Consider the following 113452-nt stretch of genomic DNA (forward strand, 5'->3'; position numbering starts at 1 on the left):
TTGCTGGAGGCTTCGCCTCGTCGCAACGGCGGCTAACTCGCGGCCGGGCCGCTACCGCCGCTGCGCGGCGGGACCCTCCTCGAGGTCGGGTCGTGCGGGGACTGGGGGCGGTGGGGCTGCGGGCTTTGGTGGGGTGTGGTGGGTTGCTGTTAGGGGAGGGTGTCGATGATGTCGAAGTCGACTCCATTTGCTTTGGCTAGGTGGGCGGGGCCGACTGCTTGATTGCCCAGGAAGCCTCGGCGGGTGGCGGGGCCGTCCAGGAAAAGGCCGGTTTCCACTGCGGCGGAGATCTTCTCGACGTCGAGGGTGCCTGTCGTGTCGGCGAGGGTGTTGAGCAGGTGGATCGCTTCGTAGGTGGAGTTGCTGAAAGTGGTCAGCGCGGGGGCGAATTGGCCATGATGTCGGCGATAGCGGGCCTGGCGGGATCGGCCCTCATCGGTGTGGTTGTCGACGAAGAAGCTCGAGGCCACGTAGAGGTTGGTGTTCGCCGACGGGCCAGCGCTGAGCAGGACGTTCTCGTCGACGGCGGGGCTGAGGCGGGGCATGATCGCGGGGAAGCCCGCGGCGGTGAACTGGCGGTTGAAGCGGGCGGTGTCGGCGCCGACCATCAGGATCAGCACCCCGTCGGCCAGCAGCAGCGCCGGGTTCGACAGGAAATCGTCGAAATCGGTGGTGCCGAGGGGGACGTACTGCTCGACGATGATGTCGTGCGGGTTCGGCAGGGACTGACGTAAGGCCTGCGCGGTCCGGCGCGGCCAGATGTAATCGTTGCCGATGACCGCCCAGCGGCGCACACCCAGTTCGCGACCCATCCAAGCCGCTGCGGGGACCGTCTGGTGGTCGGGATGTTCGCCGACGAGCAGGACGCCGGGGCGCTCGTCGGGCAGGCCCTCGTGATCGGTGGCGTAGAGGTAGGGGACGCGGGCGTCGACCACCTCGGCCACGGTCCTGCGCACCGCCGAGGTGTGCCAGCCGGTGATCGCGCCGACCATTCCGGTGGCCAGAAAGGCTTCTACTTCGGCGGCTACTTCGCGCGGTTCGCGGCCGCCGTCGATGGTCGTGAGCTGGATTTCGCGGCCGAGAATTCCTGTGCCGCTATTGATTTCGTCCACAGCAAGGCTAATTGCCGCCGTACACGACGGTGCGATGATGCCACCAGGGCCCTGTGTGGGAACGATCGAGAGAATCTCGATCGTTTCATCCCGGCTCTGGCCGAAGAAAGGCATTCTGTATCCTATCGCCTAATGGGCGCAGGCTCGCCAGCGTTCCTCAGCCGCGCACGGCCGGAGCGCAGGCGGAGGTACGCCTAGCGCGAACAGGATTGTTCGAATGAATTTCTCGGCAGGTGGGAATGCGATCGGTGTCCATCATAAGTGGGTATTCCACGCTGCACGGCGCCCTGCGCTCCGCGGAGCGCAACTGGGTGAATCGACTCGACGCGGCGCTGACCGCCGACAACCTCACGGCTGACCACTGGGCGATTCTGTCGCAGTTGTCCACCGACGAGGGCATGACGATGTCGGAACTGGCCGCCCAGGCGCGACTGGCCCCGTCGTCGGCGACCAGGCACGCGGACAATCTCGCCGAACGCGGCCTGATCTTCCGCGTCGCCGCCACCGACGATCGCCGCCGGATCCTGATCGGGCTGAGCAGTCTCGGGGCCAAGTTGGCGGCCCGGATTCGCGCGCAGGAAAGGCTGGCCGAGGAAGAACTACGGGCCCGGCTAGGGATTCGCCGCTATGGCGAAATGCTGGCCGCGCTCGCGATTGTCGCCGAACGCGACGACTGATCTCACGCCCCCGGTATTCCGGGGCGAGGTGCCCGGACGCGCTGTCGTGCCTAGGATCGCAGGATGCCGGTTTCTCTGACAGCGGCCACGGCCAGCGGATTGTGTGCCTTCATCGATGCGTCGCCCTCGCCGTTTCACGTGTGTGCGACGGTGGCGGCCGAGCTGGACGGCAACGGGTTCACGCCGTTGACCGAGGCGTCGGCGTGGGACGACGCGGGCGGCAAACACTATGTGGTGCGCGGTGGTTCGCTGATCGCGTGGGCCGATTACGACGCAGTGCCCGCGGCGCCGTTCCGGGTGGTCGGCGCGCACACCGACAGTCCCAACCTGCGGGTGAAGCAGCATCCTGATCTGGCCGGGGCCGGGTGGCAACTCGTCGGGCTCGAGCCGTACGGCGGGGCCTGGCTGAACTCGTGGCTGGACCGGGAGCTCGGGATTTCGGGGCGGCTCAGCGTGCGCGAGGGGTCGCGGATGCGGGATGTGCTGGTGCGCATCGACGAACCGATCCTGCGGGTGCCGCAGTTGGCAATCCACCTGTCCGAGGACCGGCGCGGGGTCACCCTCGACCCGCAACGGCACGTGAACGCGATCTGGGGCATCGGCGATGCGCCCGCCTCGTTCCTCGACTTCGTCGCCGAGCGGGCCGAGGTCGACGGTGCCGACGTGCTCGGCTGGGAACTGATGACCCACGATCTGGCCGCGAGCGCGATCGTCGGTCGCGACCTCGATCTGGTGAGCGCGCCGCGCCTGGACAACCAGGGCACCTGCTACGCCGGATTGCAGGCCTTCCTCGCGGCCGCCGACGAGCCCGGGGCCGCGACGGCGGTGCTGGTGATGTTCGACCACGAAGAGGTCGGCAGCCAGTCCGATCGTGGGGCGCAGTCGGATCTGCTGCCCGCGGTGCTGGAGCGGATCGTGCTGGCCCGCGGTGGCGGGCGTGCGGATTACCTTGCCGCGCTTGCGGGTTCGGTGGTCGCCTCCGGTGACATGGCACATGCGACGCACCCGAACTATCCGGACCGACACGAGCCCGCGCATCGCATCGAGGTCGGCGGTGGGCCGGTACTCAAGGTGAATCAGAACCTGCGCTACGCCACCGACGCGGCGGGTGCGGGTGCGTTCGCTTTGGCCTGCGCGCAGGCGAATGTGCCGCTGCAGCGCTATGTCCACCGCGCCGACCTGCCGTGCGGCTCGACCATCGGCCCGATGACGGCCGCCCGCACCGGCATGTCAACCGTCGACGTAGGAGCACCCCAACTGGCGATGCACTCCTGCCGCGAACTCATGGGCGCCGCCGACGTCCCCGCCTACGCCTCCGCCCTGGCCGCCTTCCTGACCCCTGAAGCCTGACCCGTCTTGGACGGTTGATCACCATGTACTCACGCAAGCATCGCCCGAGAGGGAACTGCACCAGTGCATGGTGATCGACTGCCCAGGTTTGGGGTGGTCGTTCAGGGGGTTGCGAGTTCCGGTGTGGGCGATGGCTTTCGGGTCGGGTGGTAGGTGATCACCGCGTACAGGATCACCGCGAAAGTGGCCCACACGTAGCTGCTGCCGATGATCTGTTGCCACCAGGTCCAGGCGAGTTCCTTGTCGCCCGAATGGGGCAGGACCCACTGGGGGCCGATGATGAACATCACCGTGAATACGGCGATGAGGGCGGTGAAGGCGCGGGAGCGGCGGCCGATGGCCAGGCTCACGGCGACGACCAGCGCGGGGGCGACCCACACCCAGTGGTGCGACCACGACACCGGCGAGACCAGCAGGACCGCGGCGGCGTTCACCAGCAGGGCGGCCACGTCGTTGCCCGCGCCGATCAGGCGGTACATCCACACCGCGGCCAGCGCGATCGTCAGCGCGGACATGCCGATCCACAAGCCCGTCGCCAGTGACTCGTCCATGCCGAGACGGAACAGCGTGCCCTTGATCGACTGGTTGCCCGCGAAGTAGGGGGTGCCGATGCGGCCGGTGTCGGAGACGGTGTGGAACCAGTACTCGACCGAGTCCTTCGGGAACAGCAGGAAGCCAACGCCGATCGCGCCCGCGGCCGAGACGACCATGGTGCCCGCGGCCTTCCAGTCCCGGCGCAGCAGGAAGTAGAGCAGGTAGCCGGCCGGAATCAGCTTGATCGACACCGCGATCCCGATCAGCATCCCGCGCGGCCAGAACGGCTTGCGCACCAGAATGTCGATGGTGACCGCAGCCATCAGGATCAGGTTGATCTGGCCGAAGTTGAAGGTCTGGCGGACCGGTTCGAGGAACTGGGCGAGGCCGAGGCCGGCGATCACCACGGTGAGCACCGAGATCCGGTCGAACTCGGGGCGCACGCGGACCAGCACCAGCCACAGCACGATGCCAAGGCTCGCCAGCGAGGTCAGCAGCACCACGACCTCGGCCGCCACCAACGGCATCAACGCCAGCGGCACGAAGAACATCGCGGCCAGCGGGGGATAGGTGAAGGGCAGGCCGAGTCCGTGGACCGGCGGCATCGGGCCGTAGAGCTCGCCGCCGTCGAGCCACACGCGGGCACCGTTGCGGTAGACCTGCAGGTCGATGAACCCGTGCCACCAGTGCGCAAACAGCGCTATGGCGGCGGAGGCCACGAACAGTCCGATCGCGACGGTCAGCCAGCGGCGTTGACGGTCGGAGTTCTGTTCGAAAGAAATGGAGCTCGGTTCCGCGCTCTGCGCGGGAACAGGCGGCTCGACCTGCTCGGTAACCCCCGGACTTTCGTTCACAGCGCCAGAGTAATGGGTACTCCAACCCGCCCACCGCAAGTGTGACCAGACCGAATCCGGGCACCGCCCCAGCGTGAGGGCAGTACGGGCGGCAGGCGGCAACCGCGCAACCATTAGACTCTGCAGATCAAGTTCCCCCCGGCCGAAAGGACCCTGGTCTCCCGTGACACTGCAGGTCGACACCGTCGCTACCGCCGCAGCCACCCCGGATGCTCCGCAGCCGTACAAGGAACTCGGTCTCAAAGACGACGAGTACGCCCGCATCAAGGAGATTCTGGGCCGTCGGCCCACCGATGCCGAGCTGGCGATGTACTCGGTGATGTGGAGCGAGCACTGCTCCTACAAGTCCTCCAAGGTGCATCTTCGCTACTTCGGTGAGACCACCACCGACGAGATGAAGGCCTCCATGCTGGCCGGGATCGGCGAGAACGCCGGCGTGGTCGACATCGGCGACGGCTGGGCCGTCACCTTCAAGGTCGAATCGCACAACCACCCGTCCTACGTCGAGCCGTACCAGGGCGCGGCCACCGGCGTCGGCGGCATCGTGCGCGACATCATGGCCATGGGCGCGCGCCCGATCGCGGTGATGGACCAGCTGCGTTTCGGCGCCGCTGATGCCCCCGACACCCGTCGCGTCGTCGACGGTGTGGTGCGCGGCGTCGGCGGTTACGGCAACTCGCTCGGCCTGCCCAATGTCGGCGGTGAGACCGTCTTCGATGCCTCCTACCAGGGCAACCCCCTCGTGAACGCGCTGTGCGCGGGCGCGATGCGCGTGGAAGACCTGCACCTGGCCTTCGCCTCGGGCAACGGCAACCGGATCATCCTGTTCGGCGCGCGCACCGGCCTCGACGGTATCGGCGGCGTGTCCGTGCTCGCCTCGGATTCCTTCTCCGGTGACGAGTCGGGCACCGGACGTAAGAAGCTGCCCGCCGTGCAGGTGGGCGATCCGTTCACCGAGAAGGTGCTCATCGAGTGCTGTCTCGACCTGTACGCGGCCGGGCTGGTCGTCGGCATCCAGGATCTCGGCGGCGCCGGACTGTCCTGTGCCACTTCCGAACTCGCCGCAGCAGGCGACGGCGGCATGCACATCGACCTGACCAAGGTCCCGCTGCGCGCCGCCCACATGACCCCCGCGGAGATCCTGTCGAGCGAATCGCAGGAGCGCATGTGCGCGGTGGTCGCGCCCGAGAACGTGGACGCGTTCATGGCGGTGTGCAAGAAGCACGATGTGCTCGCCACCGACATCGGTGAGGTCACCGACGGCGACAATCTCGTGATCACCTGGCACGGCGAGACCGTGGTCGACGTGCCGCCGCGCACCGTCGCCCACGACGGGCCGGTCTACGAGCGCCCCGTGCAGCGTCCCGACACCCAGGACGCGCTGATCGCCGATACCACCGCCACGCTCACCCGCCCGAAGACCGGCGACGAGCTGCGCGAAACCCTGCTGACGATGATCGCCAGCCCGGCGCTGTGCAGCCGCAAGTGGATCACCGAGCAGTACGACCGCTACGTGCGCGGCAACACCGTGCTGGCCGAGCACGCCGACGCGGGCGTCGTCCGTGTCGACGAGGCCACGGGCCGCGGTATCGCCCTGGCCACCGATGCCTCGGGCCGCTACACCAAGCTCGACCCCTACGCAGGCGCGCAGCTGGCGCTGGCCGAGGCCTTCCGCAATGTCGCCACCACCGGCGCCACTCCGAAGGCCGTGTCCAACTGCCTCAACTTCGGTTCGCCGGAGGACCCGGGCGTGATGTGGCAGTTCCAGCAGGCTGTGCGCGGTCTCGCCGATGGCTGTGTGGCCCTTGGTATTCCGGTTACCGGCGGCAACGTGAGCTTTTACAACCAGACCGGCAAGGACGCGATCCTGCCGACGCCGGTGGTCGCCGTGCTCGGTGTGATCGACGATGTGCACCGCCGCATCCCGACGGGTCTCGGCCTCGAACCGGGCGAGTCGCTGATCCTGCTCGGCGAGACCCGCGACGAGCTGGACGGCTCGATCTGGTCGCAGGTCTTCCACGATCACCTCGGTGGCGTGCCGCCGCAGGTCGACTTCGCCCGTGAGCAGTTGCTCTCGGAGGTGCTCACCTCGGGTTCGCGTGACGGCATGATCTCCGCCGCGCACGATCTGTCCGAAGGTGGTCTGGCGCAGACCGTCGTCGAGGCGGCACTGGCAGGCGAAACCGGTTGCCGCATCGTGCTTCCCGAGGGCTCGGACCCGTTCGTGCAGCTGTTCTCGGAATCGGCCGGGCGCGTGCTCGTCGCGGTGCCGCGTTCGGAGGAGACCCGGTTCACCAAGATGTGCGATGCGCGGCAGCTGCCGTGGGTGCGCATCGGCGTGGTCGACCAGGGTTCGGATTCGGTCGAGGTGCAGGGGCAGTTCTCCGTGACACTCGCCGATTTGCGCGAGGCGTACGAGGGCACGCTGCCTAAGCTGTTCGGAGCGCACACCGCCTGAGTTGATCGGATGAGGAGTCGAGCTTGACCACTGAGGATACGAGCTCGACTTCTCAACCTGCGGTGCATGGAAGCCACGTGCCAGAGAAGCATGTGCACGAGAACCTGTTCGTCCGGGGATTGCACCTGGTGGACAGGTTTTTTCATCCCAATTATGCCGGACTCGTCGTGGCCACGATGTTCTTCGGACTGTCGCTGACACCGTCGCTGCTGCCGCGCGACTGGTTCTTTCAGGGCCTGATCAGCGGGATCAACGCGACCATCGGCTACGGCATCGGCTGCGCGCTGGCCTGGGCCTGGCGCAAGTGGGCCGCACCAAGGATCACCCTGCCCGAGCAGGTGAGCCAGGCGTGGGATCGGCGGCCGAGCTGGACGCTGGTGGCGGTGCGGGGCGCGATCGTGGTGGCGTGCCTGGTCTTCGCGGTGCTGATGAGCATCCAGTCGTCGAAGTGGCAGCGCCAGATCACCGATCTGATGGGGATGGAGCCGGTGTCGGACGCGGGATATCCGCGGACCGTGCTGCTCGGCGCGGTGGTGGTGGGGCTGCTGATCTGGATTTCGCGGCTGGTGGTCCGGCTGGTGCGCTGGGTGACGCGGGGGCTGAACCAGTGGGTGCGGATTCCGACGGCGATCGCGAAGCCGCTCGGGGTGCTGGTGGTCGTGGTGGTCGCGGCGATGTTGTTCAACGGCGTATTGGCGAAAGGGTTTTTCGCCGTTGCCAATTCGGCGTTCAGTGCGCGCAACAGTCACACCTCGCCGAACGCGGTCCAGCCGACGCTGCCCGAACGTTCCGGCAGCCCTGATTCTTTGGCCAAGTGGGACACCCTTGGTTCGGAGGGGCGGTGGTTCGTCGCGAACGCGCCGACCGCGCTGGCGATCGGCCAGGTCACGGGAAAGCCCGCGCGCGAACCGATTCGGGTCTACGCGGGGCTGGAATCAGGTGACGGTGTCGAGGCGCAGACCGACGTGGCCATCGCGGAACTGGAGCGCACCAAGGCATTCGAACGCGAAGTGCTCGTAGTGATCAGCACCACCGGTACCGGCTGGGTCGACACGACAAGTGCCATGGCGATCGAATTGATGTACGGCGGGGACACCGCGCTGGTGGCGACGCAGTACTCGTATCTGCCCAGCGCGCTGTCGTTCCTGTCCGACCGGGACAAGTCGATGACGATGGGGCGCACGCTGTTCGACAAGGTGTACGACCGCTGGTCGGCACTGCCCGAAGACGCCCGCCCCAAGCTGCTGGTCTACGGCGAAAGTCTCGGTTCGCAGGGGTCGGAGGGCGCGTTCTCGGGGCTGGCCGATATTCGCAACCGGACCGACGGCGTGCTCTGGGTGGGACCGCCGAACTCGAATCGGCTCTGGTCGGAGTTCGTGGCCAGGCGTGATCCCGGATCCGAGGAGATCACGCCGATCTATGCCGACGGGATGTCGGTGCGGTTCGCCGCGAGCGCCGATCAGCTGTCCAAGCCGACGCCGAACTGGAACGAACCGCGCATCGTCTATCTGCAGCACGCATCCGACCCGGTGGTGTGGTGGTCGCCGGATCTGCTGTTCGGCAGGCCCGACTGGTTGACCGAGAAGCGCGGACCCGATGTGTCACCGGCGATGTCGTGGTATCCGATCGTCACGTTCTGGCAGGTGGCCGCGGATCTGCCACGGGCACAGACGGTTTCGGACGGACACGGTCACAACTACGGGAACCTGGTGCCCGATGCGTGGGCCGCGGTGTCCCAACCACCGGACTACACACCGGGATTGGCCGAGCGGATCAAGAATTTCCTGTTCGAAGCCGCAGCAACCGAACGGCAGCTGAAGTGACGAACCGGGGCAGCCACGAACCCCTCGATCGGGGCTGCCCCGGTTCGGTTACGACACCGATTTGAACGGATTGTGTTCGGCGATCAGCTGTTCCAGCCGCGCCTCGTCGACCCGGCTCAGCAGCGACTGGGTCTCCTGCTGATCGCGCACGACTTTGGCGAGGGTGAAGCAGCTCGTCACCAGGAACAAGCCCGACATCGCCAGGAATGCGCGCTGCCAGCCGTCCAACGGCAGGTAGGCGATTCCGGCGCCGGTCCCGAACAGGCTGACAGCGAAGGCGATCGCGGCCTGGGCCATGTAGGCCGAGGTGTTCTTCGGCTTGTGGTTTGTGCTCATGGTTCTCAGTGTGCTGATCCGCGGCTTCGCGATCGCGCGTACAACTACTCGAGTGCCGTACGTAGTTTGTGAGCCGTACCGCAGTGGCAAATCCGGTGTTTGTCGGACCCGGCGTCCATACTGGGGCAGTGACCGAACGCGCATCGACGGTGGCGACGCTGCGTGCGCGCGGCGGCGTGATCGCGCGCCGCGTGGAGGACATCGTCGATCTGAACTATCCGGGGCTGGTGCTGGCGACGCTGTTCTTCGGGCTGTCGGTGACGCCGTCGCTGGTGCCGCGTGACTGGCTCTTCCAGGGTCTGATCAGCGGGATCAACGCGGCGATCGGGTACGGGCTGGGGTGTGTGCTGGAGTGGGTTTTCCGGCGGTGGGTGCGGGCGTGGCTGCCGATTCCCAGTCCGTCCGACCGGCTGCGGTACGCGATCAAGGCGACCGTGCTGGTGGGGTGCGGGCTGGTCGCGGCGGGGATGCTGGTGCAGTCGGCGCGGTGGCAGCGCGAGATCACCTCGCTGATGGGGATGGCGGGGACGACCACGCCCGCGTATCTGCGGACCGGGCTGCTCAGCGTGGCTGTGGGGGTGGCGGTGGTGGCCGCGTATCGGACGGTGCGGGTCATGGTGTTGGGGCTGGCTCGGCAGCTCAATCGGTGGGTGCGGGTGCCGCGCGAAGTGGCACCGGCGGCCGGGTTGCTCGTGCTGGTGGTGCTGGCCGTGACGATTTTCAACGGTGTTGCCTCGCGGGCGTTCTTCGCTGTCGCCAACTCGGCGTTCAGCGTTCGCAACGATCGCAGTACGCCGTATGCGGTGCAGCCGATCGCGCCGGAGCGGTCGGGGAGTGCCGGGTCGCTCGCGCCGTGGGGGACGTTGGGGTTCGAGGGGCGGTGGTTCGTGTCCAACGGGCCGAGTGCCGCCGCGATCACCGAGGTGACGGGAAAGACTGCGCGCGAACCTATTCGGGCGTATGTGGGGTTGGAGTCGGTGACCCGGGACCAGACGGCGGCGCAATTGGCGGTTGCCGAGTTGGAGCGGACCAAGGCCTTCGAGCGGGAGGCGATGGTGGTTGTCACGACCACCGGGACCGGCTGGGTCAACGGGATGGCGGCGGGGGCGATCGAATACCTCTACGGCGGTGATACCGCGATCGTGGCGACCCAGTTCTCGTATCTGCCCAGCGTGCTGTCGTTTCTGTCGGACCGGGAAAAGGCGGCCGCGGCCAGTCGGGAGTTGTTCGACGCGGTGTACGAGCGGTGGTCGGCGCGGCCGGAAGGGCAGCGGCCGAAGCTGTTCGTGTACGGGGAGAGTCTCGGTTCGCAGGGGTCGGAGGAGGCGTTCGACGGGCTGGCCGATCTGCGCGAGGAGGTCGACGGGGCGCTGTGGGTGGGGCCGCCGAATTCGAATCGGTTGTGGCGGCAGTTCGTCGAGCGCCGTGATCCGGGGTCGCCCGAGGTGGCGCCGGTGTACGCGGACGGGCTTGTCGTTCGATTCGCCGACGACGCAACAGAATTCGCCAGCTCCGAGCCTTGGCGCGAACCCCGCATCGCCTACCTGCAGCATCCGTCCGACCCGATCGTGTGGTGGTCGGCGGATCTGATCTTCACTCGGCCCGACTGGCTGAGCGAGCCGCGCGGGTCCGATGTGTCCACGCAGATGCGGTGGGCGCCGTTCGTGACGTTCTGGCAGGTCACCGCCGATCTCACCAATGCGCAAGGGGTTGTCGACGGGCACGGGCATCGGTACGGGTCGTTGGTGCTGGACGGGTGGTTGGCTGTGGGGGCGCCTGATGGGGTGAGCGGTGATGTTGTCGAAAGTATCCGTGCCGCACTGGAATCGGCGGAGGAGTACGAGCGGGAGGTCAAGTGAGTCGGTTCAAAACCATTGCCGCACTATTACTTCCGCTCTTGTGGAACAACCGGGTCCTCCCTTCGTTGGATTTGCCCCTGCGTGGACGCACCGCCGCGAACGTCACCTTCGCGACCGGATACACGTTGCTGTTCCGCGGACGCCCGAACTGGTTGTCGCCTAGCGGCTTCCGATGGGGACTGGGTAGCGCGGCCGTCGTCCTCACCGGCTACGCAATAGCCCTGTCGATCCCACCCTTACGCCGCCTACCCCTTGAAATCGCCATCCGCGCACCGGAAACCTCCACCCTCGAATGGATAGCTCTACACATCCCCGTAGGCACCGTCCTCGCCGAAGAGGCAATCTTCCGAGGCACCCTCGACCCCCTACTTCCGGAATCAGCCCCCGCCCTCAGCGCCCTCGACTTCGGCCTCTGGCACATCCACCCCGCCAAAGCCGCCAACGACTCGATCCCCCTCACGATCCTCGCCACCACCCTCGCCGGTCTGCTCTTCTCCGACCTCCGCCGCCGCTCGGGAAGCGCCACCGCCCCCGCCTTCCTCCACCTGGCAATCAACGCAGGCGGAGCCCTCGCTCCCCTCGCCGCACAGCGAATCGATCAGCTCAAAAGGTGATCACGAGATCGACGGTGGAGGGCGCGATGTCTGCGACTGTGCAGACGTAGTCGGTTGCTTCTGTCGGAATGTCAGCGTGGCGACGTGCCTGAGTGAGGCCTTCGACGTTGCCGTTGAGGCCATCGAGCTGGGGAATCCGAAGCATCCACCAGTTGCCGTCTCGGGACACTTCGATTCGGTAGGTAGTCATGGCGCTTCCGTTTCCCAGTTCAGGTATTCGGATTCGGGGGTAGCGGTGCCATTCCAAAGATGTTGTTGGAAGTTGTTGTCGTGCACTGCTGTGCGGCCCGGTAGGTGTTCGCAGACGCAGGTGATCGACAGGGTGGCGGTGGTGGCGCCGAGTTCGTCGGATTTGAGGGCGTGGGCCAGATCGGTGGCGGCTGGGAGAAGGTCGTTCATTGTTGCGGCGCCCGGTAGGCAGAGGTCGAGGTAGAGGTCGACCTGGCCGGGGTGCTCGGGGGACAGGGCTGATCGGCCGCCGGCCACGCGAACGTCCGGTGGGAGGCGGGTGCGACCGATGAACTTCGAGAGGTCGGCACCGGCGATTGTTTGTGGGCCGGTGGGCATGTCGCCTCGGCATGCCAGAACGGCGTACGGAGGTTCGGGTGGGGTGAAGTCGTCGGGGGTCTGGCAGGCGGCGATCAGGGTCGCGGCGGGGATCGCGATCAAGGCTGTCGCGCGTCTCATCGAGAAATACGCTAGCGCCTGGGGCGAGATGTCGGTGGTGCTCGGTAGTTTCTTGGGTATGGCTGGGCGGAATGTGGTGGATCCTGCGGTGGTGCGGGCGGCTGTGTTGGGTGTGGAAGGGTGGTTGCGGGGGGACGGGGAGGTGCCGGGGCGGGCGGAGATCGCGGCGGCGGTGAAGGGGACTGCTCGGGCGTTGGCGGGGAGTGCGCCGGGGCATTCGGTGGAGGTTCGGGTGCCGCCGTTCGTGGCGGTGCAATGTATCGAGGGGCCTCGGCATACTCGGGGGAATCCGCCGAATGTGGTGGAGACGGATGCGCGGACCTGGTTGTTGCTGGCTACCGGGCTGCTCGGGTTCGAGGAGGCGGTGGAGCAGGGGGTGGTGAGTGCGTCGGGGACCAGGGCGGCGGAGATCGCGGGGTGGCTGCCGATCGTGCCGCTGCGCGGGGTCGAGTAGCCGAGTCAGGTGCCGATGGGGCGGGCGAGCAGGTTTTCGCGGTGCAGGCCCTTGCTGTCGTAGTACTTGGTGACGGCGGTGCCGAGGACTACCGCGATGACGATGCCGAGGAAGGCCATGAAGGTGCCTCGGCCGAGGCCCGCGTCGTAGTTGGAATCGAAGTAGAGGATCGAGCGGACGCCCAGGTAGACCTGGTGCATCGGCTCGAACTCGGCCAGCCAGGTGAGGTACTTGGGGGTGGCCTCGATCGGGACTGTGCCGCCCGAGGAAGGCAGACCGAGGATGACGAACAGGATCATGTTGATGATCAGGCCGGGGGTGCCGAAAATGGCGAGCACGGTCAGGCCGGTCCAGCCGCAGGCGATCAGGCACAGCACCGAGAACAGGTAGAGGCCGAAAGCGTTGCCGATCGGCATGTTCAGCGCCTCGGCGACGAGGATATAGACCAGTGCGACAACGAGCGAAACCACCACCATCACAGCCCATTTCACCAGCAGGGTGCCGAAGCGGGAGATCTTCACCGGTTCGTGGTGCAGGTAGAACGGGCCGTATTCGTTGGGTACGAAACCGAGATGGGCATCGGTCATCGTGTGCACGATCATCGCGCCGATCATGCCCGCGAGCAGCAGGAGCAGGGCGTAGAAGAAGGCGGTGAGGCCTTCGCCGGTGCCGTCGGGCAGCGGACGGAACTCGGACTCGACGATGTCGACCGGATGCTGCAACGTCAGCATCGCCGCACCGGACACCTGCGGTGCCGGGTTGCCTTCGGCCAGCGCCGCCTTCACCTGGTCGGTGAGCTGCACGCCGACCTGCTTGTCGACCTCGGTGAGCGCCTGCTGGCCGATGCGCTCGGTGATCTGGGTACCGAAGGCGCCGAGGCGTGGATTGGTCTGCAGGGTGATCACCGGGCGTTCCATCTCGCCCGCCACGATCGACCCGGCACCGAGGATGCCGAGACGTTTGCTGAAGTCGCCGGGGATGACGATCGCGCCGTAGATCTCGCCGTTGCGCAGTTGCCGCTCGGACTCGGTGATGCCGATCACCCGCAGGTCGACCTTGTCCGCCGGGATGCCCGCGACCAGCGCGTCGGTGACCTGCTTACCGAAGTCGACCTTGGCGCCGGTGGCCGTGACATCGCCCACGTCCATGTTGACCACGGCGATCGGGAAGCCGTGCAGATTGCCCTCCGGATCGGCCACGTAATCGAGATACATGACGCCGAGCAGGGCGGTGAGGATCGTCAGCACGACCGTGGGACGAAGAATCATCCGGCCGAACTCGCCACGGCGCAGATTCCGTGTGGCGGAACTCGCTCGGCCGCTGTTGCGGCCACCGGAATTCCCGGACGCGGTTTCGGCGTTGTCACTGTCCGAACCGGTCCGACCGGCCTGTTCGTTCGCACTGTCGTCCGTGGTCACAATCGGCACGGTAACAGCCATCAGCAATGAATCAGCGACAAAATGCAGGTGTTGACCGCCTGGATGCTGGTGGCCGTACGCCATGTCGTAGATGACCCGTAGACTGAACACTGCCCCCAGCCCGCCCGAACAGGGAGCAAACGGTGACCGACGTCGATCCCACGATCGTCCCCACGCCCAACACCACCGACGAGATCGAACACGAGCCTCGCGAGGAGTGTGGCGTCTTCGGCGTCTGGGCTCCCGACGAAGACGTGGCCAAGCTCACCTACTACGGCCTGTATGCCCTGCAACACCGCGGGCAGGAAGCGGCCGGTATCGCCGTTTCCGACGGCTCACAGATCCTGGTCTTCAAGGATCTCGGCCTGGTTTCCCAGGTCTTCGACGAGCAGACCCTGGCCGCCATGCCGGGCCACATCGCCGTCGGACACTGTCGTTACTCCACCACCGGTGGTGTCACCTGGGAGAACGCGCAGCCGATCTTCCGCACCACCTCCGTCGGCTCCGGCCTGGCGCTGGGCCACAACGGCAACCTGGTGAACACCGCCGAATTGGCCGGGCGCGCACGCGAACTCGGCCTGATCGGTGCGGGTGTGATCGACGGCCGCCCGCAGATGACCGGCGCCACCTCCGACTCCGACATCGTCACCGCGCTGCTGGCGCACGCCTCGGCCGATTCCAGCATCGAGGCCGCGGCGATGGAACTGCTGCCGCAACTGCGTGGCGCGTTCTGCCTCACCTTCATGGACGAGCACACCCTCTACGCCGCGCGTGACCCGCACGGCGTGCGCCCGCTGGTGCTCGGTCGGCTCGATCGTGGCTGGGTCGTAGCCTCCGAAACCGCCGCGCTCGACATCGTGGGCGCCGCGTTCGTCCGCGAGATCGAGCCGGGCGAACTGCTGGCCATCGACTCCGAGGGCGTGCGCTCCATGCGCTTCGCCAACCCGGAGCCGAAGGGTTGCGTCTTCGAGTACGTGTACCTGGCCCGTCCCGACACCACGATCGCCGGTCGCTCGGTGCACTCCACCCGCGTGGAGATCGGCCGCAAGCTGGCCAAGGAGCACCCGGTCGACGCCGACCTGGTGATCCCGGTGCCCGAGTCGGGCACGCCCGCCGCGGTCGGTTACGCCCAGGGCTCCGGCATTCCGTACGGCCAGGGTCTGATGAAGAACGCCTATGTGGGTCGTACCTTCATCCAGCCGAGCCAGACGATCCGTCAGCTCGGTATCCGGCTCAAGCTCAACCCGTTGAAGGAAGTCATCCGCGGCAAGCGGCTGATCGTCGTCGACGACTCCATCGTGCGCGGCAACACCCAGCGCGCGCTGATCCGCATGCTGCGCGAGGCGGGTGCGCTCGAGATCCACGTGCGCATCGCGTCGCCGCCGGTGAAGTGGCCCTGCTTCTACGGCATCGACTTCGCCTCGCGCGCGGAGCTGATCGCCAACGGCGCGGGCGCCGACGACAGCTACGCCGACATGGTCGAGGCCGTGCGCCGCTCGATCGGCGCCGACACCCTCGGCTACGTCTCCACCGAGGGCATGATCGCGGCCACCGAACAGCCGCGCTCGCGCCTGTGCACCGCCTGCTTCACCGGCGACTACCCGATCGAGTTGCCGCCCGAGGCCGCCATCGGCAAGAACGTCCTCGAGGGAATGCTCTCGGGCAAGGCAGAATCCAAGCTACTCGGCGAGAACGCCAATGTGGACGCGTTGAGTCGCCCATAAAAGTTCATTGTGTTCACGTAAGGGGCCGGACAGGATAAACCTGTTCGGCCCCTTTCGTGTTGTGTACGAGAGTAATTCCGGCCGTCGGCAATTTCGTAAGATTAGTTCATAACATGAAGGCAATAATTCGGCTCATTTGAAACTGGGCGGTAATGGTTCACAGGTACGGTCCCCCGTTATATCGCTAGCTCAAACGCGCGGCCGCCGCTCTCGAAACCCGGGTTCCGGCGGCCGCGCAGCGTTCGAGAATGGGACCTGATGTTGAAGAATCGTGCGAAACAAGTTGGCGCGGTAGGTGTTGCCGCGGTGGTCGTGGCCGCGCTGGCCGGTTGTGGCTCCGGCCGTACCGATGAGGCGGGCTCCGGTGCGGGCCTCGTCGTCGGCACCACCGACAAGATCTTCTCGCTCGACCCGGCCGCGGCCTACGACAACGGGTCGCTGCTGGTGGAGAACCAGATCTACTCCTACCTGCTGAATTTCGCGCCGGGCGACACCACGCCCAAGCCCGATGCGGCGGAGAAGTGCGAATTCACCAGCCCCACGGTCTACACCTGCAAGATCAAGCCGGGCCTGAAGTTCGCCAACGGCAACCCGCTCACCGCCAAGAGCGTGAAGTTCTCCTTCGACCGGATGGTCAAGATCAACGACGCGCACGGGCCCGCCTCGCTGCTCGGCAATCTCGACAAGACCGATCTGATCGACGATCTCACCGTCGCGTTCACGCTCAAGGTCGCCAACGACCAGACCTTCCCGACGATCCTGCCGACCCAGGCCGGTCCCATCGTCGACGAGAAGTCGCTGCCCGCCGACAAGGTCGCCACCGACGAAGAAGTCGTCAAGGCCAAGGGCTACTCGGGTCCGTACACGATCAGCAGCTACGACAAGAACAAGCTGGTCGAGTACAAGGCCAACCCCGATTACCAGGGCATCCTCGGCACGCCGAAGAACACCACGGTGTCGACCAAGTACTACGCGACCTCCGACAACCTGAAGCTGGACCTGCAGAACGGCGCCATCGACGTCGGCTACCGCTCGTTCACCCCCACCGACATCGACTCGCTGCGGGCCGATTCCAAGGTGAAAGTCACCGACGGCCCCGGCGGCGAGCTGCGCTACGTGGTCTTCAACATGAACACCATGCCGGGCAACACCCCCGAGCAGAAGCTGGCCGTGCGCAAGGCGTTCGCGTCCTCGGTGGACCGTGAGGCGCTGGCCGCCGGTGTCTACAAGGGCACCTACCAGCCCGCCTACGGCTACGTGCCCTCGGGCATGGTCGGTTCGGCCGAGCCACTCAAGGATCTCTACGGCGCCAAGCCCGACAAGGCCGCGGCCGCGAAGTTCCTGGCCGACGCGGGTGTCGCCACCCCGGTGACGCTGAACCTGCAGTACAACCCCGACCACTACGGCTCCAGCTCGTCGGAGGAGTACGCCGCGGTCAAGTCCCAGCTCGAGGCCTCGGGTCTGTTCAAGGTGAACCTGCAGTCCACCGAGTGGGTGACGTACCAGAAGGAGCGCGCCTCCGACGGTTACCCGATGTACCAGTTCGGCTGGTTCCCGGACTTCCCGGACGCCGACAACTACCTGACGCCGTTCTTCGGCCCGAACAACTTCCTGCAGTCGCACTTCGAGAACCCCGGCATCAATGCCCAGCTCACCGCCGAGGCCACCGAGTCCGACCCCACCAAGCGGGTCGAGATCCTGAAGAAGATCCAGACCGATCTGGCGCAGAACTTCCTGCCGACCCTGCCGCTGCTCTCGGGTAAGCAGGTCGCGGTGTCGAAACCGGGCGTCAACGGTGTCGACCAGACCCTCGACGGCTCCTTCAAGTTCCGGTTCACGGTTCTGAGCAAGTGAGTGACGTTGCTGCTGCGCCCGAGTCACCGGCTCGGGCGCAGCGTTTCGGGTGGATGCGCGGCGGGGGTTCCCGCCAGGTGGCTTTGCTGCGGTACCTGCTGATTCGGCTGTTGCTGATTCTGCCGACCGCGTGGTTGCTGGTGACAGTGGTGTTCTTCCTGATGCGGGTGATCGGTGACCCGATCAGCGCGGCCATGGGTGGCCGGCTGACCCAGGAACAGATCTTCGAGCGCAAGGAGGCCGCCGGGCTCAATCGGCCGATCCTGACGCAGTATTGGGAATACATCACCGGATTCCTGCACGGCGATTTCGGCCGGACGCAGGACAACGAGGCGATCGCCGATGTGGTGATCACCTATGGTGCGGCGACTTTCGAACTCGTGTTCTGGGGTCTGGTCGTCGCCTTCGCCGTGGGTGTTCCGTTGGGGAGATACGCTGCGACACACCGGGATACGGCCGGGGATGCCTTCCTGCGGTTCTCGGCCGTGCTGGCTTACGCGGCGCCGGTGTTCTTCGTCGGCATGCTGCTCAAACTGATCTTCTCGGTGTGGCTGGGCTGGTTCCCGGTCGGCGGGCGGGCGAGCACCGACGTCGAGCTTGCGCTGCAACATGTTTCGCCGAAGACGAACATCCTGATCATTGATTCGATCCTGTACGGCGAACCGGCGTATGTGCTCGACGTGCTCGAACACGCGGTGCTGCCCGCGGTGGCCCTCGGGCTGCTCACCGGCGGCATCTTCCTGCGGCTGGTCCGGGTGAACCTGATCCAGACGCTGCGCAGCGATTTCGTCGAGGCGGCACGGGCGCGCGGGTTGTCCTCGCGGGTGGTCACCGGCAGGCACGCGGTGCGCAACGCGCTGATCCCGATCATCACGGTGATGGGCATGTGCATCGCCATGATGCTCGGCGGTGCGGTGCTCACCGAGACCACGTTCGAATGGAAGGGCTTGGGTTATCAGCTCGCCGAATATCTGCGGGCGCGTGACTTCATCGCGGTGCAGGGCATCGTGGCGTTCATCGCGCTGGTGGTCGCGGTGATGAGCTTCGTCGTCGACGCCATCGTCGCGCTGATCGACCCGAGGGTGAGGTTCTGATGACTACCGCTGTGAAACGCAGGCGGCTGCCGGGTGCCGAGCTGTTGTCGAAAACCGGTGGGCTGCAACGGGTCACGCTCATCACCGGGTTGGTTCTGGTGGCCGGGTTCGTGCTGGTGGCGGCGTTCGCGCCGTTGCTCGCGCCCTACGGTTTGGCCCAGAACTCTGCTGACGGTGTGGCTTTCGTGCCGCAGCAGGGTCCATCGGCTGAACACTGGTTCGGCACCTCGGTGCGCAGCGAGGACGTGCTCTCGCGGGTGCTCTACGGTGCCCGCACCGCGCTGATGGTGATCGCGATCTCGGTGACGTTGTCGCTGCTGATCGGCGTGCCGCTCGGCCTGCTGTCAGGGTATGTGGGGCGCTGGGTCGACAAGACGCTGGTGCTGGTCATGGACGCCATCTACGCGTTCCCGTCGCTGTTGTTGGCCATCGTGGTGTCGATCGTCGTGGCCGGTGGCACGTCGAGCAGTCTCGGCGGCATGCTGTCGGCGGCCATCGCGATCACGGTTGTCTATGTGCCGCAGTACTTCCGGGTGGTTCGTAATGCGACGGTCGCGGTGAAGACCGAGCCGTACGTGGACGCCGCCCGGGTGACCGGTGCGTCGACGACGCGGATCATGTTCCGCCACATCCTGTCCAACGTCACCGGCTCGCTGCCGGTGATCGTCACGATCAATGCCGCGGACGCGATCCTGACCCTGGCCGCGCTCGGTTTCCTCGGGTTCGGCATCGAACCGACCCAGGCCGCCGAGTGGGGTTACGACCTGAACAAGGCGCTCAACGATGTCTCCAACGGCATCTGGTGGACCTCGATCTTCCCCGGCACCGCGATCGTGCTGGTCGTGCTCGGGATGACGCTGGTCGGCGAGAGCCTCGACGAGACGCTCAATCCGATGCTGCGCACCCGGCGCGCGGTCACTTCGAAGGAGACGGTCGATGAGTGAAAAGACTGCCGCGCTGGCTGTTTCGGGCCTGTCGGTGACTTTCTCGACCGACGCCGGACCGGTGAACGCGGTCCGCAATGTGTCCTACGAGGTGTTCCCCGGCGAGGTGCTCGCGATTGTCGGCGAGTCCGGGTCGGGCAAGTCGGTGAGTTCGCGTACCGCGATCGGGCTGCTGCCGCATTCGGCGTCGGTGCGCGGGCTGGTGACGATCGGTGACAAGCCGGTCACCTCGATGACCGAACGTCAGCTCACCGCACTGCGCGGTGGCGAGGTGTCGATGGTGTTCCAGGAGCCCGCGCGTGCGCTGGACCCGCTGTTCACCGTCGGGTTCCAGATCTGCGAAGCCCTGCGCGCGCACAGCGACATGAGCCGAAAAGCCGCCAAGGCCAAGGCGATCGAGCTGCTGCGTTCGGTGGGGCTGCCCGATCCGGAACACCGGGTGGACTACTACCCGCATCAGCTGTCCGGCGGGCAGAAGCAGCGCGTGATGATCGCGATCGCCATCTCGTGCGAGCCGAAGGTGATCATCGCCGACGAGCCGACCACCGCGCTCGACGTCACCGTGCAGGCCGAGATCCTGGAGCTGTTGCGGGATCTGCGCGACCGGCTCGGCAGTGCGATCGTGCTGATCACGCACAACATGGGTGTCGTGGCCGACCTCGCCGACCGCGTGGTGGTGATGCGGGCGGGCGAGGTGGTCGAAGAGGCGCCGGTGCACGAACTGTTCGCCAGTCCTCAGCAGGATTACACCAAGGCGTTGCTCGAGGCGGTGCCGCATCTCGGTGCGTCGACCGTCGAGCGGCCGACGATCGATCAGTCCGTCGAGCCGGTGCTCGATGTGAAGGACCTCGTCGTCACGTTCCCCGGGCCGTTCGGCAGGCCCGCGTTCCGGGCCGTCGACGGGGTGAGCCTGCAGATCAGGCCGGGGGAGACCCTGGGTCTGGTCGGTGAGTCAGGCTCGGGCAAGTCGACCATTGGGCGCTGCGTGGCGGCGCTGCAACGGCCCTCCGAAGGGCACGTGCTGATTCGTGGGCAGGACATCGCGGATCTGTCCCCGCGCAAGCTGCGGCCGATCCGGCGGCGGTTCGGGTTCGTGTTCCAGGACCCGGCGGGATCGTTGAACCCGCGCCTGACGGTCGGCGAGTGTGTGGCCGAACCCCTGGTCGTGCACGCCATCGGTGACAAGGCGAGCATCCGCGAGCGGGTCAGGCACATGCTCGACGATGTGCAACTGCCCGCGGGCACCGAGAACCGGTATCCGCACGAACTGTCCGGCGGGCAGCGTCAGCGGGCCAGTCTGGCGCGAGCGCTCGTGCTCGACCCGGACCTGCTCGTGGCCGACGAGCCGACCAGCGCGCTCGACGTGTCGGTGCAGGCGGCCGTGCTCGAACTGTTCGCCGAACTGCAGCGTTCGTGCGGTTGGGCGTGTCTGTTCATCAGCCACGACCTCGCCGTCGTCGACCAGCTCGCGGACCGGATCATGGTCCTGCGCGAGGGAACCTGCGTCGAGGAAGGCGACAACGAACAGATCCTGCGCAACCCGCAGCACGAGTACACCCGCCGCCTCGTCGCCGCCGTCCCGGTCCCCGACCCGGTCGAACAGCGACGCCGCCGGATCGAAGTAGGCGGGGAGTCCGGCTGACAGCGGACTTGTCGGATCTGCTCCCCCGCCCACACGACGTGCAGCTCGCGGGCGGGAGAGTTCGACTGCCGCATCAGTCGGAGTCGTACCACAATCTGGTACCATTGAAGAGACTCTTGGGAGAGGACCGATTTCGATGACCAGCATGTCCGCCAGCGAAGCGCGAAGCAACCTGTTCCCGCTGATCGAGCAGGTCAATGATGATGCGGTCGCGGTTTACATCACCAGCCGCAAAGGGAACGCGGTCCTGATTTCCGAGGATGAGTACAACTCGCTACGCGAGACGCTCTATCTTTTGCGGTCGCCTGCGAACGCCGCCCGGTTGGCCATGGGCATCGCCCAGTTGGAGACCGGTGATGTGGTCGAGGTCGACGTGCAGAAGGTCGCGGAGGAACTCGAGTGAGGGTCATTTTCGCGAAGGCCGCGTTGGAGGATTTGACGCACTGGATCGACACTGACCGGAAACTCGCCTTGCGGATCATCCGCCTGATCAATGAGATCGAACGCGACCCCTTCGCTGGAATCGGCAAGCCCGAACCGCTGCGAGGTGACAAGTCGGGCTACTGGTCCCGGCGGATCAACGATGAGCGTCGTCTGGTCTACGCGATCCAGGGCACCGACATCCTCGTAGCCCAAGCCCACTACCACTACTGACCTTTCCCGTAGCAGCCGCCGAAACTTCTGAGCAGGCCGTGCAGGTAAGGCGCCAGGGCCGATGGCCTAGAGTTATAGGACATCTATCCGCCGATTCGGTTTGGAGCTTTTCCCTACAATGACTGAACAAAACGCTGGTGCAGGCGCTTCCTACGCTGCGGCGGGCGTGAGCATCGAAGCCGGTGACCGCGCCGTCGAATTGTTCGGACCATTGGCCAGGAAGGCCAGCCGACCCGAGGTGCAGGGCGGTATCGGCGGCTTCGCCGGGATGTTCGCGCTCAAGGGCGGGTACCGGGAACCGCTGCTCGCCGCATCCACGGACGGCGTCGGCACCAAGATCGCCATCGCCCAGGCCCTCGACAAGCACGACACCGTCGGGCTCGACCTGGTCGCCATGGTCGTCGACGACCTGGTGGTGTGTGGCGCCGAGCCGCTGTTCCTGCAGGACTACATCGCCATCGGCAAGGTCATCCCGGAGAAGGTCGCCGAGATCGTCTCCGGGATCGCCGAGGGTTGTATCAAGGCCGGTTGTGCGCTGCTCGGTGGCGAGACCGCCGAGCACCCGGGCCTGATGGATCCCGACGACTACGACCTGTCCGCCACCGGCGTGGGCGTGGTCGAGGCCGATTCGGTGCTCGGACCGGACCGGGTGCGTCCCGGTGACGTCGTGATCGCGATGGGGTCCTCGGGCCTGCACTCCAACGGCTACAGCCTTGCCCGCAAGGTGCTGCTCGACATCGACCGGATGTCTCTCACCGGCTACGTCGAGGAATTCGGCCGCACCCTCGGTGAGGAACTGCTCGAGCCGACGCGCATCTACGCCAAGGACTGCCTGGCACTGATCGCCGAAACCGATGTGCGCACGTTCTCGCACGTCACCGGTGGTGGCCTCGCCGCCAACCTGGCGCGCGTGCTGCCGGCGGGCCTGGTGGCCGAGCTGGATCGTGGCACCTGGAACCCGGCGCCGGTGTTCAAGCTGATCGCCCAGCGTGGTCGCGTGGAGCGCATCGAGATGGAGAAGACGTTCAATATGGGCGTCGGCATGGTCGCGATCGTGGCGCCCGAGGATGCCGACCGTGCGCTGGCGGTGCTCACCGCCCGCCACATCGACTGCTGGACGCTCGGCCAGGTCAAGAAGGCTGCCGACGTCGAAGCGCCGCGTGCGGTGCTGCTGGGTGACCACCCCAGGTTCTGATCTCTCGAAACCACGTGAGCCGGGTCGCGACAGTTGCGACCCGGCTCACGTGCGTCAAGGGTTTGTTCCGACCGCTGAGTGGTTAACCCAGAGGGGTCAGGCCTGTCGGCTCGGGGAGGTCGGGGCCCCGAGGCGGCTAACACGACGAGCGTCCTGTGCACACACAGGACGCTCGTTCGTGTTTTCAGGTATTCGCTGTTACTTCAACGGCGCCAGCTGTCGTAACCGTCGTCCTCGTCGTTCCAACGAGATGACGGCTCGTCCGGCTCATCGGACAGCACTGCTCTACTCCTTGGTGCGGAGTAGGGCGAAGCATCGCTATCCGACAGCTCGCGCTGAAGGCTCGCGAAGTCGGTCGGCGCGGAGCTGTACTTGAGCTCACGTGCGACTTTGGTCTGCTTTGCCTTAGCCCGGCCACGGCCCATGGCTGACCCCCTCGCGTCACTGCGGGGCGGCCTGGGGTGTGTTGGCGGCCCCGTTCGAATTAATACTCTTCCTGACAGACACTTTAGCGTGTGTCAGGGCGTCGCGCTCCCAGGAGTGGGTGAAGACCTGTCGAAGCGCCCCGGTTTGCCCCTACTTCGCCCAGACCGGCCGGTCTCAGAACACCCCCGGAATCGCACGGATCACACCGACTCTGGCGTCGCCGCCGAGGACCGCGGTGGCCGCGAGCTGAGTGTGCTGATCGGTCCATTCGACGCCCAGTTCGCGCAATATCGCCAGCGTCAGCGGCATCCGGGCCCGATCCGCGCCGTCGGAGATCTTGTACGCGAAGGCCCTGCCGTCGGGCAGCGCACCCGCGTGGACGCCGTCGGCGCCGATCTTGCAGAACAGCCCGGGGGTCGCCGACATTGCCAGCAGATCCGGCCCGCTCGTGCCGGAAATCACTCGCGGATTCGCCCGAACGGCGTCGGCGATCCGGCGCGGCGCGGTGCCGGGCTCGGCCGTGGTGAAGCCGGCGAAGGCGCGCGCGAGGTTGATCAGCGACACGGGCACGATCGGCAGGCCGCAGCCGTCGATGCCCAGATCGGTCTCCGGTTCGCCGGTGACGTCGGCGATGGTGGCGAGGACCGATTGCTGCAGTGGGTGGTCGAGGTCGAGATATCCGGTGCGCGGCCAGTCGTTGATCGCGCAGGTCGCCAGCATCGCGGCGTGTTTGCCCGAGCAGTTCATGTAGAGGGTGCTCTTGCCGTCGCCGGTGATCGCGGCGGCGCGGGCGTTCTCCTCGAACGGGAGGTCGGGTGGGCAGGCGAGGTCGTTCTCGGTGAAGCCGTAGCGGTCGAGCAGACGGCGGACCAGGGCGATGTGGTCGGGCTCGCCGAAGTGTGACGCGGTGGAGATGGCGAGTTCGTCGTCGTCGACGGGGTCGAAACCGTTGCGCAGCAAGGCCAGTGCCTGCATCGGTTTGTTGGTCGAACGCGGGAAGATCGGGCCGTGGATCTCACCGAGTTCGAGGGTGGGGGTGCCGAAGGGGTCGAGGATGACCACGGAGCCGCGGTGCACGCACTCACGGAAACCGGAACGGACGACTTCGACAAGTTCTACGCTCACGCACTCACCTCGGTCATCTCGTCCGCTGCGCTGCCGGAGCGGGTTCTGGTGTGCCGGTCGATCTGCATGTGGACGTCGGTGGACAGGGAGGGTTCCTCCGCACGCAGGCGTTCGAGGCGGGCGGGGTCGGCGCCGGTGAACAGGTCGCGGACGGTGATCCCGTGCTCGGGGACGTGGACGACGCGGACGCCGTCGCCCGCGCCGATCGTGCCCTCGGTGAGAACGCGGAAGTAGGCCCCGGTATCGGACTGTAGGGCGAAGCGTTTGACCCAGCGCGGTTCGCCGGACCACTGCTGGAAGGTCGCGCACGGGACGCGGGGTGCGCTGACTTCGAGCAGGGTCTCGCCGATCGCCCAGTGCGCGCCGATCACCGCATCGCTGACCGGAAGGCCGGTCAGACGCAGGTTTTCGCCGAACCAGCCCGCGGGGAGTTCGCGGCCGAGTTCGGTGGCCCAGCGGCGGGCGTCTTCTTCGGCATAGGCGTAGACGGCCTGGTCGGCACCGCCGTGATGGACGGTGTTGCAGACGTGGTCGCCTGCCAGGCCGAGGGCGGCGACGCCGACGCGACCGTCGACCGGGCGCTTGTCGATGGCACTGCGACCGACGCGGGAGCGCACCTCGATCTCGGCGTACACCACGCAGACGGCCTCGACGCGGCCGGTGTCACCGACGCGCATGACCGGGCGGTTCATCGCCCGCGCAACCGGTTGACGGCGGCGCGGCCCGCCTGCTCGGTGTCGTCGGCGGGGACGGAGTCGGGGTCGATGGCGGCGGCCATGCTGCCGACCACCAGTTCGGTGCCTGCGGGGACCGAACGTTTGACCAGGGCCAGGGCGATCGGGCCGAGTTCGAAGTGATCGATCACGGTGCCGAGGCGACCGACGGTGCGGCCGCCCGCGGTGACGTCGTCGCCGGTGGCGGGGCGTTCGTCGGCCGAGCCGTCCAGGTGCAGCAGCACGAGGTTGCGCGGCGGCTTGCCGAGGTTGTGTACCCGGGCGACGGTTTCCTGGCCGCGGTAGCAGCCCTTGTTCAGATGGACGGCGCCCTGTTCGTCGATGCCGCCGATCCAGCGGGCCTCGTGCGGGATGGTGCGTTCGTCGGTGTCGATGCCGATGCGGGGGCGCAGTGCGGCCACGCGCAGCGCCTCGTAGGCCCACATGCCCGCCGGTTCGGCGCCGGCTTGGGTGAGCTTGGTCCACCACGTCGACAGTTCGTCACGGGGCACGATGAGGTCGAAGGAGTCCGCACCCGGCATCCGGCGCAGGAACCCGCCACCGGGAAGAGCGACGGCGGCGTAGGTCTCGGGCAGTTGCGCGATGCCGAGCGTGTCGAGGAGGGTGACCGTTTCGGGGCCCAGCAGGCTCAGCACGGCGTGATCGGGTGCGGCCACGGGCTTCGCGTCGGCCCAGAACACCATCTTCTGCAGAAACGACAGCAGCTCGGCGCCACGGTCGGCCTCGGTATCGAGCCAGAGGGTGCCGTCGAGATCGGTGAGGATGAAATGGTTCAGTACCCGGCCGTTGAGATCGAGGTCGAGGGTCTCGGCGCTGTGCGCGTCGGGCAGCGCGGCGATGTGCTGACTGGTGATGGTGTGCAACCAGCTCAGGCGCTCGGCGCCGGTGATCGTCGCGACGCTGCGATGGGAGCGATCCACGACCGCGACCCGCTGCGTGGCGGCCTTCTGCTCACCGAACGGATCACCGTAATGCCAGGCGACCGCGGCATCCGGGGTATCGGGAGCACCCGCGACGGCACCCGGGTTATGGAGAACAGGACTGGGGACGACGACCTGTGACACGACACCCACTGTAGGCGCGTCTGCCGACACGCGCCGCACTCGGTGTCCTTCGCAACGCGCGTCGCGAGCTCGATTCGATGCAGCCGTAGGCGTAACAGTGCGATAACGCCTACGCTCGGCGCATGGGAGAACGGGTTCTTGTGACACTCGACGGGACGGTCGCTGACGCGAACGTGCCGTCGCTTTATGCCGACGACATCGGCGCCCTACGCGGCGATGGCGTATTCGAAACGATTTTGGTGCGCGGCGGAGTGGCTACCGCGCTGGAATTCCACCTGGCGCGGCTGCGTCGCTCGGCGCAGGCGCTGGAACTACCGGAGCCCGGCCTGTCGCGCTGGCGCTCGGCGGTGGAACTGGCCGTCAAGGAGTGGGGCTCGGTTGAGGAAGGAATGTTGCGGCTGATCTACACGCGCGGCCGCGACTCGGAATTCGACGCGCCGCGCTCGGAACTGGCGCCGGAGGATCCGCAGCCCACCGCGTATGTGCTCGTCTCCCCGGTCCCCGCGCGGGTCGCGACCGCACGCGCCGAGGGCGTGAAGGTGATGTCGCTGGCACGCGGCATCTCGGTCGACCTCGCGCAGGCGGCGCCGTGGCAGCTGCTCGGCGCGAAGACGCTGTCGTACGCGACCAACATGGCGGCGCTGCGGTTCGCGCGGCGGATGGGCGCCGAGGACGTGATCTTCCACAGCACCGAGCACAAGGTCCTCGAAGGCCCGCGCTCGTCGGTGGTGATCGCGCGCGGTAAGGAACTCATCACCCCGCCGGCGAAAAGCGGTGTGCTGCCCGGTGTCACGCAACGGGCGCTGTACAACGTCGCGGAGAAGGCCGGGTGGGAGTGCAAGTACCAGACGCTGTTCACCGCGGACCTTTTCGACTGTGACAGCATCTGGCTGCTGTCGAGTGTGACCCTGGCCGCGCGAGTGAACCAGCTCGACGGCATCCGCTTGTCGGCGCCCGACAATGCCCAGGAGATCATCGACATGGTCGATCTCGGTATCGATCGGCCGGGGACCATCGGGGACTGGTGATCCGTGCGTGGGGCGCGGGTGGGCGCGCCCCTGCGGTAAGGCTTTTCGCGCGCCGTGGCGGTTGTCACGCTCGAATGCGGTGATTCCCGGCGTACGATCTACTACAAGTTGTCGTAGTAGATCGGTGGAGGTCGGATGGACACCCTTGATGTCTCCCGGTGGCAGTTCGGGATCACGACCGTCTACCACTTCCTGTTCGTTCCGCTGACCATCGGCCTCGCGCCGCTGATCGCGACGATGCAGACCGCCTGGGTGGTCACGGGCGACGAACGCTGGTACCGGCTGACCAAATTCTTCGGCAAACTGTTCCTGATCAACTTCGCCCTCGGGGTCGCCACGGGCATCGTGCAGGAATTCCAGTTCGGGATGAACTGGAGCGAGTACTCGCGCTTCATCGGCGATGTCTTCGGTGCGCCACTGGCTCTGGAGGCGCTGATCGCGTTCTTCATGGAGTCCACGTTCATCGGATTGTGGATCTTCGGGTGGACCCGGCTCCCGAAACTGGTGCACCTGGCGACGATCTGGATCGTTGCCATCGGGGTGAACGCGTCGGCGTATTTCATCATCGCCGCCAATTCGTTCATGCAGCATCCGGTGGGGGCTCGGTACAACCCGGAAACCAAACGTGCTGAGCTGGAAAGTATTTGGGCGCTGCTGACCAACAACACGACGTTGGCTGCCTTTCCGCATGTGGTGGCAGGCTCGTTTCTCACCGCGGGCACATTCGTCGCCGGTATCGCCGGATGGTGGATGGTGCGTAATGCGCGCAGTGGTGACCCGGTGAAACTCGAAGCGGCGCAGACAATGTGGCGGCCGGTAGGACGGGCCTCGTTGGTGGTGGTCGCGTTGTCCGGTGCGGCCTTGATCTTCACCGGCGATATTCAAGGCAAGCTGATGTTCGAACAGCAGCCGATGAAAATGGCTTCGGCGGAATCGTTGTGCCACACCGAGACCGATCCCGACTTCTCGATTCTGACGGTCGGGACGCACAACAATTGCGACAGTGTGGTGCACGTACTCGAAGTGCCCTATGTGCTGCCGTATCTCGCCAAGGGCGAGTTCAGCGACGTGACCCTCGACGGTGTCGTCGACCTGCAGAAGACCTACAACGTGGCCTACGGCCCCGGCGATTATCGGCCCAACCTGTTCGTCACCTACTGGTCCTTCCGCGCCATGATCGGGCTGGCGGGCGGGTCGGTGCTGTTGCTGCTGGCCGGATTCTGGGTGACGCGCGGTGGGCGGGTGCCGGATCAGCGATGGTTCTCCTGGTTGAGCCTGCTTGCGATTCCCACTCCGTTCCTGGCCAATGCCTCGGGGTGGGTGTTCACCGAAATGGGGCGGCAGCCGTGGGCGGTGGTGCCCAATCCGACCGGTGACCCGAATATTCGAATGACGGTGCAGCAGGCGGTATCCGAGCATTCCGCCGGGACGGTGTTGTTCTCGCTGGTGGTGTTCACGCTGCTCTATGGCGCACTCGCGGTGGTGTGGTTCTACCTGATGCGACGGTATGTCGTCGCGGGGCCGGACACGCCGAAACCGAACTCGGACGGCCCTGACAACGACCAACTTTCCTTCGCGTACTAGGAGCCGACGATGGGTCTGCAACAGTTCTGGTTCGTACTGATCGGCGTGCTGTTCACCGGCTACTTCGTGCTCGAAGGGTTCGACTTCGGGGTGGGCATGTTGATGCCGATTCTCGGAAAGGGGTCCGATGCGCGCAGGCGGGTCGTGCTCAACACGATCGGGCCGGTGTGGGACGGCAACGAGGTCTGGCTGATCACCGCCGCCGGTGCGCTGTTCGCGGCGTTTCCCGAGTGGTACGCGAGCATGTTCTCGGGGTTCTATCTTGCGCTGTTGCTGTTGTTGGTCGCGCTGATTCTGCGGGTGTGCGCGATCGAATACCGGGGCAAGATCAATGATCCGAAGTGGCGGGCCTGGTGCGATATCGGGATCGGGATCGGATCGTGGATTCCCGCGCTGGCCTGGGGCTGGGTGTTCGCGAACATGGTGCGCGGGGTGCCGATGAACGCGGAGAAGCAGGTCGTGGGATCGGTGTGGGACCTGCTCGGCCCGTACGCACTGCTCGGAGCGCTGGCGACCGCTGTGTTGTTCGCGTTGCACGGTGCGGTGTTCCTGGTGCTCAAAACCGCCGGTGAGGTTCGTGACGATGCCATGCGGATCGTCAGGTTACTGCTGATTCCCACTGCGCTTGTCGTGGGCGGATTCGGGTTGTGGACGCAGCTCGCCTATGGAGCGGACTGGACCTGGTTCGTCATGGTGACGGCGGTTCTCGGGCTCGCGCTCGCCGGCCTCGCGAATATGGCCGGGCGTGATGGATGGGCCTTTGTCGGCACGACGCTTACTGTTGTTTCGGCGACCGTGCTGATCATCGGGTCGATGTTTCCGAATGTGCTGCCCTCGACCATCGACCCGCTCTACCACCTCACCATCTACAACGCGTCGTCCTCGGCGTATACGTTGAAGGTGATGAGCTGGGCGGCGGTGATCGCGACGCCGGTGGTGCTGATTTATCAGGGGTGGACCTATTGGGTCTTCCGGCAGCGGATTCGGGTCGAACAGATTCCGCCGCCGGTGGGTTTGCCGCTGAGCAGTAAAGGCAGCTGAGCAGAAACGGCTGCGGCCTCGTCCCTGGAAGGTTTGCTCGCGAAAGGTCGGACCGCTGTGGTGTCGGAAAGCTTGTCGCAGGATGGGGCGGTGTCATCGGACAGCGTCGAGGTGGTCGAGCAGGAGCGTGACGCGGCGAAATCGTCTCAGGGCGGCGATACGGGTCGGCAGCGGTCCAGACGCGGGCCGGTGGATCCACGGTTGTGGCGGTACGCGCGGTCGGCACGGCCGCACCTGGTGATCGCGGTCGCGCTGGCGATGGTGATCACGGTGACGATCGTCGTGATGGCCATCGTGCTGGGGCGGGTGCTGGCCGGGCTGATCACCGACCCGGGCAAACGCGAGTTCAGTTCGTGGACCACGGAATTGGTTGTGCTCGCGCTGGCGATCGCGGTGCGGGGGCTGGCGAGCTGGTGGCAGGCGCGGCTGGCGCATCGGGCCGGGAGCACGGTCGTCGCGGAGTTGGAGACGGCGGTGCTGCGGGCCGGTGCCGAACTGCCGCCGCGCGAACTCGACGCGCGGCGCACCGAGATCGCGGTCGTTGTCGGCAACGGTCTGAACGGGCTGCGCGGGTGGTTCACGGGATACCTGCCGGCGCTGCTGCTGGCGTGTCTGGTGCCACCGGTGGTGCTGGTGGTCATCGCCTTGCACGACCCGACCTCCGCGCTGATCGCGGTGATCACCGTGCCGCTGATCCCGGTGTTCATGATCCTCATCGGGCTGCTCACCCAAGGGCGTGCTGAGGCGACCCTCGCCGCGACGACCCGGCTGTCCGACCAGATCCTCGACCTTTTCGCGGGAATGCCCACGCTGCGTGCGCTCGGCCGCGAGGGGGCCGACGGGCCGTCGATGGTGAATCACGTGCAGGCACTGGGTAATTCGCTGCGGGAGCGGACCATGCGTGCGCTGCGGATGGCGTTCCTGTCGTCGATGGTGCTGGAAAGCCTTGCGACGCTGAGTGTTGCGATCATCGCCGTCGCGATCGGGTTGCGGTTGGTGTTCGGGGAAATGGCGTTGTACAGCGGGATGGTGGCGCTGATCCTGGCGCCCGAGGTGTACTGGCCGCTGCGAGTGGTGGGGGAGAAGTTCCATGCGGCGCAGGACGGGATGGCGGCGGCGGACCGGGCGTTCGCGGTGCTCGAACCTGCTGGCGCGCAGAAACGAGGTGACTCGCGGGAACTCGCTGGTGTCGGCGCGGATTTCGGCGAACCTGGTGACTTGGATTCGCCGCTGCGTGATCGAAGCGAGTCGAGGATTCGTGCGCGGGTGGACGGTGACTTGGATTCGCCGCTGCGCGATGGAGGTGAGTCGAGGATTCGTGCTCGGGCGATGGGTGGTGGCGAGTCGGGTTCGCGCGATGGCGGTGAGTCGGGCACGCATGCGGCCCCATCGCGGATCATGTTGCGCGGATTAACAATTGACGTACAATCCGGGACGGCACCCGATCGGTTGACGGCAGAACTCGCGCCCGGCGTGGTGACGGTGTTGACCGGGCCCAATGGGTGCGGGAAGTCGACCACACTGCAGGCGATTCTCGGCTTGATCGCGCCCGACGCGGGGGCGGTTCTGGTCGACGGCGTCGATGTTCGCGAACTCGACCCCGACCAGTGGTGGAGCCGCGTCGCGTGGCTCCCGCAGCGGCCGGTGCTCGTTCCCGGAACGCTGCGCGAGAACGTCGAAATGCTCGGCGCATCGGATCGAGCCGACGATCTTCGATCAGCTTGCACCGCAACCGGATTCGACGACGTGCTGGCCGAACTCCCTGACGGCTGGGACACCGTCGTCGGACAGAACGGCACGGGGCTCTCTCTCGGTCAACGCCAGCGCCTCGCCCTGTCCCGAGTCCTCGCCGCCGACCGCCCGATCCTGCTCCTCGACGAACCCACCGCCCACCTCGACCCCGAGAGCGAGCGACGAGTGCTGCAAACGCTCCGCACCCTCGCCGACCGCGGCGCCACCGTCGTCGTGATCGCCCACCGCCCAACGGTTCTCGCCGCGGCTGACGTGGTGGTGCAAGTGGTCGCCGGCGACGTGATGGCGGCCGACCGAACCGGCCAGGAGGTGCGAGTCTCGTGAGCGCCGAACACAGGCAATACGGCGGTGTCGTTCAGGACGTGCGCGAGATGTGGCGGCTGCTCGAATTGTCGCCGGGGCGGGTCGTGATCGCGATCGCGTGGGGTGTGGCGGCGTTGGGGAGTGGGCTCGGGTTGGCGGCGCTCGCCGCGTGGTTGATCGCGCGGGCCTGGCAGATGCCGCCGGTACTCGACCTGAGTGTCGCGGTGGTCGCGGTGCGGGCGTTGGGGATCTCGCGCGGGTTGTGCCGGTATCTGGAACGGCTGGCGACCCACGATGTGGCACTGCGGGCGATGACCACCGCGCGGACCTCGGTGTATCGGACGCTGGCTCAGTCCGATGTGTGGTGGTGGCGGGACCGCAGTGCGACATCTGGTGGGCAGGTCGGCGCCGGGTCTGATCGGCGGATCAGCGCAGGCATCGGCTCCGATAGCGTTGCGCGGGAGCGGCAGTCGCATCGCGCGCGAACCTCGGTCGAGGAATCTGGCCGGCGCGAGGATGCGGAGGTGGGCGATCGCGCGGTGGGCGATGCGGTTCAGGTGCCGAGTGCGATGGCGGATCGCACGCGTGTGCCGGGTGCGGACGACTTCGGTCGGGAATTGCGGCGCGGGGATGTGTTGGTGCGCATCGGTGCCGATATCGACGATCTCGGGGCGGTGGTTGTCCGGGTGCTGGTGCCGGTTGCGGTGGCGGTGGTGCTGTCGTTCGCGGCGGTGGGGTTGATCGCGTTCATCTCGCCGTTGGCCGCAGTGATTTTGGCCGTGGCGCTGGGGGTTTCGGGGATCCTCGCGCCGTGGTTGTCAGCGGTGGCCGCCCGGGACGCCGAGCGGGCCGTGCGCGCTGATCGGGCCGAGTTCACCGCCGAGGCGCTGACCGTGCTCGATCATGCCGCCGAACTACGGGTCGCCGGTCGACTCGATGCGGCAATCGCGGTGGCGGACAACGCCTCTCATCGCGCAGTCACCGCCGAGGACTCAGCTGCCGCCCGCAGCGCGTGGGCCGCCGCAGCCACCCCGCTCTCGATCGGGATCAGCGCATTCGGTGCCCTCCTGGTCGGCATCGCCGCATACGGCCCGACCGGCGGACTCCCCGGCGGCATGACCCCCATGGCCCTCACCATCCTCGTCCTGGTCCCCCTCTCCGCCTTCGAAGCCGTCAGCGCCCTCCCCGCCGCAGCAACCACCCTCACCACCTCCCGGGCTGCCCTGCACCGCCTCCGCGGCATCTCGACGGGCACCGGGTCCGAGGGAACGACCGACGTGCAGCTCCCCGGGGCACAGCCGCCGTCCGTCGACAAGCAGGTGCCCGCCGGTGCGCTGGCTGAGGCGAGGCGCGTGGCCATGCCGGAGGGGCGGCGCGTGGTCGTTGTCGGACCCAGCGGGGCCGGGAAAACAACGTTGCTGATGGCATGGGCGGGCCTGTTCGACACACCTCGTGAAGGGGTCACGTTCTTCGCCGAGGACGCCCACCTGTTCGGCACCTCGATCCTCGAGAACCTACGAGTGGCACGCGGCGACCTCACCATCGACGAGGCCGAAATCGCGCTCCGCACAGTCGGTCTCGGCCCCTGGCTCGACTCGCTCCCGGACGGCGTCCACACCTCCCTCACCGCAGGCGCAGCCGCCGTCTCCGGCGGCCAACGCCGCCGCCTCCTCCTAGCCCGCGCCCTCGTCTCCCCAGCCCACACCCTCCTCCTCGACGAACCAACCGAACACCTCGCCGCCACCGAAGGCGACCAACTCCTGCGCGATCTCCTGGACGCGAACAGCGGCCTGATCGCCGCCGACCGCACGGTCGTCGTAGTCACCCACCAACTCCCCACCGACCACCGAGCCGACGCGGTCGTCACCGTCGACGCCGACGGCTCCTGTCGTGTCGACGACTCCCGCGCACCGTCGATGCCAGCCAGGTGACCGGGCGAAATTCCCAGGTCAGGAGCGTAATTAAATCAATTGCCGACGACGGCGGGCGCGACTAAATTCATCAGTACACAAGAGAGGAGGTGGTCTGAAGAATGTATGTTCATCGGATGCGTGAGGTGGCTGCCCGCTAGCAGCTCCACTGCGGGATGCCCCCAGCGGCGCTGAGAGCGAATCCCAGGCAGTCACCCGACCCCCGAGCCCCCGGACGATCCAACCGGGACCATCGAATGCGATGGAACGGCTCGGGGGTCGCTCCATGTCAGGGCACGAAAACCCGCTGCTGAGAGGCAGTGCGAACCGCTACGATGTGAACATGACCGTCGACCCGGTGCATGATTGGCCCATCCCGCCGAGCGGTGGGTTCACCGTTGACGACTTTCTCCAGATGCGTGACCTGCCCGACCACACCGAGTTGATCGACGGGGGTCTTGTTTTCGTGAGTCCACAGCGCAAGTGGCACAGTCGCGTCGTCTCGATGTTCGCGCGTGAACTCGATACTCAGGCGCGCGGCGGGTTGCGTGCGGACAGGGAGATGGCAGTTCGCTTGGGGCCCCGTCAGATGCCGGAGCCGGACGTCGTGGTGGTGACAGCGGAGGCGTATGCCAGGCAGGACCCTGACACCTACTACTTCGCTGAGGATGTCGTCGTGGCGGTCGAGGTGGTGTCGCCGGATTCGGAAGAGCGGGACCGAGATACGAAGCCGGGGAAGTACGCGAAAGCGAACATCGCACACTATTGGCGGGTCGAGTGTGGATCAGAGGATCGAGTGGTCGTGTACGCCTACGAACTCGACCCGGTCAGCGTGCGCTACGTGCCGGTCGGGATATACCACGATCGGCTGAAGACCAGCGCCCCGTTCGCACTGGACATCGACCTGACTGCGATCAACTGACGAATGAAACGCCGCGAACGGCCCGCCCAGGATTCTGGACGGGCCGTTCGCGAAGAATTGTCAGCCGATGTAGCGGACCAGCCGGGCCGACAGGCGGGGGACCAGGGCGCCGTCGGGGTTGACTCGTTCTTCGACGTAGGCGAGGTCGCCGTTTTCGACGATGCCGTAGAGGCGCTTGGCGCCGCCGACCACCACACCGGAGGTGCTGCGGATGGAGACGTCGGTGGCGAGCTCCCATGAGGCCTGGTTGCGTGCCTTGCCGTAGTAGAGCTCGATGACGCCGTTGCTGTGGGTGAGCAGCAGTTCGAGCATCTCCTCTGTGCCCTCACCGCCCACTCGCCAGTAGCCGCTCTCGCGCAGGTCGGGGCCCGCGTACTCGCCTTCGGCGTCGAGTTTCCAGGTCTGCGATTCCCAGGCCAGGTAGTCGCCACCGTCGTGGGAGACGATGATCTGCTGGCCGAAGCGGTAGTCGCCCTCGGTGGGGTGGTTACCCTCGCCCTCGCCGCGCCACACGCCGACCAGCGGCAGCAGGGCCAGCATGGCGTGGTTCAGATCCGGGCCAAGCCGCAGATTGGCGGTGTCCTCGGGCAGGGGAAGACCGGGCAGCACCGAAATGTTTCGGGCGCCGGTTTCCTTCGCACGTTCGGCGGCGACGTTGACCGCTTCGTCGCCACTACGACGCTCGGCCGGAGCGCCTTCATCACTGACTCGCTCGGCCGGTTCCTTACCCTCGCCAGCGAGCCCGCTCATGACTCGGTGAAGAGCCGGTAGAAGACGTACAGGCCGAACCAGCCGATGAGTATCGACACGGCTACAAGGAGTACCTCGAAGAAGATGACCACAATCGGAGTCTAGCTACTCTCTGCAACAGATACGAAAACGGCCCCGGCAGTTCCCGCACAGGAACTACCAGGGCCGTTGTGAGCTTTCTTACTTCGCGACCGCGACGTCCACGGAGTGGATGCCCGCGCCCTCGGGGCTGATCTCGGCGGAGCCGTTGCCCGACGAGCTCAGCGCGCGCAGGGTCCACGAACCCGGTGCGGCGAAGAAGCGGAAATCACCGGTGCCGGAGGCGACGACCTCGGCGGTGAAATCACCGTTGCCGTCGAGCAGACGCACGAACGCGCCGCCGACGGGCTGGCCGTCGGTGCTCAGGACACGGCCGGTGATGACCGTTTCCTTCTCCACGTCGACGCCTGCCGGAATGGCCTGACCCTGGGTAGGTGCTGCACACATATTGATTACGCTCCCAACTCGATAGGTGCACCGACGAGCGAACCGTATTCGGTCCAGCTGCCGTCGTAGTTCTTGACGTTCTGGTGGCCGAGCAGCTCCTGCAGCACGAACCAGGTGTGCGAGGAACGCTCGCCGATGCGGCAGTAGGCGATGGTCTCCTTCTCGCCGTCCAGACCCGCGTCCTTGTACAGCTCGGCCAGGTCGGCGTCGCTGCGGAAGGTGCCGTCCTCGTTCGCGGCCTTGGACCACGGCACGTTGATCGCGCCCGGGATGTGGCCGGGACGCTGGCTCTGCTCCTGCGGCAGGTGCGCGGGGGCGAGGATCTTGCCCGAGAACTCGTCGGGGCTGCGCACGTCGACCAGGTTCTTGGTGCCGATGGCCGCGATGACCTCGTCACGGAACGCGCGGATGCTCAGGTCGGGAGCGGCGGCCTTGTACTGGGTGGCCGGACGCGAAACGGCGTCACGCGAGAGCGGACGACCGTCGAGCTCCCACTTCTTGCGACCGCCGTCGAGCAGCTTGACGTCGTTGTGGCCGTACAGCTTGAAGTACCAGTAGGCGTAGGCCGCGAACCAGTTGTTGTTGCCGCCGTAGAGCACCACGGTGTCGTCGTTGCCGATGCCGCGCGCCGAGAGCAGGTCGGAGAACTGCTCCTGGTTCACGAAGTCGCGACGGACCTGATCCTGCAGGTCGGTCTTCCAGTCAAGGCGGATGGCGCCTTCGATGTGGCCACCCTCGTAGGCGGAGGTGTCCTCGTCGACCTCGACGAAGACGACGCCGGGGGCGTTGAGGTTCTCTTCGGCCCAGTCAACGGAGACCAGGACATCGGAGCGAGCCATGTTGTTCCTTTCAGAGACGTGCAAGGGGGTCAGTTCGGTGCCGGGGCTGGATGCCGGCGAAAGCGGGCGACCAGTGGGTAGATCTGGCAACCCAGGCAAACCCCGAACGCCGCGTTCAAGAACGCCGCGAACAGGGCGAAGCCGGCGAACACCGCGCCGACGATCGAGGAGCCGAGCGCGAAGCCCAGCAGGGAGAGACCGGCGAACACGAAACCCAGCGCCTGCGCGAAACGCAGCGGGGGAACGGGCTCGGTCTCGGTGGGCGGACCGTTACGCGGCGCGACGAACGCGGCGTAGATCCGGCCGTAGGGGTTCTTGGCAGGGCCACCGGCCGCGCCGATCGCGAACACGACGGCCTGCAGACCGATCAGGATCGCGGCGGCGACGGTCGAGAAAGCGCTGACGGCAAGAACCAGAACCAGCACGCCGGTGGTGATCCAGGCCACGAAACGCGGCCCGCGAACATCGACGTGCGGTGGGGATTGCGAGGAATTGGTCATCGTGCGAACTCCTGGGCTTGTCAGTAAGTCAAGGATCTGCCTGGTCACCGGGGGATCCGAGGGATCACTCGCACGGCGGGCATGGATCGACGTCAGAAATCTCGGGAGAGAAGAAGCCGATCGGTCAGCAGCACAGGCAGCAACAACCACCGAGGCGACACAGGTCAACTGTGCGGCGTCGGGTGAGCATCAGCTCGTGGTCGGTTTGCACGAAAAGTAGTTTACCCGGTCTCCCCGGGGAATGTCTCGGGCCCCCTGGATATGGGGGTAGATCACACCGTCAGCGGTTCGAGGGCGGTGCGAAGGTCGCCGGGCTTGGGGACGCCGGAGATGCGGAAACGTTCCTTGCCCTCGGCGTCGAAGACGAAGGTGGTGGGCAGGGAGAGGACGTTGAGTTCGCGGGCCAGCGCGGGGTCGGCGTCGATGTCGATCTCGATGTCGCGTGGGGCATTCGGCGATTCCGCCAACTCGGCGGTGACGCCCGCGACCACCCGGCGGACGGCGTCACACGGGCCGCACCAGTCGGCCGAGAAGTGCAGTACCGCGGGGGCCGCGCCGGTCACGCCGGCGGCGTCGAGCAGGCGGGCGCGCTGCTGAGTCTCTGGGTCGAGCGTGGCCGGGCGAACCTGTCCCTGCCTGCGCGAGAGATACACCCCGACCGCGACGGCGGCCGCGATGACGACGGCGAGAATGACGAGCTCGATCATGGCTGCTGCAATCGGTCCAGGTCGATGGTGACGTTGCGGCCGACACCTTCGACGACGATCTGGCCGCCGAGCGCGGACACCTCGGTGGGTGCGACGCCGAACGGCAACTCCTTGATATCGATCGTACGGCTGAATCGAGCGAGGACGGCGGCGTGATCGGTCTCGGGGATCTTCGAATCGTTGGTGACGGCGGCGGTGGTGTCGACCGAGCCGGTGGTGTCGGTGTAGAAACCGGTCGCCTGGATGCGGACTGTGTTGCCCTCGAGCAGCAGATCGGCCTGGATCTGCACCGGCACACGCGTCGCGGAGCTGGACGGGGTGACGCCGACGGGCAGGACGCGACCGTTCGCGGCGGTCGGCAGGGTGCCCTTGAGGACCAGGACGTTCTCCTTGGTCGTCATGCCGGAACCGCCGGAACCGCCGGTGCCGTCGGACTTGTCGGCGGGCGGGGTGTGGACCTGCAGGTCAGGGATGCCGAAGATCTTGCCGAGCTCGGTGGGTTCGAAACGCATCAGCGCGTCGATCCGGTCGACCTGCACCTTGCGCGCCGCGCCGTCGAGCAACTCGCTCGCCGGGGCGTGCAAACCCTGCAGCTTGGCCTCGATGCCGACCTCGCCGGGGATGTCGGGGCGCATGGCGCGAGCACGGATCGCCACGTCGTCGTAGCGGCCGTTCATCGCCTGGGCGGTGAACGGGAAACCGTGGAACGTCACTTCCGGGTCGGCGGACAGATCCGCGCCCGCCCGCAGTTGCCGGGAGACGTGGTACTCCGTGTAGGCGGCGGCGCCGAAATCGATGACCACCGCCAAACCGGCCAGGCAGAGAAGCCCGATGATCAGCTTGCGCATAGTAGGGAGAGTAGCCGCTGACGCCGTCCGGAAGCCGGACGGGCCGCGACCGGAACCACCGCCGCGGACGCACCCGCGGGGCGCCAATGTCACAAATGCGACGCCGTGTTGCGAGGTCGTGGCTGTAGAGGCGCTAATGTTGCACACGACTTAACCTGTGTTTCGGCGACGTAGCTACGCGGCTGCTGTCGTCCGCGGAGCAACGAGATAGGAGGAGAGCCCATGGAGCTGCTCCTACTGACCTCCGACCCCAACCCCGATGCGGTCCTACCGTCGTTGACGCTGCTGGCGCACAACGTCCGGCCCGCGCCGACCGAGGTGTCGTCCCTGCTGGAGGCGAGTAGTGCCGATGTGGCGCTGGTCGACGCCAGGACCGATCTGGCCGCCGCGCGCGGTCTGTGCCGGCTGCTGGGTAGCACCGGGTCGTCGGTGCCGGTGGTCGCGGTATTGACCGAGGGCGGCCTGGTGGCTGTCAACGCGGACTGGGGCCTGGACGACATCCTGCTGCCCGGCACCGGGCCCGCCGAGCTCGACGCCCGGTTGCGGCTGCTGGTCGGCCGTAACGGCGGGGTCGCCAGCCCGGAGAACACCGGCAAGATCACCCTGGGTGAGCTGGTGATCGACGAGGGCACCTACACCGCGCGGCTGCGTGGTCGCCCGCTCGACCTCACCTACAAGGAATTCGAGCTGCTCAAGTACCTCGCGCAGCACGCGGGCCGGGTGTTCACCCGCGCGCAGTTGCTGCAGGAGGTCTGGGGCTACGACTTCTTCGGCGGCACCCGCACCGTCGACGTGCACGTGCGACGCCTGCGCGCCAAGCTCGGCACCGAGTACGAGTCGCTGATCGGCACCGTGCGCAACGTCGGCTACAAAGCCGTGCGCCCGGCCCGCACTGCCACGGCCAAGGGTGAGCCCGCGGTGACCTTCGTCGACGAGGACATCGACGGCGACGACTCCTACGTCCCGGTCAACGGATCCGCGCAGTAGCGGTAACCGCAACGCACTGCGCGGTAACGATGCTGGTCGGCGCCTGGCGGTAGCGCTCATCAGCGTGCCGCAATACGGTTGTCGAGGCGCAGCACCAGCGCTCGGGCCGACCACTCGGTGGGCCCGGCCGCACACCGAGGAGGACCGCGATGCCGGACACAGCAACCCTGACCTGGACCGATCAGGTGGAGCCCGGCACCGCGAAGAAGGTGCGTGCCCTGCTCGACCGCGCGGCCGACGTCGACGGCGTCGCCCCGGTCTCGGAACAGGCCGTGCTGTCGCTGGCCGAAGCCGACTCGTCGACAAGGCATGCTATCGCCGAACGTGCGGGCGAAGTGGTCGGCTATGCGAATCTCCTTGCGGCACATGACGAACACCCTGCGATGGCCGAGGTCGCGGTCGATCCCGAGGCGCGGGGGGCCGGTATCGGCGCGGATCTGGTCCGCGCCGCGCTGGCCGAGGGCGGACCGGGCGCGAGGGTCTGGGCGCACGGTGACCTGCCCGCTGCCAAAGCGCTGGCAACCGGTCTCGGACTGACCACGGCCCGCGAGCTGTGGCAAATGCGCCGCTCGCTGGCAACCCCGGAGCTACCGGAACTCGACTTCCCCGATGGACTGATGATCCGCACCTACGCGGGCCCCACCGATCACGCCGAACTGCTGCGTGTGAACAACGCGGCGTTCTCCTGGCATCCCGAACAAGGCGGCTGGACCGAACGCGATATCGAAGCTCGCGTGGCCGAGTCCTGGTTCGACGGCAATGGCCTCTTCCAAGCGTTCGACATCGCCGATCCGGACCGCCTGCTCGGCTTCCACTGGACCAAGCGTCACCCCGATGCCGCTTCGGCGGGTGAGGTGTACGTAGTCGGCATCGACCCGTCCGCGCAGGGCCGTGGCCTGGGCCGACTGCTCACCCTGTTCGGTCTGCGACACCTGCGCGCCACCGGTTCCACCGAGGCTCTGCTCTACACAGAGGCCGACAACACCGCCGCCGTGCGCACCTACACCAAGCTCGGATTCGCCCCCGCGCACATCGACATCGCCTACGCACTGCCCTGATGCGAGACACCTCACAGCGAAAGTGAATTCTGGTGCGCCAGGAGAATATTGCGAGGATGACCGGGTAAGAGCGAGTAAAACTGGGGCTAACGTCACAGGCGAGGCATCGATCGCGCCGGGCTGTTCATTCTCCGTTAACCCACATCGGGCCAACTGTCAACCGGACGACCCTAGGTTACTTCTGGGCGGCACCGTCGTCGCCTGGTGAGCGCGTTCCCTCGGGACAGCGAGCGCCAGCCAGCCTCGCTCGGGCCGGTGAGGGACCGAGTGAGACACCCAGCATTGTCGGAGGAAAAGTGAACTTCAAGCGCACCAGTGCCCTGGTCGGCGTTCTCGCCGCGGGCGCCATGACCCTGGCCGCCTGTGGCAGTGACGAGAACAGCACCGGCGATGCGAGCAACGCCGCGAACACCAGCGTCGCCTGCGGTGGCAAGAAGGCGCTCAAGGCGTCCGGTGCCTCGTCGCAGAAGAACGCCATGGAGCGTTTCGTCGCCGCCTACGAGGCCAACTGCGACGGCTTCACCCTCAACTACACCTCGTCCGGCTCCGGCGCGGGCGTCAACGAGTTCATCGGCGGCCAGACCGACTTCGGTGGCTCCGACTCGGCGCTGAGCTCCAAGAAGGAAGAGCCGGCCAAGGCCGCCGAGCGCTGTGGCGCCCCGGCGTGGAACCTGCCGACCGTCTTCGGCCCGATCGCCATCACCTACAACGTCGACGGCGTCACCGACCTGGTGCTCGACGGCCCGACCGCCGCCAAGGTGTTCAACGGATCCGTCGCCACCTGGGATGCCCCCGAGATCAAGGCGCTCAACCCCAACGCCAAGCTCCCCTCGGAGAAGATCGCCGTGATCTTCCGCTCCGACGAGTCGGGCACCACCGACAACTTCCAGCTCTACCTCGACGCGGCCTCGGACGGCGCGTGGGGCAAGGGCGGCGGCAAGTCCTTCAACGGTGGCATCGGTGAAGGTGCCAAGGGCAACGAGGGCACCTCGGCCGCCATCAAGAGCACCAAGAACTCGATCACCTACAACGAGTGGTCCTTCGCCAAGGCGCAGAACCTGTCCATCTCGCAGATCATCACCTCCGCGAGCAAGGACCCGGTCAAGCTGTCGGCCGAGTCGGCCGCCAAGGCCATCGACGGCGTGAAGGTCAAGGGCGAGGGCAACGACCTCATCCTCGACACCAGCTCGTTCTACAAGCCGACTGTCGCCGGTTCGTACCCGATCGTCATGGCCACCTACGAGATCGTGTGCTCCAAGTACGCCGACGCCGAGACCAGCAAGGCCGTCAAGGCGTTCCTGACCTCGGCCGTCACCAACGGCCAGAACGGTCTGACCGAGGCAGGCTACGTGCCGCTGCCCGACGCGTTCAAGACCAAGCTCACCACCGCGATCAACGCAATCTCCTGATCGCACCCTGGCCATGACCATGCACCCTGAGGTGACCGCGGTGGGCTCGTCGAATTCGACGAGCCCACGGGCGGCCGGAGATACTGCGAATATGCCGACCGAACCGAAAATCGACAAGGCCCCTGACGGGGGTCGTACCGGCCGCCTGAACGCCGAGACGATCTTCCGATGGATGGCCACCGCGGCAGGCGCGACGATCGTCGCGGCCATCGCGTTGATCGCGCTGTTCCTGCTGATCCGCGCGGTCCCCTCGCTCATGGCCGACAACGCCAACTTCTTCACCAGCACCGAGTTCTCGACCGGCGATGCCAACAATCTTCGCTTCGGTATCCGCGACCTGTTCATGGTCACGGTCTTGAGCTCGGTGTTCGCACTCATCGTCGCGGTGCCGATCGGGGTCGGCATCGCGCTGTTCCTGACGCACTACGCGCCGTCGCGGCTGGGCAAGCCGTTCACGATGCTGATCGACCTGCTCGCCGCGGTGCCGTCGATCGTGTTCGGCCTGTGGGGCTTCCTCGTGCTGGCGCCGCAGATCGCGCCGGTGCAGGAATTCCTCAACAACAACCTCGGCTGGTTCTTCTTGTTCGCCGACGGCAACGTCTCGATCGCGGGCGGCGGCACCATCTTCACCGCCGGTGTCGTGCTCGCGGTGATGATCCTGCCGATCATCACCTCGGTGGCCCGCGAGGTCTTCGCGCTCACCCCCCGCGCGCACATCGAAGCCGCGCAGGCGCTCGGCGCCACCAAGTGGGAAGTCGTGCGGATGACCGTGCTGCCCTACGGCCGCAGCGGTGTGATCGCCGGTTCCATGCTCGGCCTCGGCCGCGCGCTCGGTGAGACGATCGCCGTGCTCGTCGTGCTGCGTACGGCGAGCAACGCGGGTAACTGGTCGCTGTTCGACGGCGGCTACACCTTCGCATCCAAGATCGCTTCGGCGGCTTCGGAGTTCAGTTCACCGCTGCCGACCGGTGCCTACATCGCCGCCGGTTTCGTTCTCTTCGCGCTGACCTTCGTCGTCAACGCGCTGGCCCGCCTGGCCTCCGGTGGAAAGGTGAACGGCTGATGACCACCTCGACGACCCTCGACAAGCCGCTCAAGGCGCCGACTTTCCGGCACGTCAGTACCGGAAGGCGGATCAAGAACAACGTCGCCACCGGCCTGGTGACCCTGTGCTTCCTCATCGCGCTGATCCCACTGGTGTGGGTGCTCTGGCTGGTCGTGAGCAAGGGTTTCACCGCGATCATCAGCTCCGACTGGTGGTTCAACTCGCAGAAGGGCATCCTGCCCGACCAGACCGGTGGCGGTGTGTACCACGCCATCTACGGCACCATCGTGCAGGCCGTGGTCGCCTCAGTCATCGCGGTGCCGCTGGGCATCATGGGTGCGGTCTACCTGGTCGAATACGGTCGCGGCCGGCTCGCCAAGGTCACCACCTTCATGGTCGACATCCTCGCCGGTGTGCCCTCGATCGTCGCCGCGCTGTTCATCTTCGCGCTCTGGATCGCCACCCTCGGCATGCCGCAGAGCTCCTTCGCCGTCTCGCTGGCGCTGGTGCTGCTGATGCTGCCGGTGGTCGTGCGCAGCACCGAGGAAATGCTCAAACTCGTGCCCGACGAGCTGCGTGAGGCGTCCTACGCGCTCGGTGTGCCGAAGTGGAAGACCATTCTGCGGATCGTCATCCCCACCGCCGCACCCGGCATGATCTCCGGCATCCTGCTCGCCGTGGCCCGCGTCATGGGCGAGACCGCGCCGGTGCTCGTGCTGGTCGGCTACTCCAAGTCGATCAACCAGAACATCTTCGACGGCAATATGGCTTCGCTGCCGCTGTTGATCTACCAAGAGCTGGCCAACCCGGAGGCCGCGGGCCGCGAACGTGTCTGGGGTGCGGCGCTCACGCTGATCCTGATGATCGCGGTGCTGTACCTGGCTGCCGCCGGCGTCAACAAGCTGCTCACCCGGAACCGATAGAAGCGAACGGAATACTCCTCATGGCCAAGCGGATCGACGTCAAAGATCTCAACATCTATTACGGCAGCTTCCACGCCGTGGCGAATGTGGAACTGACCGTGCTGCCGCGCAGCGTCACCGCCTTCATCGGACCCTCCGGCTGTGGCAAGTCCACCGTGCTGCGCTCGCTCAACCGCATGCACGAGGTGACCCCCAACGCCCGCGTCGAAGGTGCCGTGCTGCTCGACGGCGAGGACATCTACAGCTCCTCGATCGACCCCGTCGGCGTGCGTCGCACCATCGGCATGGTGTTCCAGCGCCCGAACCCGTTCCCCACCATGTCGATTCGCGACAACGTGGTGGCCGGGCTCAAGCTGCAGGGTGTGCGCAACAAGAAGGAACTCGACGAGGTCGCCGAGCGCTCCCTCAAGGGCGCCAACCTCTGGAACGAGGTCAAGGACCGCCTCGACAAGCCCGGTGGCAGCCTCTCGGGCGGTCAGCAGCAGCGTCTGTGCATCGCCCGCGCGATCGCGGTCTCGCCCGACGTGCTGCTGATGGACGAGCCGTGTTCGGCGCTGGACCCGATCTCCACCCTGGCGATCGAGGACCTGATCACCGAGCTCAAGAAAGAGTTCACGATCGTCATCGTCACCCACAACATGCAGCAGGCCGCGCGTGTGAGTGACCAGACCGGTTTCTTCAACCTCGAGGCCCAGGGCAAGCCCGGCCGCCTGATCGAGATCGACGACACCGAGAAGATCTTCTCCAACCCCACCCAGCGCGCCACCGAGGACTACATCTCCGGCCGCTTCGGTTAGGCCACTGCTGGATTCGGTGATCAATTGACAGCGAGACGCTCGGCTGGGAAATACCAGCCGAGCGTCTGCATTGATCAACCTACTGCTTTACATCCGCGATAGCCGGATAGCTGTCAGACAGCGATCCATCCGTAATTGCCCTGGCCGTACGAGTAGCACAGCCACTTCGTACCGCCCTCATACCGAGTGTTGCCAACGGTATACGCGTCGCAACGCGCTGACGGCGCAGCCGAGGCTTGCGGGGCAAGCAACGTCGCGGTCAAGATCGTGGCAACACCGACCAACGCACCAGAAATCATTCGTACTACCATCGTGAATCCTGCTCCCCTTCAGTAGATTTCACACAGGGGTACGCCAATTCGCCCCCTGTTTCGAAGCGTACCGAACCTGGGAGACACAACGACTCGCGCAGCTTCCGTATCCGCTCGCGAGGGAATACTCGGCCGGGGTAGACGAAAGGCCCGTGCATCACGCACGGGCCTTTCGTGTTCTCTCTCAGCTGGTTTCGATGTCTTCGTCGGCCGGTAGGACACCCGTCACCAGGAAGATCACGCGGCGGCCGATCTCGACGGCGTGGTCGGCGAAGCGCTCGTAGTAGCGGCCGAGCAGAGTCACGTCGACGGCGGCGGCTACGCCGTACTTCCAGTCGCGGTCCATCAGCAGGGTGAACAGGTGGCGGTGGAGGTCGTCCATCGCCTCGTCGTCCTGGTTGAGCTGGGCGGCGCGCTCGGGGTCGCGGGTCTCGAGTACCTCTTTGGCGCCGGCGCCCATGTTGACCGCGATGCGGCCCATTTCCGCGAAGTAGCCGTTGACCGACTCGGGCAGGGCGTGGGCGGGGTGGCGGCGGCGGGTCACCTTGGCCACGTGCAGCGCCAGCGCACCCATCCGGTTGACGTCGGCGACGATCTGGATCGCGCTGACGACCTGACGCAGATCACCTGCGACGGGCGCTTGCAGGGCGAGCAGCGCGAAGGCCTTCTCCTCGGCCTCGGTGATCATCACCGAGATCCGGTCCTGCTCACCGATGACCTGCTCGGCCAGACCCAGGTCGGCCTGCAGCAGCGATTGGGTGGCCTGTTCCATGGCCTGGCCAGCGAGACCGGCCATCTCACCAAGGAGGTTGGCGAGGTCGGCCATTTGCTCGTTGTAGATGACACGCATAATGGCTGACCCTAGTGGGTACTCGGTGCGCTGTCACCCAACACCGGGTTAATGCCGTGTGGCAGTGTCATGGCAGGTCAGCGTTCACTTGCAGGTGTCGTCGGCGGCGTTCATGTGCTCGAGGTCCGACGGCAGCGCCACCGGACCCGCGCTGTGCGGCTCACCGATCGGCACGTTCGGCAGTTCCGCGCCCACCGGGGTGGCCGTGCGGACGGTGCCGCCGAAGTCGGCGCCGACCACCACCTCGATGATGCTGCCCAGTTCGTTGGCCTGCTCGAGGACCGCGCCGGGGATGGTGCTCGCCACGGTGGCGGCCTCGGCTTCCAAGCCCGCCGCGAAGCGGATCTTCGAGTTCGTCGACGTGCCGCCGGAGTAGTTGCCGACGCTGTAGATGCCGAAGCCCTGGTAGTCGAGTTTGGAGGCGACGGTGCGTGCCGCGCCCGAGGAACCCGAACCGTTGGACACCAGCAGCGACATCGTGCTCGGCGCCACCGCGTACTGCTTGGGCGCGGGCGGCGCGGGTGTCGGCGCCGAACTCTGGACCTCGGGTGCCTTGGTCTCGCCCGGCAGCGGCTGATCGTCGATGACGGCGCGGAAGATGGCCTTGATGTCGGATTCGCGGGGGATCTCGTTGCCGTAGGCGGTGGTGCCCGCGGTGGGGATGGTCAGGAACGTCACCGCGCCGGCGTCCATCTTCTGCAGGGAGCGGCCGAGCAGCAGCAGGTCCTGCGGGTTCACCTTGTCGACGAAGGTGTGAGCGCTGAACGCCTGGATGAAGCCGTTGAGCTTGCCCGGATCGAAGAGCACCTTGCTCGACAGCGCACCGCGCAACAGCGAGGCGAGGAATCGCTGCTGGCGGTTGATCCGGTCGTAGTCGCTGCGTTCCTCGCCGACCACATGCCGGGCGCGCACATAGTTGAGTGCGGTCTCGCCGCTGACCCGCTGCTTGCCCGAGGTCTCCAGCACCGGGCCGAGCACACCGTCGATGATCGGCTTGGTCGAGCACACCTCGACGCCACCGATCTGGTCGACCATGGCTTCGAAGCCGGCGAAGTCGATGCCGATGAAGTGGCCGATGGTCAGGCCCGACATCTTGCGCACCACGTCGACGAGGCACTTGGGCCCGCCGCGGGCGTAGACGGCGTTGAGCTTGTCGCTCATGGCCGACGGGAGTTTCTCGTCGGTGTAGGCGGCCTTCTCGTTGTCCCAGGCCGCGCACACCGGCCGGGTGACATCGAGGTCACGCGGGAAGGACACGACCACGACGCGTGAACGGTTCTTCGGGATGTGCACCAGCATCGCCGTGTCGGCGCGGGCGCCTTCGGTGTCGGTGGCCGAGCCTGCGCCCATGTCGGCGTTGACGCCCGCTCTGGTGTCGGTGCCGACGATGAGGTAGTTCTCGTCGCCGAGCTGCATGTCACCGTCGAGGACGTCGCCGGTGGCGCCGCCGCCGAGCGCGTCGATCTGGTTGAGGCTGTTACCGGTGGCTTGCAGATAACTCCAGCCGCCGCCGGTGATCACCAGGGCGAGGACCGCGACGAACGTCAGGGCGACCCGTCCGGCGTAGCGCGCCTGCTTGCTCCGTCGTCCCGCGCGATCGTCGGGGCGACGTGGCGGTGCGGCGGCCGTGGTCTTGACCGGCCTGGCCCGCTTGGGGGGCGCTGCGGCGGTCGTGTCGGTGACCGGGGGCAGGATGTCGGTGGGCGGATCGGTCTGGTCGGCGATCCGGCGAGCGGGTGCGGCGGTGCGGACCGACGGGTTCGCCTGGGCAGGCAGCGCGGTGGTCGCAGTGCGGTCGGCGGGGGATTCGGCGTGATGGGTTTTGGCGCTGGGTGTTTTGGCGCTGGGTGTTCTGGCGCTGGGAGGGTTGGTGCCCGCGATGTCGTCGACGACGGGCGAGCCGTCGGTGCGGGGTGCGATATCGGGACGCGGGGTGGGCCGCGGTGCCTGTTCGCGGGCGCGGCGGCCGGCGCGGGAGGCGGGCTCGGCGTTGTCGGCGGGGCGCCTACTGCGGCGGGTGCGTTCGCTGTCGACCCGGTTGACCAGGTCGGCGACGGTCAACGGCGCGGCGTCCGGCGTCGCGTCCGCGTGCCGGGACCGGCGCGAGCCGGTTTCCGGTTGCTCGGTCGGTTCGGCCGTCGGGTAGCGCTCCCAGGGGGCGCGATTTCCGGGCCGGGGCGTACGCCCGCGCCGATCGTCACCCACCAACGAACCTCACTTCTTTCTCTGGCGCAGCCTGCGCGTCATCACCCGGCACCGATTCGAGCCGGAGCCGAGCGATCCCGCAATGATAACGATTCCGCCACGAGTAGCCACTCCAGTGCACATCGGAATCGCGGACGAATTGGTTGCCTGGTTCGAATCACCGAAGGAAAGCCCTGCTAGAGCACCTGCTGTTGACCGAAACGGGGGTGGCTTACGAATTGATGTCGGCTTGTTACCGGGCCTGGATCAACGGCTGCGGGGCAGCTCAGCCGCCGCTGTGCATCACATCGGCCGCGGCCGGGACGGTGTCGTCCTCGGGGTCGTCGAGCCAGCCCTCTGGGAGCACGACCTTGGTCTGCGGCGAACCCTGCCGCCCGCGCGGCCCGAGCGCGTCGGTGGGGAAGGGCACGTCCGGGTCGAGCTGTCCGACCAGATCCTCGATCTGCGACAGCTTCGACACGGTGGCGAAGCTGCGCCGCAGCTGCGAGCCGACCGGGAACCCCATCAGGTACCAGGCCATGTGCTTGCGGATATCGCGCATGGCCTTGTCCTCACCGTCGTGCTCGGTGAGCAGGGTGGCGTGGCGCACCAGGATCTCGCCGACGCGGCCCAGCGTCGGCCCCTCGGGGATCGGCTCACCGCGCAGCGCCGCGCTGAGTTCGGCGAACAGCCAGGGCCGCCCGAGGCAACCGCGCCCGACGACCACACCGTCGCAGCCGGTTTCGTTCATCATCCGCAGCGCGTCGTCGGCGGTGAAGATATCGCCGTTGCCGAGCACCGGGATGGTGGTGACGGCTTCCTTGAGCCGTGCGATGGCCGACCAGTCCGCCGCGCCCGAGTACAGCTGGGCGGCGGTGCGCGCGTGCAGCGCCACGGCCGCCGCGCCCTCGGCCTCGGCGATGCGGCCGGTGTCGAGGTAGGTGTGGTGGTCGTCGTCGATGCCGATGCGGAACTTGAAGGTGACCGGAACGCCCGCCGGTTCGGCCGCCGACACCATCTCGCGGACGATATTGGCGAACAGCCTGCGCTTATAAGGCAGGGCAGATCCGCCGCCGAGCTTGGTCACCTTGCGTACCGGGCAGCCGAGATTGAGGTCGATGTGATCGGCCCAGCCTTCGCCGACGATGATCCGCACGGCCTCGCCGAGGGTCTTGGGGTCGACGCCGTAGAGCTGCATCGAGCGCGGGTGTTCGTCGGCGTCGAACGACATCATGTGCAGCGTCTTCTCGTTGCGCTCCACCACGGCGCGGGCGGTGATCATCTCGCACACGTAGATCGAGGTCGCGCTGCCGAACTCGCGGCACAGCCTGCGGAAGGCACGGTTGGTGATGCCCGCCATCGGCGCGAGCACCACCGGCGGATCGACCGGGAAGGGCCCGATCCGCAGCGCTGCGGGCGCTTGGGGCATCGTCGTAGTCACGCCTGCCATTCTCTCATCCGGTCCGATGTGATCGATCTCGCGCATCGACGACTTTTGCCGGGTCATGACCGCCATCACCAGCTGGTGTCACCTTTTACCTGTTACTGCGAGTACGGGTATCGCCCGCCGACTCAGTAGCCTGGATCCGCTGGCACCGTCGCCTCCGGCGGTGCGCTGTCCCCACGTAATCGGAGTAGACCCCTCATGGCCGAAAGCAACGAAGGCGCCACCGACCTCACCAAAACCCCCGCTGGGCCCGCGACGAAGGGCACGGTCGCCGTCCGCGTCTCCTCGCTGGTCGGCGGTGCCGTGATCGCCGTGCTCGCGATCGTCGCGGTGGTGCTCGGCGTGCTGCTCGGTTCGGCGCGCTCGGAGATCTCCGACATGAACGATCAAGCCGCCGACAATGCGAAGGCCGAACAGATCGCCGTCGACTACGCGGTCGGTTCGGCGAGCCTGAACTACCAGGACGTCAACGCCTGGGTCGCCAAGCTCAAGGCGGGCACCTCACCGGAACTGTCGGCCAAGTTCGACGCCACCGGCGCCAAGCTCGAGCAGATCATCGTCCCGCTGAAGTGGACCTCCACCGCGACCCCGATCACCGCGAAGGTCCTCTCCCGGGAGGACGGCGTCTACAAGGTCGCCGCGTTCGTCGACGTGAGCACCACCAACGCCCAGAACCCCGACGGCCTGCGCAACACGGTTACCTACAACATCACCGTCGACAGCGGCAAGGACTGGAAGATCACCGACGTCGGCAGTGCTGACGGCGCCCTCCCACTCAAGTAGCCGATCGCCGGAAATCCACACAAAAGAGCGCTGCGCACCTTGGCATTCAAGGTGCGCAGCGCTCTTTTGAGAACTTAGACTCCGGCCATTTCGCGCTTCTTGGCCTCGCGAGCGAGCATCCGGTCGCGCTGCTCCTCGAACTTCAGCACGTCCTCGCCGAGCTTGTCGAGGAACCCGGCCAGCCGCTCACGGGTGGCCTCGCCGCGGGCGGTGAAGTCGGTGCGCTCGAAGATGTTCCACTTCTTGAGCACCGGCTGCACGACCTCTTCGAGGTGCTGACGCAGGTCGTAGATGCCGTGCTTGGCCATCAGCACGCCGTTGCGACGGAAGTTCGGCATGCCGGCGCCCGGCATCTGGAAGTTCTCGACGATCAGCGAGATCGCCTCGATCGCCTGGTCGGGCGACAGATCCAGCGCCGCACCACAGAGGTTGCGGTAGAAGATCATGTGCAGGTTCTCGTCGGCCGCCACGCGCTGGAGCATGCGGTCGGCGATCGGGTCGTCGCACACCTTGCCGGTGTTGCGGTGGCTCACCCGGGTGGCCAGTTCCTGGAAGGTCACGTAGGCGACCGAGTGCAGGAAGCCCGCGTCGACCTCGGCGGGGGAGGCGAAGCCGTTGGTCATGTGGATCATCCGCGCCTCTTCGAGGGCGACCGGATCCACGCCGCGGGTGACCACGAGGTAGTCGCGCATCACGATGCCATGGCGGTTCTCCTCGGCGGTCCAGCGACCGACCCAGGTGCCCCAGGCGCCGTCCTGGGAGAAGTTCTCGGCGATCTCGCGGTGGTAGGAGGGGAGGTTGTCCTCGGTGAGCAGATTGGTGATCATGGCCGCCTTGGCGACCTCGCTGAGCTTGGACTGCTCAGGATCCCAATCGATGCCGCCCATGGCCGCGAAGTTGCGGCCCTCGTCCCACGGGACGTAGTCGTGCGGGTGCCATTCCTTGGCGAGCGACATGTGCCGGTTGACGTTTTCCTCGGCAACCGGCTCCAACTCCGTGAGCAGTTCGAGTTGAGTCAGATCCCTTGCCATGTAAAAACCCTTCGCTGTCGTGCTTGCGGTCGAACGTCGCGATGCGGCCATACCTTACGGCACCGTAGGTGTGATGCGAAACGCAACAGAGCGGTTTTCCATCGATATTGAGCAACGTCACTACCAGTCAGTAGGACCGATGGTTGTGCTGACGAGTCTAGGCGTTCGGCCCGCAGCATTGGGACTATCGCTACGGGCCGCACGACGTTAACTACCGGTAGGTGAACAGTTCATCGCTTGCCGCCGAGCAGCCCGCCGAGCACGCTGCCCAGCGCACCGCCCGCGTTCTTCGACAGCGCCTCGCCGATCACGCCGCCGAGCCCGCCGGTGTTACTGCTGCCGCCGAGCAGCCCGCCGAGCAGGTCGCCGAGACCGCCGTTGGAAGCCGGGGCCTGCTGCTGCTGTGGGGCCGCCCCGCCGCCGGTGAGCTGTTTGGCCAAGTAGGCGAGCACGATCGGGGCCAGAATCGGCAGCAGCTTGGCGATGAGGTCGTTGCCGCCGGTGCCGCCGCCCGCGCCGAGCGCGCTGATGACGGTGTTCTTCTCGGTGCCGAAGACGTTGTCGACGATCTTCTCGCCGTCGCCCACGTCGACCTGTCCCAGATCCACCGCGCCCTTGCCCTCGACGAGCCCGCCGTGATTGTCGAGCGCACCGAGCAGTGCGGCCGCGCCCTGTGGCTCGGTGGCGTTGGCCTGGAGTCCGCCGAGCAGGGTCGGCAGTGCGGCCTGGACGGCCGTGGTCGCCGTCGCCTGGTCGACGCCGAGCTGGTCGGCGATCTGGCCGATCGGTACCTGGGAGAGCAGATCATCGAAAGAAGTCATCGCACGCCGCCTGAGGTCGTAGGTGCCCGGTAGCCGGGTCGCGCTCAGCGTACGTCGCCACGTGACGATGGTCACGATGATGAGTTGGTGGTGCCCCCTGTAGGACTCGAACCTACGACCTAGTGATTAAAAGTCACCAGCTCTACCAACTGAGCTAAAGGGGCGCGCAGCGGAGTCTAGCGGACGGTGTGCCGTAGGTCCGAATAGTGGTCCCCGGTCGGGTCGCGGGCACCCGATCCGCGCTGGTGGTCACCGGTAACGGCGCCGAGGCCGGCACCGATTCGGTGGTAAACACCTGGTGCCCCAGCGATGTTCGCGCTGTGGGTTGCGTATGGTCGTCGAATACTGTTGTATCGCAACATCTTTCGACAAGCAGGGGTGCAGCAACGATGGAGTGGTCCGAGGTGGGCGCCGGTCTCGCGACCGTCCGGCGAACTTCGGCGGTGCCGAGGGGCCGCTCAACCGGGCTGTGCGACTGGGTAATTCGTACCCGAAGTAACCATTCCGGTTGCGCTTCGTTTGCTGGGCTGGATAACCGGACCGGATGTTCGGTTAGGTACTCCAATCGCCGCGTGTCGACTCGGGAATGCGGGTACGGTGATCGCCTGGTGAATATCGAAACAATCACCGGTGCCGCATTTTCCGTGGTTCCGGCGCAGGGTGCGGTGTTCGGCGAATTCACCGAAGGTATGCAGTGCCGGAAGTTCGTGAGGGGTTCGCGAACTCTGGGCAAAGGGGTAGGCGTCACCGCAGGAAGGGGTTCTCACAGGTGGCGGGGCATGCGCGCGAGGCGCTGCGAGTTTTTCATACCGAAAGTTTGAATTAAAACCACAATTCGTGCCAACGGTCGGTTTTGATCGATGGCGTCGAGAAGGTTCGGAGGCGTTTCGAGCATGGCACGGCAGCAAGAGCGGGCGCGCCGGACACGCGCGGCGATAATCAAGTCCGCGGCCGTCGAGTTCGGCAAGAGCGGATATGCCGCGGCATCGCTCAACCGCATTCTGGAAGGGTCGCGCGCCACCAAGGGCGCGATGTACTTCCATTTCGATTCCAAGGAAGACCTGGCGCGCGCGGTGCTCGAGACCGCGGTCGAGCGCTACCGGATCTGCGCGGAGCGCTGGCTCGCCCGCGTCGACCTCGGTCCGCTCGACGTGCTGCACGGCATGGTCGACGAGATCGCGCTGCGGCTCGAGCACGACACCATCGTGCAGGCCGAGTACCGCCTGGTGATCGAACCCGACTTCCATCGCGACACCGGCAACGGCGGCGGCCGCATCCTCGGTCGCGCCACCCGCGTGCTCGCGGTCCGCGCCATCGACGACGGCCAGCTGCGCGCCGACGCCGACCCCGACCGCTTCACCCGAACCCTGTCCGCGGCCCTGGCGGGCCAGCGCTACCTGGTCGACCCGATCGCCAACGGCTCCGCCGCCGACCTGCGCGCCCGCTTCGCCGAGGTGCTGGAGGTTATCGTGGAGGCCATGGCCACCCCGGTGTGGATCCAGAACTTCCGCACCGAGGGCTGGCGCGAGCAAGCACGCCTGGAAGACCTCGGTTTGAGCGCTTGACCAGGCGATTTGGAACTCCGCACTGACCTGTCATAAGCTATGCGAGCTCCCAACGGAAACGTTGAAGCCGCCCCGGAGAGATTCGGAACGAGCCCCCTTCGTCTAGCGGCCTAGGACGCCGCCCTTTCAAGGCGGTAGCGCGGGTTCGAATCCCGTAGGGGGTACAGTCTTCGGACTGAACCGGTAATAAAGCATGGCCCTGTAGCGCAGTTGGTTAGCGCGCCGCCCTGTCACGGCGGAGGTCGCGGGTTCGAGTCCCGTCAGGGTCGCAAGTGGTATCCAGAGCAATTCGGGTACTTCCGGCCAGGTAGCTCAGTTGGTACGAGCGACCGCCTGAAAAGCGGTAGGTCGCCGGTTCGATCCCGGCTCTGGCCACCTTTGATCCCCTCACCGAAGTTTCACGGTGAGGGGATTTTTTGTCTGTCAGGGCATCCGCAGCGCGTTGGCCCACAGGCGTGACACGGTGTGCACGACTTCTTCCATCGGCATCTGCTCGAGCTCCTCGCCGCCGGTCACGAAGTAGTTGAACGCCATCCGGCTCACCATGCTCGACAGCGCACGCGAGGTGAGCACCGGATCGAGGCTCGGATCGGCCAGCCCACGCCGCTGCAGTTCGGCGATCCCGCGGGCATTGCGCCCGATGAACGCGTCGGCGCGCTGCTGACGCAACTTGCCGAACTCGGGGTCGATATTGGCGACCTGTTCGAGCAGACCCATCAGCTTCGCATTGCGCTTGTAGGCCTCGAAGTAGGCGAGATTGGCGGCCTCGACGATCGAGGCCGGGTCGTCTTCGCCGGTCACGTGCGCCATGCCGGGATGCATCATGTCCTCTTGGGCACGTTCGAGGATCGCGGCGAAGATCTCTTCTTTGCTCGCGAAGTAGGTGTAGAAGGTGCCCGACGAGCAGTTGGCTTCCTGGGTGATGTCGATGAGCCGGGTGTCGAGGTAGCCCATCCGCTCGAACACCGTGCGGCCCGCCGCGATCAGCCCGTCACGCGTGCGCAGACCGCGCTGGGTGGTCGGCAGGTCGCGCAACAGCGAGGTGCGTGCCATCGAGGGCAGCGCGCCCTCGCTGTCGGTGGGTTCCATGCTTGTAGTTATACCGGCGGTCACGGGTGGAACACGACGCGGCCGACGGTGTGCCCGTCGCCGAGACGGCCGAGGCCGTCGGGTACATCGCCGAGCGAAAGCCGTTCGCTGATCAGCGGTTTCACGAGTCCGGCCCCGGCGAGGCGGGTGAGCTCGGTGTGGCAGTCGGCGATCGCCTGCTGGTTGTACTGCTTGTAGAGACCCCAGTGCAGACCGATGATCGAGTAGTTCTTGATCAGCGCGTGGTTGAGTGCGGGCTGGGGGATGGTGCCGCCGGCGAAGCCGATCACCAGGATGCGGCCTTCGAAGGCGATGCATTTGGTGGACCTGGCGTAGGCGTCGCCGCCGACCGGGTCGTAGACCACATCGGCGCCGCGTCCGCCGGTGAACTCCTTGACGATCGGCACGAAGTCCTCGGTGTGCCGGTCGATCACGAGGTCGGCGCCGAGTTCGCGGCAGTACTCGGCCTTGTCGGGCCCGCCGACGACACCGATCACCCGCGCACCCGCGGCCTTGCCCAACTGCACGGCGGAACTGCCGACACCACCTGCCGCGGCGTGCACCAGCAGTGTCTCGCCGGGTTGCAGCTGCGTCCGGCGGTGCAGGGCGAACCAGCTCGTCTGATAGCCGATGACCAGCGCGGAAGCCTCGGCATCGTCGAGGGATTCCGGTGCGGGGAAGGCGTTCTCGGCGTCGAGCACAGCCAGCTCGGCGAACGCGCCACCGGGCAGATTCGAGGTGCCGACGATCCGATCGCCGATCGCGAACCGGTCCACACCCGCGCCGACCGCCAGCACTTCACCGCAGAGTTCGACGCCCGGGGTGAAGGGCAAGGGCGGTTTGATCTGGTACTGCCCACGACACAGCAGCACATCGGGGAAGTTGGCGGGTGCCGCGAGAACGCGCACCAGCACCTGTCCCGGACCGGCTACCGGATCGTCGATGTCGTTGAACTGCAGGACTTCTCGTGGTTCGCCGAGTTCGCCTACCTGCCAGGCCTTCATCAGCTCCCCGCTCGCTCACGGTACTTGTTCAATTCCTGCCGGGCGATGGAACGCTTGTGCACCTCGTCGGGACCGTCGGCCAGGCGCAGCGTGCGCAGGCCCGCCCAGGCGGCGGCGAGCGGGAAGTCGTCGGTGACCCCGCCCGCGCCGTGCACCTGAATGGCCCGGTCCACGACCTTCAGCGCGATGTTCGGCGCGGCCACCTTGATGGCGGCGATCTCGGTGCGCGCGGCCTTGTTGCCCACGGTGTCCATCAGATGGGCGGCCTTGAGCGTGAGCAGCCGGATCATCTCGATATCGATGCGCGACTCGGCGATCCAGTCCTGGATATTGGCGTTCTCGGACACCGGCTTACCGAAGGTGACCCGCTGTTGCGCGCGCTTGCACAGCAGTTCCAGCGCCCGCTCGGCCATGCCGATGCTGCGCATGCAGTGGTGGATGCGTCCCGGTCCCAGCCGGGCCTGGCTGATCGCGAAGCCCTCGCCCTCGCCTTTGAGCACGTCGGTGACGGGCACCCGCACATCGGCGAAGTCGATCTCGGCGTGGCCTTCGCGTTCCTGGTAGCCGAACACCGGCAGCCCGCGCAGGATCGTCACGCCCGGTGCGTCGATCGGGACCACCATCATCGACTGCTGGCGGTGCGGTGCCGCGGTGGGATCGGTCTTGCCCATCACGATCATCACGCGACAGTTCTTGTGCAAGGCGTTGGTGGCGAACCACTTCCGTCCGTTGAGCACGTACTCCTCACCGTCGCGCACCATCGACAGTTCGATATTGGTGGCGTCGGAGCTGGCCACGCGCGGCTCGGTCATCGCGAAGGCGGAGGCCATGGTGCCGTCGAGCAGTGGCTTCAGGTACTTCTCTTTGTGCTCGTCGGTGCCGAACAGTTCCAGCACCTCCATGTTCCCGGTGTCGGGGGCGTTGCAGTTGCAGGCCTCCGGCGCGAGGGGGCTGCGGCCCATGATCTCGGCCAGTGGCGCGTATTCGAGGTTGGTCAGGCCGGGTCCGCGGCCGGGGTGGGGGTGGAAGAGGTTCCACAGGCCGCGCCGTTTGGCTTCGGCTTTGAGTTCCTCCATGATCGGCGGCTGGAAGTGCGGGTCGCCGGACTCCCGCATCTGCTCGTCGTAGACGGCTTCGGCGGGGTAGACGTGGGCGTCCATGAAGTCCAGGAGGTCTTCGGAGTACTTCTTGGCGCGGTCGCTCAGTTCGAACAGTGACATGGATGTCTCTCTCACTCAGTGGGTTTCGGTCAGCAGCGACGACTGGTAGCGCCGCATGCCGCGTAGCCAACGGTCGTAGTCGGTGCCCTTGTTGCGGTACATGTCCAGCACCTGGGGGTGGGGCAGGATGAGGAATTGCTCGGCGTCGACGGCGGCGAGGACGATCTCGGCCACTTCGCCGGGTTCGAGAACATCGCCCGCCGACACGACGGCGCGGGTCGCGGCAGCACCGAGTTCGTCGCCCGAATCCCGGCCCGCGTACAGCAGTTTCGTATTGACACCCATCGGACACAGGCAGCTCACGCGGATCCCGTTGTCGCCGTAGGTGACACTGAGCCACTCGGCGAATCCGACCGCCGCGTGCTTGCTCACCGAGTAGGTGGCCGAGCCGATCTGGGTGAGCAGCCCCGCGGCGGAAGCGGTGCTGATGAAGTAGCCCGCACCGCGTTCGACCCACTGCGGCACCAGCAGTTTCGCGGCGCGGATGTGCGCGCGCAGGTTCACCTCGAGCGAGCGGTCCCAGTCGTCCTCGGTGACGTCGAGTCCGGGGGCGCCGACGATGCCCGCATTGGCGAAATACAGGTCGACCGGCCCGAAGTGCCGCTGCGCCAACGCGATCAGACCGGTGATCGCCGCGGTGTCGGCGGCATCGGCGCCGACACCGACGGTGCTGCCGGGGTGTGCGGCGTTGATCTGCTCCGACACGGCCAGCGCGGCGGCCGCGTCGAGATCGGACACCACCACCTTCGCCCCGGCCGCGGCGAGCGCGGCCGCCAGCGCGGCGCCGATGCCCGCACCGCCACCGGTCACGATGGCTACCTTCTCAGCGACTTTCACGAGAAATCCTTTCGCCCGGACTGTTTCCAGTCCGGGCAACGGTCGATTCGGAGGGGATCAGTACAGCTGGGCTCCCGGCACGGCTTCGGGGTCGTTGCGGACCGCCGGGGTGTTGGTCTCACGCAGCTTCCACGCGCTGAACACGGTGATCAGACCCATGGCCATCAGAAACAGCGAAACGCCGGTGGTGGAACCGGTTTCGGCGATGATCCAGGTCATGATGAACGGCGTGCCGCCGCTGATGGTGATGGCGGCCAGCTGGTAGGCCAGCGAGGCGCCCGAGTACCGCACGCGCGGGGCGAACAGCTCGCCCATGAAGGCGGCGAGCGGACCGTAGGTGAGTGCCTGCATGGCCGAGCCGACCGCTACCGCCACGAAGACGGCGAGCACGTTGGCAGTGTTGATCAGCCCGAAGAACGGGAACGACCACAGCGCTATGCCGGCGCCGCCGATCAGGATCAGCGGTCGCCTGCCGATCCGGTCCGACAGCGCACCGGCCCACAGGATCACTGCGGTGAGCAGGCCGGAGGCGATCAGCGAGATAGCGAGCAGCGCATTGCGATTCATGCCGAGTTCGGCGGTGCCGTAGCTGAGCAGGCCCGCGATGCTCACGTAGAACAGCGAGTTGGTGCCTGCCAGCAGACCGCAGCCGAGCAGGATGGTGCGCCAGTGCTGCTTGACGGCTTCGGCCAGCGGGGCCTGGGCGACGGCGGGGGCCTTGCGCTTTGCCGCGGTCTCGGCCTGCAGCTCGCGGAATTCGGGGGAGTCCTCGACCCTGGTGTGGATGTAGAGCACCACCGGGAACAGCAGCGCGCTGGCAAGGAACGGAACCCGCCAGCCCCAGCTGAGGAAGGCGTCGGTCGACAGTGCCGCGGTGGCGGCGAGGAACACCAGGTTGCCCATGATCAGGCCGAGCGGCACGCCCATCTGCCCGAAGGTACCCGCGAATCCGCGTTTCTTCGGGCCCGCCGATTCGGTGAGCAGCAGCACGATTCCGCCCCACTGGCCGCCGCAGGCGATGCCCTGCACGAAACGCAGCGTCACCAGCAGGATGGGCGCGAGCACCCCGATCGAGCCGGTGCTCGGCAGGCAGCCGATCGCGAAGGTGGCGATGCCCATGGCGAGCAGACAGACGACGACCACGGGTTTGCGTCCGTACCGGTCGCCGAAGTGTCCGGCGAGCAGGCCGCCGAGCGGGCGGGCGACGAAGCCGGCCCAGAAGGTGCTGAACGAGAGCAGGGTGCCCATCAGCGCGGAGGCGTCGGGGAAGAACACGTGCGGGAACACCAGTGCGGCGGCGGTGCCGTAGAGGAAGAAGTCGTACCACTCGATCGAGCTGCCGACCAGGCCCGCGGCGAGCAGCTTGCGGTGCGCGCGTTTGGTGGCGTCCGTCGAGGGTGCTTGGTCGGGCAGGGTCGGCGGTGTTTCGACGCCTGTCCGCTGGGGTTCTCTCATCGGTGACTCCTCGGTGGATCCGCAGGGTTGAAATTAATAGAACTTGACGTCAACTTCAAGTGAGTGAGCGCTTGTTTAGTGTGGGCGACGTGCGATGTAATGTCAATCACACGAATAGCGAAGGGGTATCAGGTGAGCGAGCTACTCGAAGACGACCCACTGTCCGACCCGGTGGCCGCGCCGGGCGACACCACACAACGCTTGCTCGACGCTGCGGTGGTCCTGTTCTCCGACAAGGGATTCGAGGCCACCCGCACCCGCGACATCACCGCGAAAGCGGGGTTGAGTCCGGCGGCGATGTACGTCCATTTCGCCTCGAAAGAGGATGTGCTGTTCCGGTTGGTCGAGCACGCGGTGGCCAACACCCTCACCATCATCGAAGCCGCCGTCGCGCCCCACGACGAGCCGGCGGAGCGGATTCGCGCCCTGGTCACCGCGTTCAGCGTGCTGCACGCGCGCAGTTATCGGCGGGCGCGGATCGCCCAGTACGAGAGCAGGCATCTCACCCCCGAGCACCACGACATCGTCGGTGCGATCCGCCGCCGGATCCGGCTGGCCGCGGCCGCTGAGGTGCGGGCGGGGATCGAGCGTGGGGTGTTCACCATCGCCGATCCCCGCGTCGCCGTGCTGGCGATGATGTCGCTGGGGATCGACATCTGCCGGTGGTATCGGCCGGGCGGTGAGTTCACCCCGGAGGAGCTCGGCGACATCAACGCCGAACTGGTGCTCAGGATCCTGCGCGCGCCCGGCTATTGACGATTAGACCCCTGACCAGTTCGGTTACCGAAAACGGCGCCTACCGGGTAGCATCGCCCGACGTAATGAGCATGGCCCTGTAGCGCAGTTGGTTAGCGCGCCGCCCTGTCACGGCGGAGGTCGCGGGTTCGAGTCCCGTCAGGGTCGCAGGTACGTTTCAGGCATATTCACGTTTTGCCTGTAGGGCGCGTAGGGCTCGTGGGCAACATGGGAGTTGTCGCGGGTTCGAGTCCCGTCAGGGTCGCAGGTACGTTTCAGGCATACTCACGTTTTGCCTGTAGGGCGCGTAGGGCTCGTGGGCAACATGGGAGTTGTCGCGGGTTCGAGTCCCGTCAGGGTCGCAACACGACAAAGTCCCCCACACCGATCCGGTGCGGGGGACTTTTCTCGTATCAGGCGTGCTGATCGACGGGCACCCTGCGAGCGGCGAGCAGCAATCCCGCCGGGATCAGCAGAATCGGCAGCGGTGAGGGCCCGCTGGCGACGAACGTGATGACAACCCAGCCCACCAGCGCGACCGCGAGAAACGCCGGTGGGGTGATCCCGTTTCGTGCCATCCACAACACCAGAACGCCGACCAGCAGCAACGGCGGTCCGAAGCTCAGCGCCGAGTACCAGAATCCGGCTGCCGAGTCGCTCCACTCGGCGTAGTCGTACTGGTCCCACAGGTGCCCGTCGAACCAGGAACCGAGGTGCGTCGGCGCGGTTTCCACCAGGCTCCCCACTGTGTGCCCGATGCCGCCGAGGGTGATGATCACGCCCGCCCACAGGGTCATCCGACGGCCGGTCATGACACGGCCACCACTGCGGTGAGGCCGCCGAGGAGCACGCACAGCGGGGAGTAGACGCGGCGGTTGAGGCGTTGATAGACGGCGGGGGATTCGGGGGACCCGCTGGTGGGGTCGATGAAGCCGGAGGCGGCGCGGGCGAGGAGGACGCCGGCGACGGTCCAGGTGGCGGTGGTGACCATCCAGTCGGGGAACGGTGAGTCCCATACTCCGGCGCGCAGCAGCACCACATAGCCCGCGGTGGTGAGGGCGGCGGTGACGGCGAGGCAGGCGGGGATGAACCAGCGGCTCGGTGGCGGTTCGTCTTTCGTCCAGCCCATGGCGGCGTGGGCGAGGTCGAGTTGGGTTTTCCACGGCCAGGGGGAGACGGTCCAGACTGCGTGGAGCAGGCCGGCTGCGGTGAGTAGGGCGGCGGTGGTGCCTGCTATCGCGTTCATGGTTCAACGATCGCGGTTTTGTCGTTGTTGCTCGTCGCCCGTTGGTCTCGATGTTCTCGTCCTGCAGGATGAGGACCGCTCAGCGTCGGGGTGGCCCGACCAGGCCCGACTCATAGGCGAGCACCACGGCCTGAACGCGGTCGCGCAGAGCCAGTTTCGCGAGTACATGGCCGACGTGGGTCTTCACGGTGGCTTCGGAAAGGTGCAGGCGCGCGGCGATGTCGCGATTGGTGTCACCGGTGGCGATCTCGAGCAGAGTGTCGAACTCACGCGGGGTGAGAGTGGCTCGAATGCGGAGCGCTGCTTCGGTATTCGCTGTCGGAGTGTCGGCGACGTGGGCGATCAGGCGGCGCGTCGTGGACGGTGCGACGACACCGTGCCCGGCATGGACCATGCGGATGGCGTCGACGATCTCCTCGCCGCGCGCGTCCTTGAGCAGGAAGCCGCTGGCACCGGCGCGGATGGCGGGGAAGACGTAGTCGTCGAGGTCGAAGGTGGTCAGGGCGATCACCCGGCAGCGTGGTTGTTCGGCGGTGATGATCGCGGTGGCCTCGATGCCGTCGAGCTTCGGCATGCGCAGGTCCATGAGCACGACGTCGACCTCCCGCGCGCGCACAGCGGCCACCGCCTCGTGACCGTCGGCCGCCTCGCCGACCAATTCCAGGTCGGGCTGGCTGTCCACCATCATCCGCAGCGCCGATCGCATCAGTTCCTGGTCGTCGACGATGAGGACTCGCACGCTCACGGGACCCGCACCTCCACGGCCCAGCCGTCCTCGGTCGGCCCGGCGGCCAGCGTGCCACCGACCGCATCCACCCGTTCCCGCATGCCGACCAACCCCTTTCCAGTTCCGGACGCCTCCGACGACGAACCGGTATTACGCACCCGCACAACGATTCCGGCGTCTACCGCATTCACGCTGACCTGGGCTCGTGGGCGGGGCCCGCCGTGGCGAGCCACATTGGTGAGCGCCTCCTGAACGACTCGGTAGATCGTGAGCCCGACGGCCGGGGTCGGGCGCAGCCGCTCGTCGGTCGACAGTTCGACATCGACCCCCGATGCCCGCACCCGCTCGACGAGCGCGCCCAGCTCGTCGAGCCCGGGTTGCGGCTCCGTCGAAGCCGACTCGTCCCGGAGCACCCCGAGCAGCCCGCGCATCTCCGTGAGCGCCTCGCGCCCGGAATCGGCGATGGTGGTGAGAATTTCGGCGGCCCGCTCTGGTGAGGTGGGCACGACGAGCCGCCCGGCCTCGGCGTGCGAGACCATCACCGCCAAGGAATGTGCGACCACATCGTGCATTTCGCGCGCGATCCGCCGACGTTCGTCGGCCGCGGCCCGTTCGGCGAGTTGTGATGTCCACGCGGCACGGGTCGCCCGGTACCGGCCGAGCGCCCATGCGGCGGTGGTCCCGCCGAACGCGGTGGTGGACAACAACAACCACCACGCCCACGCCTCGATGGGCGCCGCGGTGAACTCCCACAGCCTGATCAGGGTGAGCAGGCTGCCCGTCAGACCCACTCCGAGCGCGGCGGTCGGCCACGGGGATGTCGTGTGCGCGCTCACCGCGTACAGCAGCGCGAAGAAGCACAGAACGCTCGGTAACAGGACCGGGCTGTAGCGGCTCGATTCCGAGAAGTCGGTGACACCGTCGATATCGGGTGCCACCAGCAGCACCGCACACCCGACCGTGCCGATCGCGAACGACGGAATCGGCCACCGCCGCGCTGTCGCCACACAGACGTGCAACGCCAGCACCGCGACGGTCATCGCCAGCACCCACGGCGTCGCGACGTCGCTCACCCGCACCGATTGCAGGCTCGCGGGCAGCAACACGGCCGCCATGACCACGGCCAACCCCAGCTGTGCGCCGTGCCCGAACAGCCGAGGACCGTCCATCTGGATCACGAGCTCAATCTACGCGGGCGGGTCCGCTACAGCCGGTGGTCGATGCTGGTGATGCGGTAGCGGCCGGGCGCCACCTCGGTGGTGCGGATGACCTGGTTGACCTTCTCGGTGGTGGCGTCGCCGGGCCACTTCTGGTGGATGGTGACGTTCCAGAGTCCGGCGTCGGCGGCGTCGGCTTTGGTGATGTGCACGCAGTACTTGACGTCGAGGGGCAGCGAGCCGATGCCCGCGGCGAGCGCGGACGCATCGCCGACGTGGGCGCTGTCGGTGACGAAGGAGCGGGCCTTTGCGGCGTCGCGGTCGACGTAATAGCTGTACTCGAAGCCGAGGATGGCGCCCTCGGGGCTGGCGGTGTCGCCGCGTTCGGCGCTGATGGTGATCGAGGGGGTGCGGAAGGATTCGCAGCCGGACAGCGCATGTGCCGGGAGCGGGGGCACAGCGGTGGAAGTCGTTGCGCGCGTGCCCGGTACGGCGGCCTGGGTGGTGTTGGTCGGTTTGTCGGCGGGGCCGAGGAAGATCGTGGCGGCAAGACCGAGGATGACGACGAACACGAGCGCGCCGACGATGCCCTTGATCGCGGCGGCGGCTTTCGCGCGCCCGCCGCTCTCGTCGTAGCGTTCGTCGTCGAAGTTCTTGCGTGGTCGCCGCGCGATCTGACCGCCGCCGCCGAAGTCCTTGAGGCGTGGCAACACCGGCATCTCGACGTGATCTCCGCTCTGTTCGGTCGCGGTGGTGGTGGCCCAGTCGTTCCAGTCGACATCGTCGCGGCGCTGGGGCTCGACCGGTGCGTCGCTGTCGTTCCAGTCGTTCCAGTCGCCGGTGAATCCGTCGTCGTCGGCGGGATTTCGATACACCGGTTCGACGGTCGGGGGCTGGAAAGGGTTGTCGTCGAAGGGTTCAGGATCAGGTGGGGGCCAGGTTTCGGGGTTGGTGCCGATCGTCTGCGGTTCGGCCTCGCGCCGCCGCCTGCGCCGCCGTTTTCCCTGCGGGCGGCGGCGGCCGGGCGGCGTGGCGTCCGGCGACGTGAAGTAGGCACCGAACGGGTTGTCCACGGGAGCGTCCTAGGCCGGCGCCGGGACGACTCCCGGTTGGCCGTGTTTGGGTGCGGCGGAAGGCTTTTCGGCCTCCTGATCCTGCTGCGGACGGGCGGCGGGCGGCACCACCCCGCCCTGCATCGGCTGCTGGGAGGGTGCTGGGTTGCTCGGAGCCTGTTGGGGCTGTTCGGTTTTCGGTACCTGGTTCGAGGGGATCGGTGCGGCAGGGGCTGGTGTCTCCGGTTTCGCGGAGGCACCGCTGTCGTTCCCGCCGCCACCGGAGTTGTTGCCGGGGCTGGTCCCGCCACCCAATCCGCCGAACAGCGTATTCGTGCCGGTCCCACCACCATTGGTCGACGGCGCGGTCGGCGCGGTACCGGCGGGCGCGGTGGACGTGCCACCCTCGGTCCCCGTGGCATTGGCGGCGAGTGTGTCGATCCCGGTGGTCGCCAACTCCGCACCCTTGTCGATCCCGTGCATGGCGACTTCGGCGATCTTGTCGATCAGATGCGTGCCGAAGGTGACTCCGGCATCGATCGCCGCGGTCCCCAGCGACACCCCACCGTCGATCAGGGCCTCCTGCAACGCGATCTGCGCCGCCGTCGCCGGGTCGAGGTCCTCGTCATCGTCCGAGGAATCCCACGACGACGTCTCGGTCCCGCCGGTGCCGAGCACATAAACCCCGGGCGCCACCTCGGTAGCCCCGGTGGGCACGGTCACCCCGTTGGTTCCGCCGAGATCGCTGGTGAGTCCCTTGGTATCTCGCGTGTACTGATCCATCTCGGTACTGGCATTACCCACCACCCCGACTGCTTCCGAAATGGCCTCTTCGGCGAGTGCGACGATGGCGTCCAGGTTGTTCTCGTTCACCGCGGGCGCGGCCTTCTTCGCCTTGGCCCGGAAGTCCGCGATGATCGCATCGACCTTGGCGGCGGCCGTCGCCTGTGTCGAATGTGCCTGTCCGAGCAGTGAACTCAATCGTGTTCCACGATCGGCCGCAGCGGAGACCTCGGTCGCGGTCTGTCGCAGCGCGGGTGTCGCCGGCGCGGCGGTCTCGGTCGATTCGAGCGCGTACAGCCCGAGCCGGTGCGGGTCTTCGGTCGCCGTGGTCGCGGCGGAGGCCGAGGTCAGCGCGGCCACCACCGAGGCATCGGGATCGGGAGAAGTGTTGCTGCCCAGCGATTTGCGCAATTCGAGCAAGGGCACCTCGAGCAATGCGATCACCGGTGCGATCTTCGCCTCGGCCTCGGCGGGGGTGATCGTGCTGACCGTGGTCTCAGTGACCAGTGACTTGGCGCGCATCACGCCACCTCGCTCTCGGTCGCGCGCAGGTCGCTCGCCAGACCGGTGTCGATCCCGGTCACACTGGCGCCGAAGCGATTCAGGATGTCCTGATAGGCGGTGACCAGGTTGCCCGCCGTGCTCAGCGTCGAGGCGTGCTCGCCCGCGGCCTGGGTCCAGGCGGCGGCGAATTCACGCCCGAGCACGCCGAGCCCGGACAGGTCGGCCCCGGCCGCGGTCGTCGTCTCGTCGGCCGCTGTGCCGAGTAGTTCGGAAACCCGAGCTGCCGCACGCTGATAAGCGTCGAGCGCTGACGGGTCGAAAGACATTTCTGCCACGATGTCTGCCCCTTCACGATCGCGGAACCCGGCACCGGCCGGTGCTGAAAAGCGTAACCACCGAGCGCCGTTTGCGGGGGAGTCCAGTCCAGATGGACGGATCGATCTCGAGACTGCGCAGGTCAAGGACTTTCGCTGTCAAGCGTGGGTGGTACTGGTGGGGCGACCGACGAAATACGACCGGCGAGTAGGGTCAGCCGCGTCATGTCTGTCCTGCTGCTGGCTCTCCTCGGTTTCGCCCTGCTCGACGCGCTCGACGTGCTGCTGGTGGCGATCACCACGGCCGTGGTCGCCGACGCCAGGCTGACCCGTCGCTCGCCGATGACCGGGGTGCTCAGCTTCCTCGGCGGCGTCTTCGCGGTCTCGGTGGCGTTCGGCGTGTGCACGGTGCTCGGCATCGACTTCCTGGTCCGGCTCCTCGACTTCGAACTCACCCCGACCCTGCGCTACTGGGGCGAAATGGTGATCGGCCTCGTCCTGATCGCGGTCGCCGCCCTTCCGATCGACACCGCCGCCTCCACCGGTGGCCGCTGGGTCGAACCGGTGCGCAAACGCCCCTGGCTGATGGGCGTGATCGGTTTCACTCTCGGCCTGGGGAAGGTGCCGACCTCGGTGCCGTATCTCGCGGCGCTGGCACTGCTGTCCGCGCAGCGCCCGCTGCCGGTGACGTGGCCGCTGATCGTGGCGGGTTACTGCGCGATCGCGCTGGTGCTGCCGCTGGTCGTGCTGGCTTTGGCGATGCGGCGCACTCCGCGCGCGCGACGGGTGTACCGCCTGCTCGTGCGTGCCATCACCCGCTACGGACCGCCGGCGATCCGGGTGCTGTTCGTCGTGTTCGGCATCGGATTGGTGATCGACGCGCTGGTCCACGCGGGGCGTCTCTGGTGAGTGCGGGACCCGGCCACTCAGGAATGTGTCAGCACTATCGAGTACCGTCATAACGAATCGATGACATGCCCCGTGCCCGCATCCTGGGCCGCGGGGCTATCCAGGTGAGCAGGGAGGGCGACCCTTGAGGGTTACCGTTGTTGTGCCGACCTACAACGAGCGGGAAAATCTGCCGGTGGCGGTGGAGCGGCTGACGGCTCTGCCGGTGTCCGATCTGCACGTGTTGGTCGTAGATGATAATTCACCCGACGGCACGGGTGACGTCGCCGACAAACTGGCCGCTGAGATGCCGAATGTCGTGAGCGTGTTGCACCGCACGGAGAAGGACGGCCTCGGCCGCGCCTACATCGCGGGCATCACCGCCGCGATCGACGAGGGTGCCGATGTGGTGATCCAGATGGACGCCGATCTGTCGCACCCCGCCGAGGTCATCCCGTCGATGCTGGAGAAGCTCGCCGCGCCCGAGGTCGGCGTGGTACTCGGCTCGCGCTACGTTCCCGGTGGTGAGGTCGCCGCGGAGTGGAAGTGGTACCGAAAGGCGCTGTCGGCGTGGGCGAACTTCTACGTGAACCTGATCCTGCGCCTGGGCGTGAAGGATGCGACCGCCGGTTTCAAGGCGTGGAAGGCCAGTACCCTGCGCGATATCGACGTGGCGTCGATCCGCAGCAACGGCTACTCGTTCCAGGTCGAGATGAACTACCGCGCGATCAAGAAAGGTCACACGATCGCGGAGGTGCCGATCCGTTTCGAGGAGCGCACCATCGGCGCGTCGAAGATGAGCCTGAAGATCCAGCTCGAGTCGGCGATGATGCCGTGGAAGCTACTGTTCGGCAAGTCCGCCTCTCCGCGTATTTAGGCCGGATTCAGGCGTGTGGTCGAGTTGCGTCGGCGGCCAGACTTGGGGGCGTGGGTGAGTTAGCCGGTACCCGGTGAGTTACCCATGTGCTTGCGAAACCTGACGCCCAGCCTCGAAGTCGAGGCTGGGCGTTTTCGCATGTGGTTACTGTTCGGCGAGGTGGCGTCGCACGCCTTCCAAGGCGATGACCAACACCGGCGCCAGCACCACGTGCATCAGCGACAGGGCGATGGTGGAGGCGGTGTCGAAGTCGGCGGCCACGGTCAGGCCGATGGTCGCGAGCGACAGCAGCGACCCGACCACGGCGGCGGTACGCAGGATGCCGGTCCACAGGTAGGACACCAGCACGGCGACGGTCAGGCCGATCAGGACCGGCACGGTCGACATCAGGATCACGCCGCCGGGGGCGACAGAGCTGACAACGCCCTTATCGGTCATCTCGAACGAACCACCGGCGGCGGCGCCGATGGCCCAGATGATCAGGTTCACGACGACGGCGACGACAGCGGCGCCGAGCACGGCGACGGGCCGGTTCAGTGCGGGGACGGTGTAGGTGGTGGGGGCGGTGGTGGTGGTCATGATGTTCTCCCTCATTCGGTGATGAGAACAATCATGAAACCTGAACATTCGTTTAGGTCAAGCCCTGGGCTCGAGGAATATTTTTACGCTTCGGTCGGCCAGTTCAGCAGGGTGTTCTCGAACAGCCGCCGCACGCCCTCGACCTCGTCGTCCATGTCCGCCGGGTCCCAGCCGGACACATCGATCGGCCGCAGGATCGCCACGTCGACGATGCCAGAACGGGCGATAGGTGAATCCCGCCAAGCGATTTCGCCCGCATTGCGCAGCACCACCGGGATCACCGGCACGCCCGCCTGGATGGCGATGTGGAAGGCGCCCTTCTTGAACGGCCCGACCCCTGGCGTGAACGAGCGGGTGCCTTCGGGGGCGACCGCGATGGACAACCCGTCGCGCAGGGTCGAAATGACCGGGGCCAGCGCTGCTTTGGCGGCCTCGGTATTGGTGCGGTCGATGAAGGTGACGCCGACGAACCGCATCAGCGGCCCGAACAGGGGGTGCTTGGCGAGTTCCTTCTTACCGATTCCGGTCACCGCGCCGTCGAGAACCTTGGGCACGATGATCACGTCGAACTGGCTCTGGTGGTTGAACAGGAACACCGCGGGTCTTGGCGCCCTGGCGTTTTCGATGCCGACCACGCGCAGTTGCACGTCGATGGCGCGCAGGGTGGCGGTGGTGGCGTCGTGCATGAGCGCGTCGGCCATCGACTGGCGCTTGCGCGTATAGGACTTGCGCGCGATCCCGACGAGCGCACCGCCGACGAGTCCGGCGAATCCGGCGATGGTGCGCAGGTAGTCCAGGAAATGTGGGGCTTGGCGAAGGCGGAAAGTGAGGGTGGGCCAGCCGTTCTCGGCGGCGATCTCGGCCAGGGCCGGATCGGGGTCGATCACGGTCGGCCGCTCGGCGAGTGCCAGCAGCGTCAAGTCGGTGACACTGTCGGCGTAGACGTAGCCGATCGCACGCCCGGCCGCGAATTCGGTGACCGCCGCGGACTTCCCGGCGCGCCACAGCGGTGCGCCGTCGGTGTGGCCCGTCAGCTCGCCGTCCTGAACCGCGAGCCGGGTGGTCAGCACATAATCGATACCGAACCGCTCGGCAACGGGTTCGACCTGGAATCGGGTGAGCTCGCTGACCAATACCACGGTGTGCCCGGCCAATTGGTGCGTGCGGATGAGATGCCAGGCCTCGGGGAACATGCGCCCGTAGATCTCTTTGCCGAAAGCCTTGCGGCCCAGCTTCTCCAGTTCGGTTTCCGGCGTGCCCGCCCAGGTCCGCTCGACCTCCTGCAGGAAGCGCCCGTAGTCGCCGTCGTTGCCACCGCGCTGGATTCCGCCGAACAGGGTCGCGATCCGGTCGTCACCGCGCCGGAACACCTTGCGTACCAGTCCTCGTCGCGGCAGCCCGTCGACCACCGTGCCCGCGAAATCGAAAACGGCGACGACCTGAGGCCCCTGCGGACCCGACCGGATCGCGGCCATCGCTTCGGCGAGTGTGCTCATCAGATCGAGTTCCTGTTCGACGGATCGAGCGAGGCCGCCCGCCCGATACGATCGCTGAGGTCGCGCAGCTCATCGGCGAATTCCTGACGTTTGCGGACCAACTCGGCTTCCTCGCCCTCGGCGGCCGGGGCGATGAGCCCGTGATTGTCGGCCAATTTCCATGCGCTGGTGAACAATTCCGAGGATACGGCCTCGGAGCTGCGCAGTCGCTGCTGCAACAGCATCTGCTTGCCCACCGCCACGCACTCGTCGATGAATTCCTTGCGGTCGATCGTGGCGTCGGTGGGCCGGGCAACGAGGCGCTCGGCCACCACCAACTGCGCGTCGAAGAACGAACGCAACACGCGATGGGCCATCACGAACCCGGATTCGGTGACCGCGCCGAGGAATTGGCGATCGAGCCGGTCATCAGGGGTGTGCTCGTCCCACTCGGGCACGATGATGCGCACTTCCTCGATGATCTGCGCGGCGAACTCCTGCCGTTCCGGGAAGAAGAACTCGAACTTGAGCAGATCGCGCAGCGCGAACGCCGCCTTCCAAGCCGAACGCAGCGGGTCGTCGCCGGGCTGTTCCACCGCGGTGAGTGCGGCCAGTTCCAGGATGGCGCGGTTGACGAACCAGTGCACCGCGCTGTTGCGGTAGAACGCCGCCTCCAGGTGCGCGCCGGGTTCGATGGCGTACACCGGTTCCAGCCCACCGCGATACACGGTGACGACCCCCGCCAGCGCGAGCTGTTCGAGCACCACCCGCAGGCCCTGTTCGTCGCGCAGCTTGGAGAGTTCACCGGCGGGCAGCTCGCGCTGGGCGATATAGCCGAGCACCGGATCGAGCACGGTGCGCACCTGGCCGAGGGTGAGCGCGCGTTCGTGCACGCCGAGCAGGGCCAGGGTGACCAGCGCGTTGACGGTGATCGGGGTGACCGCGTTGATGCCGACGGCGACGTCGAAGGCCAAGCGCTGCACCGCTTTGTGTTCGGCATCGGCGACGGCCTGCTCGTCGGGCACGCTGGCGGTGCCGGTCTCGGTGTCGCGCAGCGGAATGGTCACCGGTCGCGGATCCAGCGGGTCGCCGTGCACGCCCAGCCGCTCGCGCGCCGAAAGGGGTTCGCCGAAGCGCACATACACGCGCCCGGCCGAATGCTGCTGACTGCGAACGTATCTCGCGAGCCAGCCCAGGCCTTCGGCCTTCTTCTTGCCGCCGGCCTGCTCGCTCGCGATCGCACCGAGCTCGTTGAGCCGCTCATAGGTGATCGAGACGGGCACCAGCATCACGTCGTCGACCCGACGCGAACGAACCGCGGCGGCAAGGTAATTGAGCAATCCGTAGCGCGGCGGGCGCAGCTTGCCGGTTCTGGTCCGGCCACCTTCGAAGTACCACTCCATGTTGAAGCGCTTGGCCAGCAGGTAGGCGAAGTACTCCTCGACGACCGCCTTGTAGACCTCGTCGTCGCCGAAGCTGCGCCGGATGAAGACCGTGCCGGTGCGGCGCGCGATCGGGCCCATCGGCCAGAAGTTGAGGTTCGCGCCACCGATCACGTGGTTGGGCGGAAAGTCGTTGCGCGCCAGTACGTCACCGAGCACGAACGCGTCCACGTAGGAGCGGTGCGAGGGCAGGAACACCAGCGGGTGCTTGCGATTGAGGGTGCGCAGCGCGTCGAGGCCGCGCAGGTCGGTGTCGACCTTCCAGGTCGAGGCGTGCACCGGTCGCATCGCCTGGGTGAACAGGTCCGAGACCAACCGGCTCTGTGCGGCGACCAGTTCCCGCAGCGCCTTCTCGGCGTTGCGGTACACCTGGTCGGGCTCGGAGCCGATCTCGTCGGCGATGTAGTCGAGCTTGCGCTGGAATTCGGGGGAGTCGAGGATCTCCTCGGCCACCAGTTGCGGCACCTTGTAGCGGTCGCCGATCACGGTGCGTTCGGCACGTTCGAGCGCCACCACCGCCGCGCGCACCACCGCACGCGCGAACGGGTCGGCCGAGCCCGCCCGCATCAGCGCCGCCGCCTCGGCATTGTTGGTGCGCAGCGCGCTGAGCCGGGCGGGGGTGCCCACGAGGACGCGGTGGCGGTCGGGGTCGGTGCGCAGCAGCCTGCGCTGGACGAGGCGGTTGGGTTTGCGCGGATTGGTGCCCATCGCCAGGTCGGCGAAGGTCACCCGGCGCACGCCGTCGCGTTCGGGCGGCAGCCACAGCACCCGGACCGGCACCACCAGCGGGTCGTCGTGCCGGTTCACCAGGCGTTTGGTGATGGCTTTCGCGTCCAGGTCGAGTTGGATCACCGGGGCCGTCGAGTCGATCTCCTCGCCCAGACCGCCCCTGGCGATCCAGTCGCCGATCACTTCGCGTTCGACGGCGGAGGCCGCGTCGACCAGGGCGACCACCGAGTCTGCCTGCGGGCCGCGCCGCCCACCTTTGTCGATCATTCCTCCATTGAAGCCGCAGAACGGGTTCGGCGCATCGAACTCCCCGATACCGCGCGTTGCCCGGGCGGGTGCATGCGAGCGACTTACGCTCGCGGGATGGACTGGGCTCTGCGCACCTGTAGCTGGCACGGGCACTACACCTACGCGCCCGACGAGCCGGATCTGCGCCACCGACTGCAAGTGAAAACGGTGGCAGGGCCCGCATGGCGATGCCTGCGCTGTGGGACGTTCGTACCAGGTGATCCGGTGGGTTCGGGCCCCGCCGACGAGGCGCCGGAGGTCCCGCGCGGGCAGTTGCTGCGCGACCGGTGGATTCTGAAACTGCTCGCGATCGACCGCGGTTTCCACGGTGTCCTGATGCTCGCCGGTGGCCTGCTTGTCATGCGTTTCCGGTCGGACAGGCAGAGCCTGGCCGACAGTTTCGAACGTGATGTTCCCCTGCTGAAACCGTTCGCCGACCAGATCGGCTGGAATCTCGACAACTCGCACCTCGTGCACTGGGCCGACGAGCTGTTCGCGCTGTCGGGCACGACGCTACTGCTCATCGCCATATTCCTGTTCTGGTACGCGGCGCTGCACTTCGTCGAGGCGGTCGGGCTGTGGCTGTCGAAGCGGTGGGGTGAGTACCTGTCGGTGATCGCGACGAGTGTGTTCCTGCCGCTCGAGATCTATGAGCTGATCGAGCGGGTGACGGTGTTCAAAGTGGTGGCGCTGTTGGTGAATCTCGCGGCGGTGGTGTGGCTGGTATGGCGCAAGCGCCTGTTCGGGGTGCGCGGCGGCTGGGCGGCCTATCACCGCGAGCACAGCGAGGCGAGCCTGCTCAGCGTCGAGCGCGCGGCAGTGGCGAAGAATACCCCGCACCGAACTGGCTAAACGCGCAGGTAATGCTAACCTAACCGGGCATTAGGTTCGCTTTATCTTGGAGGATCGTTGTCGTCGACGGAACAGCCCGTACGGGTCGAGTATGTGACTGATCCGGCGGCAGCGATGTCCAGTCTGGCCGCTTCCGACCGGTTCGGTGAGTACGTGATGTACGAGCAGCCCGACGCCTGGGTGTTCGCCGCCGATCCGCTCGGCAGCGTGGAACTCGACGCCGGTGAGCTGCGCACCGTCTGGGCGGGCGAGACCACCGCGCGCGCGTGGACCGGCAGCCCCGCCACCGCCATCGACACCGCCCTGGCGAGCCTGCCGCTCGAGGGCCGCAACGCCTACGGCTGGATCGGCTTCGAATTCTGCGCCTACTCGCTCTCGGCGACCCACTATCTCAACCCGCTCGACTCGCTGTCGCACCTGATGATTCCGCGGATCGAGGTGCGCATCGACGACACCGGCGTCCGGATCAGCGGCGCCACCCCGAACGAGGCCTGTGACATTCACGACCTGATCGCCGGTTCGCAGGGTGTCGAGCTGCCGGTCGCGGCACCGGTCGACGTGCGACCCGACCCGACCGGTTACCAGCAGCGCGTCGCCGCCGCCGTCGCCGAAATCCGTTCCGGCAGTTATCAGAAGGTGATTCTGTCGCGCAAGGTCGAGCTGCCGTTCGCGGTGGACGTGCCCGCGACCTACCGCCTCGGCCGGGCCAACAACACCCCCGCCCGCTCGTTCCTGCTGCGCCTCGGCGGGCTCGAAGCCGCTGGGTTCAGCCCCGAGCTGGTGGCCTCGGTCGACGACAACCGCATCGTCACCACCGAACCCCTGGCCGGAACGCGGGCGTTCGGACTCGGCGCCGAAGCCGACGACGCCGCCCGCGCCGACCTGCTCGCCGACCCGAAAGAGATCGTGGAGCACGCGATTTCGGTGCAGACCTCGTTCGCCGAGATCGCCGAGGTGGCCGTACCAGGAACCTCCGCCGTCTCCGACTTCATGGCGGTGCGTGAGCGCGGCAGCGTGCAGCACCTGGCCTCCACCGTGCGCGGCACCCTGGCCGCCGACCGCACCGCATGGGACGCGCTCGAGGTGCTGTTCCCGTCGGTGACGGCCTCCGGCATTCCCAAGCGGGCCGGAGTCGATTCGGTGTTCCGTAACGATCACGATCCGCGTGGGTTGTATTCCGGTGCGGTGGTGTGTGTTTCGCCGACCGGTGCGCTGGAGGCGACGCTGGTGCTGCGGGCGATCTATCAGACCGGTGAGGGCGCGTGGTTGCGTGCGGGTGCGGGGATCGTGGGGCAGTCGCGGCCCGAGCGTGAGTTCGAGGAGACCTGCGAAAAGCTCGGCAGCGTAGCGCCTTACGTCGTCAAAGCTTGAACTGTGCTGTTCCGCCTCTCCGGGTACTCGAGCCAGGCTCGGGTGCGGGGAGAGGTGGCGACGCGGCAAGCTTTTTGAGGCGGGACAGTTGGCCCGTACTCGGTGAGTTACCCATGTTCGTGCGAGATCAGTTGTCGCTCAGCCGTGTAGGGCGCGCAAGGCCTTCTTGTCGATCTTGCCTACCGCAGTGATAGGGAGCGAATCCGCTTGTCGGACAAGGTCGGGGAGCTTGTATGTGGCCAGGCCGCGTTCGGTGAGGAAAGCTTTGATCTCGCCCAGGGTCGGTAGCTCGCCGGTGACAACCAGGACGACACAGGCTTTTTCGCCGAGTGAGGCGTCGGGGATGCCGACCGCGGCGGCGTGGCGGACCGTGGGGTAGGCGAGCAGGTGCTCCTCGAGTTCGTCGCAGGAGATGTTCTCGCCGCCGCGATTGATCACGTCCTTGATCCGGCCGCTCACGATCAGGTGACCGCTGGGCAGTTGGCGGACGAGGTCGCCGCTGCGATAGAAGCCGTCGGGGGTGAAGGCGCGCGCATTGTGTTCGGGCGCACGGTAATACCCGCGCAGCGTGTAGGGGCCGCGGGTGAGCAGTTCGCCTTCTTCACCCTGTTCGACGTCGTTGCCGTCGGCGTCGACGATGCGCAGTTCGTCGGCGGGGGAGAGTGGTCGGCCCTGGGTGGTGCAGACGAGTTCTTTGTCGTCATCGAGTCGCGTGTAGTTGAGCAGCCCCTCCGCCATCCCGAACACCTGCTGCAGGGTGCAGCCAAGTGCGGGCTCCACATCGCGGGCGTTCACCTCGGCCAGGCGCGCCCCACCCACCTGCAGCAGGCGCAGCGAACTCAGGTCGGCATCCTCCCAATCCACTGCCGCACTCCACAATTGGGCTAGCGGCGGAACGACACCGGTGACGGTCACCCGATGCTTCTCGATCGCGGCGAACGCCGCCTCCGGGCTCGGGTCGAGAGTGAACGCGATAGCGCCGCCGGTCGCGACCGTGCCGAGGATGCCAGGGCAGGCCAGCGGAAAGTTGTGTGCCGCAGGCAGAGTCGTGAGGTAGACGTCGTCGGCGGTGAGCTCGCAGACCTGCGCGCTGGCGGTGGCGTTGTAGACGTAGTCGTCGTGAGTGCGGGCGATCAGCTTCGGTAAGCCGGTGGTGCCGCCGGAGACGAGCATGACGGCGATGTCGGCGGGATCGATCTCCGGGAGTGAATCACCCTCGCGCGCAATCGAATCAAGGGCGAGGAATCCTTCCCGCTGTGTCGCTGTGCCTGGATCGCCTGCCACCAGCACGTGGCGCAGGCTCGGCACTGCCTGCTGCACCGTCGCGGCGAGTTCGCGGTAGTCGAAGTCACCGAGGCGGTCGGGGATGAGGTAGGCGACCGCGCCGGACAGGGCGGCCAGATGCTCGATCTCGGCGCGGCGGTGCGCGGGCAGGGTGAGCACGGGAATGATGCCCGCGCGCAGCACACCGAACAGCACGGTCGCGAACTCGGGAATGTTCGGCAACTGCACGATCACCCGGTCACCCGGATTGATCCCGAGCGCGAGCAGGCCGTGCGCCATCCGATCGGCGGCGGCATCGAGTTCGGCGTAGGTCTGCACGGTCTCGCTGAGCACGGCCGCCCGCTCCGGCTGCGTGCGTGCGGTGTCGCGCAACAGATCGCCGAGCGGGCGCCCGGTCCAATAACCGGCGGCCCGATACTTCTGAGCGGCAGCCTCGGGGAACGGGACGTAGCCCTCGCGGTGATCTGTTGTCGACATCGACGTCACGACTGCCTCACTGAGTTCTCGGCGGCGGACCGCCTGTGTGGTTGTTGGGCGGCGGGGCCGCGTGCTGTTGGCGGCGGGGCCGCGTGTGCGGTTGTTCGGCGGCCAGCGCCGCGTGTGCTGTGGTCGGGGCCGGGTCGCTCGGGTGCTCCTCGGCCATGATTCTCGTCTTCCGGCGGTGCACGCGCTGAGCGAGGCGGCCCGGGTGTGATCCACGCCAAGAGTGACCGTCAGAGGTTAGGCAACCCTATCTCATCGAGTAAGCTGCCGCTGAGCAGTACCGACTCCGTCCGGCGATGGGCGGCGAGCAAGGAGTGATCGGCAGATGGAGACAGCACCCGCAGGCGGCGCCGGGATCGACCGCGCCGAGATCCGCGCCGCGATCGCCCGTCACCTCGACATCACCCCCGAAGCCGTCGCCGACGCCGACGACCTGATCCAGCTCGGCCTCGACTCCATCCGCACCATGAAGCTCGCAGGCGCCTGGCGCAAACGCGGCATCGCCGTCAACTTCGCCCTCCTGGCCGCCCACCCCACCGTCGATGCCTGGCACGCCCTCCTCAACGGCGCCGACCCCGAAGACCTGGCTGCCGCCGCCGACACATCGACCGCCGCAGAGTCCGACGCGCTCGCGACCGCCGCCGACACATCGACAGTCGCAGAGTCCGACGCGCTCGCGGCCGCCGCCGACACGTCGGTAGCCGCCGAGTCCCAGGTGCTCGCGGTAGCCGTCGACGTGCCAGACACTGTCGACTCAGGTGCTGTGGCGATCGTCCCCGACGACGGCACCCCGTTCGCGCTCGCGCCCATGCAGCACGCGTACTGGATCGGGCGGTCCGACGCGCAGGAGCTCGGCGGGGTCGCAGCGCACCTGTATGTCGAATTCGACGGCGCCGAGGTGTATCCCGAGCGGCTCGAGCGGGCCGTCGAACAACTCCTGTCGCGCCACCCCATGCTGCGCACCCGCTTCCTGCCCGACGGCACCCAGCAGACCCTCGACCGCCCCGGCCGCGCGGTCTTCGGTGTCACCGACCTGCGCGAAGCCTCCGCCGAGGAAGCCGAGCAGCGCCTCGGGGAATCGCGCAACGCCCGCACCCACCAGCGCATGGCGGTCGAAGACGGCCAGGTGATCGACATCGCCCTCACCCGCCTCCCCGACGGCCGCACCCGCCTGCACCTCGACGTCGACATGCTCGCCGCCGACGCGATGAGCTACCGCATCCTCATCACCGACCTCGCCCGCCTCTACCACGGCGAACAACTCCCACCCCAGGACTACACCTTCCGCCAGTACCTCGCCGAGCACTCCCCGGGCACCGCAGCAGACGGCAGCGCCGCCGTTCGTCAGCAGAGCACGGGCTCCCTCGCTCACGAGCGCGCGCGCGATCGGGCGTGGTGGCAGGGGCGGCTGGCGGAGATGCCCGGTGCGCCGGAACTTCCTCAGGCCCAGCGCATCTCGGATCCGACTCGCACCATCCGCCTGCATCGCTGGCTTTCCCCGCAGGCCAAGGCTCAGGTGTTCGACGCCGCCCACGCGCGCGGCATCACCCCGGCGATGGCCCTTGCTTCGGTGTTCGCCGAGACCATCGGCGGCTGGTCCGCCCAGCGCCGCTTCCTGCTGAATCTGCCGCTGTTCCACCGTGAACCGGTGCATCCGCAGGTCGACGGCGTGGTCGGCGACTTCACCTCCTCGGTCCTGCTGGAAGTCGACGTCACCGAGCCCGCCACCGTCGCCGACCGCGCCCGCGCACTGCAGCAACGCCTCCACGAAGCCGGGGCCCACTCCGCCTACTCCGGCCTGGAAGTCCTGCGCGACCTCGGCCGCCACCGCGGCGAACCGGTCCTCGCCCCCATCGTCTACACCAGCGCCCTCAACCTCGGCGAACTCTTCCCCGACATCGTCACCGACACGTTCGGCGAGCCCGTCTGGATCATCTCCCAGGGCCCGCAGGTCCTCCTCGACGCCCAGATCACCGAGGTCCGCGGCGGTCTCCTGCTGAACTGGGACATCCGCGAATCCGCCTTCCCCGCAGGCATGGTCGACGCCATGTTCACCCGCTACATCGAAGCCATCGAACGCCTGGGCGGGCAGACGCACACCGAAGCCGCGGTCACCGGATCGACCGTGCAGGCTGCGGCATCCACCGGCGCCGCGGTTGTCGAGCGGGCGAGGGCCGGGCAAATCGATGTCCACGCTCGTGCCGTCGCAGGTGGCGCGGGCTGGCAGGCTGAGGCCGGGGTGCGAATCCCCTTGGAGCAGGCGGCAACTCGGGCACGGGTCAATGCGACCGCGGGGCCGGTCAGCGGAGGTCTGCTGCACACCGGGTTCTTCGCGAACGCCGCGACGAATCCCACTGCGCCCGCAGTGCTTTGGGAGCCAACAGGCCAGCTGACCTACGGCGAGGTGGCCGTCGACGCGCTGGCCGTGGCCGGTGCATTGCGGGAAGCCGGTGTGACGCCGGGTGATTCGGTTGCCGTGCAGCTGCCGAAGGGTCCTGACCAGATCGTCGCGGTGCTCGGTGTGCTCGCCGCGGGTGCGGTGTACGTGCCGATCGGATTCGATCAGCCTGCCGCGCGCCGCGCCGAAATCCTCAGCACCGCAGACGCGGTCGCCGTACTCACCGTCGGCGGCGCGCAGATCCCCGACGCACGTGCGATCGACCTCGCGCAGGCTCGCACGCACGCACAACCGTTGACTCGCCCCGTCTTCGGTGACCCGGAGAACATCGCCTACGTGCTGTTCACCTCCGGCTCCACCGGCAAGCCCAAGGGCGTCGAGGTGCCGCACCGCGCCGCCATGAACACCATCGACGACCTCAACGAACGCTTCGACCTCGGCCCCGCCGACCGGGCCATTGCCCTCTCGGCCCTCGAGTTCGACCTCTCCGTCTACGACATCTTCGGCCTCCTCACCGCAGGCGGCGCCGTGGTCACCGTCGACGACACCCAGCGCACCGACCCCGCCGTCTGGGCGGAACTGATTCGCCGCCACCAGGTTTCGCTGCTCAACTGCGTCCCGAGCCTCCTGGACATGCTGCTCACCGCCACACCGGACAGCCCCCGCTCACCCCAGCACGCGCCAACATCGAGCGACCTCGCCCCGGCGTCGCTCGCACCCCCACAATCGCAGCTCGCGGGCGTGTCGAGTGAACCCCGTCCGACGTCGCTCCCTACTGCGCACAAACCCGGCGCCCCCCTGGAGTCCCTACGTGCGGTGATTCTCGGCGGCGACTGGGTCGACACCGCCCTGCCCGCGCGCCTGGCCGCAGCCGCCCCGAACAGCCGCTTCGCCGGCCTCGGCGGCGCCACCGAAACCGCCATCCACTCCACCATCTGCGAGGTCGTGAACGCGCAGGTCCCCGCGGAATGGACCGCCGTCCCCTACGGCACCCCCCTGCGCAATGTGCAGTGCCGCGTCGTCGGCCCGGCGGGCAACGACTGCCCCGACTGGGTCAGCGGTGAGCTGTGGATCGGTGGGGACGGTGTGGCCGCCGGCTACCGCGGCGACCCGGAACGCACGCGGGACCGTTTCGTCACCCACGAGGGTCTGCGCTGGTACCGCACCGGTGACCTGGCCCGATACCTGCCCGACGGTGGCCTGGAGTTCCTCGGCCGCGCCGACCACCAGGTCAAGATCCGGGGCTACCGGGTCGAACTCGGCGAGGTGGAAAGCGCCCTGCGCGCGATCCCCGGTGTCCGGCACGCGGTGGCCGCCGTGGTCGGCAAGGCCGCGCCGAAGCTGGTCGCCCTGGTGGTGCCGACCCCCGACGCCACCCTGCACGTCGACGTTGTCCTCGCCGCGACCGCCGAGTTGGTCCCGTCGTACATGGTGCCGACGCGCCTGGAACTGCTGCCCGAACTCCCGCTCACCCCGAACGCCAAGCCGGACCGCAAGGCCATCCGTGCGGTGCTCGAAAAGGACGAGAGCGCAGCGGAATTCGTCGAGCCGCGCACCGATCTCGAACGCGCTCTCGCCGCGGTCGTCGCCGAGGTGCTGGAAGCCGAGCGGATCGGTGTCACCGACGACTTCTTCGCTCTCGGTGGCGATTCGGTGCTCGCCACCACCGCCGTCGTCCGCATCCGCGAATGGCTCGACGCCCCGGACACCGTCGTCGCCGACCTGTTCACCGCCCGCACCATCGAGGGCCTCGCAGCCCGAATGCTGAAGCGGGAGGCCGACTCCGGCGAGATGGGCAGGCTGGAACTCGTCGCCACCATGTACCTCGAAGTCGCCGCGATGACCGACGAAGAGGTCCTCGCGCAGTCCTGATCCGCGGCGCCGACCAGGTGACGGTCGACGGAGCGACATGCCGTCGCCCGCACCGGGGGTCGCGCCTGGGCCTGCACACTATGTGCCGATTCGCGCATTTCCCCTGCGTCGCTAGACTTTTGCCAGTGAGCAAGTGGAGTACCGCAGACCTGCCCGACCAGACCGGCCGCATCGTCATCGTCACCGGTGCCAACAGTGGTCTCGGTGCCGCCACCGCGCGGGCGCTGTCCGTGGCGGGCGCGCGAGTGATCTTGGCCTGCCGGGATACCGCCAAGGCCGAGCGGGTAGCGGCGGGCCTGCCCGGCGAAACCGAAGTGCGCGAACTCGACCTGGCGAACCTGAATTCGGTGCGCTCCTTCACCGATGAGATCGAGCGCGTCGACGTGCTGATCAACAACGCGGGGGTGATGGCGCTACCACTGCGCCGCACCGCCGACGGCTTCGAAATGCAGTTCGGCACAAACCATCTCGGCCACTTCGCGCTCACCAACCTGCTGCTCGACCGCGTCACCGATCGCGTGGTCACCGTCTCGAGCGTCGCGCACCGCATCGGCAAGATCAATCTGGCCGATCCCAACTGGGAGCAGCGCCGCTACGACCGCTGGCGCGCCTACGGTCAGTCCAAACTGGCCAACCTGATGTTCGCCACCGAACTTCAGCGTCGGCTGGCCGGTGAGGGCTCGGCGGTGATCTCGGTGGCCGCGCACCCCGGTTACGCCGCGACCGAACTCATGTCGCACACCGAGTCCGTCCAGGACACGATCATGTGGCTGGGTAACCGTGTGTTCGCCCAGAACGCCGACCAGGGCGCCCTGCCCACGCTGTTCGCCGCCACCGCCGACGTGGTGCCCGGCGCGTTCTACGGGCCCGACGGTTACCTCGGCCTGCACGGCAACCCCGCCCCGGCCGGGACCGCGCCCGCGGCCAGGGATCGCAAGGTCGCGGCCGAATTGTGGGAGCTCTCCGAGAAGCTCTGCGGCCTCCTCTGATTCGGTGACAGGCATCACATCGGCTGATGTCACACCGCCAACGGCTACCTCGTCGTCTCAGTAGAAACCCACGACGAAGGAGTCATCATGGAAGCGCGCTTCGACCTCTACGGCAACGCCATCACCGCGAGCTTCAGCAAGCGAATGGTCATGGCGGGCAAGGTGATCGACGATTCACCACTGCCCAAGTCCACCTACGAACTGGTCAAGATCAGGGCCTCGCAGATCAACGGCTGCAGCTACTGCGTCGACATGCACACCAAGGACGCCGCGCACGCGGGCGAGACCTCGGTGCGAATCAACCTGGTCGCCGCCTGGCGTGAGACGAATGTCTTCACCGAGGCCGAACGGGCCGCCCTCGCCCTCACCGAGGAGGCGACCCGCACCGCCGACGGCGGCCACGTCAGCGACGACACTTTCGACCAGGTCCGCAAGCACTACGACGACGACCAGATCGCCGCCCTGATCGCCGCCATCGCCCTGATCAACGCCTGGAACCGCCTCAACGCCGTCGCCCACACCCCCGCAGGCGACTACGTCCCCGGCCAGTGGGGCTGACACGGCTACTGGACGAGTGATCACCGCGGTGATGCGCTGCACGCCCGCGTCGACCGCCTTGCCGATCAACTCGGCACCGACGTCGGCGAGTCCGTTGGTCACTGGCACGTGCAGCCGGTCGATGCCGTGTCAGGCATCGTCGAGCGTCGATGGAATGTTGTGCGTTCCGGTGAACAGTTCCACCTCGGGGCCGAGGAGCGCGCGGGCCGAATGGGCATCGGGGGTCGCCGCCCTGACCTGCTCGCCCCGGCTGACGAGTTCGCGTACCACCTGGCGGCCGGTATTGCCGGTCGCGCCCGTAACCATTGCTGCCACAGTCGATTTCCTTTCCTCGACCACGAAGCTAGGAGCTCGAGCAAGGTTGAGGTCAAGCTCGGTCTCGGTGTGACGGTCCACACTCCGGGCAACCATGGCCGACCCTGCGACGTTTCACCGGTGGTACAGTCCACGGCATGCAGCGCGCATATTTTTGGTTTAGCTATCCGGCCCTGGGTGGGCCGGTCTGCGACCCTGCGCGCTGACTTCCTCCACCTCGAGCCGGATAACGCCCGGCTCGACGGTAGCGATTTCCGTGGGTCGGCCTCCTAACGCAAAGGACCCACATCTCATGACCACCGCAGCCGATGTCGACTCGCGGCATTCCGACCTTGACGACCAGCGCACCCTGAGCGTGAGCCCCCTGCGCTCGCCCGCCGAGGTCCGTCTGGTCCACCAGATCACCGACGAGCTCGCCGACACCGTTCGCTCGGGTCGCAAAGCCACCGTCGACGTGCTCAACGGTGACGACGACCGCCTCATGGTGATCGTCGGCCCGTGCTCGGTGCACGACCCCGCCGCCGCGCTGGAATACGCCCGCAAGCTGGCCGACAAGGCCGCCGAGCTGAGCGACCGGCTGCACATCGTGATGCGCGTGTACTTCGAGAAGCCGCGCACCACCCTGGGCTGGAAGGGTCTGATCAACGATCCGCACCTGGACGGTTCGTTCGACGTGAACACCGGCCTCGGCATCGGCCGCAAGGTGCTCGTCGACATCACCGCCCTCGGCCTGCCCGTCGCGTGTGAATTCCTCGACCCGATCACCCCGCAGTACATCGCCGACCTGGTCTCCTACGGCGCGATCGGTGCTCGCACCGCCGCCAGCCAGGTGCACCGCCAGCTGTCGTCTGCGCTGTCGATGCCGGTCGGTATCAAGAACGGCACCGACGGTGACGTGCAGGTGGCAGTCGACGGTGTGCGTGCCGCGGCAGCGAGTCACGTCTTCCCCGGCACCGACCTCGACGGCCGCTCCGCGCTGATCCGCACCTCGGGCAACCCCGACTGCCACGTCATCCTGCGCGGCGGCAGCAACGGCACCAACTTCGACGCCGCCTCCTGCGCCGAGGCCAAACTCCGCCTGGAGAAGTCCTCGCTGGCTCAGCGCCTGGTGATCGACGCCAGCCACGGCAACAGCAACAAGGACCACAACAAGCAGGTCGACGTCGTTACCGACATCGCCGACCGCATCGCCGGCGGCGAGCAGGGCGTGGTCGGCGTGATGCTGGAGTCGTTCCTCGTCGCGGGTCGTCAAAACCTCACCCTCGGCAAGGCCGACGAGCTCACCTACGGCCAGTCCATCACCGACGCGTGCATCGACTGGAACACCACCGCCACCCAACTCGACCGCCTGGCCGAAGCCGTGGCGAAGCGTCGCGGGTAGATTTCGACTGCACATGCGGGCCTCGGATTCCGGGGCCCGCATTGCTGTCCGAAGTCCTATTGGTTCTGCACCGCGAGGCGCCCCGCGAGTGCGACGATCGCACTCGCCCTCGTCCCCCGGGAAGGCCCAGCCGCCAACGTGAACAGCACCCCGGTCCCCGGCGTGGCGACGATGACGCCCCTTCTGGACGAGTGATCACCACGCTCTCAGGTAAGTATTTCGGCGCTCGGAACGCCACCACAGCATGGTGATCAACTGTCCAGTGCGGGGTCGATGGGGTCGGTCGGGGAGACTGGTGGGGATGAAGCTGCCTGATCTGCCCGACCTGCCGGTGCGGCCCGCGCTGGGCGAGATCGTCGGCACGTTGGCCGAGCACGGTGTCGCTGTGCTCGTCGCGCCGCCTGGAACAGGCAAAACGACGTTGGTGCCGTTGGCTTTGGCGGCGGGGTCGTCGGGGCGGATCGTGGTGGCCGAGCCTCGGCGGTTGGCCGCGCGGGCGGCGGCGGCGCGAATGGCGGCGTTGCTCGGGGAGCGGGTGGGCGAGACCGTGGGGTACTCGGTGCGCGGGGATCGGAAGGTGGGCGCGCGGACGCGGATCGAGGTGGTGACCTCGGGGTTGTTGGTGCGGCGGCTGCAGAGCGATCCGGAGTTGGCCGGGGTGGGGACGGTGGTGCTCGACGAATGTCACGAGCGGCACCTGGATGCGGACCTGCTGCTGGCGTTGCTGCTCGACGCACGATCCGGGTTGCGGCCGGACCTGCGAGTACTGGCCACCTCGGCGACGGTGGCGGCGGACCGCCTGGCCCAACTGCTCGGGTCGGGTATGCGCGTAGACGCGGAACTGGGCTTCGCCGCAGGGTCTGGCGTTGATCCGGCATCGCACGCAGCGGCAGGCGCGGGCGCGGACCCGGGGTCGGGCATGGTCGTGGGTTCGGGAGGGGATGCCGGGATGCCGGGCTCTGCTGTGGGGACCGGTGTGTATTCGTCACCGGACGCGGTTGTGGGCTCGGGGTCCGGCGTTGATTCGAGGTCGGACGCGGAAGCAGGTGCGGGAGTAGGCGAGGGGACGGGCTTGGCTGTGGGGGCCGGGGTTGGTTCGGCGACGGTTGCGAGGGCTGTCGGCTCGCCGGTGATCGACGGTTCGCGGGCTCCGGTGCTGGAAGTTCGGGGGCGGGCCTATCCGGTTCAGGTCGACTATGTGCCTGCGTTGCCTCGCGAGCGGATCGAGGCACAGGTCGCGCGGGCTACCCGTAGCGCGCTGGCCACTATCGACGGCGATGTGCTCGTCTTCCTGCCCGGTGTCGGCGAGATCAACCGCACGGCAGGGTTACTGCGTGACCTCGACGATGTCGATGTGGTCCCGCTGCACGGCAGGCTCGCCGGCGCGGCTCAGGATCTCGCACTTCGGCCTGGGGCGCGGCGGCGAGTCGTATTGTCCACTGCTGTAGCTGAATCCAGCCTGACAGTCCCCGGCGTACGCGCTGTCGTCGACTCCGGATTGTCTCGCGTCTCTCGGGTCGATCACCGCCGCGGACTGTCCGGCCTTGCGACAGTGCGTGTTTCGGCCGCCGTCGCCGAGCAACGCGCTGGTCGCGCGGGCCGCGAAGCCCCCGGCCACGCCTGGCGCTGCTGGCCCGAATACGAACACCAAACCCTGCCCGCCTACCCCGAACCCGAGATCCGCACCGCCGAACTCACCCGTCTCGCACTGGAATTGGCCTGCTGGGGCACCCCCGACGGAACCGGCCTCGCCTGGTGGGACGCCCCACCACAAGGCGGCCTCGCCATGGCCCACACCGTCCTGCGCGCCCTCGGCGCACTCGACGACGCCGACCGCATCACCCCGCGCGGCAAAGACATGGCCGCCCTCGGCCTGCACCCCCGCCTCGCCCGCGCCCTCCTCGACGGCGCCGCCCGAGTCGGCGCGAAAGCCGCCGCCGAAATGGTGGTCCTGATGGACGACGATTCCCTCGCCAACACCGTCGACGCGGCCGCGGCCCTGCGCACCCTCCGCACCGAACGCCCACCCCGCTGGACCCGCGAAGTCCAACGCCTGACGCGCCTCGTCGCGAGCGCCACCGCAGACGACAGCCGTGATCAGCCACACGTCAGCAGGGCGCGGAAGGACGACTCGTCAGGTGGGGACCGACCAGGTGCTGGCGGTGCGCGGGCGGATGTTTCGGCAGGTGGTGACCAACGATCTGTCAGCGATGTGCGGACGGATGCTTCGTCCGGTGCGGAGCGTTCCGACCGGCCGGATGTCGGTGGTGTGGAGAGGCGGTCAGGTATCGGTCACCCCGATTCGCGGGAACGGGCTGGGGTTCACGGCGGCTCGGTGGCGGGTGCCCGTGGCGGACGGGAGCGTGTCACCGGCGGTGACGAGGCCCGGTTCGGAACGGATGTCGCCGCACTGTTGATCGCACTGGCGCAGCCGGAGCGGTTGGCACGTCGGCGGGCGAGCGGGTCATCTACCTATTTGATGGCCGGCGGCACCGCGGTGACACTGCCGCCGGGTTCGGGATTGGCCGCGGCGGAGTGGCTTGCGGTGGCGGTGGCTGATCGGGATCCCGGGCGGGCCGAGGGGCGAATCAGGTTGGCGGCCATCGCCGATGAAGAACTCGCTCGGGAGGCCGCACCGGGGTTGGTGGTGGTGGCCGACGAGGTGCGGTGGGACGGCGGGGATGTGGTGGCTCGGCGGGTGGAACGGCTCGGCGCGATCGTCTTGTCGGAGCAGGCGATACGACAGCCGGATCCGCAGCTGGTGGAACGGGCTGTGCGGCAAGGACTTCAGACAGAAGGACTGAGCCTGCTGCGGTGGCACGATGACGCCCGCAACCTGCGTCAACGCCTCGACTTCCTGCACCGCACACTCGGCGCACCGTGGCCCGCCGTCGACGACGAGTCGCTCCTCACCGATCTCGACTCCTGGCTCGGTCCCGAATTGTCCACGGCACGAAGACGTTCCGACCTCGCCCGCATCGACGCGGGCACCGCCCTTCGCCGCCTGCTCCCGTGGCCCGCCGCCGCCCGCCTCGACGAACTGGCCCCCGAACGCCTCGAGGTCCCCTCCGGCAGTCGCGTCCGCCTCGACTACTCCGCCGACCAGCCGGTCCTCGCGGTCAAAGTCCAGGAGATCTTCGGCTGGACCACCCCGCCCACCCTCGCCGACGGTCGCGCCACGATCCTGCTCCACCTCCTCTCCCCGGCCCAACGCCCCGTAGCCGTCACCGCCGACCTTGCTTCCTTCTGGCAAAACGGCTGGTCCCAGGTCCGCTCCGACCTGCGAGGCCGCTACCCCAAGCACGCCTGGCCCGAGGACCCCACCACCATCCCCGCCCACCGAGGCACCGCCCGCCGAGCCGCCGACCGCCGACCCTGACTGTCGGCCGCAATCCCGAACACGCCTGGCCCGAAGGCCCCATCGCGATACCGGCCGCCGATCGTCGGCAGTGCGCCGCTGTCAACGCTGGGCGGATGGTCACCAGTAAGGCATCGCCGAGAAGGAAGTCCCCTGACGATCGCGGTCGGCAGCGCCCGACTCCGCGGCGACGCCCGCTGACGCACCCGCACCGGGCGTATTCCTCGCGCTCAGCGGATCGGTGTCGCTCGGGCGGCAAGGAGGTTGTTCGCGGTGGTGACAGTGCAGCGGAAGCCCGCGGCGGCGAAGCGTTCGGTGAGTTTGTCGGTGGGCGGGGTCGGGCCGGGGGTGCCGTAGCCGTAGCAGAGCCAGAAGCGGCCGGTGGGGGCGAGGCATTCGCGCACGGTGGACCAGGCGGCGGTCGCGGGGCCGGTCCAGAACAGGTTGACGTTGACGGCGAAGATCAGGTCGAAGCGGGCGCCGGCGTCGAGCAACCGGGCGGCCTCTAGCTTGCCGATTTCGCCCTCGACCAGGCGAACCCGGCCGTCGGCAATCTCGGTGGCGCAGCGTCGACCTGCCCGCGCGATCGCGGTGGCCGAACGGTCGACCCCGACTATCCGCCCATCGCCGAGCCCGGCCGCGATGCGCTGTAGCGAGGCGCCGGAACCGGGCCCCAGTTCGAGCACACGCTCTCCCGCCCGCACCCCCATGGTGTCGGCGAACCAGTCGAACCGCGCCTCAGGCCCTCTCATGGATCGATGGTGACATCGATCGATTACGCCAGTCCCGGCCACCCGTCGACAATGCCGACGGGATCGGTCGGCAGCCGGGCCGCGACCCACTCGTCGACGCGGGCTCCGCGCTGGATCCCACCTGAGCGCGCCAAGCCCTCATAGTGAAAGCCGTTGCGGCGCACGGCGCCAGCCGAAGCGAAATTGCCGACGATCGCCCGCCACATGATCCGATCCAGCGCGAGACCCTCGGGGTCGAATCCGAAGTCGCAGACCAGGGCGATCGCACGCGACATCAGACCGCGGCCGCGACCACACGGTCGAGGAATTCCTCGGCATCGGACCGGTGATAGGGGACGGGGATCGTGGTCCAGCGCTGCACGCCGGGGTCCTGAACGCACTCGACGATCCGGTCGATATCGGCCCCGTTCGGGCGGGTGAGCCAGACCGTGCCGTCGGTGAGCGTGTGCTCGTACATCCGATCATCGTGACAGCCTGCGCCGAAATTCTCGCCGCATTTTCACGGCGTCGCGGTCGACCCGTGCGGCGGAGCGCGGTGGGGCACTCCGTAGGATCTGGCTCGATGGTTTCCCCGTTTCTCGCCGACTTGTTCGAATCGCATCGAACACACCTGCTTTCGGTCGCCTACCGGCTCACCGGAAGTGTCAGCGACGCCGAGGACGCGGTGCAGGAGAGCTGGCTGCGGATGGCGGGGGTGCACCAGTCCGAGATCGATGATCTGCGCGCCTGGCTGACGACGGTGGTCAGCCGAATCTGCCTCGACCACTTGCGAAGTGCGGCTGTGCGCCGCGAAACCTATGTGGGGCAGTGGCTTCCGGAACCGATCGTCTCGACACCGTCGCGTACACCTGATCCCTTGGACGTGGTGGTCCGCGATCAGGACAGCCGGATGGCGGCGATGGTGGTGCTCGACGTGTTGACACCACAGCAGCGAGTGACGCTGGTGCTGCACGAGGGGCTGGACGTACCGTTCGCCGAGATCGCCGAGATCCTCGGTGTTTCCGCTGATGCGGCAAGGCAATTGGCGGTGCGGGCGCGCCGGGCGGTGGCCCGAGCGCCGGAGCCGGTCGCCGACGATGTCCACGATCAGGCGGTGCGACGGTTTCTCGCGGCGCTGGCAACCGGCGATGTCGCCGCGGTGGCAGCGACGCTGCATCCGGACACGACGTTCACGGCCGATGCGGGTGGCACCACCAAGACCGCGCTGGATATCGTTGCCGGACAAGAGAAAGTCGCCCGGCTGGCGCTCGGTCTGTGGAGCAAGTACCAGGAAGGGTCTGGGCTCGATATCGGTGCCGCCACGGTCAACGGGCAGTCGGGGCTGGTGTTCACCGATCCGAACTCGCCGTTCGGGCGACCGTTGCGCGTACTCGCCTTCGCGGTGCGAGATGGAAAGATTTGGGCGACTTACGATTTCGCCAATGTCGCGAAACTGTCAGGCGCGCGCCTCCGCTGATCTCGCAGCACCGAAAAGGGCTGCGAGATCAGCGGTGCTTCACAGCACGAGACCGATCGGCGTAGCGGCCGGTTTATGGGTAGGTGGAGCCCCAGTTGTGGTCGCCGGTCGACGATCCGAGATTGTGGTCGCCGGTCGAGGAGCCCATGTTGTTGTCCGGCGTGGTCGAACCGGTGAACAGGTCGACGATCGGGCTGCCGAATAACTGTTCCTGGATGAATCGCAGGGCCGAACCGGCTACCTCCGACGCAGCCGGTTGCAGGATGAAGTCGAGCAGAGGTGAGGCCATGGAGCGCCCCTTTCGATATACCACTTCGTCGTGGTGTGAGGTAGAACACCGCGAGGCTAGCTGAGGTTGGGGAAACGCACAATAGCGCAGGTCAACATGGGAAAACGTTTGTGAAACATGCGTGTTCGCTATCGTTCGGCAACGCTGCCGAAGGGTGGGATACGCTGCGAGGATGTCGCCTGTGCCGCCCACCGTCGCCCGCCTGCGCCCGTTCGGATCGACCATCTTCGCCGAGATGACCGAGCTGGCCGTCCGTCACGACGCGGTGAATCTGGGGCAGGGATTTCCCGATTCCGACGGGCCGACGGGCATGCTCGAGGTCGCACGCGCGGCCATCGCCGACGGCCTCAACCAGTACCCGCCCGGCCGCGGCATGCCGGTGCTGCGTCAGGCGATCGCCGACGACCGCGCTCGCCGCTACGGCACCGTCTACGACCCGGCCACCGAAATCCTGGTGACCGTCGGCGCGACCGAAGCGATCAGCGCCGCCGTGCTCGGGCTGGTGGAACCCGGTCAGGAAGTGGTGCTGATCGAGCCGTACTACGACTCCTACGCCGCCGCGATCGCGCTCGCCGGTGCGCAGCGGCGGACGGCTCGCCTGGTGCCCGACGGCGACCGATTCGTGCTCGACCTGGACAGTCTGCGCGCCGCCATCACCCCGAAAACCCGCATGCTGATGGTCAATTCGCCACACAACCCCACCGGGGCGGTGCTCGACCGCGCCGACCTCGCCGCCATCGCGGAACTGGCCATCGAACACGATCTGTTGGTGTTGACCGACGAGGTCTACGAGCACTTGGTCTACGACGGCGCCGAGCACATCAGCATCTCCACGCTGCCGGGAATGCGTGAGCGAACCATCGTGGTGTCCAGTGCGGCAAAGACTTTCAATGTCACCGGTTGGAAGATCGGTTGGGCCTGCACGCCTGCGCCACTGCTCAACGGCGTGCTCACGGCCAAGCAGTTCCTCACCTTCGTCGGAGGCGGCCCGTTCCAGCCTGCCGTCGCGTACGCGATCAACGAGGAACTCGACTGGGTGCACGCGCAGCGTGACGAACTGGCGGACAAGCGAGTCCGCCTCTCGGAGGCGTTGCGCGACACCGGCTTCAAAGTATCGGCCAGCGACGGCGGCTACTTCGTCTGCGCCGACATCCGCCCCCTCGACGCCCAGGACGGCCTGACATTCTGCCGCGAACTCCCCGAGAGACTCGGAGTAGCCGCAGTCCCGGTCAGCGTCTTCGCCGACCACCCCGAAGACTGGAAACACCTGGTGCGCTTCACCTTCAGCAAACGCGAAGAGACAATCGACGAGGGAGTACGCCGCCTCCGAGCTGGCGTCACCGCACCCTGACCCAGGCCCGGTGATCCTGATATGTCCCTACCCGAAGGGCCCCGACTCGAGCGCGTCAGCGCTCCAACAAACACAGCAAGGTCCAGCCGACCCGGGCCCGGTTTTACCCGGTCAGTCACGCGCGTGCCGGGCCAACGGCGCATGCCACTGATAGTGCCGTGCCAGCAGCCGGAACCCCACTGCCCCCGCCGCAGCAAGCAGCCCGGTCCACGCTTCGTACACATCGAAGTGCAGCAGTGCGGCAGTAGCGGCCGCCCCGAACAGCGCCGGGATCGCATAGAGATCCTGGTCCGGTCGCAGAACGCTGGGCACCTCGCCACTGAGCACATCGCGAATCACCCCGCCCCCGATGGCGGTCGTCATGCCGAGCAGGGCGGCGGTGGGCGCACCGAGTCCGGCCGAATCCGCGATCACGGTCCCGGTCACACAGAACAGCCCGAGCCCGATCGCATCGGCGATTTCGAGCGGTCCCTTGGTGAGCCGCCGCGAAGGCGCGATGAAGTACAGCACCAGCGCGGTCACCATCGACGCGCACAGGAAGGTCAGGTCCGTGAACGCGGCCGGGGGAGTTCGCCCGATCAACAGGTCGCGCACGATGCCGCCACCGAGCGCGGTCGCACACGCCAGCACGACCATCCCGAACAGATCGAGCCGTTTGCGCACCGCCACCAGCGCCCCCGACGCCGCGAACGAGATGACGCCGAGCAGCTCGCCGCTGCGATGCACCGCGTTCACGGCGGAGTCCAACTGGGTCACCGACGGCCCCGCCGCGACCGCCGCCACCAGCACTTCGACACTCACCGCTATTTCCTCCAGACCCCGACGTCCCCAGCAGCGTGCCCGGGCGAGGGCGGCGAAGCAAACCACGCGACCGCGTGACCTGGCGAATGGTGACCGACACGGTCCCGCGGTCGGAGATGTCCACCGGGTCGCCGAGCAAGGAGACGGGCGGCGTGACAATGACGCCGCCGAGCGCGCTCAGGCGGGGGTGGGCCGGGCTCGATCGGTGGCGAGGAGGACGGCGATGGTGCCGAGGGCGGTGCCCATGACGTAGCGCTGGGTGCGCAGCCAGAGCGGGCGGGCGGTGAGGAATCCGGCCAGGCCCGCCGCGCCGAGGACGATCATGGCGTTGACGGTGAGGGCGATCGCGATCTGGACCGCGCCCAGCGACAGGCTCTGCAACCACAGCGCACCGCGCTCGGGGTCGACGAACTGGGGGATCAGCGCCAGGTACATGATCGCGATCTTCGGATTGAGCAGGTTGGTGGCCAAGCCCATCATGAACAGCCGTCGCGCGGGATCGTGCGGCAACTCGGCGGGCGCGAACACCGACACCCCACCCGGCCGGATCGCCTGCCAGGCCAGCCACAGCAGATACGCGGCCCCAGCCAGCTTCACCGCCAGATACAGACCGGGCACCACAGCGAACACCGCCGTGATCCCGGCTGCGGCCGCCAGCAGATACACCCCGAACCCGGCCGCCACCCCCAGCAGCGAAATCATCCCCGCCCGACGCCCCTGCGCGACGGTGCGCGAGACCAGATACATCATGTTCGGCCCCGGCGTGAGCACCATGCCGAGCGCCGCCGCCGCGACCCCGAGAACCGCCGTCGTCTGAAGCATGTACCGAGTTTGCCCCTGTCGGTGCGGCCTTGTCGCGGGCCAGTCGGCAGGTGCTGGCCCCGGAGGAAACCACGCCAGGCGGACATTCTTCGGGCAAACGGTCGCGATTTCGACCGTTTCGGCGAGTAGTGGGCGCGCAGCGTGGCCCTTCGTCGGCCGATCCCACCGTCGGCGCGACGACCGATTCGGTGCGGATCTCGCCGACCAGGCCTTGTCGGACCAAGTCCGTACAATTGGCAAAGCCGCCCCGCCGGACGAATCCGACGAGGCTCGCACCAAGTCCAAGCCCCAGGCGCGTCCGCCGTGCCGTTCGGGGCCGCCCCTCGATTGAGCGCTCGAAGTGCGGGTTCGAGTGTCGAGCGTTCAATCGAGGGGTGAGCAGGCCCCGAACCTGCGGCTACGGCCGCCGAGGAGAACAGTGACCGACGGTCCTTTGATCGTGCAAAGCGATAAGACCCTGCTGCTCGAGGTCGACCATGAGCTGGCGGGCAATGCGCGGCAGGCCATCGCGCCGTTCGCGGAGCTCGAGCGCGCGCCCGAGCACATCCACACCTACCGGATCACCCCGCTCGCGCTGTGGAACGCCCGCGCGGCGGGCCATGACGCCGAGCAGGTCGTCGACGCCCTGGTGAATTTCTCCCGCTATGCCGTGCCGCAGCCGTTGCTGGTCGACATCGTCGACACGATGGGTCGCTACGGCAGGTTGCAGCTGGTCAAGCATCCCGCGCACGGGCTGAGCCTGGTGAGCCTGGATCGCGCGGTGCTCGAAGAAGTGTTGCGGCACAAGAAGATCGCGCCGATGCTGGGCGCCCGTGTCGACGACGACACCGTGATCGTGCACCCGTCCGAGCGCGGCCACATCAAGCAGATGCTGTTGAAGATCGGCTGGCCCGCCGAGGATCTGGCCGGTTACGTCGACGGTGAGGCGCACGACATCGGCCTCGATTACACCGAGGGCAAATGGCACCTGCGCGACTACCAGGAGATGGCCGCCGACTCGTTCTGGGCGGGCGGTTCGGGCGTGGTCGTGCTGCCGTGTGGCGCGGGCAAGACGATGGTCGGCGCGGCCGCGATGGCCAAGGCGAAGGCCACCACGTTGATCCTGGTCACCAACACGGTGGCGGGCAGGCAGTGGCGGCGCGAACTGCTGGCGCGCACCACCCTCACCGAGGACGAGATCGGCGAGTACTCCGGCGAGCGCAAGGAGATCCGCCCGGTCACCATCGCCACCTACCAGGTGATCACGCGCAAATCGAAGGGCGAGTACAAGCACCTCGAGCTGTTCGACAGCCGCGACTGGGGCCTGGTGATCTACGACGAGGTGCACCTGCTGCCCGCACCGGTCTTCCGGATGACCGCCGACCTGCAGTCGCGCCGCCGACTCGGCCTCACCGCCACGCTCGTACGCGAGGACGGCCGCGAGGGCGACGTGTTCTCGCTGATCGGCCCGAAACGCTACGACGCCCCGTGGAAGGACATCGAGGCGCAGGGCTGGATCGCCCCCGCCGACTGCGTCGAGGTGCGGGTGACGCTCACCGACGCCGAGCGGATGGCCTACGCCGTCGCCGAGCCGGAGGAGCGCTACAAGCTGTGCTCCACCGCGCGCACCAAGATCCCGGTGGTCGAGTCCATCCTGGCCCGGCACAAGGGCGCGCCGACGCTGGTGATCGGCGCCTACCTCGACCAACTCGACGAACTCGGCGTCGACCTGAACGCCCCCGTCATCACCGGCGCCACCAAGAACAAGGAACGCGAGGCACTGTTCGACGCGTTCCGATCCGGGGAGATCCCGGTGCTGGTGGTGAGCAAGGTCGCCAACTTCTCCATCGACCTCCCGGAAGCCTCTGTGGCCGTGCAGGTTTCGGGCACCTTCGGCTCCCGGCAGGAAGAGGCGCAGCGCCTGGGTCGGCTGTTGCGGCCGAAACAGGATGGGGGACAGGCGCATTTCTATTCGGTGGTCGCGCGCGACACCCTCGACGCCGAATACGCCGCGCACCGGCAGCGTTTTCTCGCCGAACAGGGGTATGCCTACCGCATCGTCGATGCCGACGACCTGCTCGGACCGCCCATCGGAGACGGCGTGTAGCGCTGTTCGCCAGGTCAAGGCGGGGTAACGTGCGTTGTGCGAGCTTTTAAGTGGAGGCAATTCCTCCGCAACTTGTGCTAGGAAGGAAGGCGTGCGCCGCTTCGAATTCGTGGTCGACCGAGAACACGCTCACGCGGTGAACGAGACGTTCACCGGGTTGCGTCGGTTGCGACTGGTCGCCCTGTTGGTCGCCGGTCTCGCCGTCGCGGCCACCGTGGCGCTGGTATGGAGCGGGCAGGCCTGGGGGTTTCTGCTCGCGGGAGTGTGCGTGCTGGTCGCGGCCATCGCGCTGTGGGTGGCACTGTGGACGCCGCACCGCTCCAGCATCGAAAAGCTCTACCACGACGGTGTGCTCGTGCCCGCGGTCGTCAGCGACGCCGAGCCGGGTGGGATCGTATTGCTCGCGCTCGTCGATATCGCCGAACCCGGTGCGCCGGTTCGCAGTTGGGCGTTGATCACCCGCAAGGTCCGCAAGCTGCCCGGACACACACCGCAGCGGGGTGAGCGCGTGCCCGCCGTCGCGGTGCGCACCGATCGCGCGCCCCGGCAGGTCGGGGAGCGCTGGCAGCTGGTCACCGCCATGCCGATCTCCTGGGGTACCCGCGACGACGCGGTGATCGAGCGGGCCTGCGATGCCATCAACGAGGTCGAATGGCGGCTGCTCACGGAGAACCTGGCGTTGGCCTCGCGGGTGAAACGCACGGCCACCAAGCGCCTGCTCCTCGACCCGCAGCACCTGCCCTCCGATTTGGGCTGACCTGCGCCATTCACTCCGACATGGGCCTTGCCGCGCCGTGCTGTCGCCTCGGCGTACCTGTGCCTTCGCGCCGGTGGGGGCGCTGCTGGGCATGCCGTCGCCCCGTGTACCCGCGGTGTCCGGGCTTGTCGAGCTGGGCCGTTCGCGGTCTGCCGCGCGCGCCTGCGACGATGGTCGGGTTCGCGCGATCCGGTCGACGAAAGGTCTCTTCGGCATGCGATGGTCGATCGGCTGCTGCGTGGCGGTGGCAGTGCTGGCACTGGGAGTCCCACCGGCAGCGGCGGATTCGACGTTGATCGGGGCGCCGGGGCTCGGCGATCCGTACTACCCGCTCGACGGCAACGGCGGCTACGACGTCACCCACTACGACGTGTCGATCGCCTATGAACCGGGCGATCACCACCTGCGAGGCACGGCCCGCATCGACGGTCGTGTGACGCAACCGCTGGCACAGTTCAACCTCGACTACAGCGGCCCCGAGGTACGGATGGTGACCGTGAACGGCCAACCAGCGGGCTTCACCCGCGACGACGCTCACGAACTGGTGATCACCCCACTGCTACCCCTGCCACCCGGCCTCCCGATGCGGATCATCGTCGACTATGCCGGCACGGCACCGGACACCGAAGGCGAAGGCTGGACCCACGCACCCAGCGGTGGCGCGTTCGCCGTCGGCGAGCCGCACAGCGCGAGCACCTGGTACCCGCTCAACGACACCCCTGTGGACAAGGCAACTTTCACGCTGCACGCGAACGTGCCCGCGGACTGGGAAGTCATGTCGACCGGCGATCGCACCGAACACGTGGTGCGCGACGGCCGCCTGCACACCACCTGGGAAACCCGCCAGCCCACCATCGGCTACCTGACCACGGTCGCGGTGGACCACTTCACCTTCCTCGAACAGCGCCGCGCGAACGGCACGTCGGTGCTGAGCGCGTTCGCACCGGAATCCGAGGACAACCGCGAAGACGAGCAGCGCCTGCCCGAGATCCTCGACTTCCTCGAAAAGCTCTACGGCCCTTACCCGTTCGATGTGGCGGGCGGCATCTACGTGGATACGAAGCTGCCGTTCTCCCTGGAAACCCAGACCCGCCCGATCTACGCGCCATGGGCCGACCTGAACACCGTGGTCCACGAACTGGCCCACCAGTGGTGGGGCGACACCATGTCGGTGCGCCAATGGTCCGATATCTGCCTCAACGAATGCTTCGCCAGCTACACCGCCGACTACCTGTGGCCGGAGCGCATCGACAACGCCGACGTCGACACCGAATACCGCGAAACGATCGCGAAATACCTGTGGGAGACCGAGTTCTGGAACATCGCGCTGGCGGCTCCGGGTGCCGGCGACGAGTTCACCTCCGTCTACTATCGCGGCCCACTGTTCCTGCACGCGCTGCGCAAGCTGATCGGCGAGGACGTGTTCTTCACGGCGATAAGAGATTTCGTGAACGCCCACCGCGACGGCCACGCCTCGATGCCGGAGTTCCGGGCGTTCCTGCAGAGTCGCACCTCGATGCCGCTGGGTGAGTTCCTGGCCGAATGGCTCGATGGGACAAGACCTCCGCGCGACGCGTTCCTGTATCCCGGCACGTTGAGGCGATGAAGGTCTTGTTCGGACGGTGAGGATCGGGGAACGAGCCGTCGATCAGTTCTCGTCGAGACGGCCGCGCGCTCGCTCCACCCAGCGTTGCATCCGGTCGAATTGGCTTCGCGCTGCGGAGTATTCGCCGCGGGCACGATGTTCGGCGGTATGCGCGAAGTGGCGTTGGTGCTCCGCGTGTTCGAGTTCCTCGCGCAACTCGGTGATTCTGGTCTCGATCGCGTCCAGCTCTGACTTGGCTTGTGCGGCAGCGGCTTCAGCCTCGTCGCGATCGGCACGTGCCGCCGCGAGTCCGGATTCCGCGTCATCGAGTTCCTGTCGGGCCGCGGCCTCACGTTGGGCCTCGGTGTCTTTCTCCGGCGTGGTCTTGCGTGGTTTCGTCTTCGGCGGCGTGGCCTTGCCCCCGGTGATGGCGACGAGACCGGCCGGGCCGAAGCCGTCATAGGTGACAGTGGTCGGCAGCACTCCCGCACGGACCAGATCGGCGACATCAGGGTCGGCCAGCGCCGCGGTGAGCGTCTGACCCACCTCCCGCAGCACCTGCTCGCTCGCGGGCCGATCGTGCTCGGCGGCCAGCTCGGCGGCCCGTTTGGTCATCGCGTTCACGACCTGCTGACGCTGGGTCCCGAGCGCACGCAACTTGTCACCGGAGAGCTGACGCTGAGCTGAGCGGAGCGCGTCGCCGAGCTCGAGGAGCGCGCCGATCTCCTGCGGTGCGTGGTGCGAGAGAAGGTTGACCGTCCAGGCCGCGACCGTGGGTTTGCGCAGGGCCGTGATGGCCTTGGCCAGGTCGCGATCGCCGTCGGCGCGGGCCTGCGCGGCGCGCGCGGCGCGGGTGGACACGAAGTCGCCGGGGTCGAGGGTGTACAGCTCGCCTGCGACGTCGTCGAGGGTCATGTTTGTGATGGTAGACAGGTTGCGCGACGGCCGAGCGCGGTCGCGGGGCACTTGGGTATCGTCACCGGCGGTTGTGTTCGCCTGAACCGTTCGGTGAGTGAGGTTTTCAGTGATTTTCCCAGAGAAGCGACTGTTTGCGCGGATCGTGCTCGGACCGGTGGCCGCGATGGCCCTGGTCGGCGCGGTGGTTTCGTGCTCGTCGGCGGATGCGACGTCGGCCGACGCTGTCGCGGTGGGGTCGTGCGTGCAGGTCAGCGACAACGCTGCCGACGCGATGAAGGCGACGGTGGGCGACTGCTCCGCGGCGACGTCCAACTACCGCATCGTGAAGCTGGGCGCGGACTGCGCGGCCGACAACGCCGTCTTCAACGGCACGGTCGGGGACGCGAAGAACGCGCTGTGCCTGGCGCCCAACTTCGCCGAGGGCAACTGCTACGCGGAAGCGGGCAAGCGGCCGGCCGAGGCCGTGGCGTGTACCGCGCCGGAAGCGACGTTCAAGGTGGTCAAGCGGATCGACGGCGAAACCGACGAGCTGCTGTGCGGAGCGGACGCGACCCAGTTCCGCACCGTCCCCGACCCGAAGACCACTTTCTGCATGGCAAAGCCCTGATCGAGGCCCTAATCGAGCAGGGCCACCGACGCGATGCGGTGCAGGGTGAAGTGGCGGGTGGCGCCGGAGACCGGGTCGACGGCGTCCAGTTGGCCGTTGCCGACCCGCAGCGGTTCCACCACCCGCTGAGTCGCCACGCCCTGGGCGTCCACGTAGCCGATGTTCACCGGGCGCCCCACTCGCGCTGCCAACTGGAGTAGCGCGAGGGTGGCGGCCGTGCCCGTGCGTGAGCCGTCGGTGCGGACGGACTGGCCGGTGCGGGCGCCCGCGGCACGTTCGCCCGCCCGCAGTTCGGTGACCAATTGGGAGAGCTGGTCGTCGTTCGGGGGCGTGGGGCGGTAGGGCCTGCGGGCCAGCGGGCGGACCGAGATGCGCGCGCCGCGCGGCCGCAGGTCGACGATGGTGCCCCCCGAATCCTCGCCCGCCGGGGCGAAGCCCGCCTTGCGGAGTTGGTCGAGCATTTCGGCAAGGGGGGCCAGCGCGATCGCCACGGTGGGGGCGATGGCGCGCAGAGCCAGGGTCTCGGCGACGGGGGCCGCCAGGACCTGCGCCAGCAGGGCGGGGTCGTCGCTGCGCAGGAAGGACTGGGCCATTCCTACGCGGAGCTGGCCGTGGCGGCGGGCGACGTCGTCGATGAGGTAGGTCAGCGACTGCGGCACGGGGGTGCGCGAGTGGGTGGCGAACAGGGCGTGGAGTTCGGCGGCGGTGAGGCCCGCGTCGAGGGCGCGCCGGACCGTGGCGTCGCTGACCCGGTAAACCGTTGCGGCGCCCGCTGATTCGACATTCGCGACCATGGCGATCTTGCTGCGCAGTTCGGGGACCAGCGGGCCGGGGGCGATCACGGTCAGGTCGGCTTGGACCAGGACGTGGTCGACCGGTTTCGGCAGTGCCGCAGCCATTTCCGATTCGGCGTCGGCGACGCAACCGTGCAACAGAGCCCTGGCGGCGGAGTCGAGCGCACCGCGACCGAGCAGGCCGACGACCGCCGCTTCGGCGAGCGTGGCGGTGACGGCTTCGAGCCGGAAGTGCCTGCGACGGCGCGGCATTCGCCATGCCAGGAGTTTGCCGATGTCGCCGGGAGTCAGTGCGGTGCCGGTCGGATACTCGGCGAGCAGGCCGAGGATGGACGCGCGATCACGCACCGCGTGCGGCACACGCAACTCCGCCGACAGTGCCGCGATCGGCTTGTCGGCGGCGTCGCGCAGACCGATCATCCACGGCATTCGATCCAGCTCCAACCACGCCTGCGCGAGGGTGACCCAGCGGGTGGCGGGCGGGGCATCGAGCCAGGCGTCGGCGGCGGGGGTGGGGGCCCAGAAGTCGTCGGTGGAGTCGAGATCGGGAGTCGGCTCCGGCAGGCCCTTTTCGACGAGTTTCGCCGCGGCCAGCAATTCGAGCAGCAGACCGGTGCGCTGCTCGTCGATACCGGTCTGCTTGGCCAGTCTGCGCAGCTCGCGCACGCCGAGGCCACCTGCGCGCAGGGCCGGGGCGGGCAGGTTACCGAGCGCCTCGATCAGATCGCCCGCGTCGCGCAGCAGCTCGCCGACCTCGCCCGCGCCGACCGCATTCACCTCGGCGGCGGCATTTTTCGTGAGCGCGGGCTTGGGCGGGGCCAGCGCGTGCGGATCGGTGACGGGTTCGCCGCGCAGGACCTGACCGACGGTGACCGGCAATTCCACGGTCTCGTCGTCGATCCAGTGCAGCAGCCGGGCGGCCAGCAGACGCGGCACCGGACGCTCGGGGTCGGTGCCGGGCGCGGCGTCCCTGGTGCGACCTCGGGGGCCCGTGGTGGCGAGTTTGTCCAGCAGCGCGCGTTCGGGCGGGCTCGCCGAGGCCAGCGCGGCGGTGACCTCCGGCTCGGTGAGGGCGTCCGGGAGCGCTGTGGTGGCGCCCAGCGGCCAGGGAAGGGCTTCCGCGGCACTGGGTGTGAGTTCGAGGGATTCACCGACCTGCCAGACCAGGGCGCGGTCGAGCAGGCGGGTCAGCGCGGCGGTGAACGCCGTTTTGGTGACGCGATCCTTGAGCTGCGCGTGCAAGGTGGTGCGCGTCAGCGGCGTGACCTCGGCGCCGATCGTGCGGGCGTCCTCATCGGCCGTGAGCGCCTCGATGATCGCGAACTCGAGGGTGTCCAGATCGTCGGCGGCACGCAACACCGACGCGCGCTGCTGGGCGCGCACCGCGAGCACCGACATCGACGCGGGCAGCGGCACCGCCAGGTCGGGCCGCAACTGCAGCAATTTCACCAGCTGGGCATCGGTGCGCGCACCGAGCCAATCGGCGAGAGAGTCTGTCGCGATCACCGATCGAGCCTACGGTGCGGCATCGTCCATATGCCAGAATGGGCCCGTGGTGAACAAATCGAAGAAACCCTACGTCGACAACGGCTGGCCCGAAGTGGCCGAAGGCGAGCACGCCGTGACCGAACTGTCGTCGACCCGCGCCGGTAATCTCTCGCCTTTCGGTGAGGACACCGAGTTTCCCGTCCCGGCAGCAACGCTGCCGTACGTGCACCCCCAGACCACCATCAACCGGGTGTAATTCGGACGAGAAAAACAAGAGCCCGCATCCTCGAGGATGCGGGCTCTTGTTATGTCTGCCGGTGAATCAGGAGGGCAGGAGGCCCTTGTTCGCCTGGTAGAAGTTGACCACGGCCGGGTCCAGCTGGGAACCCTTGGCGTTGTTGACGAAGTCGAGAGCCTGCTGCGGCACGGCGATGCCCTGCTGCTGCACGACGGCGAGTGCGCGGTCGACGGCCGAGAACACTTCGGCGCTCGGATCGTGCACCTCGATCTGAGTGACCTGCGGGGTCCAGTTCGGGACCGGCGGGGCGACGCGATCAGTGGGGCCGCTGCTCAGTCCCAACTTGGACGAGCACGAGGGCCAAGCACCCCAACCCTGGGAGGCGAGAACCTTTTCGGCGACCACGATCTGCTGTTCGCGGGTGGCGTTGTGCGCGGAGGCGGCGTACTCGCCACCGCCGTGTGCGGCCCAGGTGGAGGGCGAGAACTGCAGCCCACCCTGGTAGCCGTTGCCGGTGTTGATGCCCCAGTTGCCGCCGGCTTCACACTGTGCGAGGCGATCCCAGTCGGAGTCAGGGGCCGCGCTGGCGTTTCCTGCGAGGGCAGCGGCTGCGGTGCCGAAGATCGCGCCGGTGACGGCGACCTTGGCAGCAGTGCGCCCGGTGGAAGTCGGCTTGCGGTGGCGTCCACTCATATCGGGTTTCTTCCTCTCGTTCGCACCTGCATCTGGTCCGGACTGAGAGGTCTCCCGGTCCGCCCTCACCCCGTGTTTCCAATCGGGGTCCGGTACCCGCGGGGTGAGGTTCGGTGCGGCGGGCCGGTGGTTCCGGGGGCTTGCCCCGGCTGAGAGAAACGGTACGACGGTCAGCGGCGAATGTCACTATTTGGTAACCGGCGGGTCCTGATGGGTCTCGGGGTCGTCTCAGGGTGATCCCCGATGCGTCCACGCAGGTAGTTGCCGTGGCGAATGTGCCCTACCCCTGTGCGCACACTTCGTAACCTCGCCGTTATGTGACCAGGATCACATGTTTAGTGGGATGACGTTTCGAGGAAATTCGGTTGACGCGTCAACGTGCGCGTCGCCCCGACCGCAGCGCGAAGATCAGCGCGAGCAGGAAACCGACCGGCGCGAGCATCGCCACGCCGTACAGCACCAGCCCCGGCTCGCTGTCGGACACGATCGACGTCACGAAGATCGCGACCACCCCCAGAATCCCGATTCCGAAAAGGGCGAGGGCAACGTGCAGCAGGCGATCGCCGGAGCGTCGCGGACCGGTCGGGGTCGGCTCGGGTGAGTTCGTCACAGAGGAACCGTAAAACTGATGTGCTCGCGGTATAGCCACCGGGGTAGACTCGCAAGACATCGCGTCCCGCCTTGTTGGGGGGCGCGTTCTTTTCGCGACAAGCAAGATTGTGTAACCCGGACCACAAGGGTTCGGGTGCCGAATGATGAACGGGTGAGCGCAGTGCCGACCGGCCGGGTGAAGTGGTACGACGTCGAGAAGGGCTTCGGCTTCCTGTCTCAAGACGAGGGCGAGGACGTCTATGTGCGCTCGTCCGCGCTGCCCGACGGCGTCGAGGGGCTCAAGCCGGGCCAGCGTGTCGAATTCGGCATGGCGGCCGGTCGGCGTGGGCCGCAGGCGCTGAGCGTGACGGTGCTGGAAGCGCCGCCGACCGTCGTTCGCGATCGTGACCGTGGGCGCGCGCCCGAACGCAAGGACGCCGGACCGCGCAAGACGCCCGACGAGCTGCACGGCCTGGTCGAGGACATGATCACGCTGCTGGAGTCGACGGTTCAGCCGGATCTGCGTCGGGGGAAGTATCCGGATCGCAAGATGTCTCAGCGGATTTCCGAGGTTGTCAGGGCCGTTGCTCGCGAGCTCGATCACTGAGGTTTCGGGATTGCCGGGGTTTGAGTGGTCCTGGGGCGGGTGGTGTGGCAGAGCCTCGGGGTTTGAGTAGTTCCGGGTGGTTTGGGGCTGTGTTTGTTGGAGCGCTGGCGCGCTCGAGCGCGGACCCCTTGGGGCCGCTACCGCCGCTGCGCGGCGGGACCCTCCTCGAGATCGGGTCGTGGGGGCCGGGTTGTGCGTGGACGCTACTTCTCTGGGGTGACGATCGACCAGGCGGCGTGCGGGATATAGCTTTCCTGGCCGGTGGCGATATCCCGCGTCAGGATCGGCAGCTGCACTTCGATGCCGCTCAGGCGCAGGTCGGGTTCGGGCTTCGACTCGATGGTGAGAGCCCTCGCGCCGTCCGGGTAATCGGCGAAGCTGAGCACCCGGTCCAGCTGTTCGCCGCTGGGGCGCTGGTAGATCAGCTGGATCAGCCAGGGCGACTGGGAGACCTCGTCGGGCAGCGAGAGCTGCACGGGTGCACCGGCCGGGACTTCCAGGGGCGCGGTCTCGCCGTAGCGGCACTCTTCCATCCGCACCGTGCAGTACATGAACGGATCGACCGTGATGGCCTTGCCGTGCGCGTACGCGGTGAGCTGCGGACTGTGCGCGGGTGCCTTCGACACGGCCACCCCTACCCACACCGCCGTCACCGCGGCGACCGCGAACAGTCCGGCCGCGACCAGCGCGACGATCGTTCGAGCGTTGAGCTTGCTCACCAGGTGGGGTCTCCTGTCCCTCTCGGATGGGTGTTGGGCACTTCCTGCTCCACGTGCTGGGGGCGATTGCCGCCCAGACCCGGCAGCAGCGAGTGCCCGGTATAGCTGACGAAAGTCTGCAGCAGTCCGGCCAGCAGGATCACGCTGATCACCGCGAAACCCTTCCAGTACTCGATCGGCATCAGCACACCGGCCGCGCCGCCGACGACCCAGCTCAGTTGCAGCACGGTCTCCGAACGGCCGAAACCGGACGCGATCGACTCCGGGGGCAGGTCGTCCTGGATGGCGGCGTCCAGCGACACCTTCGCGAGCGCGCTGGCCGCCGAGGCCACCAGCGCGGCAACGGCGGCGCCGAACAGGTTCCCGGTGAACGCCGCGAACAGCGCGACCACCGCGCACGCACCGGTGCAGCCGAGCACCACCGGCGACGGCTTGCCCAGTTGCAGTCGGGCGCCGGTCGCGTTGCCGCCGAAGTTGCCGATGGCCGCCGCCGCGCCGACCAGACCGAGCATCGCCGCCTGCTCGGTGGGACTGCCTCCAGAGCCCTTGGCGACGAAGGCGATGTAGAAGGTGAGAAAGCCCGTGAGCACGCGAATCGAACTGTTGCCCCACAGGCCGGTGACCACGGCTCGGCCGAGCGGTTGCCGTCGTTTGCGTGGCGGCACCGAGGACTCCTGGCCGCGTTCGATGACCTCGGTGTGCGCGTCGGGGCCGTGATAGGTCAGCGTCGCGGGGACTTCGCCCTCGGTCACCTCGACCCAGCGCGGGATGCGCAGACTCAGATACGCGCCCGCGATGGCGATCCCGGTGGCGAAGATCAGCGCACCGGTGGAACCGGCGATCAGCGCGGCCAGCGCGGCCAGCGCACCGGCGCCGATGGTGCCGCCGACCAGGCCGAACACCGTCAGCCGGGAATTGGTGCGGACCAGGTCGATATCCGGTGGCAGCACACGCGGGGTCACCGCGCTCTTGAGTACCGCGAAGGATTTCGAGCCGACCATCATGCACAGGGCCAGCGGATACAGGCCCCAGGTGTCGATATTGAAGATCAACAGCAGTGCGAAACCCGCGCGCAGGCCGAACGTCGTCGCCAGTGCCAACCTGCGACCGCGTTGCAGGCGGTCGAGCAGCGGGCCGATCAGCGGCGCGATCAGCGCGAACGGGGCGATCGTGATCAGCAGATACAGGGCCACCTTGGTTTTGGACTCGGCGGTGGCGCTGGCGAAGAACAAGGTGTTGGCCAGGGCGACGGCGATCGCGGCGTCGAGCGCGAAGTTCGCCATGGTGGCGTAGGTGAGCGCGGTGAGACCGGACTGGTCGGCGCCGTCGGCCTTGGCGGCGCGCTGGAAGGTGGCGATGCCGCGTTCGGTGAGTTCGCGGCTGCGCATGGCGGCCACCCGGGTGACGGTGAGTTTTCGGGGGATGCGCTGGTTTACCGGGTCGTCGACGGCCTCGTCGCGGGGGAAGGGACGCGTGGGGTCGGGTCCGGCGTCGTCGCGTCGGCCTTGCTCGTCCGCTGGGAATTCATCGCGAACGGGGCGGCCGTGCTGGTCGAACGGCGGGACCTGTCGGCTCTTCGACGCCTCGTCCGAGATGCGGCCGTTCGGGACCGGGGTGGTGGGGGCGCCGGGGTCGACCGGGCGATGGCGTCGGAACAGACTTTTGGACCGGACCGTCGGCGGCTCGGCGGGGAGCGGCCGGTCGGGCCGGGGGAAGACCCTGCGCGGTGCGCGCGGCGGGTACTGCCCGTAGCCGGGGTGCGGGTCGGCGGCAGTACCGTCCCGGCGACCACGGTCGGGACCGGATGGATCGCGGGGCGTAGTCACAAGTCCAATTCTGTCGCACTCGGCCTGTGCATGTTCACTCGCGCCGTAGCAATGTCGGCCACATCGTTGTCAGTTCCCGACGAAACGCACTTCGAACATGCGCGGCCAATACTTTCCGGTCAGCAGGAACCGATCGGTGCCGGGCAGCTGCGCGATGCCGTTGAGCACATCGGTGCCCTTCCGTTCGGCGGGAGTGAGCAGGCCGCTCGCGTCGATGACGGCGAGCACCCGGCCGGTCTGTGGATCGATGTGGAGTATTTCGTCGGACGGGTAGTTGTTGGCGTAGACGGTCCCGTCCTCGGCGCAGTCGAGTTCGTTCGGCTTCGGATCGCGGTAGCCGGACAGGGTCACCGAACCGGTCTGCGCGAAGGTCACCGGATCGCGGAAGGTGAGGGTGCCGGTGCCGTCGCTCATCACCAGCCGATGTGGCTGTGCGCACAGTCCCCAGCCCTCGCCCTCGTAGTCGGCGCGACCGGTTTCGGCGAGGGTCACCGGGTCGCGGGCGATGGCGAAACCGTCCTGCCAGGTCAGCTGCCAGACGATCGCGCCCGCCTTGGTCATGCCCTCGCCGAACACCCGGCCGGGCAGACTCACCCGCGCCGTTTCGACGCCCGTGCGCTGGTCGGTGGCCCGCGCGCTCGACACGCCCCACATTCCCGTGCTCTCGTAACGGACGCCGTCGACCACTTCCAGCCCCTGGGTGAAGGCCTGTGGATCGTGCGGTGACGAGCCGATCACCTCCACACGCAACCGCGGCGGGCCGGGCTCCTCGGGTCCGCTACAAGCCCCCGCGCCGAGCACACTGACCAGCACTGCGACGGCCAACGAACTGCGATTGCACTTCATACGGCAAAATGTATGCCGTGAGCGCAGTATCTGTTTCGGAGTCCGGCGTGCGTCCCGTTCTGGCCGACGCGGCCGAGGTCGCACGTCGTGCGCTCGTCGCGTTGGAACCCGACGGGGTAGGAGTCCATCTGGGGGTGACCGCCGAGGACGACACCGCGGCCACCCACCGGTTCGAGGCGACCCTGCCCGGCTACCGCGGCTGGCAGTGGGCCGTCGTGGTCGCCGCGCCCCCCGGCGCCGACCACGCGACGGTGAGCGAGTCGGCCTTGCTGCCTGCCATCGACGCCCTGATCGCCCCCGATTTCGTCCCGTGGGACCAGCGTGTGCGCCCCGGCGACCTCGGCCCCGGCGACCTGCTCGCCACCCCTGCCGACGACCCCCGCCTCGTCCCCGGCTACATCGCCACCGGCGACCCCGTGATCGACGAAGTGGCCCGCGAGGTCGGCCTCGGCCGCGTCCAGGTCCTCAGCGTCGAAGGCCGCGCCGACGCCGCCCAGCGTTGGTTCGCCGAATTCGGCCCCGACACCGAGATGGCCAAGGCCGCCCCCAGCACCTGCGGCATGTGCGGCTTCTACCTGCCACTGGCAGGCGCCCTGCGCGAATCCTTCGGTGTCTGTGGCAACGCGATGGGCGCCGACGGTCACGTCGTCCACATCGAATACGGCTGCGGCGCGCACTCCGACGTGGTCGCGCCCAGTGGTAACGGGTCGCCGCTGTACGAGGCGTTCGATGATCACGCGGTGGATTTCGTCGACATCGTCCGCCCGGCTGTCGAGAACGCGATCGACAAGGTGGTGTCCGAGGCAACTGCTGACGCCACGGCAACGGTCGACGAATCGGCTGACGCCACGGCAACGGTCGATGCGGCAGCGGCTGATGCGCCGGTAGTAGTCGATGAGGCAGCGGCTGTGGCCGACGATGTCGACCCTGCGACGGTGGTCGTGGAGGTTGTCGCCGAGACAACCACCGACCCGGCGATCGAGGTCGTGGAGGTGGCGGTGGAAACGACCGCCGCGAACCCGGCCCCCGAAGCGGCTGAGTCCGCTGACTCGTTGACCGAGGTCGGCGCGGCTGCGGCGGAGCAGGCGGGCGACCAGCAGGAAACTGCCGAGGCCGAAGCGGTCGCCGCAGTGGACGCCGAGCGTGCGGCCCTCGCCGAGGGTGCGCTTCCGGAGTCGGCGGAAGAGGTCGTCAACGCCGAAATCGCTTCGGATGTCGCGGAGTCCGGCGAGGCGGCGGAATCCGCTGATCTGAGTGAGCACGGATCGTCGGTGTCGCGCTGAACGGAGTGCCGGACCCGTTCGGCACCGCGCAGCTGCGGGCCGGGGTTCTCGCGGCGTGGCGGGATTCGCCGACGCGGCTGCGGGAGGACAGTGCCAGTGAGGCGGATCTGGTGGCCGCAGGCTACCGGGATCGGCTGCTCACCGAGCTCGCGCAGAACGCGGCCGATGCCGCCGCGAAGGCCGGTGTCGCGGGCGAGTTGATCGTGCGGGTGCTCGACGGACGGTTGCATGTCGCGAACACCGGTGCGCCACTGAGTGTTTCCGGCGTGCACGCGCTGACTGCCCTGCGCGCCTCCGGAAAGGGCGACACCACCCAGGTGGGCCGCTTCGGCGTCGGCTTCACCGCGGTGCGTTCCGTCGGCGACGAGATCGAGGTCCGCTCGACCACCGGCTCCCTCCGCTTCTCCCGCACGGCAACACTGAATGCCCTGCACGAGAACAACATCGGCATCCCCGACGACCTCGCGGCCATCGCACCCCCGGTCCTGAGACTCGTCTGGCCCGTCCCGACCACCCCCCTCGCGGGCACCGACACCGAAATCGTCGTCCACCTCCGCGACGACATCGACCCCGACGCCCTCCTCGACACCATGCGCGCCGAGGCCCCCGACCTCCTCCTCGAACTCCCGTCCCTCCAGCGCATCCGAATCGAATCCGACGAATTCACCAGCGCAGTAACCGTTCTCACCACTACCTCGGACTCTGTCGGGGTAGACGACCCGGGCACCCTCGCCCAGCTGACGATCACCCTCCCGTCCGGCACACGCCGAACCTGGTGGCAGTACCGCACTTCCAGAGCCCGCTGGCTGCTCCCACTCCGTGCGGGCCGCCCCGTCGCGACCGCCCCGGATGTCCTGCGCGCGCCCACTCGATCCGACGAGGAACTCTCCCTCCCCGCGATCCTGATCGCCGACATCCCCATGCAACCCGATCGCCGCCGCCTCCTTCCCGGCGCGCGGCTCGCTGAATTGGCAACTGGCTACGCGGATTTCGCGTGTGCTCTCCCGCCTCGGGACCGACTCGTCCTGGTCCCGACCCCCGGCTTCGCCCGCAGTGAAGCCGATGCTCTCCTGCGCGAAGCTCTGATCACCGAACTGCGCACCAACTCTTGGCTGCCGGTCTGCGCCGTGGACCCCGTCGCACCGGAGGAAAGTCCGGCATCCGGCAGTGGGGCGCCTGCTGGTCGCAGTGCAGCCGAGGACCTGCCGGATCTCGAGGCACTCTTCGCCTCCGACGACGCCCAAGTCGGCGGCAGCTCGCACCTCGCATTCGGTAATGGCGAATCCGCAATGGGCGGTGACCCTTTCGCCCCGGACGAGTCGGATCCGTACTGGCGAACTCGAGGCGACGTGCCGTGTTGCACCCCCACCCGGGCGAGCGTATTCCCTGACCTCACACCGGAATTGGCCGCGATCTTGGCCGAGATCACGGGACCGCTCGTGATTCCGGAACTGTCCGGCCGCGCCGGTCAGGACAAGCTGTCGGTCCTCGATGTGCATCGACTCGGACCTGCCGCGGTGGCCGAGCGTTCGAGCGGTCTCGACCGCGAACCACGGTGGTGGCGAAGGTTTTACGCCGCCCTTGAACCGTTCGTCGTCGACAACAGGACCGCCGAGGAATTCGGCGCGCTTGCCGTCCCGCTGACCGACGGCCGGTTGGTGACCGGGCCGCGCACCGTGGTGCTCGACGATCAGCTCACGGTGGCCGTGCCGGTCCACTGGGCGCGACTGGTCCACCCGGACGCCACGCATCCGCTCCTGGGCCGCCTGGGCGCCCGCAGCGCCGATTCCGACGACTTGCTCACCGATCCCGCCCTGCACGACCTGCTCGAGCACGACCCAGCCGACCCGGACACCGTCGCCGCGGTACTCCAGCTGGCGCCGTTCGCCTCGCCGGGCGCCCTGCCCGACTGGCTGGGCCTGCTCGAATTACCTGACGACACAGGCGAACTGCGCCCCGCCGACGAGCTCCTGCTCCCCGGCGCCCCGCTCGCCCGCGTCCTGGCCGACGACGCACCCTTCGCCACCATCGCCGACACCACCGTCGCCGAATTCGGCGAGCCCGCCCTGCGCGCGATCGGCGTCGGCTGGGGTTTCGCGGTGCTCACCGATCCCGAACCGATCGGCCCCGACCACGACCTCGACGACGAACAGTCCTGGTGGAACAGCCTTTCCGAAGATCCCCGCGAACTCACGGCCGTGCGCGACCTCGACCTGGTCGACGAGGACCGCTGGCCGGAAGCCTTGCGCCACTTGCTGTCCGAGCCGCGCACCCGCACCCTGCTCGCCGACCGCGACGGCTACACCACCTGGTGGCTGCACCGCCACGCCCACATCGACGGCATCCCACTGGGCCGCCTCCACCACCCCGATGACAACGAATTCGCCGGACTGCTACCGACTTTCGAGGTACCGGAGATCGATGGCACCGACCTCGACGCCTTGCGCCCTGCGCTCGTCCGCCCCGATGTGATGTCCGCCGCGCTGGCCGAGGAACTGCTCGACGCACTGGCCGATCCGTCGAATACCCCAGCGCCGCAGGTGATCGCCCGCACCAACGCCCGCTTGGCGGCCGCAGTCGCCTCCGGTGTCCTCGACCCACGCGAACTCGATCTCCCCGAGCAGGTCCGTGCCCTGTCCGGCGACGTCATCGACGCGAGCACCGCCATGGTCCTCGATCAACCCTGCTTCGGCCTGGTCGTCCCCCCGAACCGCCTGATCGTCGGCGACACCGAACACGCCGAGGCCCTGGCCACCCTGCTCGACCTACCGCTGGCCTCGGAGGAAGTCAGCGCCGAGGTACTGGGAACCGGCCGTCGAAGCACCTGGGCCGCAGCACCTTTGGGCGTGGTGCTGCAACAGCTCTGGTCACCCCAGAACACCACCGGCGACCTGGTCCTCCACGAAACCCTCGAGGTACACCTACGCGGCGCGATCTCGGGCACCGTCCGCGTCCCATGGTGGTGCGAAGCCAACATCACCCACGTCCAGGCACCATCCACCGTGTAGGCCCTGAGTCCTCGAAAAAAATTCGTCAGACCACGTGCAGGTTCACTATCAGTTCGCGTGAGCTGAGATCATTTCGGCGAGCAAGTCGAGCTGAACCTGCACCGACTCACTGTCGTCATCGACCAACCACCGCAACACAATTCCGTCGATCACATTGAGAATGAATCGGCTCAGCGCGGTCACCGGCGTGGTCCACTGCGTTTCGGTCGCCTCGCGGCAATGGTCGATCACATCGGCGACGGTGTTGTCGTTGAACCCGTACTGCTCGCGGGCGATCGCCAGTTTGGCCGGTGTCGACTCACCCTCGCGCAGCGCGTAGGTGGTGGTCTCGTAGGTGAGCAACTGCCGTTCGGGAGTGGCTTCGATGTTGCGCCACATCAGTTCCAAACCGCGCCGCACCAATTTCTGAAGTGCTTCTTTTCCTGTTCCGACGTCTTCCCATACCGATTCATCGGCATCGACGGAATCACGCAATTCCATGGACAGCGCTTTGACCAGTTCGGTCATCAGCGCGTCCTTGTTTTCGAAACAGTAGTGCACCACACCTAGCGAGACGCCCGCCGCTTGGGCGACATCGCGCGTGGTCACGCCCGCTACGCCCTTTTTCTCGGCGAGACCGATCGCTGCCTCGATCAGGTGGGCCCGGCGTTCTTCGACACTCAATCGGGAGGACACTGTGCGAGTTAAGCGCTCACGCCGCGAACAGTCAATTCGCCGGTCCGCCGGAAATCTCTGGACATTCGCCCAGTTGTCCCCGAATCGCAAGTTGCGAAGCGGTCGCTCGAACAGTCAACGGCGCGAATTCATCTGCGCCGACACCTGATGAGTCCCGCCGAGTTCGAGATCACTCAATCGGTGTCGAGCCCCACTTGGGCGCCCTTGTCGCCGCGTCGCGCGGACCGCAGCTGCGCGAGGAAGATCGACGACCCGAGCACTCCCACGACGAGCCCCATGACGCACACCGGGCGAGCATCTGCCCAGCTGGCGTTCATCCACACGGCCACGGTCGCGATCGCCCACAGCGCGAAGCCGCCCAGCACGACGGGGCGTGGATCGACCAGGTAACGCGGCAGGTGCGGCATCTCGGAACTGACTGATCCGGCGTCCATACCCAAACAGTAGCCGCGTGAAACCCATCAGCACAGCCGGACTTACCGTAGAGTTCTGCACTGTGACAACGCCATCGGACGTCCGCGCCCTGGCCGGTGACCTTTCACTGGCCGTCGTGCGGCTCACGAGACACCTGCGCGGACGCCGTTCCGATGCGCAGATCTCGCTTACTCAGCTGTCGGCTTTAGCGACGCTGGCTCGTGATGGCGCCATGACGCCCGGCGCGCTGGCAGGCAAAGAACGCGTGCAACCGCCGTCGATGACCAGGGTCATCGCCTCGCTCGCCGACCTCGACCTGGTTCAACGCCGTCCGCACCCGACCGACGGCAGACAGATCATCGTCTCGCTCTCGCCCGCCGGTCGCGCGCTGATCGCCGACGAGACCAATGCCCGCGAGGTGTGGATGACCGGCAGGCTCGCCTGCCTGCGCCCGGAGCAGATCGCGGTGCTCGACGAAGCCGTCGGCATCATGAATCAGATCGTCGCCGAATCGGAGTGATCAGGCCCTGGCATCATCGGACGACACCACATCGTGGCCGAGCGGGAACAGTGACAGCGGCACCAGCTTGAGGTTCGCCCAGGCGAACGGCAGACCGATGATCGTCACCGCCAGCGCGATGCTGGTGAACACGTGACCCAACGCCAGCCACCAGCCCGCGAAAATGAACCAGATCACGTTGCCGATCAGCGAGCCCGCGCCCGCGCTCGGCTTGTCGACCACGGTGCGACCGAACGGCCACAGCACGTACCCGGCCAGCCGTAGCGACGCTATTCCGAACGGGATGGTGATGATCAGGATGAAACAGATCAGCGCCGCGAGCAGGTACCCCAGCGCCATCCAGAACCCGCACAGCACCACCCAGAGCACGTTCAAGATCAACTGGACAATCTTCATGTCTCCAGCATGCCAGGATTATCCGGTGGCCGAAGTGATCGATATCGACGACCCCGCCGACCCGCGCGTCGACGACTTCCGTGACCTGTCCAATGCCGACCGCAGGCCGGACCTGCCGGGCCGGAAAGGCCTGGTCATCGCCGAGGGCGTGGTGG

104 protein-coding genes, 5 tRNA genes and 2 pseudogenes (1 of these 111 cut by a window edge) are annotated in these 113452 nt (G+C 67.4%); 56 read left to right on the forward strand and 55 right to left on the reverse strand.

All coding sequences use genetic code 11. The features are described 5' to 3' along the window. Positions 1-149: 149 nt before the first annotated feature. Positions 150-1226: a substrate-binding domain-containing protein gene (locus ACFWUP_RS13105; protein WP_379233819.1), complete on the reverse strand. Its 1077-nt coding sequence runs from the start codon at positions 1224-1226 to the stop codon at positions 150-152. A gap of 125 nt (positions 1227-1351) precedes the next feature. Here ACFWUP_RS13105 and ACFWUP_RS13110 point away from each other — a divergent pair, with 125 nt between their 5' ends. Both ACFWUP_RS13110 and ACFWUP_RS13115 read left to right on the forward strand, forming a co-directional pair. Then, positions 1352-1789: a MarR family winged helix-turn-helix transcriptional regulator gene (locus tag ACFWUP_RS13110; protein ID WP_379233821.1), complete on the forward strand. Its 438-nt coding sequence runs from the start codon at positions 1352-1354 to the stop codon at positions 1787-1789. Positions 1790-1852: 63 nt separating this feature from the next. Further along, positions 1853-3139: a M18 family aminopeptidase gene (locus ACFWUP_RS13115; protein WP_379233823.1), complete on the forward strand. Its 1287-nt coding sequence runs from the start codon at positions 1853-1855 to the stop codon at positions 3137-3139. Positions 3140-3240: 101 nt separating this feature from the next. On the opposite strand, the gene ACFWUP_RS13120 is transcribed toward ACFWUP_RS13115, so the two are convergent. Beyond that, entirely contained in the window at positions 3241-4527 is a 1287-nt protein-coding gene (locus ACFWUP_RS13120; protein ID WP_379233824.1) for a glycosyltransferase 87 family protein, read from the reverse strand. A gap of 163 nt (positions 4528-4690) precedes the next feature. On the opposite strand from ACFWUP_RS13120, the gene purL reads away from it, so the two are divergent. Both purL and ACFWUP_RS13130 read left to right on the forward strand, forming a co-directional pair. Next, entirely contained in the window at positions 4691-6985 is a 2295-nt protein-coding gene (gene purL / locus ACFWUP_RS13125; RefSeq protein WP_379233826.1) for a phosphoribosylformylglycinamidine synthase subunit PurL, read from the forward strand. A gap of 77 nt (positions 6986-7062) precedes the next feature. Continuing rightward, positions 7063-8808 (forward strand): alpha/beta hydrolase, encoded by a 1746-nt coding sequence (locus ACFWUP_RS13130; protein ID WP_379233828.1) that lies wholly within the window; start codon positions 7063-7065, stop codon positions 8806-8808. 48 nt (positions 8809-8856) lie between these two features. Here the strand turns inward: ACFWUP_RS13130 and ACFWUP_RS13135 are convergent, their stop codons facing one another. Then, positions 8857-9144: a YiaA/YiaB family inner membrane protein gene (locus ACFWUP_RS13135; protein ID WP_379233830.1), complete on the reverse strand. Its 288-nt coding sequence runs from the start codon at positions 9142-9144 to the stop codon at positions 8857-8859. A gap of 128 nt (positions 9145-9272) precedes the next feature. Between ACFWUP_RS13135 and ACFWUP_RS13140 the strand changes: the two genes are divergently transcribed. Further along, the gene (locus tag ACFWUP_RS13140; protein WP_379233832.1) at positions 9273-11003 is read left to right on the forward strand and encodes an alpha/beta hydrolase; all 1731 of its coding nucleotides are present in this window, start codon (positions 9273-9275) and stop codon (positions 11001-11003) included. A 65-nt stretch (positions 11004-11068) separates the two neighbouring features. Then, positions 11069-11617, forward strand: a complete 549-nt coding sequence (locus tag ACFWUP_RS13145; RefSeq protein ID WP_379233834.1) for a CPBP family intramembrane glutamic endopeptidase — start codon at positions 11069-11071, stop codon at positions 11615-11617. Here ACFWUP_RS13145 and ACFWUP_RS13150 read toward each other — a convergent pair. Both ACFWUP_RS13150 and ACFWUP_RS13155 read right to left on the reverse strand, forming a co-directional pair. Beyond that, positions 11607-11807 carry a hypothetical protein gene (locus ACFWUP_RS13150; protein ID WP_379233835.1) on the reverse strand — a complete coding sequence of 67 codons (201 nt, stop codon included), beginning with the start codon at positions 11805-11807 and terminating at the stop codon, positions 11607-11609. The two genes, ACFWUP_RS13145 and ACFWUP_RS13150, sit on opposite strands and share 11 nt — an antisense overlap. Then, the gene (locus ACFWUP_RS13155; protein ID WP_379233837.1) at positions 11804-12304 is read right to left on the reverse strand and encodes a hypothetical protein; all 501 of its coding nucleotides are present in this window, start codon (positions 12302-12304) and stop codon (positions 11804-11806) included. The genes ACFWUP_RS13150 and ACFWUP_RS13155 overlap by 4 nt, the downstream gene beginning before the upstream one ends. 58 nt (positions 12305-12362) lie before the next feature. Between ACFWUP_RS13155 and ACFWUP_RS13160 the strand changes: the two genes are divergently transcribed. Beyond that, positions 12363-12758, forward strand: a complete 396-nt coding sequence (locus ACFWUP_RS13160) for a sterol carrier family protein (protein WP_379233839.1) — start codon at positions 12363-12365, stop codon at positions 12756-12758. Between the two features lie 5 nt (positions 12759-12763). On the opposite strand, the gene ACFWUP_RS13165 is transcribed toward ACFWUP_RS13160, so the two are convergent. Beyond that, positions 12764-14176, reverse strand: a complete 1413-nt coding sequence (locus ACFWUP_RS13165) for a YhgE/Pip domain-containing protein (RefSeq protein ID WP_379233841.1) — start codon at positions 14174-14176, stop codon at positions 12764-12766. 143 nt (positions 14177-14319) lie between these two features. On the opposite strand from ACFWUP_RS13165, the gene purF reads away from it, so the two are divergent. From purF to purM, 8 genes are all read left to right on the forward strand, one after another. Continuing rightward, complete coding sequence (gene purF / locus ACFWUP_RS13170; protein WP_379233842.1) at positions 14320-15900, forward strand: amidophosphoribosyltransferase; 1581 nt, start codon at positions 14320-14322, stop codon at positions 15898-15900. A gap of 258 nt (positions 15901-16158) precedes the next feature. After that, positions 16159-17754, forward strand: coding sequence for an ABC transporter substrate-binding protein (locus tag ACFWUP_RS13175; protein ID WP_379233844.1), 1596 nt, complete (start codon positions 16159-16161; stop codon positions 17752-17754). A gap of 53 nt (positions 17755-17807) precedes the next feature. Then, positions 17808-18848 (forward strand): ABC transporter permease, encoded by a 1041-nt coding sequence (locus tag ACFWUP_RS13180; protein ID WP_379234194.1) that lies wholly within the window; start codon positions 17808-17810, stop codon positions 18846-18848. Then, positions 18848-19792, forward strand: a complete 945-nt coding sequence (locus ACFWUP_RS13185) for an ABC transporter permease (protein WP_379233846.1) — start codon at positions 18848-18850, stop codon at positions 19790-19792. Before ACFWUP_RS13180 ends, ACFWUP_RS13185 begins: the two co-directional genes overlap by 1 nt. After that, positions 19785-21434 (forward strand): ABC transporter ATP-binding protein, encoded by a 1650-nt coding sequence (locus ACFWUP_RS13190; protein ID WP_379233848.1) that lies wholly within the window; start codon positions 19785-19787, stop codon positions 21432-21434. Before ACFWUP_RS13185 ends, ACFWUP_RS13190 begins: the two co-directional genes overlap by 8 nt. Before the next feature lie 136 nt (positions 21435-21570). Then, on the forward strand, positions 21571-21837 hold the full coding sequence (locus tag ACFWUP_RS13195) for a type II toxin-antitoxin system Phd/YefM family antitoxin (RefSeq protein WP_379233850.1): 267 nt from the start codon (positions 21571-21573) through the stop codon (positions 21835-21837). Further along, positions 21834-22088: a Txe/YoeB family addiction module toxin gene (locus ACFWUP_RS13200; RefSeq protein ID WP_379233852.1), complete on the forward strand. Its 255-nt coding sequence runs from the start codon at positions 21834-21836 to the stop codon at positions 22086-22088. Before ACFWUP_RS13195 ends, ACFWUP_RS13200 begins: the two co-directional genes overlap by 4 nt. Positions 22089-22206: 118 nt before the next feature. Next, a complete protein-coding gene (gene purM, locus ACFWUP_RS13205) occupies positions 22207-23283 on the forward strand; it encodes a phosphoribosylformylglycinamidine cyclo-ligase (RefSeq protein ID WP_379233854.1) in 1077 nt (358 codons plus the stop codon). Positions 23284-23486: 203 nt separating this feature from the next. Here purM and ACFWUP_RS13210 read toward each other — a convergent pair whose 3' ends face one another. From ACFWUP_RS13210 to ACFWUP_RS13225, 4 genes are all read right to left on the reverse strand, one after another. After that, complete coding sequence (locus ACFWUP_RS13210; RefSeq protein WP_379233856.1) at positions 23487-23708, reverse strand: DUF3073 domain-containing protein; 222 nt, start codon at positions 23706-23708, stop codon at positions 23487-23489. A 175-nt stretch (positions 23709-23883) separates the two neighbouring features. Then, entirely contained in the window at positions 23884-24834 is a 951-nt protein-coding gene (locus ACFWUP_RS13215; protein WP_379233858.1) for an asparaginase, read from the reverse strand. Then, positions 24831-25526 (reverse strand): MOSC domain-containing protein, encoded by a 696-nt coding sequence (locus tag ACFWUP_RS13220; protein WP_379233860.1) that lies wholly within the window; start codon positions 25524-25526, stop codon positions 24831-24833. The genes ACFWUP_RS13215 and ACFWUP_RS13220 overlap by 4 nt, the downstream gene beginning before the upstream one ends. After that, on the reverse strand, positions 25523-26632 hold the full coding sequence (locus ACFWUP_RS13225; RefSeq protein ID WP_379233862.1) for a YgfZ/GcvT domain-containing protein: 1110 nt from the start codon (positions 26630-26632) through the stop codon (positions 25523-25525). The genes ACFWUP_RS13220 and ACFWUP_RS13225 overlap by 4 nt, the downstream gene beginning before the upstream one ends. 122 nt (positions 26633-26754) lie before the next feature. Between ACFWUP_RS13225 and ACFWUP_RS13230 the strand changes: the two genes are divergently transcribed. From ACFWUP_RS13230 to ACFWUP_RS13255, 6 genes are all read left to right on the forward strand, one after another. Beyond that, positions 26755-27660, forward strand: coding sequence for an aminodeoxychorismate lyase (locus ACFWUP_RS13230; protein WP_379233864.1), 906 nt, complete (start codon positions 26755-26757; stop codon positions 27658-27660). Positions 27661-27795: 135 nt separating this feature from the next. Further along, the gene (locus tag ACFWUP_RS13235) at positions 27796-29244 is read left to right on the forward strand and encodes a cytochrome ubiquinol oxidase subunit I (protein ID WP_379233866.1); all 1449 of its coding nucleotides are present in this window, start codon (positions 27796-27798) and stop codon (positions 29242-29244) included. Positions 29245-29253: 9 nt separating this feature from the next. Next, on the forward strand, positions 29254-30285 hold the full coding sequence (gene cydB, locus ACFWUP_RS13240) for a cytochrome d ubiquinol oxidase subunit II (protein ID WP_379233868.1): 1032 nt from the start codon (positions 29254-29256) through the stop codon (positions 30283-30285). Positions 30286-30474: 189 nt separating this feature from the next. After that, a complete protein-coding gene (locus tag ACFWUP_RS13245) occupies positions 30475-32361 on the forward strand; it encodes an ABC transporter ATP-binding protein/permease (protein WP_379234196.1) in 1887 nt (628 codons plus the stop codon). Between the two features lie 47 nt (positions 32362-32408). Then, positions 32409-34271, forward strand: coding sequence for a thiol reductant ABC exporter subunit CydC (cydC, locus tag ACFWUP_RS13250; protein ID WP_379234198.1), 1863 nt, complete (start codon positions 32409-32411; stop codon positions 34269-34271). A 322-nt stretch (positions 34272-34593) separates the two neighbouring features. Next, positions 34594-35172: a Uma2 family endonuclease gene (locus tag ACFWUP_RS13255; protein WP_379233870.1), complete on the forward strand. Its 579-nt coding sequence runs from the start codon at positions 34594-34596 to the stop codon at positions 35170-35172. A gap of 60 nt (positions 35173-35232) precedes the next feature. On the opposite strand, the gene ACFWUP_RS13260 is transcribed toward ACFWUP_RS13255, so the two are convergent. The 6 genes from ACFWUP_RS13260 to ACFWUP_RS13285 all read right to left on the reverse strand — a co-directional run bounded on the left by ACFWUP_RS13260 (position 35233) and on the right by ACFWUP_RS13285 (position 39302). Further along, the gene (locus tag ACFWUP_RS13260; protein WP_379233872.1) at positions 35233-35922 is read right to left on the reverse strand and encodes an FABP family protein; all 690 of its coding nucleotides are present in this window, start codon (positions 35920-35922) and stop codon (positions 35233-35235) included. A gap of 180 nt (positions 35923-36102) precedes the next feature. Continuing rightward, positions 36103-36408 carry a DUF1416 domain-containing protein gene (locus ACFWUP_RS13265; protein ID WP_101464578.1) on the reverse strand — a complete coding sequence of 102 codons (306 nt, stop codon included), beginning with the start codon at positions 36406-36408 and terminating at the stop codon, positions 36103-36105. Positions 36409-36413: 5 nt separating this feature from the next. Beyond that, entirely contained in the window at positions 36414-37247 is an 834-nt protein-coding gene (locus tag ACFWUP_RS13270; RefSeq protein WP_056818725.1) for a sulfurtransferase, read from the reverse strand. A gap of 29 nt (positions 37248-37276) precedes the next feature. Next, entirely contained in the window at positions 37277-37747 is a 471-nt protein-coding gene (locus ACFWUP_RS13275) for a DUF4395 domain-containing protein (RefSeq protein WP_379233874.1), read from the reverse strand. A gap of 272 nt (positions 37748-38019) precedes the next feature. After that, positions 38020-38454: a thioredoxin family protein gene (locus tag ACFWUP_RS13280; protein ID WP_379233876.1), complete on the reverse strand. Its 435-nt coding sequence runs from the start codon at positions 38452-38454 to the stop codon at positions 38020-38022. Then, positions 38451-39302 (reverse strand): LmeA family phospholipid-binding protein, encoded by an 852-nt coding sequence (locus ACFWUP_RS13285; RefSeq protein ID WP_379233877.1) that lies wholly within the window; start codon positions 39300-39302, stop codon positions 38451-38453. Before ACFWUP_RS13285 ends, ACFWUP_RS13280 begins: the two co-directional genes overlap by 4 nt. Positions 39303-39524: 222 nt before the next feature. On the opposite strand from ACFWUP_RS13285, the gene ACFWUP_RS13290 reads away from it, so the two are divergent. The 6 genes from ACFWUP_RS13290 (at position 39525) to pstB (ending at position 45521) form a co-directional block, all read left to right on the forward strand. After that, positions 39525-40289, forward strand: coding sequence for a winged-helix domain-containing protein (locus ACFWUP_RS13290; RefSeq protein ID WP_379233879.1), 765 nt, complete (start codon positions 39525-39527; stop codon positions 40287-40289). 149 nt (positions 40290-40438) lie between these two features. Further along, entirely contained in the window at positions 40439-41347 is a 909-nt protein-coding gene (gene mshD / locus ACFWUP_RS13295; RefSeq protein ID WP_379233881.1) for a mycothiol synthase, read from the forward strand. Between the two features lie 296 nt (positions 41348-41643). Then, positions 41644-42756: a phosphate ABC transporter substrate-binding protein PstS gene (gene pstS, locus ACFWUP_RS13300; protein WP_379233883.1), complete on the forward strand. Its 1113-nt coding sequence runs from the start codon at positions 41644-41646 to the stop codon at positions 42754-42756. Between the two features lie 91 nt (positions 42757-42847). Further along, complete coding sequence (gene pstC / locus ACFWUP_RS13305; protein ID WP_379233885.1) at positions 42848-43819, forward strand: phosphate ABC transporter permease subunit PstC; 972 nt, start codon at positions 42848-42850, stop codon at positions 43817-43819. Further along, on the forward strand, positions 43819-44724 hold the full coding sequence (gene pstA / locus ACFWUP_RS13310) for a phosphate ABC transporter permease PstA (protein WP_379233887.1): 906 nt from the start codon (positions 43819-43821) through the stop codon (positions 44722-44724). Before pstC ends, pstA begins: the two co-directional genes overlap by 1 nt. A 20-nt stretch (positions 44725-44744) precedes the next feature. Beyond that, the gene (pstB, locus tag ACFWUP_RS13315) at positions 44745-45521 is read left to right on the forward strand and encodes a phosphate ABC transporter ATP-binding protein PstB (protein WP_056818713.1); all 777 of its coding nucleotides are present in this window, start codon (positions 44745-44747) and stop codon (positions 45519-45521) included. 495 nt (positions 45522-46016) lie between these two features. On the opposite strand, the gene phoU is transcribed toward pstB, so the two are convergent. From phoU to dusB, 3 genes are all read right to left on the reverse strand, one after another. After that, a complete protein-coding gene (phoU, locus tag ACFWUP_RS13320; protein ID WP_379233889.1) occupies positions 46017-46682 on the reverse strand; it encodes a phosphate signaling complex protein PhoU in 666 nt (221 codons plus the stop codon). An 84-nt stretch (positions 46683-46766) separates the two neighbouring features. Then, positions 46767-48887 (reverse strand): LCP family protein, encoded by a 2121-nt coding sequence (locus ACFWUP_RS13325; protein ID WP_379233891.1) that lies wholly within the window; start codon positions 48885-48887, stop codon positions 46767-46769. 265 nt (positions 48888-49152) lie between these two features. Beyond that, the gene (gene dusB, locus ACFWUP_RS13330; protein ID WP_379234200.1) at positions 49153-50274 is read right to left on the reverse strand and encodes a tRNA dihydrouridine synthase DusB; all 1122 of its coding nucleotides are present in this window, start codon (positions 50272-50274) and stop codon (positions 49153-49155) included. 237 nt (positions 50275-50511) lie between these two features. On the opposite strand from dusB, the gene ACFWUP_RS13335 reads away from it, so the two are divergent. Then, positions 50512-51096 (forward strand): hypothetical protein, encoded by a 585-nt coding sequence (locus tag ACFWUP_RS13335; RefSeq protein ID WP_379233893.1) that lies wholly within the window; start codon positions 50512-50514, stop codon positions 51094-51096. Positions 51097-51170: 74 nt separating this feature from the next. On the opposite strand, the gene ACFWUP_RS13340 is transcribed toward ACFWUP_RS13335, so the two are convergent. The 3 genes from ACFWUP_RS13340 to ACFWUP_RS13350 all read right to left on the reverse strand — a co-directional run bounded on the left by ACFWUP_RS13340 (position 51171) and on the right by ACFWUP_RS13350 (position 53112). Then, the gene (locus tag ACFWUP_RS13340) at positions 51171-52127 is read right to left on the reverse strand and encodes an acyl-ACP desaturase (protein ID WP_379233894.1); all 957 of its coding nucleotides are present in this window, start codon (positions 52125-52127) and stop codon (positions 51171-51173) included. Between the two features lie 230 nt (positions 52128-52357). Then, complete coding sequence (locus ACFWUP_RS13345; protein ID WP_379233896.1) at positions 52358-52948, reverse strand: DUF937 domain-containing protein; 591 nt, start codon at positions 52946-52948, stop codon at positions 52358-52360. A gap of 88 nt (positions 52949-53036) precedes the next feature. Continuing rightward, positions 53037-53112: transfer RNA gene (locus ACFWUP_RS13350), tRNA-Lys, on the reverse strand. Between the two features lie 729 nt (positions 53113-53841). On the opposite strand from ACFWUP_RS13350, the gene ACFWUP_RS13355 reads away from it, so the two are divergent. From ACFWUP_RS13355 to ACFWUP_RS13370, 4 genes are all read left to right on the forward strand, one after another. Further along, on the forward strand, positions 53842-54513 hold the full coding sequence (locus ACFWUP_RS13355; protein ID WP_379233898.1) for a TetR family transcriptional regulator: 672 nt from the start codon (positions 53842-53844) through the stop codon (positions 54511-54513). Positions 54514-54604: 91 nt separating this feature from the next. Further along, positions 54605-54677 (forward strand) — tRNA-Glu (locus ACFWUP_RS13360). Positions 54678-54708: 31 nt separating this feature from the next. Then, positions 54709-54782: transfer RNA gene (locus ACFWUP_RS13365), tRNA-Asp, on the forward strand. 32 nt (positions 54783-54814) lie between these two features. Next, positions 54815-54888: transfer RNA gene (locus tag ACFWUP_RS13370), tRNA-Phe, on the forward strand. 48 nt (positions 54889-54936) lie between these two features. Here ACFWUP_RS13370 and ACFWUP_RS13375 read toward each other — a convergent pair. The 5 genes from ACFWUP_RS13375 to ACFWUP_RS13395 are packed head-to-tail and all read right to left on the reverse strand — an operon-like array spanning position 54937 to position 60118. Then, positions 54937-55602, reverse strand: coding sequence for a TetR/AcrR family transcriptional regulator (locus ACFWUP_RS13375; RefSeq protein ID WP_379233900.1), 666 nt, complete (start codon positions 55600-55602; stop codon positions 54937-54939). 20 nt (positions 55603-55622) lie between these two features. Then, on the reverse strand, positions 55623-56606 hold the full coding sequence (locus tag ACFWUP_RS13380) for an NADPH:quinone oxidoreductase family protein (RefSeq protein WP_379233902.1): 984 nt from the start codon (positions 56604-56606) through the stop codon (positions 55623-55625). Then, positions 56606-57826 (reverse strand): acyl-CoA dehydrogenase family protein, encoded by a 1221-nt coding sequence (locus ACFWUP_RS13385; RefSeq protein WP_379233904.1) that lies wholly within the window; start codon positions 57824-57826, stop codon positions 56606-56608. The genes ACFWUP_RS13380 and ACFWUP_RS13385 overlap by 1 nt, the downstream gene beginning before the upstream one ends. Before the next feature lie 15 nt (positions 57827-57841). Beyond that, on the reverse strand, positions 57842-58663 hold the full coding sequence (locus ACFWUP_RS13390) for an SDR family oxidoreductase (protein WP_379233906.1): 822 nt from the start codon (positions 58661-58663) through the stop codon (positions 57842-57844). 57 nt (positions 58664-58720) lie between these two features. Next, positions 58721-60118, reverse strand: coding sequence for an MFS transporter (locus ACFWUP_RS13395; protein ID WP_379233908.1), 1398 nt, complete (start codon positions 60116-60118; stop codon positions 58721-58723). Between the two features lie 132 nt (positions 60119-60250). Here ACFWUP_RS13395 and ACFWUP_RS13400 point away from each other — a divergent pair, with 132 nt between their 5' ends. Both ACFWUP_RS13400 and ACFWUP_RS13405 read left to right on the forward strand, forming a co-directional pair. Continuing rightward, positions 60251-60874 (forward strand): TetR/AcrR family transcriptional regulator, encoded by a 624-nt coding sequence (locus ACFWUP_RS13400; RefSeq protein WP_379233910.1) that lies wholly within the window; start codon positions 60251-60253, stop codon positions 60872-60874. Between the two features lie 73 nt (positions 60875-60947). Beyond that, positions 60948-61021 (forward strand) — tRNA-Asp (locus ACFWUP_RS13405). A gap of 245 nt (positions 61022-61266) precedes the next feature. Here ACFWUP_RS13405 and ACFWUP_RS13410 read toward each other — a convergent pair. The 7 genes from ACFWUP_RS13410 to ACFWUP_RS13440 all read right to left on the reverse strand — a co-directional run bounded on the left by ACFWUP_RS13410 (position 61267) and on the right by ACFWUP_RS13440 (position 66657). Continuing rightward, positions 61267-61665, reverse strand: coding sequence for a DUF6463 family protein (locus ACFWUP_RS13410; RefSeq protein ID WP_379233912.1), 399 nt, complete (start codon positions 61663-61665; stop codon positions 61267-61269). Further along, positions 61662-62099: a DUF3995 domain-containing protein gene (locus ACFWUP_RS13415; protein ID WP_379233914.1), complete on the reverse strand. Its 438-nt coding sequence runs from the start codon at positions 62097-62099 to the stop codon at positions 61662-61664. The genes ACFWUP_RS13410 and ACFWUP_RS13415 overlap by 4 nt, the downstream gene beginning before the upstream one ends. Positions 62100-62178: 79 nt before the next feature. Then, positions 62179-62844 carry a response regulator gene (locus tag ACFWUP_RS13420; RefSeq protein WP_379233916.1) on the reverse strand — a complete coding sequence of 222 codons (666 nt, stop codon included), beginning with the start codon at positions 62842-62844 and terminating at the stop codon, positions 62179-62181. Then, positions 62841-63995, reverse strand: a complete 1155-nt coding sequence (locus tag ACFWUP_RS13425) for a sensor histidine kinase (protein ID WP_379234202.1) — start codon at positions 63993-63995, stop codon at positions 62841-62843. The genes ACFWUP_RS13420 and ACFWUP_RS13425 overlap by 4 nt, the downstream gene beginning before the upstream one ends. A gap of 35 nt (positions 63996-64030) precedes the next feature. Then, positions 64031-65056: a hypothetical protein gene (locus ACFWUP_RS13430; RefSeq protein WP_379233918.1), complete on the reverse strand. Its 1026-nt coding sequence runs from the start codon at positions 65054-65056 to the stop codon at positions 64031-64033. Positions 65057-65065: 9 nt separating this feature from the next. Continuing rightward, the gene (locus tag ACFWUP_RS13435) at positions 65066-66340 is read right to left on the reverse strand and encodes a hypothetical protein (protein ID WP_379233920.1); all 1275 of its coding nucleotides are present in this window, start codon (positions 66338-66340) and stop codon (positions 65066-65068) included. Beyond that, positions 66340-66657, reverse strand: coding sequence for a hypothetical protein (locus ACFWUP_RS13440; protein WP_379233922.1), 318 nt, complete (start codon positions 66655-66657; stop codon positions 66340-66342). The genes ACFWUP_RS13435 and ACFWUP_RS13440 overlap by 1 nt, the downstream gene beginning before the upstream one ends. Before the next feature lie 204 nt (positions 66658-66861). Between ACFWUP_RS13440 and ACFWUP_RS13445 the strand changes: the two genes are divergently transcribed. Further along, positions 66862-67545, forward strand: a complete 684-nt coding sequence (locus ACFWUP_RS13445; protein ID WP_379233924.1) for a GAP family protein — start codon at positions 66862-66864, stop codon at positions 67543-67545. Positions 67546-67669: 124 nt separating this feature from the next. Further along, on the forward strand, positions 67670-68401 hold the full coding sequence (locus tag ACFWUP_RS13450; protein WP_379233926.1) for a polyprenol monophosphomannose synthase: 732 nt from the start codon (positions 67670-67672) through the stop codon (positions 68399-68401). 144 nt (positions 68402-68545) lie between these two features. On the opposite strand, the gene ACFWUP_RS13455 is transcribed toward ACFWUP_RS13450, so the two are convergent. The 3 genes from ACFWUP_RS13455 to ACFWUP_RS13465 all read right to left on the reverse strand — a co-directional run bounded on the left by ACFWUP_RS13455 (position 68546) and on the right by ACFWUP_RS13465 (position 72893). After that, positions 68546-68980, reverse strand: a complete 435-nt coding sequence (locus ACFWUP_RS13455) for a DUF6069 family protein (RefSeq protein WP_379233928.1) — start codon at positions 68978-68980, stop codon at positions 68546-68548. A gap of 83 nt (positions 68981-69063) precedes the next feature. Then, positions 69064-70476: a 1-acylglycerol-3-phosphate O-acyltransferase gene (locus tag ACFWUP_RS13460; protein WP_379233930.1), complete on the reverse strand. Its 1413-nt coding sequence runs from the start codon at positions 70474-70476 to the stop codon at positions 69064-69066. After that, positions 70476-72893 carry a glycerol-3-phosphate 1-O-acyltransferase gene (locus ACFWUP_RS13465; RefSeq protein ID WP_379233932.1) on the reverse strand — a complete coding sequence of 806 codons (2418 nt, stop codon included), beginning with the start codon at positions 72891-72893 and terminating at the stop codon, positions 70476-70478. Before ACFWUP_RS13465 ends, ACFWUP_RS13460 begins: the two co-directional genes overlap by 1 nt. A 96-nt stretch (positions 72894-72989) precedes the next feature. Between ACFWUP_RS13465 and ACFWUP_RS13470 the strand changes: the two genes are divergently transcribed. Both ACFWUP_RS13470 and ACFWUP_RS13475 read left to right on the forward strand, forming a co-directional pair. Next, entirely contained in the window at positions 72990-73766 is a 777-nt protein-coding gene (locus ACFWUP_RS13470) for a DUF2127 domain-containing protein (protein WP_379233934.1), read from the forward strand. A 114-nt stretch (positions 73767-73880) separates the two neighbouring features. Continuing rightward, complete coding sequence (locus ACFWUP_RS13475) at positions 73881-75137, forward strand: salicylate synthase (RefSeq protein ID WP_379233936.1); 1257 nt, start codon at positions 73881-73883, stop codon at positions 75135-75137. A gap of 138 nt (positions 75138-75275) precedes the next feature. Here ACFWUP_RS13475 and ACFWUP_RS13480 read toward each other — a convergent pair whose 3' ends face one another. Continuing rightward, positions 75276-76898, reverse strand: a complete 1623-nt coding sequence (locus tag ACFWUP_RS13480) for a (2,3-dihydroxybenzoyl)adenylate synthase (protein WP_379233938.1) — start codon at positions 76896-76898, stop codon at positions 75276-75278. A gap of 331 nt (positions 76899-77229) precedes the next feature. Here ACFWUP_RS13480 and ACFWUP_RS13485 point away from each other — a divergent pair. From ACFWUP_RS13485 to ACFWUP_RS13500, 4 genes and pseudogenes are all read left to right on the forward strand, one after another. Continuing rightward, a pseudogene (locus ACFWUP_RS13485) lies at positions 77230-78990 on the forward strand (condensation domain-containing protein); the annotation flags it as partial. A 108-nt stretch (positions 78991-79098) separates the two neighbouring features. After that, positions 79099-81174: pseudogene (locus ACFWUP_RS13490) on the forward strand (AMP-binding protein); the annotation flags it as partial. Between the two features lie 125 nt (positions 81175-81299). Further along, positions 81300-82163 (forward strand): oxidoreductase, encoded by an 864-nt coding sequence (locus ACFWUP_RS13495; protein ID WP_379233939.1) that lies wholly within the window; start codon positions 81300-81302, stop codon positions 82161-82163. 87 nt (positions 82164-82250) lie between these two features. Continuing rightward, the gene (locus ACFWUP_RS13500) at positions 82251-82721 is read left to right on the forward strand and encodes a carboxymuconolactone decarboxylase family protein (RefSeq protein WP_379233941.1); all 471 of its coding nucleotides are present in this window, start codon (positions 82251-82253) and stop codon (positions 82719-82721) included. A gap of 129 nt (positions 82722-82850) precedes the next feature. Here ACFWUP_RS13500 and ACFWUP_RS13505 read toward each other — a convergent pair whose 3' ends face one another. Further along, the gene (locus ACFWUP_RS13505) at positions 82851-83027 is read right to left on the reverse strand and encodes an NAD(P)H-binding protein (RefSeq protein WP_379234204.1); all 177 of its coding nucleotides are present in this window, start codon (positions 83025-83027) and stop codon (positions 82851-82853) included. 301 nt (positions 83028-83328) lie between these two features. On the opposite strand from ACFWUP_RS13505, the gene ACFWUP_RS13510 reads away from it, so the two are divergent. Together ACFWUP_RS13510 and ACFWUP_RS13515 are read left to right on the forward strand one after the other, a co-directional pair. Continuing rightward, positions 83329-84417, forward strand: coding sequence for a 3-deoxy-7-phosphoheptulonate synthase (locus ACFWUP_RS13510; protein ID WP_379233943.1), 1089 nt, complete (start codon positions 83329-83331; stop codon positions 84415-84417). A 301-nt stretch (positions 84418-84718) separates the two neighbouring features. Then, positions 84719-87796 (forward strand): ATP-dependent RNA helicase, encoded by a 3078-nt coding sequence (locus ACFWUP_RS13515; protein ID WP_379233945.1) that lies wholly within the window; start codon positions 84719-84721, stop codon positions 87794-87796. 209 nt (positions 87797-88005) lie between these two features. Here ACFWUP_RS13515 and ACFWUP_RS13520 read toward each other — a convergent pair whose 3' ends face one another. The 3 genes from ACFWUP_RS13520 to ACFWUP_RS13530 are packed head-to-tail and all read right to left on the reverse strand — an operon-like array spanning position 88006 to position 88984. Next, entirely contained in the window at positions 88006-88527 is a 522-nt protein-coding gene (locus ACFWUP_RS13520) for an SAM-dependent methyltransferase (protein WP_379233947.1), read from the reverse strand. A 23-nt stretch (positions 88528-88550) separates the two neighbouring features. Continuing rightward, positions 88551-88802, reverse strand: a complete 252-nt coding sequence (locus ACFWUP_RS13525) for a GNAT family N-acetyltransferase (RefSeq protein ID WP_379233949.1) — start codon at positions 88800-88802, stop codon at positions 88551-88553. Continuing rightward, positions 88802-88984: a hypothetical protein gene (locus ACFWUP_RS13530; protein WP_379233951.1), complete on the reverse strand. Its 183-nt coding sequence runs from the start codon at positions 88982-88984 to the stop codon at positions 88802-88804. Before ACFWUP_RS13530 ends, ACFWUP_RS13525 begins: the two co-directional genes overlap by 1 nt. A gap of 105 nt (positions 88985-89089) precedes the next feature. On the opposite strand from ACFWUP_RS13530, the gene sigJ reads away from it, so the two are divergent. Then, positions 89090-89983, forward strand: coding sequence for an RNA polymerase sigma factor SigJ (sigJ, locus tag ACFWUP_RS13535; RefSeq protein ID WP_379233953.1), 894 nt, complete (start codon positions 89090-89092; stop codon positions 89981-89983). Between the two features lie 73 nt (positions 89984-90056). Here the strand turns inward: sigJ and ACFWUP_RS13540 are convergent, their stop codons facing one another. Further along, entirely contained in the window at positions 90057-90272 is a 216-nt protein-coding gene (locus ACFWUP_RS13540) for a hypothetical protein (RefSeq protein ID WP_379233955.1), read from the reverse strand. A gap of 172 nt (positions 90273-90444) precedes the next feature. Here ACFWUP_RS13540 and ACFWUP_RS13545 point away from each other — a divergent pair, with 172 nt between their 5' ends. Beyond that, positions 90445-91623, forward strand: a complete 1179-nt coding sequence (locus tag ACFWUP_RS13545; RefSeq protein WP_379233957.1) for a pyridoxal phosphate-dependent aminotransferase — start codon at positions 90445-90447, stop codon at positions 91621-91623. A gap of 111 nt (positions 91624-91734) precedes the next feature. Here the strand turns inward: ACFWUP_RS13545 and ACFWUP_RS13550 are convergent, their stop codons facing one another. Together ACFWUP_RS13550 and ACFWUP_RS13555 are read right to left on the reverse strand one after the other, a co-directional pair. Continuing rightward, on the reverse strand, positions 91735-92424 hold the full coding sequence (locus ACFWUP_RS13550; protein ID WP_379233959.1) for a trimeric intracellular cation channel family protein: 690 nt from the start codon (positions 92422-92424) through the stop codon (positions 91735-91737). 177 nt (positions 92425-92601) lie between these two features. Then, positions 92602-93246 (reverse strand): LysE family translocator, encoded by a 645-nt coding sequence (locus ACFWUP_RS13555; protein WP_379233961.1) that lies wholly within the window; start codon positions 93244-93246, stop codon positions 92602-92604. Between the two features lie 418 nt (positions 93247-93664). Between ACFWUP_RS13555 and ACFWUP_RS13560 the strand changes: the two genes are divergently transcribed. The 3 genes from ACFWUP_RS13560 (at position 93665) to ACFWUP_RS13570 (ending at position 97695) form a co-directional block, all read left to right on the forward strand. Continuing rightward, complete coding sequence (locus ACFWUP_RS13560; RefSeq protein WP_379233963.1) at positions 93665-95332, forward strand: DNA repair helicase XPB; 1668 nt, start codon at positions 93665-93667, stop codon at positions 95330-95332. Between the two features lie 91 nt (positions 95333-95423). Continuing rightward, positions 95424-96089, forward strand: coding sequence for a DUF3239 domain-containing protein (locus ACFWUP_RS13565; protein ID WP_379233965.1), 666 nt, complete (start codon positions 95424-95426; stop codon positions 96087-96089). 214 nt (positions 96090-96303) lie between these two features. Then, a complete protein-coding gene (locus ACFWUP_RS13570; RefSeq protein ID WP_379233967.1) occupies positions 96304-97695 on the forward strand; it encodes a M1 family metallopeptidase in 1392 nt (463 codons plus the stop codon). Positions 97696-97737: 42 nt separating this feature from the next. On the opposite strand, the gene ACFWUP_RS13575 is transcribed toward ACFWUP_RS13570, so the two are convergent. Next, positions 97738-98589: a hypothetical protein gene (locus ACFWUP_RS13575; RefSeq protein WP_379233969.1), complete on the reverse strand. Its 852-nt coding sequence runs from the start codon at positions 98587-98589 to the stop codon at positions 97738-97740. A gap of 109 nt (positions 98590-98698) precedes the next feature. Here ACFWUP_RS13575 and ACFWUP_RS13580 point away from each other — a divergent pair, with 109 nt between their 5' ends. Continuing rightward, the gene (locus tag ACFWUP_RS13580; RefSeq protein ID WP_379233971.1) at positions 98699-99199 is read left to right on the forward strand and encodes a hypothetical protein; all 501 of its coding nucleotides are present in this window, start codon (positions 98699-98701) and stop codon (positions 99197-99199) included. Positions 99200-99207: 8 nt separating this feature from the next. Here ACFWUP_RS13580 and ACFWUP_RS13585 read toward each other — a convergent pair whose 3' ends face one another. Further along, positions 99208-101499: a helicase-associated domain-containing protein gene (locus ACFWUP_RS13585; protein WP_379233973.1), complete on the reverse strand. Its 2292-nt coding sequence runs from the start codon at positions 101497-101499 to the stop codon at positions 99208-99210. A 46-nt stretch (positions 101500-101545) separates the two neighbouring features. Between ACFWUP_RS13585 and ACFWUP_RS13590 the strand changes: the two genes are divergently transcribed. Next, positions 101546-101737 (forward strand): hypothetical protein, encoded by a 192-nt coding sequence (locus tag ACFWUP_RS13590; protein ID WP_379233975.1) that lies wholly within the window; start codon positions 101546-101548, stop codon positions 101735-101737. Between the two features lie 66 nt (positions 101738-101803). Here the strand turns inward: ACFWUP_RS13590 and ACFWUP_RS13595 are convergent, their stop codons facing one another. After that, positions 101804-102412 (reverse strand): transglycosylase family protein, encoded by a 609-nt coding sequence (locus ACFWUP_RS13595; RefSeq protein ID WP_379233977.1) that lies wholly within the window; start codon positions 102410-102412, stop codon positions 101804-101806. Between the two features lie 373 nt (positions 102413-102785). Continuing rightward, on the reverse strand, positions 102786-103022 hold the full coding sequence (locus ACFWUP_RS13600; protein ID WP_379233979.1) for a hypothetical protein: 237 nt from the start codon (positions 103020-103022) through the stop codon (positions 102786-102788). A 162-nt stretch (positions 103023-103184) separates the two neighbouring features. Here ACFWUP_RS13600 and ACFWUP_RS13605 point away from each other — a divergent pair, with 162 nt between their 5' ends. After that, complete coding sequence (locus tag ACFWUP_RS13605) at positions 103185-103610, forward strand: cold-shock protein (RefSeq protein WP_266297836.1); 426 nt, start codon at positions 103185-103187, stop codon at positions 103608-103610. 203 nt (positions 103611-103813) lie between these two features. Here the strand turns inward: ACFWUP_RS13605 and ACFWUP_RS13610 are convergent, their stop codons facing one another. The 3 genes from ACFWUP_RS13610 to ACFWUP_RS13620 all read right to left on the reverse strand — a co-directional run bounded on the left by ACFWUP_RS13610 (position 103814) and on the right by ACFWUP_RS13620 (position 107001). Further along, positions 103814-104329, reverse strand: a complete 516-nt coding sequence (locus tag ACFWUP_RS13610) for a DUF2771 domain-containing protein (RefSeq protein ID WP_379233981.1) — start codon at positions 104327-104329, stop codon at positions 103814-103816. Then, entirely contained in the window at positions 104326-106155 is a 1830-nt protein-coding gene (locus ACFWUP_RS13615; protein ID WP_379233983.1) for an MFS transporter, read from the reverse strand. The genes ACFWUP_RS13610 and ACFWUP_RS13615 overlap by 4 nt, the downstream gene beginning before the upstream one ends. Before the next feature lie 69 nt (positions 106156-106224). Then, positions 106225-107001 carry a glutaminyl-peptide cyclotransferase gene (locus tag ACFWUP_RS13620; RefSeq protein ID WP_379233985.1) on the reverse strand — a complete coding sequence of 259 codons (777 nt, stop codon included), beginning with the start codon at positions 106999-107001 and terminating at the stop codon, positions 106225-106227. An 8-nt stretch (positions 107002-107009) separates the two neighbouring features. Here ACFWUP_RS13620 and ACFWUP_RS13625 point away from each other — a divergent pair, with 8 nt between their 5' ends. Both ACFWUP_RS13625 and ACFWUP_RS13630 read left to right on the forward strand, forming a co-directional pair. Beyond that, positions 107010-108284, forward strand: coding sequence for a DUF3027 domain-containing protein (locus ACFWUP_RS13625; RefSeq protein ID WP_379233987.1), 1275 nt, complete (start codon positions 107010-107012; stop codon positions 108282-108284). Positions 108285-108289: 5 nt separating this feature from the next. Next, positions 108290-111292 carry a sacsin N-terminal ATP-binding-like domain-containing protein gene (locus ACFWUP_RS13630; protein WP_379233989.1) on the forward strand — a complete coding sequence of 1001 codons (3003 nt, stop codon included), beginning with the start codon at positions 108290-108292 and terminating at the stop codon, positions 111290-111292. Positions 111293-111340: 48 nt separating this feature from the next. Here the strand turns inward: ACFWUP_RS13630 and ACFWUP_RS13635 are convergent, their stop codons facing one another. Continuing rightward, positions 111341-111955, reverse strand: a complete 615-nt coding sequence (locus ACFWUP_RS13635; RefSeq protein ID WP_379233991.1) for a TetR/AcrR family transcriptional regulator — start codon at positions 111953-111955, stop codon at positions 111341-111343. A 185-nt stretch (positions 111956-112140) separates the two neighbouring features. Then, complete coding sequence (locus ACFWUP_RS13640; RefSeq protein ID WP_379233993.1) at positions 112141-112401, reverse strand: DUF2530 domain-containing protein; 261 nt, start codon at positions 112399-112401, stop codon at positions 112141-112143. Positions 112402-112463: 62 nt separating this feature from the next. Between ACFWUP_RS13640 and ACFWUP_RS13645 the strand changes: the two genes are divergently transcribed. After that, positions 112464-112901, forward strand: a complete 438-nt coding sequence (locus ACFWUP_RS13645; RefSeq protein ID WP_379233997.1) for a MarR family winged helix-turn-helix transcriptional regulator — start codon at positions 112464-112466, stop codon at positions 112899-112901. Here ACFWUP_RS13645 and ACFWUP_RS13650 read toward each other — a convergent pair whose 3' ends face one another. Continuing rightward, positions 112902-113297 carry a YccF domain-containing protein gene (locus ACFWUP_RS13650; protein WP_379233999.1) on the reverse strand — a complete coding sequence of 132 codons (396 nt, stop codon included), beginning with the start codon at positions 113295-113297 and terminating at the stop codon, positions 112902-112904. A gap of 25 nt (positions 113298-113322) precedes the next feature. Here ACFWUP_RS13650 and ACFWUP_RS13655 point away from each other — a divergent pair, with 25 nt between their 5' ends. Further along, positions 113323-113452, forward strand: the start of a protein-coding gene (locus ACFWUP_RS13655) for a TrmH family RNA methyltransferase (RefSeq protein ID WP_379234001.1). Its footprint extends 674 nt past the window's final position; the window shows 130 of its 804 coding nt (coding positions 1-130); the start codon lies at positions 113323-113325; its stop codon lies beyond the right edge, outside the window.

This window comes from Nocardia sp. NPDC058658 (assembly GCF_042716665.1).
Classification (GTDB): Bacteria; Actinomycetota; Actinomycetes; order Mycobacteriales; family Mycobacteriaceae; genus Nocardia.

Excerpts from the sequence above, each read along its gene's own strand:
- ACFWUP_RS13105 (WP_379233819.1), bottom strand. The coding sequence starts at position 1,226 with ATGCCTTTCTTCGGCCAGAGCCGGGATGAAACGATCGAGATTCTCTCG.
- ACFWUP_RS13110 (WP_379233821.1), top strand. The coding sequence starts at position 1,352 with ATGCGATCGGTGTCCATCATAAGTGGGTATTCCACGCTGCACGGCGCC.
- ACFWUP_RS13115 (WP_379233823.1), top strand. The coding sequence starts at position 1,853 with ATGCCGGTTTCTCTGACAGCGGCCACGGCCAGCGGATTGTGTGCCTTC.
- ACFWUP_RS13135 (WP_379233830.1), bottom strand. The coding sequence starts at position 9,144 with ATGAGCACAAACCACAAGCCGAAGAACACCTCGGCCTACATGGCCCAG.
- ACFWUP_RS13150 (WP_379233835.1), bottom strand. The coding sequence starts at position 11,807 with ATGACTACCTACCGAATCGAAGTGTCCCGAGACGGCAACTGGTGGATG.
- ACFWUP_RS13155 (WP_379233837.1), bottom strand. The coding sequence starts at position 12,304 with ATGAGACGCGCGACAGCCTTGATCGCGATCCCCGCCGCGACCCTGATC.
- ACFWUP_RS13160 (WP_379233839.1), top strand. The coding sequence starts at position 12,363 with ATGGCTGGGCGGAATGTGGTGGATCCTGCGGTGGTGCGGGCGGCTGTG.
- ACFWUP_RS13175 (WP_379233844.1), top strand. The coding sequence starts at position 16,159 with ATGTTGAAGAATCGTGCGAAACAAGTTGGCGCGGTAGGTGTTGCCGCG.
- ACFWUP_RS13180 (WP_379234194.1), top strand. The coding sequence starts at position 17,808 with ATGCGCGGCGGGGGTTCCCGCCAGGTGGCTTTGCTGCGGTACCTGCTG.
- ACFWUP_RS13185 (WP_379233846.1), top strand. The coding sequence starts at position 18,848 with ATGACTACCGCTGTGAAACGCAGGCGGCTGCCGGGTGCCGAGCTGTTG.
- ACFWUP_RS13190 (WP_379233848.1), top strand. The coding sequence starts at position 19,785 with ATGAGTGAAAAGACTGCCGCGCTGGCTGTTTCGGGCCTGTCGGTGACT.
- ACFWUP_RS13195 (WP_379233850.1), top strand. The coding sequence starts at position 21,571 with ATGACCAGCATGTCCGCCAGCGAAGCGCGAAGCAACCTGTTCCCGCTG.
- purM (WP_379233854.1), top strand. The coding sequence starts at position 22,207 with ATGACTGAACAAAACGCTGGTGCAGGCGCTTCCTACGCTGCGGCGGGC.
- ACFWUP_RS13210 (WP_379233856.1), bottom strand. The coding sequence starts at position 23,708 with ATGGGCCGTGGCCGGGCTAAGGCAAAGCAGACCAAAGTCGCACGTGAG.
- ACFWUP_RS13220 (WP_379233860.1), bottom strand. The coding sequence starts at position 25,526 with ATGAACCGCCCGGTCATGCGCGTCGGTGACACCGGCCGCGTCGAGGCC.
- ACFWUP_RS13230 (WP_379233864.1), top strand. The coding sequence starts at position 26,755 with ATGGGAGAACGGGTTCTTGTGACACTCGACGGGACGGTCGCTGACGCG.
- ACFWUP_RS13235 (WP_379233866.1), top strand. The coding sequence starts at position 27,796 with ATGGACACCCTTGATGTCTCCCGGTGGCAGTTCGGGATCACGACCGTC.
- cydB (WP_379233868.1), top strand. The coding sequence starts at position 29,254 with ATGGGTCTGCAACAGTTCTGGTTCGTACTGATCGGCGTGCTGTTCACC.
- cydC (WP_379234198.1), top strand. The coding sequence starts at position 32,409 with ATGTGGCGGCTGCTCGAATTGTCGCCGGGGCGGGTCGTGATCGCGATC.
- ACFWUP_RS13255 (WP_379233870.1), top strand. The coding sequence starts at position 34,594 with ATGACCGTCGACCCGGTGCATGATTGGCCCATCCCGCCGAGCGGTGGG.
- ACFWUP_RS13260 (WP_379233872.1), bottom strand. The coding sequence starts at position 35,922 with ATGAGCGGGCTCGCTGGCGAGGGTAAGGAACCGGCCGAGCGAGTCAGT.
- ACFWUP_RS13265 (WP_101464578.1), bottom strand. The coding sequence starts at position 36,408 with ATGTGTGCAGCACCTACCCAGGGTCAGGCCATTCCGGCAGGCGTCGAC.
- ACFWUP_RS13270 (WP_056818725.1), bottom strand. The coding sequence starts at position 37,247 with ATGGCTCGCTCCGATGTCCTGGTCTCCGTTGACTGGGCCGAAGAGAAC.
- ACFWUP_RS13275 (WP_379233874.1), bottom strand. The coding sequence starts at position 37,747 with ATGACCAATTCCTCGCAATCCCCACCGCACGTCGATGTTCGCGGGCCG.
- ACFWUP_RS13280 (WP_379233876.1), bottom strand. The coding sequence starts at position 38,454 with ATGATCGAGCTCGTCATTCTCGCCGTCGTCATCGCGGCCGCCGTCGCG.
- ACFWUP_RS13285 (WP_379233877.1), bottom strand. The coding sequence starts at position 39,302 with ATGCGCAAGCTGATCATCGGGCTTCTCTGCCTGGCCGGTTTGGCGGTG.
- ACFWUP_RS13290 (WP_379233879.1), top strand. The coding sequence starts at position 39,525 with ATGGAGCTGCTCCTACTGACCTCCGACCCCAACCCCGATGCGGTCCTA.
- mshD (WP_379233881.1), top strand. The coding sequence starts at position 40,439 with ATGCCGGACACAGCAACCCTGACCTGGACCGATCAGGTGGAGCCCGGC.
- pstC (WP_379233885.1), top strand. The coding sequence starts at position 42,848 with ATGCCGACCGAACCGAAAATCGACAAGGCCCCTGACGGGGGTCGTACC.
- pstA (WP_379233887.1), top strand. The coding sequence starts at position 43,819 with ATGACCACCTCGACGACCCTCGACAAGCCGCTCAAGGCGCCGACTTTC.
- pstB (WP_056818713.1), top strand. The coding sequence starts at position 44,745 with ATGGCCAAGCGGATCGACGTCAAAGATCTCAACATCTATTACGGCAGC.
- phoU (WP_379233889.1), bottom strand. The coding sequence starts at position 46,682 with ATGCGTGTCATCTACAACGAGCAAATGGCCGACCTCGCCAACCTCCTT.
- ACFWUP_RS13335 (WP_379233893.1), top strand. The coding sequence starts at position 50,512 with ATGGCCGAAAGCAACGAAGGCGCCACCGACCTCACCAAAACCCCCGCT.
- ACFWUP_RS13340 (WP_379233894.1), bottom strand. The coding sequence starts at position 52,127 with ATGGCAAGGGATCTGACTCAACTCGAACTGCTCACGGAGTTGGAGCCG.
- ACFWUP_RS13345 (WP_379233896.1), bottom strand. The coding sequence starts at position 52,948 with ATGACTTCTTTCGATGATCTGCTCTCCCAGGTACCGATCGGCCAGATC.
- ACFWUP_RS13355 (WP_379233898.1), top strand. The coding sequence starts at position 53,842 with ATGGCACGGCAGCAAGAGCGGGCGCGCCGGACACGCGCGGCGATAATC.
- ACFWUP_RS13375 (WP_379233900.1), bottom strand. The coding sequence starts at position 55,602 with ATGGAACCCACCGACAGCGAGGGCGCGCTGCCCTCGATGGCACGCACC.
- ACFWUP_RS13380 (WP_379233902.1), bottom strand. The coding sequence starts at position 56,606 with ATGAAGGCCTGGCAGGTAGGCGAACTCGGCGAACCACGAGAAGTCCTG.
- ACFWUP_RS13385 (WP_379233904.1), bottom strand. The coding sequence starts at position 57,826 with ATGTCACTGTTCGAACTGAGCGACCGCGCCAAGAAGTACTCCGAAGAC.
- ACFWUP_RS13395 (WP_379233908.1), bottom strand. The coding sequence starts at position 60,118 with ATGAGAGAACCCCAGCGGACAGGCGTCGAAACACCGCCGACCCTGCCC.
- ACFWUP_RS13410 (WP_379233912.1), bottom strand. The coding sequence starts at position 61,665 with ATGACCGGCCGTCGGATGACCCTGTGGGCGGGCGTGATCATCACCCTC.
- ACFWUP_RS13415 (WP_379233914.1), bottom strand. The coding sequence starts at position 62,099 with ATGAACGCGATAGCAGGCACCACCGCCGCCCTACTCACCGCAGCCGGC.
- ACFWUP_RS13425 (WP_379234202.1), bottom strand. The coding sequence starts at position 63,995 with ATGGACGGTCCTCGGCTGTTCGGGCACGGCGCACAGCTGGGGTTGGCC.
- ACFWUP_RS13435 (WP_379233920.1), bottom strand. The coding sequence starts at position 66,340 with ATGCGCGCCAAGTCACTGGTCACTGAGACCACGGTCAGCACGATCACC.
- ACFWUP_RS13445 (WP_379233924.1), top strand. The coding sequence starts at position 66,862 with ATGTCTGTCCTGCTGCTGGCTCTCCTCGGTTTCGCCCTGCTCGACGCG.
- ACFWUP_RS13455 (WP_379233928.1), bottom strand. The coding sequence starts at position 68,980 with ATGACCACCACCACCGCCCCCACCACCTACACCGTCCCCGCACTGAAC.
- ACFWUP_RS13460 (WP_379233930.1), bottom strand. The coding sequence starts at position 70,476 with ATGAGCACACTCGCCGAAGCGATGGCCGCGATCCGGTCGGGTCCGCAG.
- ACFWUP_RS13465 (WP_379233932.1), bottom strand. The coding sequence starts at position 72,893 with ATGATCGACAAAGGTGGGCGGCGCGGCCCGCAGGCAGACTCGGTGGTC.
- ACFWUP_RS13470 (WP_379233934.1), top strand. The coding sequence starts at position 72,990 with ATGGACTGGGCTCTGCGCACCTGTAGCTGGCACGGGCACTACACCTAC.
- ACFWUP_RS13475 (WP_379233936.1), top strand. The coding sequence starts at position 73,881 with ATGTCCAGTCTGGCCGCTTCCGACCGGTTCGGTGAGTACGTGATGTAC.
- ACFWUP_RS13480 (WP_379233938.1), bottom strand. The coding sequence starts at position 76,898 with ATGTCGACAACAGATCACCGCGAGGGCTACGTCCCGTTCCCCGAGGCT.
- ACFWUP_RS13500 (WP_379233941.1), top strand. The coding sequence starts at position 82,251 with ATGGAAGCGCGCTTCGACCTCTACGGCAACGCCATCACCGCGAGCTTC.
- ACFWUP_RS13505 (WP_379234204.1), bottom strand. The coding sequence starts at position 83,027 with ATGGTTACGGGCGCGACCGGCAATACCGGCCGCCAGGTGGTACGCGAA.
- ACFWUP_RS13510 (WP_379233943.1), top strand. The coding sequence starts at position 83,329 with ATGACCACCGCAGCCGATGTCGACTCGCGGCATTCCGACCTTGACGAC.
- ACFWUP_RS13515 (WP_379233945.1), top strand. The coding sequence starts at position 84,719 with ATGAAGCTGCCTGATCTGCCCGACCTGCCGGTGCGGCCCGCGCTGGGC.
- ACFWUP_RS13520 (WP_379233947.1), bottom strand. The coding sequence starts at position 88,527 with ATGAGAGGGCCTGAGGCGCGGTTCGACTGGTTCGCCGACACCATGGGG.
- ACFWUP_RS13525 (WP_379233949.1), bottom strand. The coding sequence starts at position 88,802 with ATGTCGCGTGCGATCGCCCTGGTCTGCGACTTCGGATTCGACCCCGAG.
- ACFWUP_RS13530 (WP_379233951.1), bottom strand. The coding sequence starts at position 88,984 with ATGTACGAGCACACGCTCACCGACGGCACGGTCTGGCTCACCCGCCCG.
- sigJ (WP_379233953.1), top strand. The coding sequence starts at position 89,090 with ATGGTTTCCCCGTTTCTCGCCGACTTGTTCGAATCGCATCGAACACAC.
- ACFWUP_RS13540 (WP_379233955.1), bottom strand. The coding sequence starts at position 90,272 with ATGGCCTCACCTCTGCTCGACTTCATCCTGCAACCGGCTGCGTCGGAG.
- ACFWUP_RS13545 (WP_379233957.1), top strand. The coding sequence starts at position 90,445 with ATGTCGCCTGTGCCGCCCACCGTCGCCCGCCTGCGCCCGTTCGGATCG.
- ACFWUP_RS13555 (WP_379233961.1), bottom strand. The coding sequence starts at position 93,246 with ATGCTTCAGACGACGGCGGTTCTCGGGGTCGCGGCGGCGGCGCTCGGC.
- ACFWUP_RS13570 (WP_379233967.1), top strand. The coding sequence starts at position 96,304 with ATGCGATGGTCGATCGGCTGCTGCGTGGCGGTGGCAGTGCTGGCACTG.
- ACFWUP_RS13575 (WP_379233969.1), bottom strand. The coding sequence starts at position 98,589 with ATGACCCTCGACGACGTCGCAGGCGAGCTGTACACCCTCGACCCCGGC.
- ACFWUP_RS13595 (WP_379233977.1), bottom strand. The coding sequence starts at position 102,412 with ATGAGTGGACGCCACCGCAAGCCGACTTCCACCGGGCGCACTGCTGCC.
- ACFWUP_RS13620 (WP_379233985.1), bottom strand. The coding sequence starts at position 107,001 with ATGAAGTGCAATCGCAGTTCGTTGGCCGTCGCAGTGCTGGTCAGTGTG.
- ACFWUP_RS13625 (WP_379233987.1), top strand. The coding sequence starts at position 107,010 with ATGTATGCCGTGAGCGCAGTATCTGTTTCGGAGTCCGGCGTGCGTCCC.
- ACFWUP_RS13640 (WP_379233993.1), bottom strand. The coding sequence starts at position 112,401 with ATGGACGCCGGATCAGTCAGTTCCGAGATGCCGCACCTGCCGCGTTAC.
- ACFWUP_RS13650 (WP_379233999.1), bottom strand. The coding sequence starts at position 113,297 with ATGAAGATTGTCCAGTTGATCTTGAACGTGCTCTGGGTGGTGCTGTGC.